This window comes from Pseudomonas pisciculturae, from assembly GCF_015461805.1.
In the GTDB taxonomy this organism is placed as follows: domain Bacteria; phylum Pseudomonadota; class Gammaproteobacteria; order Pseudomonadales; family Pseudomonadaceae; genus Aquipseudomonas; species Aquipseudomonas pisciculturae.
This window is the reverse complement of record NZ_JACVZE010000001.1, coordinates 112,863-228,205: the sequence shown is the minus strand read 5'-3', so window position 1 is coordinate 228,205 and position 115,343 is coordinate 112,863. Positions and strand designations below refer to the sequence as shown.

Sequence of the window (115,343 nt, the reverse complement as noted above, 5' to 3'; positions counted from 1 at the left end):
TGGCCGTTGCCAATGCGGCGGCGTTTGTTTGCGAGCACGCCCATGGCATCACCACCGCCCGTGGCGGCGAAGGTGCCGCCCGCGAGTTCTGCGAGTTGATCCTGCGCGCCCAAGGCAGCCTTGAAGCGGCCCACGCCGCCTACCTATAGAGCGTTTTATGCTGAGCAAAAAGATTCGCAACTTCCTGTTATTCGGGGTCATCGCCGCGCTGTTCCTGGCGGTGGGCTACTGGAATATCAGCCCGGAGCGTTTTCTCGACCAGCCTGTTGCGCAGGTTGACGAAGGCGCTATCGACTATTACGCCACTAACGCCAAAAGCGTGCAGTTTTTGCCCGATGGCAAGTTGCAGTACGAAATGACGTCCGACAAGGTCGAGCATGTAAAGGCCACTGAAGTGACCCTGCTGACCAACCCGGACATGAATATCTACCGCGGCACCGAGTTCCCCTGGCACGTCACCAGCAAGCGTGGCGAGGTCAACCCGGACGGTACCGAGGTGGAACTGATCGATTCGGTACGTGTTGCACGTACTGACGATAAAAACCGCAATACCGTGATTACCACCACTCGCATGACCGTATTCCCGCAGAAGCAATATGCGCAGACCGAGCAAGACGTTAGAATCGACGGCGCTGGCGGTGTATCGACTGGCAAGGGAATGAAAGCGTATTTGAAAGAAAGCAGGATACACCTGCTATCGAACGTAAGAGGACAGTATGAGGCTCGTTAAAACTCTCCCTATTTTGCTCGGCTTGGGCGCAGCACTGGGAAGCGTGAGCGCCTGGGCTCTGCCGAACGATAGCCAGCAGCCGATCCACATCTCGGCTGACGACGCTCAACTGGATGATAAGCAAGGCGTTGCCACTTATACCGGCGGCGTGATCATCACCCAGGGCTCGATGAAGATCACTGGCAACACGGTCACCCTCACTCGCGCCCCAAATGGCGACATTGACGTGGTGACCTCGGTGGGCAACCTGGCTTATTTCGAGCAGAAGCAGTCCCCTACCGACGCCGGCCCGATGAAGGGCTACGGCAAGACCATCCAGTACCATGCCCAGCAGAACCGCATTGTGCTGATCGACCAGGCCAAGGTACTCAGCCCTGACGGCAACTCCACGGAAGGTGAAAAGATCACCTACGACACCGTGAAACAGATCGCGAACGCCGGTCGTGCCAATGGCAGCAAGGTCACCGCACCGCGCCCGCGCATCGACATGGTTATCCAGCCGAAGAAGAAGGCCGAGTAATGGCAACCCTGAAAGCCCAGCATCTGGCCAAGGCCTACAAAAGCCGTCAGGTCGTGCGCGACGTCAGCCTGTCGATCGACAGCGGCCAGATCGTCGGCTTGCTCGGCCCCAACGGCGCCGGCAAGACCACTTGCTTCTACATGATCGTGGGCCTGGTCCAGGCCGACCAAGGTCGTGTGCTGATCGACGACCTGGACGTGAGTCACCAGCCGATGCACGGTCGTGCTCGCGCCGGTATCGGCTATCTTCCGCAAGAAGCGTCGATCTTCCGCAAACTGTCGGTTGCCGATAACATCATGGCGATTCTCGAGACCCGCAAAGAGCTCGACCGTGATGGGCGTCGCAAAGAGCTGGAAAGCCTGCTGCAGGAGTTCCACATCAACCACATTCGCGACAACCTCGGCATGAGCCTGTCCGGTGGTGAGCGCCGCCGCGTGGAAATCGCCCGCGCCCTGGCCACTGCACCCAAGTTCATCCTGCTGGACGAACCGTTTGCCGGCGTCGACCCGATCTCGGTTGGCGACATCAAGCAGATCATTCATCACCTCAAGGCCAAGGGCATCGGTGTACTGATCACCGACCACAACGTGCGCGAAACCCTCGACATCTGCGAAACCGCCTATATCGTCAACGATGGCCAACTGATCGCCGAAGGTGATTCTGCCACTATCCTGGCCAACGAGCTGGTCAAGGAAGTGTACCTGGGTCACGAGTTCCGCCTGTAAACACCGTGGTGTCACGGCCGCTGGCCAAGACGCGCGGGAGTCAATGAAAACCTCCGGATTTTTATTGTTACCGCGCTCTAGGCAAAGCCCCCGACATCAGGCATATAATTTGCTTATGTTTGGCGCTCACGCGCCCTGTCGTGGATGGCGCATTGCGCCGGCGAATAAGGTGTTAAGCCCCTGCCATGAAACCATCGCTAGTCCTGAGAATGGGCCAGCAGCTGACGATGACACCGCAGCTGCAACAGGCCATCCGCCTGCTCCAATTGTCGACACTGGACCTGCAACAGGAGATCCAGGAAGCCCTTGAGTCCAATCCGATGCTCGAACGCCAGGAAGAAGGCGACGACTTCGACAATGCAGACCCACTGGCCGACAACATCGAGCAAAAACCCAATTCTGACGTGCAGGAACCCTCCTATCAGGAAACCGCCCCTACGGTGGACAACCTTGAGGAAGGCGAATGGAACGAACGCATTCCCAACGAGCTTCCCGTCGACACCGCCTGGGAAGACGTCTACCAGACCAGCGCCAGCAGCCTGCCCAGCAATGACGATGACGAGTGGGACTTCACCACCCGCACCTCCGCCGGCGAGAGCCTGCAAAGCCATCTTTTGTGGCAACTGAACCTTGCACCGATGTCGGACACCGATCGCCTGATCGCCGTGACCCTGATCGACTGCATCAACAACCAGGGCTACCTGGATGAAACCCTTGAGGAAATCCTCGAGGCGTTCGACCCGGAGCTGGACATTGAGCTGGACGAAATCGAAGCCGTCCTGCACCGCATCCAGCAGTTCGAGCCCGCCGGCATCGGCGCCCGCAGCCTCAGCGAATGCCTGTTGCTGCAATTGCGCCAACTGCCTGCCAAGACCCCATGGCTCGCCGAAGCCCAGCGCCTGGTCACCGACTACATCGACCTGTTGGGCAGCCGCGACTACAGCCAATTGATGCGCCGCATGAAGCTCAAGGAAGACGACCTGCGCCAGGTCATCGAGCTGGTGCAGAGCCTCAACCCGCGCCCCGGCTCACAGATCGAATCGAGCGAAGCCGAATACGTCGTCCCCGACGTGATCGTGCGCAAGGACAACGAGCGCTGGCTGGTGGAGCTGAACCAGGAATCGGTACCGCGCCTGCGGGTCAACCCGCAATACGCAGGTTTTGTACGCCGCGCCGACACCAGCGCCGACAACACCTTCATGCGCAATCAGTTGCAGGAGGCGCGCTGGTTCATCAAGAGCCTGCAAAGCCGCAACGAAACCCTGATGAAAGTGGCCACCCAGATTGTCGAGCATCAGCGCGGCTTCCTGGAGTACGGCGACGAAGCGATGAAACCCTTGGTTCTGCATGACATCGCCGAGGCGGTGGGTATGCACGAATCGACGATTTCGCGGGTGACCACGCAAAAGTTCATGCACACCCCACGGGGCATATATGAACTGAAATACTTTTTCTCCAGCCATGTCAGCACCTCTGAAGGCGGCGAATGCTCGTCTACGGCGATCCGCGCGATCATCAAAAAACTGGTTGCCGCTGAAAATCAGAAAAAGCCATTGAGTGACAGTAAGATCGCTGGTTTACTGGAGGCACAAGGCATTCAGGTCGCCCGTCGAACCGTCGCCAAGTACCGCGAATCCCTTGGGATCGCGCCTTCCAGCGAGCGTAAGCGTTTGATGTGACGGGCGGGCCACAGCGTTCCAGTGGTGGGTATTTCTGCCCACCGCTTTATGCACTGGCAACGAAGGAGAAGCTGTATGCAAGTCAACATCAGTGGACACCATGTAGAAGTCACCCCTCCCCTGCGCGAATACGTTGAGCAGAAGCTGAAACGGCTTGAGGGTCATTTTGACAAGATCACCAATGTGCAAGTGATCATGAAGGTCGATAAGCTTCAGCAGAAAATCGAAGCGACCCTACAGATTCCTGGTGGCGAAATAGTCGCCAATGCCGAGCATGAAGACATGTATGCATCAATCGATGCCTTGACTGACAAGCTTGACCGCCAACTTAAAAAGCATAAGGAAAAGCAGCAGAGCCTTCTCCAGGGCACCGGCCGCTAACACTCCCCACCCATGATTCGACTTGAAACCATCCTGACCCCCGGCCGTTCCCTCGTGAACGCGCCGGGCGGCAGTAAAAAGAAAGCCCTTGAACAAATTGCCAACCTGATCAGCAGCCAAGTGCCTGATCTGGAGATGCAGGATGTCTTCGAGGCTCTGATTGCCCGTGAAAAACTCGGCTCGACCGGTTTTGGTAACGGCATCGCCATCCCTCACTGCCGCCTCAAAGGCTGCGAAACACCTGTCAGCGCCTTGCTACACCTGGAAAAACCCATTGATTTCGATGCTATCGATGGTGCACCGGTCGACCTGCTGTTCGTTCTGCTGGTCCCGGAAGCCGCCACCGATGCACACCTGGAACTGCTTCGGCAGATCGCCAGCATGCTTGACCGCAAGGACGTACGCGACAAACTGCGCAGTGCCAGCAGTAACGAGGCGCTGTACCAGGTTGTCCTGGATGAACAGAACAGGCAGTAATCATGCGTTTGATCATCGTCAGCGGCCGCTCCGGCTCGGGTAAAAGCACCGCCCTCAATGTCCTTGAGGATAACGGCTTCTATTGCATCGACAACCTGCCCGCCGGCCTGTTGCCGGAACTGGCGGAACGCGCGCTGATCCACACCGAACTGGCCCAACCCCTGGTAGCCGTTTCGATTGATGCACGCAACCTGCCCAGCCACCTTGAGCGCTTCCCGCAATTGCTTGAAGAAGTGCGGGCCAAGCATATTCATTGCGATGTACTGTACCTGGACGCCGACGAAGAGACCCTGCTCAAGCGGTTCTCCGAAACCCGCCGGCGCCACCCCCTCAGCAGCCCCCATCGCTCGCTGGCCGAAGCCATCGAAGACGAAAGCAAGCTGCTGGGGCCAATCATTGACCTCGCTGACCTCAAGATCAACACCACCAGCCTCAACCTCTACCAGCTGCGCGACGCCATCAAGCTGCGCCTTTTGAACCAGCCTGAACCGGGCACCGCGTTTCTTGTAGAGTCGTTTGGCTTCAAGCGTGGCATGCCGGTGGATGCTGACCTGGTGTTCGATGTGCGCTGCCTGCCCAACCCCTACTGGAAACCGGAATTGCGCGACCAGTCCGGGCTGGATCAGCCGGTGGCCGAATACCTGGCGGCGCAACCGGATGTGGAGGAGATGTTCCAGGACATTTCCTCCTACCTGCTCAAATGGCTTCCACGCTTTGCCGCGAGCAACCGGGCCTATGTCACCATCGCCATTGGCTGCACCGGCGGCCATCACCGCTCGGTCTACCTGACCGAGCGTTTGGGCCAGGTGCTGCAACAAACCCTCAAGAACGTCCAGGTTCGCCACCGCGACCTTAGCTGAAAGGAACACCCCCGCGATGCCCGCTCTGGAAATTGAAATCATCAACAAGCTGGGCCTGCACGCCCGGGCCTCAGCCAAATTCGTCGGTGTCGCCGGGCAGTTTCCCTGCCAGATCCGCGCCGGGCGCACGCCAGAGTCCATGGTCGATGGCAAAAGTATTATGGCGATGATGATGTTGGCAGCCGGCAAGGGCACCAGGATTCATTTGAAAACCGAAGGCGAGCAGGAAGACGAGGCCATGAATGCGCTCGTAGCGCTGATCAATAACTTTTTTGATGAGGGTGAGTAAACTCACCCTCTGAGGCAGGCGTGAAGTCGCAATGACTTCACCCCAACGCGGTATCCATCACCATCATCAAGCAAAACCCGATGCACAGGCCAAGGCTGGCGAGCTTTTCGTGGCCATTGCGGCGTGATTCGGGGATTACTTCATGCGTCACCACCAACAACATGGCACCGGCAGCCAACGCCAGGCCCAGAGGCAACAGCACTTCGGCCAAACTCACCAGCCAAGCGCAAAGCACGGCAAACACCGGCTCTACCAGGCCTGAAGCGGCGCCGATCAAGAACGCCTTGACCCGCGACATCCCTGCACCGGCCAACACCAACGCAATCACCAGTCCTTCGGGCACATCCTGCAAGGCAATGCCCATGGCCAGGCTGTCTGCGTCGGGCATACCGCCGCCCGCCGAAACGCCCACCGCCATGCCTTCGGGTATGTTGTGGGCAATGATGGCGAATACAAACAGCCAGATACGCGGCGGGATCACCGGCTTATCCGGCGTACCCACCAGCATTTCAGGGCTGGCACCGGAGACCTTGCGGTCGACCAGGTACAACCCGAACGCCCCCAGCATGATGCCAAAGCTGATCAAGCCACTCGCACCCCAGGGCGAGAGCCCCAGGCTTTCAGCCGCGGCAATGCCCGGCACGATCAGCGAAAACGCCGTCGCGGCCAACATCACCCCGGCACCAAAGCCCAGCAAGGTGTCGCTCAGCGCCACCGGCATCCGCCGAATCACCAGCACCGGTACGGCGCCAAGCGCCGTGCCGAGGGCGCAGATGGCACCACCTTGCAAGGCACGCAAGATACGTGGCTCCAGGTTCAACCAGTCCAGCCCGTGGGCCACCAGCAAAGCCGTACCTGCCAATAGCAGCAACGAACCAAACGCATAGCGAAACATTCGCCCGCTGCTGATCGCCAGTGTTTCAGTGCCCATAGTCGGCCTTAGATCTTGTTATAGGGTGAATATCAAGCCAACGCGGCTTGATAGCGCGCAGCGACTTCCGGCCAGTTAACAACACTGTAGAAGGCATTGATGTATTCCGGGCGGCGGTTCTGATAAAGCAGATAGTAGGCGTGCTCCCACACGTCCAGGCCGAGGATAGGCGTGTTGCCGCTCATCAGTGGGCTGTCCTGATTACCACTGCTTTCGACGACCAAGGTCTTTTGCGGGGTAACGCTCAGCCAGGCCCAACCGCTGCCGAACCGGGTCAAGGCTGCCTTGGTGAACGCCTCTTTGAAACTATCGAAGCCGCCCAATTGCTCGTCGATGGCTTTACCCAAGGCGCCTTCTGGCTTACCGCCACCTTTAGGCGACATCACGGCCCAGAACAACGAGTGGTTGGCGTGGCCGCCACCTTGGTTGATGACCGCGGCGCGCAGTTTTTCCGGCAATTGCTGGACGCTGGATACGAGTTTCTCTACCGGCCAACCGGCGAATTCGGTGCCCTCGACGGCGGCATTAAGGTTGTTGATATAGGTCTGGTGGTGCTTGGTGTAGTGGATTTCCATGGTCTGCGCATCGATATGCGGTTCCAGGGCATCGTAGGCGTAGGGCAAGGCAGGCAAGGTATAGGACATGTCAATGTGCTCCGTAATGAGGCGTGATCGGTTGCGGCGCGGTATTACCCAGCAGCCGATGGGTACGCGGGTACTCGCCGTGATCGCTGATGAAATTCAACAGTTCGACGTAGGTCTTGCTGCTCTGACGCAGCGCGGCCTCGCGCAATTGCGGGCTGAGGCGCTGGTCTTGCATGGTCTGCAGCAGGCGCTGATGGATCGCGCAGAGGTACTCCGCGCTTTCCTCCGGCTGGTTCAGGCGCAGGTGCAAGTCCGCCAGGTTGTGATGAGAAATGACGCAAGCCGCCACTGCTTCGTCGGCATCCGCCCAGCGTTCGAACAACACTTGGGCCAGGGCGAGGGCTTGCAAATAGGCCTCGCGAGCATCGACCAACTCGCCTGCCATAAAGCAGCGATTGGCCCGTTCGATCGTGCGTTTCCAGTGCTCCATGGTGAGCCTCCAAAGCAGGGTCGGTGATTACACGCCGCCAGCCGTGAGTTTTTCCGGGTCCAGCAGGACTTCCAGTTGGCTACGGTCCAAGTCGGTGTATTCCAGAGCGACATCAATCACCGGGCGGCCTTGCTGGTAGGCCTTCTTGGCGATTTCTGCGGCCTTCTGGTAACCAATGATCGGGTTGAGCGCGGTGACCAGGATCGGGTTGCGCGACAGCGCTTCCTTGAGCTTGGCCTCGTTGACCTTGAAGCTCGCAATCGCCTTGTCCGCCAGCAAGCGGCTGGCATTGGCCAGCAGCTCCAGGCTGCTGAGCAGGTTCTGGGCGATGATTGGCAGCATCACGTTCAATTCGAAGTTCCCCGACTGACCGGCGACGGTGATCACCGTGTCATTGCCGATGACTTGCGCGGCAACCATTGCAGTGGCCTCCGGGATCACCGGGTTGACCTTGCCAGGCATGATCGAGGAACCAGGCTGCAGGGCCTCCAACTCGATTTCACCCAAGCCGGCCAAGGGGCCGGAGTTCATCCAGCGCAGGTCATTGGCGATTTTCATCAGCGAGACCGCAACGGCCTTCAACTGGCCGGAAACCGCGACGGCGGTGTCCTGGGAGCCGATCAGCGCAAACAGGTTTTTGCCCGGCGTGAATTTCACGTCAGTCAGGCTGCTCAGTTGCTGGCTGAAACGCGCAGCGAATTCAGGGTGAGCGTTGATCCCAGTACCCACCGCAGTGCCGCCTTGGGCAAGGGCCTGCAAGCTCGGGAGTAGATCCTGCAGGTGGCCGATATTGGCCTTGAGCTGCTCGGCCCAGCCATTGAGCACCTGGCTCATGCGTACCGGCATGGCGTCCATCAGGTGAGTACGGCCGGTTTTGATGAACGGGTGGACCTCTTCGGCTTTCTGCTCAATCACCTGTACCAGGTGCAACAGGGCCGGCAACGTCTGCTCGTGCAAGACCAACGCCGCACTGACGTGGATGGTGGTCGGGATGATGTCGTTGCTGCTCTGGCCGCAGTTCACGTGGTCGTTAGGGTTGACCGCCTCGCCCAGCAAGCGTGTAGCCAGCGTGGCAATCACTTCATTGGCGTTCATGTTGGAGCTGGTGCCGGAGCCGGTCTGGAAGATGTCCACCGGGAAGTGCTGCATGAAGTCGCCTTCCAGCAAGCCCTGGGCGGCATCGACAATGGCTTTGCCCTGCCCTTCGCTGATTTGCTTGAGATCGACGTTGACCTTGGCCGCAGCGGCCTTGGCCAGGATCAGGGCGCGGATGAATTGCGCCGGCATACGCTGATTGCTGATCGGGAAGTTGTTCACCGCGCGCTGGGTTTGTGCGCCATACAGAGCCTCGGCCGGTACCTGCAGTTCGCCCATGCTGTCGCGTTCGATACGGGTGTTACTCATCGTTAGATCCTTGCACCAGGTCGGAGTGAGAAATAGACGGCAGTAATTGGCAGGTCGCCAATCGCCACGCAAAGCTCTGCCAGCGTTTGAGGCGGCAGGCACAGTGGGAGAGTTTTTCCAGGTCACGCAGTGGGCGCCAGGCTTGGTCCAGGCACATGGAGCGCCAATGCCAGGGCAGTGCGATATCGCTGGCGGTGTCGAGTAACAGACGAAATGAGGTTTCAGCGATCGTCCACGGATGGGTCGCGGTGCAACACGCCAGGTATCGACCCTCATTGAGGTAATGTTCGATCAGGCGCGGCTCGTTGGGGTTGAGGCCGCAACGAATCTGGCGGCTCATCCAGCGCCAGCTCTCTAGATAAGGATCCTCATGCAGGACAGAACTCATGATCCACGCTCATTCGGTAATGATATTTATTATTAAATGATATTGAGAATCAACGCAACGCAAAAACATTAATCCGCCTGCAAGGCAGCCACAAAAAAGGCGCGCTATCTGTGAGATAGCGCGCCTTTTTAGTGAAGCTGTGGGGATTAGCTGCCCGCGACAGTCATCCGCTCGATCAAGACCGACCCCGTGCGAATATTGCTGCGCAGCTCCAGGTCATTACCCACCGCCACGATCTGCTTGAACATATCGCGCATGTTGCCGGCAATGGTCACTTCCTGGACGGCGAATTGGATCTCGCCATTTTCAACCCAGAACCCCGCCGCCCCCCGGGAGTAGTCACCGGTGACCATGTTCAGGCCATGGCCCATCAGTTCGGTCACCAACAGGCCGCGCCCCATGCGGCGCAGCAACGCCGCCTGGTCTTCATCACCGTGGGTGACGAACAAGTTATGCACACCACCCGAGTTGGCGGTGCTCGGCAGGCCAAGTTTGCGACCGGAGTAAGTACCCAATACGTAGGACACCAGCTCACCGTTCTCGACGAACGGCTTGGCATAGGTCGCCAAGCCATCACCGTCGAACGCCGAGCTGCCCATGGCACGCATCAAGTGCGGGCGCTCATCGAGGGTCAGCCACTCAGGAAACAGCTTCTGGCCAATTGCGCCTTCCAGGAACGACGACTTGCGATACAAATTGCCGCCGGAAATCGCCCCCAGGAAACTGCCGAACAAACCACCGGCCAGCTCCGCCGAAAACAACACCGGCACCTCGCAGGTCGGCACCGGACGCGCGCCCAAGCGGCTCGCGGCACGCTGTGCAGCGCGCTGACCAATGCTGACCGGGTCCGCCAGCAACTCACCCTGACGGCTCACGTCGTACCAGTAGTCGCGCTGCATCTGGCCATTGGCCTCAGCGATCATCACGCAGCTCAAGCTGTGCCGTGTGGAGGCATAACCGCCAATAAAACCATGGCTGTTGCCATATACGCGGCACCCCTGGTGCGTGCTCAACGTGGTGCCATCTGCATTCTTGATGCGTGCATCGGCGTCGAACGCGGCGGCTTCGCAAATCAGCGCCTTTTCGATCGCCTGCTCGGGGGTGATGTCCCAGGCATGGAACAGATCGAAGTCCTTCAAGTCCTTGGCCATCAATGCCTTGTCGGCCAGCCCCGAGCTTTCGTCTTCGGACGTGTGCTTGGCAATGGCCAGCGCCGCCGCGACCGTCTCGCGAATCGCCTCAGGACCACTGGCGGATGTGCTGGCCGAACCTTTGCGTTGCCCTGCGTACAAGGTGATGCCAAAGCCCTGGTCACGGTTGAATTCAACGGTTTCCACTTCCCGCTGACGCACCGACGTCGACAGCCCCTGCTCCAGCGATACTGCGACTTCACAGGCACTGGCCCCCTGGCGCTTGGCCTCGGCAAGGATCTGCTCGACTTGTTCCTGCAGTGCCGGTAACGCTTGCGGACCGACGCTTTGGGCTGCACTCATGGTTTTCTCCACTCAAATTCTGCTTTCGGTTAAGGCCATCGAGCGACCGGGCCGGACAAGCGGCCCCCGACTGGTTATCATGGCGGCGTTTCTTTGCGGACTGCCACCATGGTTGATTCTTACGACGACTCCCTCGATGGGGAGAAAAGCAAAACCCAGGTCAAACGCGAGCTGCATGCTCTGGTTGACCTCGGCGAGCGCCTTACAACGCTCAAGAAAGATTTGATTGCCAAACTGCCGTTGACCGACGAAATGCGTCGGGCCTTGGCCGATGCGCCCAAACACACGGCGAATATCGCGCGTAAACGGCACATCATGTTTATCGGCAAACTGATGCGCGATCAGGACACTGACGCCATTCTGGCCTTGCTCGATCAAACCGATGCCTCCACTCGCCAGTACAACGAACGCTTCCACAACCTGGAACGTTGGCGTGACCGCCTGATCTCGGGCGATGACGCCGTGCTGGAGAAATTCGTACTGGACTACCCGGACGCGGACCGCCAGCAATTGCGCTCCCTGATCCGTCAGGCCCAGCACGAGCAGGCGCATAACAAGGCGCCGGCCACCAGCCGTAAAATCTTCAAATACATCCGTGAGCTGGACGAGACCCAACGCGGCCTGCGTTGACCCTCTTCCCCGGGTGGCGGCCTTCGCCACCCGAAGCTCCAACCTTTACGAGCCCGTGCCACCCACGGTGATCGCATCAATCTTCAGCGTTGGCTGGCCGACACCCACCGGCACCGACTGCCCATCTTTCCCGCATGTGCCTACGCCGCTGTCCAGCGACAGGTCGTTGCCGACCATCGACACTTTGCTCATGGCCTCTGGCCCGTTGCCAATCAATGTAGCCCCTTTGACCGGCGCGGTAATCTTGCCGTCTTCGATCAGGTACGCCTCGCTGGTGGAGAACACGAACTTGCCGCTGGTGATATCCACCTGGCCGCCGCCGAGGTTTGCGCAGTAGATGCCGCGTTTAACCGAAGCAATAATTTCTGCCGGGTCGCTTTCGCCACCGAGCATATAAGTGTTGGTCATGCGTGGCATCGGCAGGTGCGCGTAAGATTCGCGGCGGCCGTTACCGGTACGCGCCACGCCCATCAGACGCGCATTGAGCTTGTCTTGCATGTAGCCCTTTAGCACGCCGTTTTCGATCAGGGTGGTGCACTCGGTAGGAGTGCCTTCATCGTCCACGCTCAGCGAGCCGCGGCGACCGGCCAGGGTGCCGTCATCGACGATAGTGCACAGCTTGGAGGCAACCATTTCGCCCATGCGCCCGCTGTAGGCGGAGCTGCCCTTGCGGTTGAAGTCGCCTTCCAGGCCATGGCCTACCGCTTCGTGCAGCAACACGCCGGACCAGCCCGAGCCCAACACGACCGGCAAGGTACCGGCCGGCGCCGGAATGGCTTCCAGGTTGACCAGTGCCTGACGCAACGCTTCACGGGCATAACCCATGGCGCGGTCCTCGGCGAGGAAGTAACGGTAGTCGGTACGCCCGCCGCCACCATGGCCGCCGCGCTCGCGACGACCGTTCTGCTCGACGATCACACTGACGTTAAAGCGCACCAATGGCCGCACATCCGCCGCCAGACCGCCGTCGGTGGACGCCACCAAAATACGTTCCCACACACCTGCCATGCTCACCGTAACCTGCTGAATACGCGGGTCCAGAGCGCGGGTAGCGGCGTCGACACGCTTGAGCAGCTCGACCTTCTCGGCGCGGCTGATCACTTCCAGGGGGTTATCCGGCGCATACAACTGGGCCACATCCTGGGTACTGAAAGCCTGTACCGTGCCATTTTGGCCGGCACGGGAAATCGAACGTGCGGCGCGTGCCGCGAGCCCCAACGCTTCCAGGGTGATGGCATTGCTATAGGCAAACCCGGTCTTTTCACCGGACTGCGCACGCACGCCTACACCTTGGTCGAGGTTGAAACTACCTTCCTTGACGATGCCGTCTTCCAGTGCCCAGGACTCGGAGATCTGCCCCTGGAAATACAGATCAGCCGCATCAATGCCTGGCCCGGCGAGATCGCCCAGCACGGTTTGCAAACTTTCGATGGTCACGCCACCGGGTGCCAGGAGGTGTTCACTGACTGAGGACAACAACTCGCTCATAGGTTTGGCCTTAAATTCATCGTTCTGAAGCAGGTCGCTGTGCGCCCTGCGAGAAAAAGCGCCGATGGTTGACCACCGGCATGCGCGCCCTTATCGACGCTTGTTCACTGCTGTCGCGTTCGGCCAACAACACCGCTTCGCCTTGATCCTGTTGTGTCAGCACTCGGCCCCAGGGGTCGACAATTGCCGCATGCCCGTGGGTTTCACGTGGCCCCGGGTGTACGCCACCCTGGGCGGCGGCCAGCAGGTAGCACTGGGTCTCGATGGCCCGGGCGCGAATCAGCACGTCCCAGTGCGCGGCACCGGTCACCGCCGTAAACGCCGAAGGCGCGGTAATCAGTTCAGCCCCCGCCGCACGCAACTCGCTATACAACTCGGGGAAGCGCAAGTCGTAGCACACCGTCAGGCCCAATCGGCCGACGGGCGTATCCGCCACCACTACATTGCCCCCGAAAGCATAGTCGTCAGATTCACGATATCGACCGCGAGTGTCGGCGACATCAACATCGAACAGGTGCAGCTTGTCGTAACGGGCAACGATCTCACCCCGATCGTCGACCAGCAGCGAGCAAGCATTGGACTTGGCGTTCGGCTGGCCGTCAGGCGGCAGCGGCAAGGTGCCGGCCACTATCCATAAGGTGAGGTCGCGGGCGGTCTGTTTCAACCACGGCAGGATCGGGCCCTCGCCCAACGCTTCGGCGCGGCCGATATCGGCCACGTCGCGGCGGCCCATGGCGGCGAAGTTTTCCGGCAGCACCGCAAGCTTCGCACCACCCGCCGCGGCCTGCTCCAACAGGCGCCGGGCCTGGGCCAGGTTAGCCAGCACATCGCTCTGGCTGACCATTTGAATTACCGCAAAGGACATGGGCCGACACTCCGTAATGGGCATGGGGCCATGCTACTCCACAGCCTCTCAGTTTGGTTTTTCAAAAGGCTTGTCGAAGGTGATTTTCGGGTCTTTCCACGGGCCTTCAACCTTGTACTGCACGCTGGCGAAACGCGCGATACGGTCCCCAATCAGCTTGTCGATCAGGAACAACGCGCCGCCAATCGCCGGCGCACCCACGATCAGCGCAGCAATCGGCAGGTTGTTGGTCACCGGCAGTGTCACCAACAGCTTGGCGTCGACACGGTCGGCCACCATGTCCAACGTGCCATTAAGCTCCAGGTTGGTAGAAGGCCCGGTCATGGTTATCGGCTCGCGGGTGACGAACACGCCATTACTGGCCGCCAGTACCCCTTTGACCCGGTCATAGCTCAAACCCTTGCCGAGCAAGTCAGAGAAGTCCAGGCGCAAGCGGCGCCCGATGGAGTTGAAGTTCAGCAGGCCGAACACGCGCAGAGCCTGGGCGCCCCCTTCGACTTCGACGAACTGGCCCTTGCGGAACGCTGCGTCCAGGCTGCCGGAGAAGCGCTTGGGCCCGACATAGGCCGGCGAACCGGGCCAGCGGCCATCTACATCCAGATGGAAATCCTCGCTGGTGACTGTAGGCGCAAAACCCCAGCCCTTGAGCACATCGGCAATGTTCTTGCCGTCCAGGCGCCCCTTGTACCAACTGGCGCTATCGCCCACGGCCCCTTCCCAACCACCGGCGCCCTTGAGCTGCATACCCTTGAGGCCCAGGTCCAGGTTGCTGAAGGCTAGCCCTTTGGGTGTTGGCCGGATTTTCAACGACCAGGCGCCTACCAGGTCCGGGCCTTGGAACAGTTGATCGATGGCGATATCCAGCGCCGGAATATCCTTGGGGTCGATATTGGCCAACGGGTCCGGTGCGTTTTCATCAGCCTGTACCGTCGGGTCTGCCGCCGGTAACTTCACATATTGCAGGTTGACCGCAATCGGTGCGCCCTTGGCGTCCGGCAAATTGACGGTGCCTTTGGCTTGCTGGCTGGCGAGCTGCAGGCCCCAGGCGCCCGGCTTGCGGTCCAGCTGGAGGTTGACTTGATCAAACTGGGTGCCAAAACCGGTCAGCTTGCCGATCTTGAAGTCTGCACCGTTGAGCAGTTGCTTGGCGCTACCGCCCGGATCATTGCCGGCATAACGGTCCACCAGCTTCTTCCAGGGGTCGATATCGAGTTCCGACAACACCCCGCGAATACGCAGGCCCTTGCCCGCGGGCAACAGCGCATCGCCATCCCCAAGGAACAGTTCACCACGGCCATCACTGAACTTGTCCGGTGGCGCGGCAAAGGTGAAATTGGCCAGCTCGCCATAATCGAACCAGTAACGACGCTCGGCGCCCTGCAAGGTCATGCGAAACACGCTGTCACGCCCCTGGCTGGCCGGCATGCCAAACGGTGCCGGCAAGTCCACCGCCACGCCCTTGAGGTTGGAGCTGACCATCAGTTGGCTGTCGGCGCCGTCCAGATTCAGCTGCAACTGGTACGGGATATCTCCGGACACCGGCAGTGGCTGTGTGATTTTTAGCCAATCGGTCAGTCGCTTGACCGTGACCTGGCCCTTGGCAGTGACGCGCGTGCTGATATTGCCAGGCTTGCCATCGGCCGCGATCTGCGCCGTGATCGGCCGATCAAATGCCTGGGCAGTGATGTTTTGACCGCTGAGGCCCTTGGCACTGTCAAAGCGGAATTCGCCCTTGAGCTGGGTCAAATCCAAGGTCGGCTCGGCCAATTGCAGGCGCGCCTTGTCCGTCTTGAAGTCCACTACGATTTTCGGCTCGGTGCCCTTGGCCAGCGGGATATCCAGGTCGAGGCTGCCTTGCAGGTCGCCCTCGCCCTTCCAGCCGGCAAAGGTCGATGCGGTGCCAATCGGCGCTTCCTGAAGGATTTTCAGGCCATCGCCCAAGCCGCCAGCAAAACCACCGGTAAGCAGCAAGTGGCTATCCTTGCCCGCTGGCGCATGGGGAATATTGACGTAGATGTCCTTGACCTTGGTATCCAGCAACTGGCCCTTGCTCGCCAGGATGCGTACACCGCTCTCCTCGACAAAGACTTCGCCCTTGACCTTGCTGACGTGAGGCCAGCCCGGCTGGAATGCCAGCTCAGCATCATGCACCTTGAAGAACAGACTGATATTGCGCGACGCCGGCAACGCATCGTGATTCAGCGAGCCTTGGTATTGGAAGAACCCTTCATCCACCGCCCCCTTGAGGATCGCAGTGCGCAGCCATTCATCCAACGCAGGGCTTAACACTGCCGGCAGGTATTTGGGGGTGAAACGCCCATCGCCCTCGACCATGCCGACCCGCAGGTCCATGTAGTCTTCCTGACTGTGATCAAAATGCAGGCGGATAAGGAAGTCGGCAGCGATCTTGCCTTCTTCACCCAGCACCTTGATGTAGGGAGCAATCAGGGTGAAGCCCTCTTTATCGAGCTTCCACGTCAACCGTGCATTGGCCTGGATGTACTGCCATGGCTTGGCGAAGATGGGGTCGAGGTGCAGAGAAAAATCCTTGCTGTCCATGCGCAACTCGCCATGGCCCAGGTCACCGCTGATGCTGCCGGAGACATTACGCGCCGCCGGTGCACCGGAGTAGGCATCAAAGCCGATGCGCTCAAGGTTGGCGGCGAAGCTGACTTTTTGGTCGGTGGTGTCTTGAGGGCGCAAGTCCACCAGCACATTACGCAACACGCCAGTGGCTTTGAGGTGTTCGAGGGTCTTGGCAAACCCTTCTGGCAACGGTGCCAAGGCATTGAGCAGAGGCGTGATGGGGGTCAGGTCCAGGCGGTCAGCCTGTAGCTTCCAGACCTCCAGGTCTTTGTCAGTCGCCAGGGTTTGCTGCAATTGCAGGCGCGATTCCCAGCGGGTTTCACCCAGGTTCATGGCCAGCGAATCGAACAGCACACGCAGGCCGGTATCGCTGCGTTGCAGGTAGGCAGTCAGGGCAAGGTTTTCAATATGTACCGGCTTACGCTCGGCATAACCACCCTTCACCTGCGGCGAATTGAGGCGCACCACGGCGCTTTGCACGGCGCCCTTGGCCCAGGTCAGCCAGAATTCGCCGCCAGCCTTGAACTGCGTGAGCTTCCATTGCTGGGTCAGCTTGGCGGGTATCCACTTGGCCCAATCGCTTTGCGGCAGGCTCAGGTATGCCTGCACTTCAGCGTCTTTCCATTGGCTCGCGCGAATGCGTGTGCGCAGGCTCACGGCCAGGGGCTGGCCGTCGGGCAAGGTCAGGCGTGCATCCAGGCGTTGACGGGTCAGGCCGGTGTGCAGGCTCAGACCGACGTAGGTCAGAGTCTTGGGTGCCTGATCAAATGGCTGCAAGGTCACCTGGCTGTCGAGCAACGACACGCGCTTGACCCTCTGCATGCGCTTGAGCAACTGCTCCGGGTCCAACGGCTGGTCGTCCTGTACCGGCAGCCCTTGCAGGGCCCAGTGGCCGTCCTTGTCCTCCTTCACACTCAGTTGCAGGCCGCTGACTTGCAGGTGCGCAATACGCACCTCGCGCGCCATCAGGCTGGCCCAGAAATCCGGCACCACTTCGACCTGGTCCAGGCGCAGGGCACTGCTGCCCTCACCGACCATCACGTCATGGGCCAGCAACACCGGGGCAAAACCGCTCCAGCGGCCTTCAAGGCTACCAATTTGCAGGGGCATATCCACCGCGGCCTGGGCCTTGGCTTCGACCTCGGCGCGATATTCAGCCACCAGTGGCGTCAACTCGCGCCCCAGGCTCACGTACACGGCTGCCAGCACCAATGCCAGGGCGCAGAGGCCCAGGCCCCAACGGGTCAAAGCGGCAAAAAAGCGTATCAGACGCTCCATGTCAGGCGACCCTCAGGGCAGTAAAAAGCAAGCGAATGGGGATCAGAGCAGCACCACGTCGTATTGTTCCTGGGAATACATGGTTTCGACCTGGAAGCGAATCGTGCGCCCGATAAACCCTTCCAGTTCGGCAACGTTGCCGGACTCTTCGTCCAGCAGCCGGTCGACCACTTTTTGGTTGGCGAGCACTCTATAACCTTCGGCCTGATAGGCACGCGCCTCCCGTAAGATTTCCCGGAAAATCTCGTAGCAAACCGTTTCCGGGGTCTTCAACTTGCCGCGTCCCTGGCAGCTGCTGCACGGCTCGCACAACACCTGTTCAAGGCTTTCGCGGGTGCGCTTGCGGGTCATCTGCACCAGGCCCAACTCGGTGATGCCGATGATGTTTGTCTTGGCGTGATCGCGCTCCAACTGCTTCTCGAGGGTGCGCAACACTTGGCGCTGGTGTTCACCGTCCTCCATGTCGATGAAGTCGATGATGATGATGCCGCCCAGGTTACGCAGACGCAGCTGGCGGGCAATCGCGGTGGCCGCTTCGAGGTTGGTCTTGAAGATGGTTTCTTCGAGGTTGCGATGGCCCACGAACGCGCCGGTGTTGACGTCGATGGTGGTCATGGCTTCTGCCGGGTCTACCACCAGGTAGCCGCCGGACTTGAGCGGCACTTTGCGCTCCAGGGCTTTCTGAATTTCGTCTTCGACGCCATACAGGTCGAAGATCGGCCGTTCACCGGGGTAGTGTTCCAGGCGATCGGCAATTTCCGGCATCAGCTCGGCCACAAATTGCGTCGTGCGCTGGAAGGTTTCCCGCGAGTCGATGCGAATTTTCTCAATCTTCGGGCTGACCAAGTCGCGCAGGGTGCGCAGCGCCAGGCCGAGGTCTTCATAGATCACGCTGGGCGCGCCGATGGTTTTGATCTGGGCGCCGATCTGGTCCCACAGGCGTCGCAGGTAACGGATGTCCATCAGGATTTCATCTGCGCCGGCACCTTCGGCGGCAGTGCGCAGGATAAACCCACCGGTTTCCTTGATACCTTCGGCGGCGACACAATCACTGACGACCTTTTTCAGGCGCTCACGCTCGCCTTCGTCTTCGATCTTCAGGGAAATACCGACGTGGGCAGTGCGCGGCATGTACACCAGGTAGCGGGATGGAATCGACAGCTGAGTGGTCAGGCGCGCGCCTTTGGAACCGATGGGGTCCTTGGTGACTTGCACCACCAGGCTCTGCCCTTCATGCACGAGGGCGCTGATGCTTTCCACCGCTGGGCCTTCGCGCAGGGAAATTTCTGACGCATGGATAAACGCAGCACGGTCCAGGCCGATGTCGACGAATGCGGCCTGCATGCCCGGCAGTACCCGCACCACCTTGCCTTTGTAAATATTGCCAACGATCCCGCGCTTCTGAGTGCGCTCGACGTGCACTTCTTGCAGAACACCGTTCTCTACCACCGCCACGCGCGATTCCATCGGCGTGATATTGATCAGAATCTCTTCACTCATGGCTGGGTCTCGTTCAGGCGTTTTCACAATAGTGACCGATCGCTTAAGGCTGGGCGCGCACGTCAGGCGATCAGCGCGCGGTAAGGTTTTGCCAACAGGGTATGCCGAATTGGTCGAGCAGTTGCGCGGTTTCGCACACCGGCAGGCCTACCACGGCGGAATAACTGCCATTGAGGCCGGCGACAAACACCGAGCCCAAGCCTTGGATAGCATAGCCGCCCGCCTTGTCCTGCGGTTCGCCGCTGTACCAGTAGGTTGTAGCCTCCCCGACTGAAATGGCGCGAAAACGTACACGACTGCTTACACAAACAACCTCGCAACGCTGGCCGTCGGTGAGGGCAATGGCGGTCAGCACTTCATGCTCACGTCCCGCCAATGCCATCAACATCGCCAGCGCATCGGCCTGGTCCACGGGCTTGCCGAGGATCTTGCCATCAACGATCACAGCGGTGTCGGCGCCCAGCACGCAGGCAGATGTGGTGTTTTCGAGCGCAGCAAAACCCGCCGCGGCCTTGCCACGCGCAAGGCGCTCGACATAGGAAACGGCGGATTCATTTGTAAGAGGGGTTTCATCAATGGCGGCGCTGACCACGGTGAACGGCACACCGATCTGGGTCAGCAGTTCACGCCGTCTCGGAGAGCCCGAGGCCAGATAAAGCGAATTCATTGCTGACTCTCCCTGTAGGGTTCGATAACCAGGCAGAGCCTCGCAATCCATTCAATTGATTTTATAGCGACGACGTAACCCACGCAGGCCGAAACTGATCCAGGGCCACAGCAGCGCGCTGACCAGGGCCGGGAGTACCAACGCCAAGGTAGGCTGACGGTTGCCAGTCAAGGCGCTGAGCCACAACTGCACAAGCTGGGCCAGGCCGAAAATCACCAGGATCACCAGGCTCTGCTGCCACATCGGGAACATGCGCAGACGCTGCTGCAACGACAGTACCAAGAAGGTGATCAGGGTCAGGATCAACGCGTTCTGACCCAGCAAGGTGCCATAGAGCACATCCTCCGCCAAGCCCAAGAACATCGCGGTGACCATGCCCACTTTATGCGGCAAGTGCAGCGACCAGAAGGCCAGCAGCAACGCCAGCCAGAGCGGGCGCAGGATTTCCATGAATTGGGGCAACGGCGAAACGCTGAGCAGCAAGCCGATGGCGAACGTCAGCCAGACGATCCAGCCATTGCGCGAATGAGTACCGGCCATTATTCCTCCCTCTGCCGCGTGGTGGCCGGAGCGGTGGCTGCCGGGCGGGCAGTCGGGGCAGCGGCAGGCGGTTTAGCCGTCGGTGTGGCGGTCGGCGTCGATGCAGGCGGTTTGGTCGCGGCAGGCTTGACCGGGTGCGTCGCTGGTTTGACGGGCGTAGCAACAGGTGCCGCTGCCGCAGGCGTCGCTGCCGGCGTAACCGGTGTAACCGCCGCGGGCTTGGGCACAGTGGCAGGTACAACCGGCGTGGTGCCGTTCTTCTTGTCTTCCGCTTCCTGGGCCTGGGCAGCGTCGTTGGCACGCTCCTCCGGGGTTCGGTTGTCACTGAATACCAGCAGCAGGTAGCGGCTGCGGTTCAGGGCGGCGGTCGGCACAGCGCGCACAATGGCGAACGGCTGGCCGGAGTCGTGAATCACTTCCTTGACCGTCGCCACCGGGTAACCGGCCGGAAAACGCTGGCCAAGACCGGAGCTGACCAGCAGATCGCCTTCCTTGATGTCGGCCGTATCGGCGACGTGACGCAATTCCAGGCGCTCGGGGTTGCCGGTGCCGCTGGCAATCGCCCGCAGGCCGTTGCGATTCACCTGCACCGGGATGCTGTGGGTGGTGTCCGTCAGCAACAGCACCCGCGAGGTGTAGGGCATCAACTCAACCACTTGGCCCATCAGGCCGCGAGCGTCGAGCACCGGCTGACCCAGGACCACACCGTCGCGCTCACCTTTGTTGATGATGATGCGATGGGTGAAGGGGTTGGGGTCCATGCCGATCAACTCAGCCACTTCGACCTTTTCGTTGACCAACGCAGAAGAATTGAGCAACTCGCGCAGCCGAACGTTCTGCTCGGTGAGGGCCGCCAGCTTTTGCATGCGCCCCTGCAACAGCAGGTTTTCAGTCTTGAGTTTTTCGTTCTCGGCAACCAGCTCGGTGCGGCTGCCAAATTGGCTGGCCACGCCCTGGTAGAGACGTTGCGGCAGGTCGGTGATCCAGTAAGTCTGCATCAACACCAGCGACATCTGGCTACGCACCGGCTTGAGCAGTGCAAAGCGGGCATCGACCACCATCAGCGCGACCGAAAGCACGACCAGCACCAACAGGCGCACGCCCAATGAGGGGCCTTTGGCGAAAAGCGGTTTAATAAGCCGCTCCTCCCAGGCAAATGTTTTCTTTATTCATACGGCATCTAACCGGCCTGGATGCAGATTGAAGAAGATAAACGCCAACAGGCAGCACTGCAAAGTGCTGCCTGCGGGCGAAACATGGCGCAACCAACGGTCTTATTCGCTGGAAAGCAGGTCCATGGTGTGTTTATCCATCATTTCCAGTGCACGACCACCGCCACGGGCAACGCAGGTCAGCGGGTCTTCGGCAACGATCACCGGCAGGCCAGTCTCTTGGGCCAGCAGCTTGTCGAGGTCACGCAGCAAGGCGCCACCACCGGTCAACACCAGGCCACGCTCGGCGATGTCGGAAGCCAGCTCCGGCGGCGATTGCTCCAGGGCGCTCTTAACAGCCTGAACGATGGTTGCCAGCGACTCTTGCAGAGCTTCCAGCACTTCATTGGAGTTCAGGGTGAACGCGCGTGGAACGCCTTCGGCCAGGTTGCGACCGCGCACATCAACTTCGCGCACTTCGCCGCCCGGGTAGGCAGTACCGATTTCCTGCTTGATGCGCTCAGCGGTGGATTCACCGATCAGGCTGCCGTAGTTACGACGTACATAAGTGATGATCGCTTCGTCGAAACGGTCGCCGCCTACACGTACGGATTCGGCATACACCACACCGTTCAGGGAGATCAGGGCGATTTCAGTGGTACCACCACCGATATCCACCACCATCGAACCGCGGGCTTCTTCAACCGGCAGGCCGGCACCGATCGCAGCAGCCATTGGCTCTTCGATCAGGAACACTTCACGAGCACCGGCACCAAGGGCCGATTCACGGATGGCACGACGCTCAACCTGGGTGGACTTGCACGGAACGCAGATCAGCACACGAGGGCTGGGCTGCAGGAAACTGTTTTCGTGAACCTTGTTGATGAAGTACTGCAGCATCTTCTCGCAGACACTGAAGTCGGCGATCACGCCGTCTTTCATCGGACGAATGGCAGCAATATTGCCTGGTGTACGGCCGAGCATGCGCTTGGCCTCGGTGCCAACGGCAACGACACTTTTCTGATTACCGTGGGTCCGAATGGCCACAACCGATGGCTCATTCAGGACGATACCGCGCTCGCGCACGTAAATAAGGGTGTTGGCAGTGCCCAGGTCAATGGAAAGATCGCTGGAAAACATGCCACGCAGTTTCTTGAACATGGGGAAAGGACCCTAGGCAACGCGTGGGTAAAAAAGTGCGGCAAACTCTAACAACGACAGGGATTTTGGGCAAGGCGCCAATGTGCTAAATTGGCCGACTTTCTGTGCACCAACCCCCACAATCGCGGCCATATGACCGTAGAAATGCGGTAGTGTTCCGACAATCTAACACACGGACGCCCTCCGTTCTGTTTTCCACTGGAGAATCCCATGGCGCTTGACCGCTCCGACGTGGAAAAAATCGCTCACCTGGCCCACCTGGGCCTGGCTGAAGCCGATCTTCCACCGATTACCGCAGCCCTGAACAGCATTCTCGGGCTGGTTGACCAAATGCAGGCCGTGAATACCGACGGCATCGAGCCCCTGGCTCACCCGCTGGAAGCCAGTCAGCGCCTGCGCGCCGACGTCGTGACCGAGCGCAATAATCGCGAGGCCTACCAGTCCATCGCGCCAGCGGTCGAAAACGGCCTGTACCTGGTTCCGAAAGTCATCGACTAAAGGGAAAGAGCCTTTCATGCATCACATGACTCTGGCCGAGATCGCCCGCGGTCTCGCCGACAAAAAGTTTTCTTCCGAAGAGCTGACCAAGACCCTGCTTGCGCGCATCGCCGAGCACGATCCCAAGGTCAACAGCTTTATCAGCCTCACCGAAGAGCTGGCCCTGAGCCAGGCCAAGGCCGCCGACGTACGTCGCGCCAACGGTGAAAATGGCGCACTGCTGGGCGCACCTATCGCCCACAAAGACCTGTTCTGCACCCAGGGCATTCGCACCAGCTGCGGCTCGAAGATGCTCGACAACTTCAAGGCGCCCTATGACGCCACCGTGGTCTCCAAGCTGGCCGCTGCCGGGGCTGTGACCCTGGGCAAGACCAACATGGACGAATTCGCCATGGGTTCGGCCAACGAGTCGAGCTACTACGGCGCGGTGAAAAACCCGTGGAACCTGGAACACGTGCCAGGCGGTTCGTCCGGTGGTTCGGCAGCCGCGGTTGCGGCGCGCTTCCTGCCGGCGGCCACGGCCACCGACACCGGCGGTTCCATTCGCCAACCCGCAGCGTTCACCAACCTCACCGGCTTGAAGCCGACCTACGGTCGCGTTTCCCGCTGGGGCATGATCGCCTATGCGTCCAGCCTCGATCAGGGCGGCCCATTGGCTCGCACCGCCGAAGACTGCGCGATCTTGTTACAAGGTATGGCAGGGTTCGATAAACAGGACTCCACCAGCATCGACGAGCCGGTGCCGGACTACAGCGCCACCCTCAACACCTCGATCAAGGGCCTGCGCATCGGCGTGCCGAAGGAATACTTCAGCGCCGGTCTCGACCCACGTATCGCTGAGCTGGTACACAACAGCGTCAAGGAGCTGGAAAAGCTCGGCGCCGTGATCAAGGAAATCAGCCTGCCGAACAACCAGCACGCGATTCCTGCGTACTACGTGATCGCGCCGGCAGAGGCCTCTTCCAACCTGTCGCGTTTCGACGGCGTGCGTTTCGGCTATCGCTGCGAAAACCCCAAAGACCTCACCGACCTGTACAAACGCTCCCGTGGCGAAGGCTTCGGCCCCGAAGTACAACGTCGCATCATGGTCGGTGCCTACGCCCTGTCGGCCGGCTACTACGACGCGTACTACCTCAAGGCGCAGAAAATCCGTCGCCTGGTGAAGAACGACTTCATGGCCGCCTTTGAAGAAGTCGACGTGATCCTCGGCCCAACCACGCCAAACCCGGCCTGGAAGCTCGGTGCCAAGAACGGCGACCCGGTGGCTGCGTACCTCGAAGACCTGTACACCATCACCGCCAACCTCGCGGGCTTGCCGGGCTTGTCCATGCCTGCCGGTTTCGTCGATGGCCTGCCGGTGGGCGTGCAATTGCTCGCCCCGTATTTCCAGGAAGGCCGCCTGCTCAATGTGGCGCACCAGTACCAGTTGAATACTGACTGGCACACTCGCACCCCTACCGGCTTCTGAGGAGAACACTATGCAATGGGAAGTCGTGATCGGGCTGGAGATTCATACCCAGCTCGCCACCCAATCGAAGATTTTCTCCGGTAGCGCCACCACGTTCGGCTCCGAGCCCAACACCCAGGCCAGCCTGGTAGACCTGGGCATGCCCGGCGTGCTGCCGGTGCTGAACCAGGAAGCGGTGCGCATGGCGGTGATGTTCGGCCTGGCGATTGACGCCGAGATCGGCCAGCACAACGTGTTCGCGCGCAAGAACTACTTCTATCCGGACCTGCCCAAGGGCTACCAGATCAGCCAGATGGAGTTGCCGATTGTTGGCAAGGGCCACCTGGACATCCCCCTGGAAGACGGCACCATCAAGCGCGTCGGTGTAACCCGCGCGCACCTGGAAGAAGACGCCGGCAAGAGCCTGCACGAAGAATTCCCGGGCGCCACCGGTATCGACCTGAACCGTGCCGGCACGCCGCTGCTGGAGATCGTCTCCGAGCCAGACATGCGCAGCGCCAAGGAAGCCGTGGCCTACGTAAAAACGATCCACGCGCTGGTGCGTTACCTGGGCATCTGTGACGGCAACATGGCCGAAGGCTCGCTGCGTTGCGACTGCAACGTGTCGATCCGCCCCAAGGGTCAGACCGAGTACGGCACGCGCTGCGAGATCAAGAACGTCAACTCGTTCCGCTTCATCGAGAAGGCGATCAACAGCGAAGTGCGTCGCCAGATCGAGCTGATCGAAGACGGCGGCAAGGTCATCCAGCAAACCCGCCTGTACGACCCGAACAAAGACGAAACCCGCGCCATGCGCAGCAAAGAGGAAGCCAACGACTACCGTTACTTCCCCGACCCGGACTTGTTGCCGGTGGTCATCGAGGACTCGTTCCTCAATGACGTGCGCACCACCCTGCCGGAACTGCCGCAGCAGAAACGCGAACGCTTCCAGGAGCAGTTTGGCCTGTCGGTCTACGATGCCAGCGTGCTGGCCTCCAGCCGTGAGCAAGCCAACTACTTCGAGCAAGTAGTGAACATTGCTGGTGACGCCAAATTGGCAGCCAACTGGGTCATGGTTGAGCTGGGCAGCCTGTTGAACAAACAGGGCCTGGAAATCGACGAAGCCCCGGTCACTGCCGAGCAGTTGGGCGGCATGCTGCTGCGCATCAAAGACAACACCATCTCCGGCAAAATTGCCAAGACCGTGTTCGAAGCCATGGCCGCAGGCGAAGGCAGCGCCGATGAAATCATCGAGAAGCGCGGCCTCAAGCAAGTCACCGACAGCGGCGCCATCTCGGCCGTTCTCGATGAAATGCTCGCGGCCAATGCCGAGCAAGTCGAGCAATATCGCGCGGCAGACGAAGCCAAGCGCGGCAAGATGTTCGGCTTCTTTGTGGGCCAGGCGATGAAAGCGTCGAAAGGCAAGGCCAACCCGCAGCAAGTGAACGAATTGCTTAAAAGCAAGCTCGAAGGCTGATAGTGATGAATGGTCCGGGTGAGATCTCATGCTCAACTCGGACCCACGGTGGGGCCAGCTTTGTATGGGAGGGGGCTTGCCCCCGATTGCGGTGTGTCAGTTGATGAATATTTGGCTGACACACCGCTATCGGGGGCAAGCCCCCTCCCACATAAGTCTCTTCCACCTTTGATATGGGGGTACCTTGAGTGAAGCGCCTAATTGGCCTCCTGGCCCTGTTCTCCCTGTTGGCCGGCTGCGCCAGCGGCGGCCTCGTCAATCCCAACGGCTACGATGAAACCGGCACCGCGTCCTATTACGGCGCCAAGCACCATGGCAAAAAGACCGCCAGCGGTGAACCCTTCAACCAGAACGCCCTGACCGCCGCCCACCGGCAATTGCCGTTCGGCACCCAGGTCAAGGTCACCAATCTCGCCAACGACAAATCCGTGGTTGTGCGCATCAATGATCGCGGGCCGCATACCCGTGGGCGCTTGATTGATCTTTCGCGCAAGGCCGCCGAACAGCTGGGCATGATCTCCAGCGGTACGGCACGCGTGCGCGTTCAAGCCATGAGCAACTAACTGACGGAGCCTTGGCCATTTTCGGATTAACCGCCCTCTCGCCCTGGAGCCTGCTGGAATTGGTCAGCGGCCTGCTGCTGCTGATCGTCGGCGCCGAGATTCTGGTGCGTGCCGCCGTGCGCCTGGCCGCCAGCCTCAAGGTACGGCCGTTGATCATCGGCCTGAGCATCGTCGCCTTCGGCAGCAGCGCGCCGCAGATGACCGTGAGTCTGCAAGCTACCCTGGCCGGCAATACCGATATTGCAGTGGGCAGCGTGATCGGCAGCAGTATCTTCAACATCCTCGTGACGTTGGGCCTGTCGGCGCTGATCATTCCGCTGCGGGTCTCGCGCCAACTGGTGCGCCTGGATATCCCGGTGATGATCCTCGCCGGGCTGCTGGTGTTTACCCTCGCAGCCAATGAAGCACTCACGCCCATCGACGGCCTGTTGCTGCTGGTAGCCCTGCTCGCCTACCTCGGTGTGCTGCATTATCAGACGCGCCATTCCCGACGCCCGCGCACGCTGGATACGGTGGCCAAGGCGCCTTGGCTGAGCAGTGTGTTGTTGATGCTCGGCGGCTTGCTGATCCTGGTGCTGGCCGGGCATTTGTTGCTCGGCGCGGCCGTGGATGTGTCGAGTGACCTGGGCCTGTCGGAACGCATCATCGGCCTGACCCTGATCGGCGTCGGCACCTCACTGCCATGCTTGGCCACATCGCTGATCGCCGCCTTGCGCGGTGAGCGTGAAATCGCCGTGGGCAACGTGATCGGCAGCAACCTGTTCAACCTGCTGGGGGTACTGGGTTTCACTGCCTTGGTGGCGCCCTCCCCGCTGTCGGTATCGCCCAACGCCTTGGACTTCGACCTGCCGGTGATGCTCGCCGCCGTGGTGCTGTGCCTGCCGGTGTTCTACACCGGCTACCGCGTAACCCGCGCCGAAGGCCTGGTGCTGCTGGGGCTGTACCTGGCGTACGGGCTGCACGTGATGGCGTTCACTACCGGCATGCCGCTTGCGACCAAGCTTGAACACCTGATGCTGTATTACGTTTTGCCAGTGCTGGTGGCGTTCCTGTTGTTCAGCACGCTGCGAGCCTGGCGCCGCCAACACAAGAGGGAATCGCAATGACCGATCAGAAAAAGCCCGGGGTTGAAATGCGTCGCCAGGTCATGGGGGATGTATTCGTCGACCGCGCGCTGGGCAATGCCACCGAGTTCACCCAGCCGCTGCAGGACTTCGTCAACGAACATGCCTGGGGTAGCGTGTGGAACCGTGAAGGTTTGCCGCTGAAAACCCGCAGCCTGATCACCCTCGCCGCCCTCACCGCGCTCAAGTGCCCGCAGGAACTTAAAGGCCATGTGCGCGGCGCGCTGAATAACGGCTGTACCGTGGAAGAGATTCGTGAGGCGTTGCTGCACTGCGCGGTGTATGCGGGCGTGCCGGCGGCGATTGATGCGTTTCGTGCGGCGCAGGAAGTGATTGAGGCGTACCAGGCTGATCAGCAGTGACTGTCAGATAGCTATCGGGGGCAAGTCGAATCGTCGCACCGCCCCTCCCACATCCGACCGCATTCTCATGTTGGAACTCGGTCAAATGTGGGAGGGGCGGTGCGACGATTCGACTTGCCCCCGATTGGCCCTCACAGACACCACAACATTCAGATCCAGCCCCCCGCCTGCAACACAAATATCCCAATATTGGTGGTCACCGCCGCCATCAACGTGGTGATCACAATAATCGCCGCCGCCAGCTCATGATTGCCCTCCGCCGCCCTGGCCATCACAAAACTCGCAGCCGCCGTCGGCGCACCGAAGTACAGGAACAAAATCCCCAACTCCGGCCCTCGGAAGCCGAGCAGCCAAGCCCCCAAGGTTGCGATAACAGGCAGCCAGACCATTTTCATCAGGCTCGCGCTCAACGCCATGTTGCCGCTCTTGCGCAATGCCGCCAATGACAAGGTGCCACCGATGCAAATCAGCGCCAGCGGCAGTGTGGTGTCGGCGAGGTACTGCAAGGATTTTTCCAACCAACCCGGCAGGCCAATCTGAAAGTAGGCAAACGGCGCGGCCACGATCACGCTGATGATCAACGGGTTGGCCACCACACTCTTGAAAATGCTCCACGGGTCGGACTTGATCACCGGGCTGTACACCGCCAGCACGATGGTCGATAGCGTGTTGTAGAACAGGATCACCAACGCCGCGAGGATCGCGCCCAGCGAGATGCCGTAGTCGCCGTACATGCTGGCAGCCAGCGCCAAGCCGATCACCCCGTTATTGCCGCGAAACGCCCCCTGGGCATAGATGCCCCGGTCTTCGCGCTTGCAGCGAAAGATCGCCCAGCCCCAGGCCAGGGCAAAGCTGACCAACGTCGCGACGGCGAAATAAATCAGCAAACCCGGCTTGAGCGCCGAATGCAGGTCGGCATGCAGGATGCCCAGAAACAGCAACGCCGGCATGGTGACGTTGAACACCAGGGAGGAAGCGGTGTGGATGAAGTTGTCGTTGATCCAGTTGATGCGCTTGAGCAGCACACCGAGGAAGAGCATGGCGAACACCGGCGCGGTGATGGTCAGGGTGGTGAGGAAGATAGCCAGCATGCCGGGGTAACCTTGGTGAGCGTCGTTAGGTGGCTAATGATAAGCCATGCTGACCTGTAGCGCCTGACAAGACGCCTTCGCGAGCAAGCCCGCTCCCACATTTGACCGCGTTCCAAAGGTCGAACTCGGTCAAATGTGGGAGCGGGCTTGCTCGCGAAGCAGGCGACTCGGTCTCAGGTAATCGGCGCGGGGTTGAACAACGTAATGTCGTTATGCAGCTTATGCCGCTCCGCCCACGTCTGCTTCTTGCCGCTGGCCACATCCAGATAGAAGTGGAACAACTCCCACCCCAACTCCTCAATGCTCGCGCGCCCGGTGGCAATACGCCCCGCATCGATATCGATAAGGTCCGGCCACCGCTGCGCCAATTCCGTACGCGTCGACACCTTCACCACCGGCGCCATCGCCAGCCCATACGGCGTGCCACGCCCAGTGGTGAACACATGCAGGTTCATCCCGGCCGCCAACTGCAAGGTGCCACACACAAAGTCACTGGCCGGCGTGGCGCAAAAGATCAGGCCCTTGCCCTTGAAGCGCTCGCCAGGGCCCAGCACGCCGTTGATCGCGCTGCTGCCAGACTTGACGATAGAGCCCAACGACTTCTCGACAATATTCGACAACCCGCCCTTCTTGTTGCCTGGCGTGGTGTTGGCGCTGCGATCGGCCTCGCCCTTGGCCAGGTAACGGTCGTACCAGTCCATTTCCCGCACCAGTTCCTGGGCCACTTCCTTGCTCTCGGCGCGGGAAGTCAGCAGGTAAATGGCATCGCGTACTTCCGTGACTTCGGAAAACATCACCGTCGCCCCGGCACGTAATAGCAAGTCCGAGGCATAACCCAGCGCCGGGTTGGCGGTGATCCCGGAAAACGCATCGCTGCCGCCGCACTGCATGCCCAGGATCAGTTCCGAGGCCGGCACAGTTTCGCGGCGGCGCTGGTCGAGTTTCTTCAAGCGCGTCTCGGCCAGTTCCATGATCTGCTCGATCATTTCGGTAAAACCGTGGCTGGAGTCCTGCAACCGATACAGCCACGGCTCGCTCAGGTCGACCGAGCTGTCGTTGTCGTGCATCACCTGCCCGGCCTGCAACTTTTCGCAGCCCAGGCTGATCACCAAGGCTTCACCGCCCAGGTTGGGGTTGCGCGCCAGGTTGCGCACGGTGCGGATCGGGATGTAGGCATCCGTCGCCGTAATGGCCACCCCGCAGCCGTAGCTGTGGGTAAGTGCCACCACGTCATCGACATGGGGGTACTTGGGCAGCAGCTCATCCTTGATGCGCTTGACCGCATGGTCCAGCACACCCGTTACGCATTGCACCGTGGTGGTGATGCCGAGGATATTGCGCGTGCCCACGGTGCCGTCGGCATTGCGGTAACCCTCGAAGGAAAACCCCTCCAAAGGCGCCTGGGTTTCAGGCACCTCGGTAGAAAGCGGCAAGCTGTCCAGCGGTGGCGCGGTGGGCATGCGCAGTTGATCTTCCTGCACCCAACTGCCGCGCGGAATCGGCGCCAGGGCGTAACCAATGGTCTGGCCGTAGCGAATAATCTGACCGCCCTCGGGGATATCTTCCAGGGTCACTTTGTGGCTCTGGGGGATGAAATCCACGGTCACCAGGCCGTCCGGGAATTCGGTCCCGGCCGGTACGCCCTGGTCATTGACCACGATCACCACGTTGTCGCGCTCGTGCAAACGAATCGAGCGCGGCGAGTCGGCATGTTCAATCAACTGCATCACACGGCCCCTCAGGAATGCGCTTCGGTTAGGTTGGTCAACTCAGGGCCCTTGGCTGGCGGCTCTTTGAGCACGACACGCTTGATCGGGCCGACGATGACCAGGTAGCTGAACACCGCCACCAGCGCGTTGGCGCCGACGAATACCAAGGCCCACTTGAACGAGCCGGTGGTGCTGATGATGTAGCCGATCACGATTGGCGTAGTGATCGACGCCAGGTTACCGAAGGTGTTGAACAAGCCGCCACTGAGGCCGGCGATTTGTTTCGGCGAGGTGTCGGACACCACCGCCCAACCGAGTGCGCCAACGCCTTTGCCGAAGAAGGCCAGAGCCATAAAGCCGACCACCATCCATTCCACGTCCACGTAGTTGCAGGCGATGATGCTGCTGGAAACCAGCAACCCGGCAATGATCGGGGCTTTGCGGGCGAAGGTCAGGGAATGGCCTTTGCGCAGCAGGTAATCGGAAATCACCCCGCCCAAAACACCGCCGATAAACCCGCAGATCGCCGGCAACGAGGCGATGAAACCGGCCTTGAGGATGGTCATGCCACGGTCTTGTACCAGGTACACCGGGAACCAGGTCAGGAAGAAGTAGGTGATGCCATTGATGCAGTACTGGCCCAGGTACACGCCAAGCATCATGCGATTGGTCAGCAACTGACGGATGTAATCCCACTTCGGGCCGTCGGTTTTCTTACCCTTGGCCTTGTCCTGGTCCATATCGACCATCGCACCGTTGGCCGCAATGTGGTTGAACTCGGCTTCGTTGATCATTGGATGCTGGCGCGGGCTGTAGATCACTTTCAGCCAAATCCCCGAGAAGACGATGCCGATCACACCCATCACGATAAACACGTGCTGCCAGCCGAAGCTGTAGACGATCCAGCCCATTAGCGGCGCGAACAACACCGTGGCGAAGTACTGCGCCGAGTTGAAGATCGCCGACGCGGTGCCGCGTTCAGCTGTAGGAAACCAGGCCGCCACAATACGGGCGTTGCCGGGGAACGATGGCGCTTCGGCCAGGCCCACCAGGAAGCGCAGCATAAACAGCGCAACGACGGCAGTGGAGACACCGAACTCACCGACATAGCCTTGCAGCACGGTGAACAGTGACCAAGTGAAGATGCTCAGGGCGTAAACTTTTTTCGAGCCGAATCGGTCCAGCAGCCAGCCGCCGGGAATTTGCCCGGCCACGTAGGCCCAACCGAATGCAGAGAAGATATAACCGAGGGTGACCGCGTCGATGCCGAGGTCTTTTTGCAGGCTGGAGCCCGCGATGGCGATAGTGGCCCGGTCGGCGTAGTTGATGGTGGTCACCAAAAAAAGCATGAGCAATATCAAATAGCGGACGTGGGTCGGCTTGGTCGCTTGCATGTAGAAGTACTCCCACTAATTATTTTTTTTGCGGGTAATGGTCTTGTTGTCTGCGGGACCGGCTTTATGTGGGAGCTGGCTTGCCGGCGATGCGGCCACCTCGGTGTGTCTGTGACACCGCAGTGATGCTATCGCAGGCAAGCCAGCTCCTACAGGAACCGGTGCCGACAGGTGTTACGTGTTACGAACCGATGTAGCTGGTTTTCACCACGGTGTAGAACTCTTGCGCATAGCGACCTTGCTCACGCGAACCATAGGATGAGCCCTTACGGCCACCGAATGGAACGTGATAGTCCACACCCGCGGTCGGCAGGTTGACCATCACCATCCCGGCCTGGGAGTGGCGCTTGAAGTGGTTGGCGTACTTGAGCGACGTAGTGGCAATGCCCGCCGACAAACCGAACTCGGTGTCGTTGGCCATGGCCAGCGCCGCCTCGTAGTCCGCCACGCGTACTATGTTGGCCACCGGGCCGAAGATCTCTTCACGGCTGATACGCATGGCGGCTTCACTGTCGGCAAACAGCGTCGGCGCCAGGTAGTAGCCTTCGGTGTCGCAGGTCACCAGGCCGCCACCGCTCACCAGCCGCGCACCCTCGCTTTGGCCGATGTCGATGTACTTCAAGTCCTGATCCAACTGGGCCTGGGAGACGACCGGGCCGATATCGGTGCCGCTTTTCAATGCGTGGCCGACCTTGATCGACTTCATGCGCTCCGCCATCGCCGCCACGAACTGGTCGTGAATGCCCGCGGTGACAATAAGACGGCTGGAAGCGGTGCAACGCTGGCCGGTGGAATAGAACGCGCTCTGCACCGACAGCTCGACAGCCTGCTTGAGGTCGGCGTCGTCGAGGATGATCTGCGGGTTCTTGCCGCCCATTTCCAACTGCACTTTGGCCTGGCGCGACACACAGCTGACAGCGATCTGACGGCCCACACCGACGGAGCCGGTGAAGCTGATGCCATCGACTTTCGCGCTGTTGACCAGTACATCGCCAACCACGCGACCACTGCCCATCACCAGGTTGAACACACCGGCCGGGAAACCGGCGCGGGAGATTATTTCGGCCAGGGCCCAAGCGCAGCCCGGTACTAACTCGGCGGGTTTGATTACCACGCAGTTGCCGTAGGCCAGGGCCGGGGCGATTTTCCAGGCAGGGATGGCGATCGGGAAGTTCCACGGGGTGATCAGGCCAACCACGCCCAAGGCCTCACGAGTGACTTCCACATTGACGCCAGGGCGTACCGACGGCACGTAGTCGCCAGACAAGCGCAGGCATTCGCCGGCGAAGAACTTGAAGATATTACCGGCGCGGGTTACTTCACCGATGGCTTCGGGCAGGGTCTTGCCCTCTTCCCGGGCCAGCAGGGTGCCGAGTTCTTCGCGACGGGCGAGGATCTCGCTGCCGACTTTGTCCAGAGCATCATGACGCGCCTGAATGCCAGAAGTGGACCAAGCAGGGAATGCGGCGCGAGCAGCATCGATAGCGGCGTTGACTTGAGCGACGTCAGCCTTGGCGTATTCGCCAATGACATCAGACAACTCCGACGGGTTGAGGTTGACGCAATAGTCGGCTCCAGCCACCCACTGGCCATTGATGTAGTTATCAAAACGTTGGACTTGGGTCACGAATTCTCTCCTGACGCAAAAGGCCGCTGATTGCTCAGCGGCCTTGTAGATAAGTTATTGCGCGCCTTGCTTGTCGATCAGCGCGGCGAGGGCTTCGTATTCTTCTGGCAGCAGGTCGGTCAGCGGCGTGCGCACTGGGCCGGCGTCATAGCCGACGATTTTTGCGCCTGCCTTGACGATGCTCACGGCATAGCCGGATTTACGGTTACGAATGTCCAGGTACGGCAGGAAGAAGTCGTCGATGATCTTGGAAACGGTAGCGTGATCATCCTTGGCAATGGCGTGGTAGAAATCCATCGCGGTTTTCGGGATGAAGTTGAACACCGCCGAGGAGTACACCGGCACCCCCAGGGCCTTGTAGGCAGCGGCGTAAACCTCTGCAGTCGGCAGGCCACCGAGGTAGCTGAAACGATCACCGAGACGACGGCGGATCGAAACCATCAGTTCGATATCGCCCAGGCCATCCTTATAGCCGATCAGGTTCGGGCAACGCTCAGCCAGGCGTTCCAGCAGCGGCGCGGTCAGGCGGCAAACGTTGCGGTTGTACACCACCACGCCGATTTTGACCGACTTGCACACGGCTTCAACGTGGGCGGCAACGCCGTCCTGGCTGGCTTCGGTGAGGTAGTGCGGCAGCAACAACAGGCCCTTGGCACCCAGGCGCTCGGCTTCTTGAGCGTATTCGATGGCCTGGCGGGTCGAACCGCCGACACCGGCAAGAATCGGCACGCTGGTCGCGCAGGTATCAACGGCGGTTTTCACCACTTGGGAATATTCGCTGGCAGCGAGGGAGAAAAACTCACCAGTACCGCCGGCCGCGAACAAGGCAGTGGCGCCGTAAGGGGCGAGCCATTCCAGACGCTTGATGTAGCCCGCCTGGTGGAAGTCACCCTGGGCATTGAAATCGGTAACCGGGAAAGACAGCAGACCGTGGGAAAGGATGGACTTCAGTTCTTGTGGATTCATTTTTCGAACACCCTGGGTAAAGACTTTCTGACGAAAGATTATTGTTGGTTGTTGATGTCGTACGTCATCGTACAACTATAAATAATTTCGTCAACAGCAATTCGTCAGTGCCGCGCACTGCCTTGGGGTGAGCGCCTGATTCTGCGGTCCTTTGGGGGTAGGAAATTATTCATCCTGCGATGGGGGCGCGCGCCAAGCGCGTGCGACGCTTTGAGGAGCACCGTTTGTCGTAACTGTGATTTCTAACAGTTTCAGATACGGCCGTTGAGATGGATAAACGCGCTTAGGAGCCAAGAATCTGGGTTCTGAATCCCCCCACGCAGCAATAACCACGGAGATTTCACCATGGCACTTCCAGTCCCTGGTCTCAATATTCCTGTTACTGAGCCATTTGACCAAGCAGAGGTCAGCCTTTCCACGCTCACCGGGCCTCTGGTGGTCAGCATTCCAGAAGACGCCATTCTCTTTGCGGACGGCACCGTGAACGTGATCCTTGGCCTTGACCCGGAAAATCCTGCCTGGGAGGGAGCGAAAATCAGTGCCGGTAGATGGCATAACGACACGGAAGAATATCAACAGCTTACGAACGTAAAAATAGACGTTCCAAAAACGGCCTTAGAGCAATTCGTGAATAAAACCACACAGCTATGCTACATAGCCATCGGTACGTCCGGCCTAACGAACAGCTCTGACCCGATCTCGCTGACCATCAACAAATAGCTCAACTACGCTGCGCTTCTGCCTCTTCATGGGCATGGCGCAGCCGCTCGCGGCTGTTGGTCAGGTGCAAGCGCATGGCCGCACGCGCCGCATCCGAATCCTGGCGGGCAATGGCTTCGTAGATCTCTTCGTGCTCACGGCTCAAGCGGCTCATGTAGTGCTGCTGGTCATCATGGGCCAAGCGTGCCGAATTCAGGCGGGTACGCGGAATGATGCTGGTGCCCAGGTGGGTCATGATGTCGGTGAAGTAGCGGTTGCCGGTGGACAGCGCAATTTCCAGATGGAAAGCAAAGTCGGACGCCACCGCATCGCCAGCGTGGGCCGCGCTTTCATTCAGGGCATCAAGAGCTGCACGCATGGTCGCCAGTTGCTCAGCGGTGCGGCGCATTGCAGCGAGGCCGGCGGACTCCACCTCCAGGCTGATACGCAGCTCCAGAATCGCCAACACATCACGCAGGGTGACGACGGTAGCCGGGTCGATACGAAAGCCGCTGGGGCTTGGTGTATCCAGCACGAAGGTGCCGATACCATGGCGGGTTTCCACCTGCCCTGCCGCCTGCAAACGCGAGATCGCTTCACGTACCACCGTGCGGCTGACGCCATGGGCTTCCATGATGGCCGACTCGGTGGGCAGCTTGTCACCGCGCTTGAGCTCACCGTCGCGGATCTGCTCGGACAACACCGTGACCAATTCCTGGGCAAGGCTGCGGCGCTTGCGGGGAAGACGAGGGGCGGTGTTGGTGTTTTCCATGATGAATCATCTATCTCGGTGAGCTTGAGCAGGCATCATAGCTTATGACTGTTGTACGATCACCGTCCGGGTGCGACTTTCACCCCTATCCTGCGCGCAAAAAAATGCCCCGACGCAAGTCGAGGCATTTTCCAGGCTCACCCAAGGGCGAAAGCCGGTTACTTCACCACTTTGAGGCTTGGCCGACCGCTTGGGCGCGGTGGCTCGGCATCCGGTGGCGGCAGGTCATCGCCGTCTTCGTTTTCGATCGATTCGTCATCCTCGAAAGGCGACTCCAGATCAAACACCATGCCTTGGCCGTTCTCCCGGGCGTAGATCCCAAGGATGGCGCCAATCGGCACGAACAGCGTGTGCGGCACACCGCCGAAACGCCCTTCGAAGCTCACCGCTTCGTTGTCCATGTGCAGGTGGCGCACGGCACTGGGCGACACGTTCAACACAATCTGCCCGTCACTGGCAAAACCCTGCGGCACCTGCACCGCAGGAAATTCGGAATTGACCAGCATGTGCGGGGTGCAATCGTTGTCCACAATCCACTCATAGAGCGCGCGGACCAGGTAAGGTCGACTGGAGTTCATCAACGGCTCCTTAAGCCTTAGCGCATATCGCGTTCGACACCAGACAGACTCGCCTGGAAAGCCTCACGCGCAAACTGGCGCTCCATGTAATCAAGCAGCGGCTTGGCAGGCCGCGGCAGTTCAATACCGAGAATCGGCAAGCGCCAGAGTATCGGTAATAGGCAGCAATCGACCAAACTTTGTTCCTCACTGAGGAAAAAAGGTTTATCGGCGAACAACGGCGAAACGCCGGTCAGGCTCTCGCGCAATTCCTTACGCGCCTGTACACGGGCAGGCTCTTTTGTACGCGTATCCAGAATCAGATCCACCAACCCGCACCAGTCACGCTGGATCCGATGGATCAGCAAGCGGCTGTTGGCACGCGCCACCGGGTACACCGGCAGCAAAGGTGGATGTGGGTAACGCTCATCCAGGTATTCCATCACGACGGTGGACTCCCACAACGCCAAGTCACGATCGACCAGGGTGGGCAGGCTGCCGTAAGGGTTCACTTCGATCAGTTTTGGCGGCTGACGGCCCGCCTCCACAGTGATGATCTCGGCGCTGACACCCTTCTCTGCGAGCACGATACGTACTCGGTGGGAATAGTGGTCGGCGGGGTCGGAGTAACAGGCCAACCGATTGGTCACGCCCATGGCGGTCCTCCTCGCTTGTTGAAATTATCGAAAGCTCAAAAACGAGCGCGCCCAGAAAGCATCTCTGTAACAACCGGTTCAACCAGGTCGCTACGTATTCAGAGATGCCGCTGGGCGCGCAAGATTAACAGCAATTGCTTACGGTTGGATCAATGCACATCTTTCCAGTATTCGCGTTTGAGCAGATAGGCGAATACAAAGAAGAAAGCCAGGTACAACAACACATAGGTACCGATACGCTGGTGCTGCAATTTGACCGGGTTGGCCGAGTAGGCCAGGAAGGTCACGAGATTTTTTACCTTCTCGTCGAACTGCTCGTCAGTCAGCGCACCGGGGGTTTCTATCGTCAGTTGATCACAGGCTTCATGAGTCAACGGTGTGCCGGTCAACGGATCGTATTGCTTCTTGCCGTCTTCCACGACCTGAATCTGCTTGCATCCTACCACTTGCTTGCCTTGCAGGCCGACCAGAACGTTCGGCATGCCGACATTCGGGAACACACGGTTGTTCACGCCATAAGGGCGTGCCGGGTCTTCGTAGAAGGATTTCAAGTAGCCGTAGAGCCAATCGGTACCCCGCACGCGGGCTACCAGGGTCAGGTCGGGCGGGGCTGCGCCGAACCAGGTCTTGGCGTCTGCGGGCTGCATGCCGATGTTCATGTGGTCGCCAATTTTGGCACCGCTGAACACCGAGTGGCTGAGCATCACGTCATGGGGGATACCCAAGTCATCGGCCACACGCTCATAACGCTGGAACTTGGCGCTGTGGCAGCCCATGCAGTAGTTGGTGAAGGTGCGCAGGCCATCCTGCATGGCCGCCTTGTCGGAAACGTCGATATCGACCTTTTCCAGCTGCGGGCCACCGTGCTCAGCGGCGAAAGACAGCAGCGGCAGCGCCGCAAGCATCAATGCAACGAATAATTTTTTCATCAGCCAGTCACCCTTTCCGGAACCGGTTTGGTCTTCTCGAGCCGGGTGTAGAACGGCATCAGAATGAAGTAGGCGAAGTACAGGAAGGTGCAGACCTGCGACAGCAGCGTACGCTCAGGGGTCGGCGCCAATACGCCCAGCACACCCAGGATCACGAACGAGATGCAGAACACCCACAGCCAGATTTTGCTCAACCAGCCCTTGTAGCGCATGGACTTGACCGGGCTTCGGTCGAGCCAAGGCAACACGAACAGCACCGCAATGGCTGCGCCCATGGCGATTACGCCCAGGAGTTTGTCGGGAATCGCCCGCAAGATCGCGTAGAACGGCGTGAAGTACCAAACCGGCGCAATGTGCTCAGGCGTCTTGAAGGCGTTGGCTTGTTCGAAGTTCGGCTTCTCCAGGAAATAACCACCCATCTCCGGGAAAAAGAACACGATCGAGCAAAACACGAACAAGAACACGACGACGCCAACAATGTCTTTCACGGTGTAGTAAGGGTGGAACGGGATGCCATCCAGCGGGATGCCGTTCTCGTCCTTGTGCTTCTTGATGTCCACGCCATCCGGGTTGTTAGAACCCACTTCGTGCAGCGCCAGGATGTGCAGCACCACCAAGCCCAGAATCACGATCGGCAAGGCTACAACGTGCAAGGCGAAGAAGCGGTTCAGGGTGATGCCGGAGATCAGGTAGTCACCGCGAATCCACTGGGTCAGGTCGTTGCCGATCACCGGAATGGCACCGAACAGCGAGATGATCACCTGGGCGCCCCAGTACGACATCTGGCCCCAGGGCAGCAGGTAGCCCATGAAGGCTTCGGCCATCAGCGCCAGGTAGATCAGCATGCCGAAGACCCACACCAACTCACGGGGCTTCTGGTACGACCCGTAGAGCAGGCCACGGAACATGTGCATGTACACGACGATAAAGAATGCCGAAGCACCGGTGGAGTGCAGCAGGCGCAGGATCGAGCCGTACTCGACGTCGCGCATGATGTATTCGACGGAGGCGAACGCCTCTTCGGCCGACGGGGTGTAGCTCATCGTCAGCCAGACACCGGTCACGATCTGGTTGACCAGCACCAGCAGCGCCAGGGAGCCGAAGAAGTAGAAGAAGTTGAAGTTTTTTGGTGCGTAATACTTGCTGAGGTGGTCTTCCCACATTTTTGTGGCGGGGAAGCGTGCATCCACCCAATCCATGAACTTGCTCATCAGGCCTTCTCCCCCTGGTCGACACCAATGATAACGATACTGTCAGTCTCGTATTGATGCGGCGGAACTGGCAGGTTCAAAGGCGCGGGTTGTGACTTGTAGACGCGGCCGGCCAGGTCGTAGTGCGAGCCATGGCAGGGGCAGAAGTATCCACCAACCCAGTCTTTGCCAAGGTCGGCAGGCGCGACTTCCGGACGGAAAGTAGGCGAACAGCCCAAGTGAGTGCAGATACCGATCAGCAGCAGAATCTCTGGCTTGATCGAGCGAACTTCCTTATCGACGTAGGCGGGTTGGTCGGAATTTTTAGAGTCGGGATCAGACAGCTGACCCTCGATTTTCTTCAGATTCCCCAGGATCTCCTCGGTACGGCGAACAATGAAAACCGGCTGGCCGCGCCACTCAGCAATCATCTGCTGGCCTGGCTCGATCTTGCTGATATTCACTTTCACCGGTGCACCTGCGGCTTTCGCCTTGGCACTGGGAAACCATGACCCCACGAACGGGACCGCAGCCCCCACCGCTCCTGCAGCACCCACCACGGATGTGGCTGCTACCAAGAAGCGACGCCGGCCTGCATTCACGCCGTCATTGCTCATTCAGTCCTCTCCCATCAGCTTTTTGGCCTGTTAAATCAGGCGTCTACTAAGTGTTGAAACTTTACTTATAAAATTTTTGCCGAATGGTAATGAAAAGCCCACACTCTGACAAGGGAATTACCCGGAGCTCGGGTTCCAGGCCTTGTAGTATAGGGGCTCTACGGATGTGGCAAGTTGTCACGGCGTTTTTTTGCATAAATCGCAGGCAATAAAAAACGCCCAGCTCCGTGAGGAGACTGGGCGTTTTTGTGGAACGTAAAGCGAATTAACGCTTCGAGTACTGCGGACGCTTACGCGCTTTACGCAGACCGACTTTCTTACGTTCAACTTCACGAGCATCGCGAGTAACGAAGCCAGCTTTGCGCAGAGCGCCACGCAGGGTTTCGTCGTACTGCATCAGAGCGCGAGTGATACCGTGGCGGATTGCGCCAGCTTGACCACTTACACCGCCACCGATAACGGTGACGTAGATGTCGAACTTTTCAACGGTCTCGGTCAGTTCCAGCGGCTGACGAACTACCATGCGGGCAGTTTCGCGACCGAAGAAGTTTTCCAGAGTGCGGTTGTTGATCGAGATGTTACCAGTACCCGGACGCAGGAAAACGCGAGCGGTTGCGGTTTTGCGACGGCCAGTGCCGTAATTTTGAGTCGCCGACATAATGAACTATTCCGTTAAAACTTCAGTTCTTGGGGCTGCTGAGCAGCATGAGGGTGTACAGCGCCCGCATAGACTTTCAGCTTGCGAAACATATCGCGACCCAGTGGGCCCTTAGGCAGCATACCTTTTACCGCGATTTCGATCGGGGCTTCAGGTTTCTTGGAGATCAGGCCTTCGAAGTTCGAGGACTTGATACCGCCTGGGAAACCGGAGTGACGGTAGTACATTTTGTCTTGCGCTTTGTTGCCGGTAACACGTACCTGCTCAGCGTTGATGATCACGATGTAGTCACCGGTATCAACGTGAGGGGTGTACTCAGGCTTGTGCTTGCCACGCAGACGGCTGGCGACTTCAGTGGCCAGACGACCCAGGGTCTGACCAGCGGCGTCGACGACAAACCAGTCGCGCTGAACTGTTTCCGGTTTTGCAGTAAAAGTTGTCATTCTTTAATAGCCTCAGGGGCCGCCCTGTAAATTAGACGGCGGATCTTACTGAATAGTGCGTACTTTGACAAGTCAAAGGCAGCCGGATACAGACGCTATCGGGGGCTCGGGTCGGCGCGTCCGTTCAACGGCAAGATTCTTCGGCAGGCGGCGCATCACTTCCACTGCAGAAAGAGGTGGGCAATTATGCAGATTGCGAAAAAAAATTCAACCTGCTTTTATGATTGTTTTCCCTGAAGGAGTACCCGATGGATTATCGACAGCTGGGCCGTACAGATCTGAACGTGAGCGCGATAGCCTTGGGCACCATGACCTGGGGCGAGCAGAACAGCGAGGCAGAGGCGTTCGCACAGATCGAGCGAGCCAAGGCCGCGGGGATCAACTTCCTCGACACGGCCGAAATGTACCCGGTGCCGCCCAAGGCCGACACCTATGCCACCACCGAGCGTTACATCGGTAATTACTTCAAAGGCCGTGGCGACCGTGCCGACTGGATTCTCGCCAGCAAGATCGCCGGCCCCGGCAACACCATCGACTACATCCGCGACGGCCACCTGCGTCACAACCGCAAGCACATCGTCGACGCACTGGATGCCAGCCTCAAGCGCCTACAGACCGACTGGATCGACCTCTACCAACTGCACTGGCCCGAGCGCAGCACCAACTTCTTCGGCCAACTGAGCTACAAGCACAAGGACGAAGACGACCTCACCCCGCTGGAAGAAACCCTCGAAGCGCTGGACGAGCAAGTGAAGGCCGGCAAGATCCGCCACATCGGCCTGTCCAACGAAACTCCGTGGGGCACCATGAAGTTCCTGGCACTGGCCGAAGCCCGTGGCTGGACGCGCGCGGTGTCGATCCAGAACCCCTACAACCTGCTCAACCGCAGTTTTGAAGTAGGCCTGGCAGAAGTCGCGATTCGCGAACAATGCGGCCTGCTGGCCTACTCGCCCCTGGCGTTCGGCATGCTCAGCGGCAAGTACGAAGGTGGCGCACGCCCGGCCAAGGCACGCCTGACCGAATACAGCCGTTTCAGCCGGTATTTCAACCCACAGTCGGAGGCGGCGTGCAGCCGTTATGTGGCGTTGGCGCGCGAGCACGGCCTGGACCCGGCGCAGATGGCCTTGGCGTTTGTGACGCAACAGCCGTTTGTGACCAGCAATATCATCGGGGCCACTTCGCTTGAGCAGTTGGATAGCAACATTGCCAGTGCTGACCTGAAGCTGTCCAAAGAGGTGTTGGAGGGGATTGAGGCGATTCAGAAGGATCATCCGAACCCTGCGCCTTGATTGACCGGTAAACCGCTTTCGCGAGCAAGCCCGCTCCCACATTTGACCGAGCTCCGACATGAGAATGCGGTCGAATGTGGGAGCGGGCTTGCTCGCGAAGAGGCCCTCAGCAGCACAACTAAATCATCAAAGCGACCGCGCAATAATCTCCTTCATGATCTCGTTAGTCCCCGCATAAATCCGCTGCACCCGCGCATCCGCCCACGCCCTGGCAATCGGGTATTCCCACATAAAGCCGTAGCCACCGTGCAACTGCACGCACTCGTCGAGCACCTTGCATTGCAGGTCCGTGGCCCAGTACTTGGCCATCGCGGCGGTAGGCACATCCAGCTTGCCCTCCAGGTGCAACGCCATGCACTTGTCGACAAACACACGGCCAATCTGAATCTCGGTGGCCATCTCCGCCAGCTTGAACCGCGTGTTCTGGAAGTCGGCAATCGCCTTGCCAAATGCCTTGCGCTCGCGGGTGTATTCCAACGTCCACTGCAGCGCAGCTTCGGCAGATGACAACGCACCAATTGCGACGGTCAAGCGCTCTTGAGGCAACTCCTGCATCAAGTACGCGAACCCCATGCCCGCCTGACCCAACAGGTTCTCCTTGGGTACACGCACGTCCTGGAAGAACAACTCCGAGGTGTCCTGAGCCTTCATGCCCACCTTCTCCAGGCGCTTGCCTTTGTCGAAACCCGGCGTGTCGGCTTCAACCAGAAACAGGCTGGTGCCCTTGGCGCCAGCCTTGGGATCGGTCTTGGCCACCACGATCACCAGCTCCGCCAGATAGCCGTTGGTGATAAAGGTCTTTGAGCCGTTGATCACGTATTCATCGCCGTCCAGCACCGCCGTGGTCTTCACCCCTTGCAGGTCGGAACCGGCGCCAGGCTCGGTCATCGCGATGGCCGTGACCATTTCGCCAGAGATCAATTTGGGCAAGTACTTGTGCTTCAGCGCCTCACTGCCGTAATGCAGGATGTAGGGCGCGACGATGTCCGAATGCAGTGAAAACCCGATGCCGGTGAGACCCAGCCGACTGATCTCTTCGATCACCACCGCGCTGTAGAGAAAATCTGCGCCCAACCCGCCATATTCCTCCGGCAGGTGGGAACACAGCATCCCCGCCTCCCCCGCCTTGCTCCACAGGCTGCGGTCGATATAACCCTGCTTCTCCCAGTGCCCATGGAACGGCGCGGCGTCTTTTTCGAGGAAGGTGCGCACGCTGTCGCGAAAGAGTTCGTGCTCAGGGCTGAACAAGGTTCTGGGAATCATGGGTCACCTGCGTGGATTGTCGGACAAAGACGAGCCCACAGAGCCTATGCCGCGAAGGCATCACGGGACACTGGACACATGCGACAAAAAATAAGACGATCCAGCCGTCTGGTGACCACTTTCCCCTATAAGAATAAATGAAATTATGTCTAACCAAATCTCCACGCCGTTGCGGCGCGTCAGCATTTTGGCCATTGATCGGGTATTCGCTTCAACCCTCATGCAAGCCAAGGATTTCTTCCACCTCGCCAGCCTGCGTTACGGCAAGCAACAAGGCCTGGGCCTGACGCCTGGCTTTCAAACGCGCCTGGTCAGCCCCGACGGGCAATCGGTGCGCAGCTTCAGTGATGTGATCATGCCGGTCGACGGCGGCCTCGAAGACGCCGATATCATCGTGCTACCGGCCTTCTGGGACGACTTCGACGCCCTCTGCACCCGCTACCCCCAAGTGCTCCCGTGGCTGCGCGCGCAACACGCTCGCGGCGCCGTGCTCTGCGGCGAAGCCACCGGGGTGTTCTGGCTGGCCGAAGCCGGCTTGCTCGATGGCAAGGAGGCAACCACCTACTGGCGCTTCTTCAACGCCTTCAGTGAACGCTTCCCACGGGTGCAACTCAACCAGGACAAGCACCTCACCGATGCCGACAACCTGTATTGCGCTGGCGGCACCACTTCGGCGTGCGACCTCTATATCTACCTGATCGAACGCTTCTGCGGCGCCAATATCGCCCAGGCCGTGGCCCGCGACATCCTCTACGAAGTGCAACGCAGCTACTCGCCGGGGCGTATTGGTTTTGGTGGGCAGAAGCTGCACCAGGACGTGATCATCCTGCAGATCCAACACTGGCTCGAAGAGCATTTCGCCGACAAGTTCCGCTTTGAAGACGTCGCCCGGGAACACGGCATGAGCATCCGCAACTTTATGCGCCGCTTCCAGACCGCGACCGGTGACAAGCCGTTGCATTACCTGCAACGCCTGCGAATCGAGACGGCCAAGGGCTTGCTCTCGGGCAGCCGCAAGAGCATCAAGACCATCAGTTATGAGGTGGGGTATGACGATGCGAGTTTCTTTGCGCGGTTGTTCAGGCAGCACACGGAGCTGTCGCCGAATCAGTATCGGCAGCAGTTTCAACAAGCCGCATAGGCAAGGATGTACACAAGGCAAAATGTGGGAGGGGGCTTGCCCCCGATAGCAGTGTGTCAGTTAGTACAACTGGCACTGATACACCGCTATCGGGAGCAAGCCCCCTCCCACATTTGATCTCCATTGATCTGGAGAGTGACTTAAGGCTTGTGCCCGCGAGACAGGAACTCATGGGACTGCATTTCCAGCAAGCGGCTCAGCGTACGCTGGAATTCAAAGTTCAACCGACCACCGGTGTACAGGTCCTTCAGCTCAACCTCAGCCGAGATGATCAGCTTCACGTTGCGATCGTAAAACTCATCGACCATGTTGATGAAACGTCGCGCGATATCGTCAGTGGTCACGCCCATCTGCTCCACACCGCTCAAAATCACCGCGTGGAAGATCTTGCCCAATTCGATGTAATCGTTCTGGCTGCGTGGGCCGTCGCACAGGGCGCGGAAGTCGAACCAGGCCACGTCATCGCAGGTGCGCAGGGCGACGATTTCGCGGTTCTCGATCATCAGCTTGTCGTTTTCCACCGCCTGGGTGCATTCCGGCGTGAGAGCGCGGAAGCTCTTGCGCAGGCTTTCATGCGCCGCATCATTGAGCGGGAAGTGGAACAGCTCCGCTTGCTCCAGATGACGCAGGCGGTAGTCGACACCGCTGTCGACGTTGACGATATCGGTGTGCTGCTTGATCAGCGCGATGGCCGGCAGGAAGCGCGCGCGTTGCAGGCCGTCCTTGTACAGGCCGTCGGGCACGATGTTCGAGGTGGCAACCAGGGTCACGCCGTTCTTGAACAGCTCTTCCATCAAGGTGCCAAGGATCATGGCGTCGGTGATGTCGGAAACGAAGAATTCATCGAAGCAGATCACCCGCGCTTCGTCGGAGAACCGCTTGGCGATGATGGTCAGCGGGTTTTTCTCGCCCGGCAGAGTCTTCATTTCCTCGTGCACACGCTTCATGAAGCGGTGGAAGTGCGTGCGGACTTTTTCCTTGAACGGCAGCGCTTCGAAGAAGGTGTCGACCAGGTAAGTCTTGCCACGGCCGACGCCGCCCCAGAAGTACAGGCCTTTGACCGGGGTGTGGTCTTTCTTGCCAAACAGCTTGCTGAACATCCCTGGCTTGCTTTGCGAAGCCGCGACGAGGTCGTCGTACAGGCGCTGCAAATGACGCACCGCCGTTTCCTGGGCCGCGTCATGGAAGAATTCAGGGCGTTTCAGATCAGCTTGATATCGTTCTAGGGGCGTCATAATTTCGTTAGCAAGGCAACAAAAACGGGCCGTCACTGTAACGACGGCCCTGATTAATGGCAATCAACCCTTGGTCGGGTCAATCTTCGATTGGGGTCAACGCGATGCGCAGGGCTGCGATGGCGGCGTCGCGAGCGGCGGCGTCAGCGAACTCGGCACTGTCGGCCACGGCTGCGCCGTCCAGCCATACGCTGAAGCCCAAGGCTTCGGCGCGTACGTCCAGCGCGTCACCGTTTTGCAGCTGCTTGGTCACAGCGCCAGCAGCTTTACCGTCAGCGAAGTTGCGCGACAGCAGCAATTGCTCGCCATCGGCGGCCAGCAGGCGGAAACGGAAGCTACCGTCGTCTTCGCGAAAGCTCACGAAGCGCGCGGCTTTCGCAGCTTTCTTCTTGGCGGCAACCGGCGCAGCGGCTTGCTCGACAAACGAACGCAGGCCCACCGCCTCACGCAACTCAGCCAGGAAGGGTGCAGCCACGGCACGGGCTTTCTTGGCGCCGACCAGCAGCAGGTCTTCCATGTCCGACGGGCGCGACATCAGTTGGTGGTAACGCTCGCGGGCTTCGCCCAGCTGGCCGTCCAGCAGTTGGAACAGACGGTTCTTCGCCTCGCCCCAGCCCAGGCCTTGTAGCAGTTCGGCGCGGAACGCTTCTTCCTGGGCCTTGCTGGCAAATGCCTGGAACAAGGTAAACAGGTGCGAGTTATCCGGGTCTTTGGCTTCGCCTGGGGCGCGGGAGTCGGTGACGATGCGCGAGATGGCGTCTTTCATGTCCTTGGCGCTGGTGAACAACGGGATGGTGTTGTCGTAGCTCTTGGACATCTTGCGGCCATCGAGGCCCGGCAACGTGGCGACGCTTTCTTCGATCAACGCTTCGGGCATGGTGAAGAATTCTTTGCCCTTGCCGAACAGGTGGTTGAAGCGCTGGCCGATATCACGGGCCATTTCCACATGCTGGATCTGGTCGCGGCCCACCGGCACCTTGTGGGCGTTGAACATCAGGATGTCCGCTGCCATCAACACAGGGTAGCTGTACAGGCCCATGGTGATGCCCGCGTCCGGGTCTTCGCCGGTTTCGACGTTTTTGTCTACCGAGGCCTTGTACGCATGGGCGCGGTTAAGCAGGCCTTTGGCGGCAACGCAGGTGAGCAGCCAGGTCAGCTCGGGAATTTCCGGGATGTCGGACTGGCGGTAGAAGGTCACCCGGTTCACATCCAGGCCACCGGCCAGCCAGGTCGCGGCGATTTCCATACGCGAGCGCTGGATGCGCTGCGGGTCATCGCATTTGATCAGGGCGTGGTAGTCGGCCAGAAAGTAGAACGAGTCGGCATTGGCGTCCTGGCTGGCCAGGATCGCCGGGCGGATCGCACCGGCGTAGTTGCCCAAGTGCGGCGTGCCGGTGGTGGTAATGCCGGTGAGGATACGGGTACGAGTCGTCATGGGTAATCGCTTATCAGACTGCTATCAATTCGAGAGGCGCGGCAGCACCAGATCCTTGAGGTCGGTGAGCTTGCCATGAAAAAAGTGCCCGCATTCTGCCACTTTCAGCAGCTCATGGGGGCGATTCAAGGCCGCGGACCAGTCGTAGACGGTCTGTGGGTCGACCACTTCGTCGGTTTCCGGCTGGATCAGGGTCAGTGGGCAGCCTTGGGGCAGTACATCGGTGTCGCGCAGGCGCATCACCGCAGCAGCCACCATGAACAGGTGCGCGAGTTGTTCGCCCTTGGCTTCGAGACGCCCGCCGAGACTTGCTGCAACATAACCGCCGAAAGAGAAACCCAGCAAAGTGATCGGCAGGTCCGGGTGTTTTTCCCGCAGCCAGGTGGCCGCCGCTTCGGCATCGTCCACTTCGCCGGTGCTCATGTCGTGGGTACCGGCGCTCGCGCCTACGCCCCGGTAATTGAAACGCAAAGTAATCAAACCGGCATCGCGGGCGGTGCGTTGCAGGGTCGATACGACTTTATTGAGCATGGTCCCACCCTGCACCGGGTTGGGGTGGCAGATCAGCGCCAGGCCACGTGGCTCGGGGTGGTCCAGGTACAGGGCTTCCAATTGGCCTACCGGGCCATCGATCAAAACGGGGGTTTCACGCATGAGCAAGGAATGAACTCCGTGACCTCTCAAAGGGTCGACTCGTCTAGCTAAAAGTCTGTGCATGGCATCATTGCGAGCTTAATCGCGGTATACAGCGCAGGTTTGAGCCGTTAACGTAAAGCAAAGCCGTTTATAGAGGAAGGACTCGTGGAACACTCGCTCTTAGTTTGGTTGTTGCCGACTCTCGCCCTGGTTGCCGGTGTCGCCATTGGTTTCCTGGTTGCCCGCTTGCTGCCGAATGCCGCGCCTAACCGCACGCAGCGTCAGTTGGATGACATTCAGGAACGTTTTGACAGTTATCAGAACGAGGTTGTTACCCACTTCAATAGCACCGCGAACCTGGTCAAGAAGCTCACCCAGAGCTACCAGGAAGTGCAAGATCACCTCGCCGATGGCGCTAACCGCCTGGCCCTCGACGACATTACCCGCCAGCGCCTGCTGGCTGCGCTGCATTCCGATGCACCGCAAACCCCACGGGAGCGCCTGACCCCGCCACGGGAAAACCAGGAGCCACCACGGGACTACGCGCCAAAAACGCCGAACGCCCCAGGGATGCTGGATGAGCATTACGGTTTGAAGAAGTAAGCTTTCTTCAAGCACTAAAAAGCCCGGCTGATCGATGATCAGCCGGGCTTTTTGTTGGGGGCTCATTCTCAAAGAACACTGGAGACCCAATGTGGGAGCTGGCTTGCCTGCGATAGCGACGGGTCAGCTTGCTCATCTGTCGCTGATACACCGCTATCGCAGGCAAGCCAGCTCCCACATTGATTGAGTACAGCCTTAGACGGGGTGTTGCTCCTGCAACAACCCACCCTCGATCCGCACATGCCGCCCATGGAAGCGCTTGAGGCTGCTGCGATGCCCCACGCTCACAATGCTCAACCCCGGCAATTGATCGATCAACGCCTGATACAACGTCGCCTCATCCTCTTCATCCATGGCCGACGTCGCTTCATCCATGTACAGCCACTGCGGCGCGAACAATAAAGCACGGGCAAACGCCAACCGTTGCTGCTCACCCGGCGAGAGCATGCGTTGCCAGTGGTTGGCCTCGTCAAGACGGCTGATCAGATGCGGCAAGCGGCACGTCTCAAGCACCTGTGCATAACGTTCTGCCGGGTAAACGCTGTCGTCCTGTGGATAACTCAACACGGCCTTCAACGTACCAATCGGCAGGTAAGGCTTTTGCGGCAAGAACAGGTAGCGCGCCGCCGGCAGGCGAATACTGCCGTGCCCCGCTGGCCAGAGGTGGCCCATCGCACGCAGCAAGGTGCTTTTGCCACTGCCCGACCGCCCACTGAGCATCACCCGCTGGCCGGGTTCAACGCTCATGTCGGCATCGGCCAGCAAGTGACGGCCATCGGCCAGGTCCATACCCAAGCCCTGCACCACCAGGCGTTCGCCTTCAGGGCGTACATCGATTGCCGGTGGGCGCTGCTCGTTGTCACTCATCGCTTGGTGGAAGCTGAGCAAGCGATCACTGGTGGCGCGCCACGACGCCAGGTCCGAATACGCGCTGATAAACCAGCTGAAGTTCTCCTGCACATTGCCAAACGCCGAGTTGATTTGCATCAGCTCGCCCAGTTCAATCTTGCCGGTGAAGTAGCGCGGCGCGGCAACGATAAACGGAAAGATGATCGCAATCTGGCTGTAACCCGCAGTGAAGAAGGTCAAGCGCTTGGACACTTTCATGATGTCCCAGAAGTTGTGCCAGACCTTGCCGAAGCGTGCGCTCAAGCGCTGGTTTTCATTCGGCTCCCCGTTGTAAAGCGCAATGCTCTCGGCGTTTTCACGCACACGCACCATGGAGAAACGCAGGTCGGCTTCGAACCGTTGCTGGTTATTGCTCAGGCCGATCAAGCGACGGCCAATCAAGTGCGTCAGCCAACTGCCCACGGCGGCATACAGCAGCGCGCACCAGAACATGTAGCCAGGGATGGTGATGCCGAACACTTCGATACTGCCCGACACGCCCCACAAGATAATGGAGAACGACACCAGGCTGACCACATTGCGCAGCAAACCAAGGCCCAGGCTCAAGGTGCTGGACGTGAAGTTGTTGAGGTCTTCGGAGATCCGCTGGTCCGGGTTATCGGTATAGCCGCCCTGCTCCAACTGGTAGTAGTTCTTGTGGGCGAGCCAACGAGCGAAATGCTTTTCGGTGAGCCAGGCACGCCAGCGGATGGTCAGCATCTGGGTCAGATAAGATCGGTACACCGCGCCCAAAATCGCCACGGCAGCGATCCCGCAGAAATAACCGATCAGTTGCCAGAAGGCCGCGGTGTCCTTCTTTTCCAGGGCGTTGTAGAAGTCTTTGTACCAGTGGTTGATCCACACGGAGATCGCCACGCTGAACAGCGACAGTGCAATGACCGCCACCAGTAGCAGCCAGGCCTTACCCTTCTCTTCACTGCGCCAATAGGGCGTGATCATCGCCCAGGTTCGGCGAAAGAATCGCCCACGCACCGCGTCATTGACCGCGGAGTACTCAGCGTTCTGATTCATCGTTCAGGCTCTGTAAGAAAATGTGACAGGCGTTTGAACCGATCATAGATGATCGGTTCGGCGCGCCGTGCGGCCTGAAGCAGACTGTTCAGCTGATGTTCAGATACGGCTCAGCGACGTACCGGACGCTTCTGCAACTTGCGCTGCAAGGTGCGGCGGTGCATGCCCAGGGCACGGGCAGTGGCAGAGATATTGCCTTCGTGCTCGGTGAGCACACGCTGGATGTGTTCCCACTGCAAGCGGTCTACCGACATCGGGTTTTCCGGCACCAGGGTGTCAAGGTCGGCGTGCTCGGACAGCAAGGCGGCCAGCACGTCGTCAGCATCCGCCGGCTTGCACAGGTAGTTGCAGGCGCCGCGCTTGATGGCTTCGACGGCGGTGGCGATGCTGGAGTAACCGGTGAGGATCACCACGCGCATTTCCGGGTCGAGTTCCAGCAGCTTGGGCAACAGCACCAGGCCCGAGTCGCCGTCCATTTTCAGGTCGAGGGCGGCGTAGTCCGGCAGGTCGGCCTGGGCGATAGTCAGGCCTTCTTCGGCAGAACCTGCGGTGCTGACGCGGAAACCGCGACGGCTCATGGCCCGCGCCATCACGCGGGTAAAGGTGGCGTCGTCATCTACCAGCAACAGGTGCGGCAGTTCTTCGCCTTCGACTTGGATCTCGTCACTCATCGATATCTCCTCGTGCGACACGGGGCAGGCGCAGCTCGGTGAGCGTGCCGCCTTCCTCATGACTATAGAGCTTCACTGAGCCGCCCGCGCGGGTCACGCTGGCCTTGCTCAAAAACAGGCCGAGGCCGAAGCCTTTGCCCTTGGTGGTAAAAAACGGTTTGCCGATCTGCTCGGCAATGGCCAACGGCACGCCGGCGCCGTGGTCGCGAATGCTGATGGTCACGTCTTCGGCGTCCCAGTCCAACTGTACGCCCAAGCCTTCAGGGCAGGCGTCGGCGGCGTTGTTCAGCAGATTCAGCAGCGCCTGGGTCAGGTCCGGCGGCGGCGCCATGCGCGGCACCGTGCCTTGGCCGAGCAGATTGAAGCGATAACTGGCCTCGGGACGCATCAGGTGCCAGCGGTTGAGGGCTTCATCGAGCCACTGGGTGACGTCCTGCATCTCGACCGCCAGGCGACGATTGGCTTCAGCGGCGCGTACCAGTTGCTGCAAGGTCTGCTTGCACTGTTTGACCTGTTCACGCAGCACGCCGAGGTCTTCTTGCAGCGCCGGGTCGTGATGGTCCTGGGTCATTTCGTTGAGCAATACGCTCATGGTGGCCAACGGCGTGCCCAGCTCATGGGCGGCGCCGGCGGCCTGGGTGGCGACAGCCAGCAGTTGCTGGTCGCGCAGGCCTTCTTCACGGCGAATGGCGCGCAGCTCTTCCTGGCGGCGCAGTTCTTCGGCCATGCGTGCGGCAAAAAAGGTAATAACGGCAGCGGAGAGGGCGAAACTCAGCCACATCCCGTAGATCTGCAGGTTTTCCCGTGCGATCGGGAAGGTTTGCAGCGGATAGAAGCGCGCCAGCAACAGGGTGTACAGCGCCAGCGCGATACCCGACAACGCAACCGAATAACGCCATGGCAACGTCACTGCGGCGATGGTCAGTGGCACCAGGTAATAAGAAACAAACGGGTTGGTGGAACCCCCGGAGAAATACAGCAACACACTGTGGATAAACAGGTCGCAGGCCAGTTGCAGGGCGTATTCCAGCTCAGTTACCGGCCACGTGGTGCGCAGCCGAATAGCCGTGAATACACACAGCACAATGGAGAACCCGAGGGTCACGCCCAATTGCAGCCAGGGCAACGGCAACAGGTCGAACCAATAGGCGAGCCCCACGGAGCCGGCCTGTGCGGCCAGTACCAGGGTACGGATGAACGTCAGGCGCCAGAGGTTCTGGCGTGTGGCGGAAGTCAGTTTTACGGCGGCGAGCATGAGCTCTCCCGGTGAGCGCTGCAGGCAGATCGCAGAGAGTATAACCAACACACGAGGACGGCAGTGCACGTGCGGCAAACCGCCACAGACGCCTCGGCCACATATTCTGCGGCATTCGCTCAGGAACCGTCATTCACCGGATGCCACCCAAGTGCCCAAGCCCAGATTGATGGGCGAGTGTATTTTCAACCGCCCAGGATATGACTTATGAGTGTAAATGCTACTTTATCCGCTCACCGATCCTACACAAATGACCCCCGCTCAGGCGCCACGCAAGGTCGGCAGAAACGCGCGTTGGATCAAAATCCTCCCGACGAGCAGTTATTGATCCAAACCCTTAAGCCGAGGGCCTTCAATGCCGGTGGCACTGACTACGACCTGATCAGCGTTAACCCCGATCCAGGCAAAACCGTCGGGGCGGGTGAAAAGATCGCTACACCTGTCGTTTTAGGCCCCAATCTCGATATCGACAGCTACGCCGAACACCTGGCCAGGGATTTTAAGACCGCGACACAGGATGCCGCGCGGACCGTCAAGCAAATGTTCAAGCAAACATGGAACCTGGACATCGACCCAGACAACACTTACCTGGCCACCTTCGATTACAACACCACGGGAGCGCCACCCTACCCCGCCAAGCTCGTCAAGCAGATCAGCCTGACGCAAGCCATGCTCAAAAATGCCCAAGACACGCCAACCGGCAACGGCGTATTGGTGCCCCACTACACCGGTGGCCCGACCGTGAGGCTGGTCGACAACCTGCCACGGGTGGCTCCAGGTACATTCGATTTGGCCGATCGTATAAACCCAGGACGCGAGTCCGCACATATCACTCATACCTATCAAGGCATCTATAGCGCCGCAGCCGTTGGCAGTTCACAGGCCTATGGCGCTTCGACCCAACTGCCCGTGTCACCTCACGCATTCAAGGCACAGATTTGGAGCACCGACTTCCACCGTCCGCACACCGAGTTTCTGAATACGTTCTGGGACAGCCATGACCGCAAGTACCCCATCGTGGCTAAAGCGGCGCTCGTCAAGGCGGCGGACGCACAACACCAGGCGGGCAGCCTTACGTTGCAAGACAAGCAGTTGGTCATGCGCGCAACCGGGCTGGCCGCCAGCACACAGGCTTGGGCTGACATCTTGCTCACCGACTTGATGCTACCCACGCCAACGGATCCTGGGCTGGAGGTGGGGCTGCTGAGACTGGGTCGCTATGAATCGACCGACCTGATGGTCATTACCGACAAAACGACGCGCCTGGACGCCGACCGCAAGCCGATCAACCGGACACTGCTCTACATTCCGGGCAACTCTTCGCCAATTCATGCCTTTGACAGCGTTGATCAGATGAAGCACTGGCTTGCACGCCAGGCGGCCGAGCCAGCAAAGCTCAAAGCATTGGAGTCGCATTTCAAACATGACGACTTGAAAGGCAGCGTGTGGCATTCCGGCGTCAATGAAACGCTGCACGGCCTGGCCAACTGGCCAAAGCCTGGCCGCCGTTATACCTGGGACCCGTCACAGACCTTGGGGATACAAAGCTACAACCCAACGGGGCGGGCAAACGCAGGAGCCGATATCGACACCACAGGGGATGTCTTTCAACAGATCAGCGAGCGCCAACGCCTGCGCTCGTACGCTGACGCCCGAGAGCAGATCACCACTGACGCCGACGTGGTTAAAGCCAATATCCTGTCTGGGCTGAGCAAAGCGGCGATGGTAGCCATGCTGTTCGCGCCGCTGGCCATTGCCATCCCTGAAGTCGCGCTGGCGCTGGATGCGCTGTACATCGCTTCGGGAATCACCGAAGCCGGGGTCGGGGCAGATGACATGGCCAAAGGTCGGCCCGGCGGCACCGAACACGTGATCTTTGGCGTACTTAACGCCGCACTGCCCGTCGCCACGCGCGTGGCGGGCCAGGCCCGCAAGGTGGTTGAGGAAGGCACCGTGCTCGACGCGCAACGCCCCACCGAGCAGCCACGGGCACCTGCCCCCTTTGAGCGAGACCCGATCACTCTGGATATTGACAATGAGCTGCCGGCCCAAACCCACTCGCCAGCACCCGCGACATCCGTCACCGAAACCCTGTCAGAGGACGGCGAACTCGTCACACTCACGGGCACCAAGGACAACCTTAAAAGAGTCGAAGACAACCTCTACACCTTCGCCGACATGAACAAAAAAGGCACTCAGCATCGGCTCAACATCATCGGCCACGGTGACGGCACGCACATCTACTACAAGGGCCGCAAACACACCCCACAAGGCCTGTTCGACACACTCAAGCGCAACGGTATTTTCCCACAGCACTACGACAATATCCGCCTGCTGAGTTGTTACTCAGGCAAGCTCGGCGAGAACTCTTTCGCCGCCGAGTTTCAGCGGCTCACCGAACGCCCGGTAAAGGGTTACATCGGTGAAGTGACTGCCCGGTACTCTGCCGAAAAAATAGTGGGCGACCCGGAAGTTATTTATCAGAGCGGCGAGGACCCGGTTTACATCGACCAACCCACAGACGACGACGGTGTAGAGAGCAAGGAATTCAAACCGGAAAAAAATAACCCTTATTGGGTATTCAAGAACCCCCTCAAATGGTGGACATTTGACTACAGGCCTGTGGTTTTCCCGCTGGCGGACGCTGCCCTCTAACCCGGAAAACCGCGCAGGTGCAATTTGTTTGAATTGTGTAAACCCGAAGAACCCGATGCCAGCGTCTACAGTCATACCGAACACGGCTATACCTACACAGCCACTATCAAGGAGCTCTCATGTCTCGTTTCACTCGCAGTGCAGCCGTTATCACCCTCGGCGTCGCCACCCTTGCCAGCCTTCCTGCGCTGGCCGCCGATGCGCTGAACTACAACCAGATTTCCCTGCGCGCGGAGGTCAGCCAGGAGGTAGCCCGCGACAAGATGATCGTGACCTTCTACACCGAGTCCCAGAACACCGACCCGGCCAAGCTCGCCGCCGAAATCACCACCACCATGAACAAGGCCCTGGCCCAAGCCCGAGAAGTCAACGGCGTGACCCTGCGCCAGGGCAGCCGTAACAGCTACCCGATCTACGACAACAAAACCCAGAAGATCACCGGCTGGCGTGAACGCGCCGAACTGCGCCTGGAAAGCGCAGACTTCCCGGCGCTGTCCAAGCTCACGGGCGAGCTGCTCAACACCCTGAAAATGGACAGCATGGACTTCGCCATCGCCGACGCTACGCGCAAATCCAGCGAAGACGCGCTGCTCAAGGACGCGGTTGCGGCGTTCAAGGCACGCGCCCAACTGGCCACCGATGCGTTGGGCGGCAAGGGCTACAAGATCGTCAACCTGAACTTCAACACCAACGGTTATCCACAGCCTTACGCGCGTGGCGGCATGATGATGAAAGCCGCAATGGCCGATTCAGCGCCGACGCCTGAAGTGGAAGCGGGCACCAGCCAGGTCAGCATGTCGGCAGACGGGGTCATTGAAGTACTTCAGTAAAAGTCCTACGAACACAAAGACGGTGCGCACTCAGGTGTGCGCCGTTTTTCATTTGCTGTCATCAGCGGTAACTGACAATAGCGCTTAATGATGGAGTTACTCGTCCAGTTTGCGACACACATCAATATCCACAGACTGACAAGGAGTGATCTGCGGGCGTGTATTCAAACCCAAGACGAGAACTCCAAAGATGACACCTTCTATCTTAAAGCAGCAGCCACTTCCTACCCTGCGACCCTCACCTGAACCTCGCGTAGACAACCCACCACATTCCGCCACGCTGCCTAACTCTCGCGCTCAAGGCGATAGCCAGTTGGTACAAAACTTCCTCAGCGTCCTCAAGTCCACAAGAGGGGAATATGCCGCGGCGGTTCAAATCCCCCCAAACTCCACCCTGGGCCAATGGCGAACCCAAATGGCAATTGCGCTGAAAGCCCCTGACTTTCAAGACTGGATCAAGAGCAAGGGCATTAACCCGGCGAGCATCGTCATTCTTCCCGACAGCAACTCAATTTCGGTGGGTTTGAATCACCAACGCGTGACTTTCAACCTGAACGATAACTCCGGATGGGCGGCTGTCGCGGCCCCCATACTGTCGGCAGGCAAAGTGCTCGCCAGTGGAGGCGGGGATACCGTTCACTTTAACGATGCCTTCAGCGATACATTTGAGCTGGGGAAGGTTGCACACTTCTACGGCTTGCCAGACCTGACAAAGGCTACGAGGGGCGAGCTTGAACGCACACGCACCTTCCCGCAGGTCGGGCAAACAGACGCCTTTCGATCACCCTCCCTACGCGGGAGTGAGGCGCTGGCCGAGCAACAACGTGCAGTTGCAGAGGCTTACAAACGCCATGCTGCCAACGCCAATCCCGCAGCGCCGGGTGATGAAGAACTGCTAGAAGGGTTTACTCGCCAATGGCAGAACAAGGTCGACGGCCAGCCCGTGGCCTTGATATCGATACCGCACCAGACCGTTCTGGGCCAATGGCTGGGGCTCTATCGAAACCTGTTTGAAGGCTCGACCGCCCAGAACTGGATGCGTGAGCAGAAAATCGATCCATCGACGGTAAAAATCGTGCCCTCCACTGGCAGTCTGTCTGCGAAAGTCGATGGGGCTTGGAAACAGTTTGAATTGACCGACACATCGGGCTGGAGACAAATTGCAGGGCCTTTGCTCGACGTGGCCAAAGTCATTGCGCCCGCCCCCAATCAATCACTGAGTCCGGCTTTCGGTACTGGGTTGATCGGGGCATCAATGAAGGTGGTCGCCGAGTTTTATGGAGAACGCAATACCGCCAATGCCGGTCAGAGCAAGCAGCGTATCGAGCAGTTGAACAGCCAGAAAACCTTCAACGCCCCTCTAAAACAAACACAATCGATACAAGCCCTTGAAACCCAGCGCGCTGCTGCCGAAACGTTCTATCCCCAGGCACCTGCCAAACTCGCTTACACAAAGCAGGCAATTGGCGTGACAGAAGCAATGCCAAACCTGCGGGCTGAGGCAAAAAAACTGGCAGAGAAAATCCTCAGGGAGCATTTGCCCGCAGATCAGTTGGCCAAACTTGAGCCATTGGATGCCGACAAACTGTACCTGCATCAGTTTCAGGGCGGCGTCACAGAGTCTCGTGCACGCTCAGGGTGGGAGCACCCCAATGAGGAACCTCACCAGTCCAGAACACTGACAGAAGCCGTGATGAGTAATTTCTCATGGCATGACCAGCTTCCTGGCGAGCTTGATGCAAACGGCGGGATTTACACCGAAGGTCCAGACCAAAGCAAGAACAAGGGATACGGTGCGCACAACGAATTCCCATTCAGCCCTTCGGTATTTATGAAGGGCGTAAAGGCTGCCAATTTCGAGGATATTGCGGACAAGAACAACAGCGAGTTCTGGACGAACCACGAAAGTGAATTTCGCTCAGTGGCGAAGGGCACATTCGTCGATAAGGCACGCCAGCAATTAAAGGCTTTTGAGGGTAAGTCTAAAACCGAACAGGCCCTGCAACCCGACGAACAAAAATTCACCCGCGATGACTACAAGTTGGTCATGGAGGCGGCGTCCAACGTTCCCGTAGATGAGAACGCTCCGGTGACCCTTGACCAGTTGCAGGTCGAGGCGCCAGCGAAAGGCAAACTACGGGCACATGTTTTCGACATCAACGGGTACCCAAGCAATATCATTCGATTCGCCGACCTGGATGACAACCAATACAGCTATGTGAACAACCGCCGGGACGGCAGGCAAGTTCTCTACATTCCTGGCGCCAACCCAGCATTTTTGCGCTTTGATTCGCTGAAGAAAATGGACGACTGGGTGGTCGCTCAAGCCAAGGACCCACGAAAACGCGAGGCCCTGGCATCGCACTTTTCTTCCTATAACCGCCAGGACGGTGGCGCTTTTGGCAAGTACGGTGTTGACTCATCTTTGGCTCACCTTGCCAGCGGCGATTGGGAAAACTGGGAAGGCAAAACCATTGACCGTGGCGACATCAAAATCGAAGGAGACGTCTTTACCCATCTGAAGGATGAGGCGAAGACTCGTATGAGCAGCGATGCCGATATCGCGATCAAATCCAACGGCGAGGTGCGCTGGGACACTTTTCTAAATGACGTGTCGGTTGGTGCTCAACTTCTCGCCAAATTGGCGCCTTTAGGTTGGCCCTTTGCCGCTGCTGCCGTTGCTACCGGTCTGACTGAAGTAGTCCTCGGGGTGAAAAAAGCCGCTTCAGGCGACACCGAGGCAGAACGCAAGGACGGTGCCTGGAAAGTGTTTGATGGCACGCTCAACACCTTGTTCTCGGCGGGCGCCAGTGGGGTGGCGAAAGATCCGTTTGAATTGCCTACAGAGCAACTGCCACCGTCAGAAAAACCCTCAGTCAACGTCGAGGAAGGCACACCCCGAGAGCCACGAACATACCCCCCAGAAAAACAGCCTGCCCCCGATGCACCTCGCGTCCGGACGCCGTCGTCGAGCCTGGTCAAAATGAGCGACTATGTTGTGCCTAGAGGCGAGGAGTACATCGCTAATGTCCAACCCGATGCCTTGGGTGTTTACCGATTGACAGGGAGCGAAGGTGAGCGCTGGCACTTTGTCCGCTACACCGATGAAACGGGCATTAGCCAAGTGTTTGAAATCGAAAACTGGTACAAGGCTGGCGACAGTACAAGTTCAATTGTTAATCCCAGCACCGCAATGGCAGTGATGAGAGTTCATCCTGGCCGCGATGGTGAGTGGGTACGGGCTCCGGGAGATGCCGGTATAAAGTGGCCTTGGAAGCGCCCGGTTTCGCCAACCCCCAGTGTTGATCTAAAGGCCCCTGCCACGTTTGCCAATGAGTTCCTCGAAGTCGATGGCACGCAAATGGCGGGGGCCGATAAGCTCGATAAAGTATTGAAAGCCAGCGAGGGAAGCCAGATCGAGCTCTCCACCATGAACTTTGAAGAAAACGGGGTCATTAGAAGAACGTTCAATGCGTTCTGGAAAGTCGACAAGAGTGAATTTGCCGTCGCGCCTGAAGAGCAAGCCCACATTACGGAACACAGTACAAGTGAGTACTCGGCGCCCTTTATCAAGGATCTCAATCGCAACCCTTACACCGTCACCACTACCGAAAACGGTGTGCGCGTGACCACGCGACTGGATGCCGCTGCAGACACGGCAGACGCTCTCAGCCAAAGAAGGTTGGCCCAGTTCGAGGCCGTAATCCCCGACGCCGATTTGCGCGCCCGGATCTCCGAAGTGGCCCACCAAGGCGCTATCGGACCCGGCGTTGCTGATTTGCACGGAATGAAACTGCAAGATGGCTACTACTTCGGGGCCAAGAATACCCAGTACCAGATTGAATACGACGCTTCGAAGAGCCTGACCAGAGTCCATGTCACTTCTGAAGGACACCTCTCCAACCCGGATCAAGACCTCACTAATGTCCCTGGTTATCAGGTAACCATCAAGAGAACCTTCACAATTCGGGAGGGTAACGGGTTGGAAAGTTCTTATGAAATCGACAAGGATGCTCCCACCACCATCGAGGTCCGCGCCTCGTAGAATCCACAAATCCGGCGAATCGCCCCTTACCTGACACACCTGAACGGCGGTAACCTCGGTGACCGCCGTTTTCGTTTGGGCAGCTTATCTATGCCTGCCATTTCAGGGGTCTCCATGGAAAGAATCACCTTCAAACCGCTGCTCCTCGCCGCTGGCCTGTTGGCCTTTATGCCGTTGGCCCAAGCGGCCAGCACCCTGGTCTACTGCTCCGAAGCCAGCCCCGCCGGTTTCGACCCCAGCCAGTACACCAGCGGTACCGATTTTGATGCGTCGGCCGAAACCGTGTTCAACCGCCTGACCCAGTTCAAGCGCGGGGGTACCGAAGTCGAGCCCGGCCTGGCGACACGCTGGGATGTGTCTAAAGACGGCCTGACCTACACCTTCCACCTGCGCGATGGCGTCAAGTTCCACACCACTGATTTTTTCACCCCTACCCGCGACTTCAACGCGGATGATGTGCTGTTCACCTTCAACCGCCTGCTGGATGCCGAGAGTCCGTTTCGCAAAGCCTACCCTTCCGAGTCGCCCTACTTCACCGACATGGGGCTGAACACCACGATCAAGAGCGTCGAAAAACTCGACGACCACAGCGTGCGCTTCAACCTCAATAATGTGGACGCCGCCTTCGTGCAAAACCTGGCGATGAGTTTTGCCTCGGTGCAGTCCGCCGAATACGCTGCCCAATTGCTCAAGCAGGGTACTGCCTCCGACATCAACCAAAAACCGGTGGGCACCGGCCCCTTCGTGTTCAAGCGCTACCAGAAGGATTCGCAGATTCGCTACGTGGCCAATAAACAGTATTGGAAACCCGAGGACGTGAAACTGGACAACCTGGTGCTCGCCATCACCCCCGACGCCGCCTCGCGCCTGCAAAAGCTCAAGGCCGGCGAATGCCAGGTCAGCGGCTACCCGCGCCCCGCCGATATCGATGTGATGAAACAAGACCCCAACCTGCGCGTGCTGCAACAAGCCGGTTTCAACCTGGGCTTTCTGGCCTACAACGTGACCCATCCCCCACTGGACCAGCTCAAGGTACGTCAAGCCCTGGACATGGCCATCGACAAGCCGGCGATCATCAAGGCGGTATACCAGAGCGCCGGGCAATTGGCGCAGAACGCGCTGCCTCCGGCGCAGTGGTCTTATGACCCTGCGATCAAGGACGCCCCCCATGATCCGACCAAGGCCAAGGCGCTACTAAAAGAAGCGGGGGTTGCACCTGGAACGACCATCAACCTATGGGCAATGACGGTTCAGCGCGCGTCCAACCCCAATGCGCGAATGTCAGCGCAGATGATCCAACAGGATTGGGAAAAAATCGGCATCAAGGCCAACATCGTCAGCTATGAGTGGGGCGAATACATCAAGCGCGCCAAAAATGGCGAGCACGACGCGATGATTTATGGCTGGACAGGTGACAACGGCGACCCCGATAACTGGCTGGGCGTGCTCTACAGTTGTGCTGCGGTCAAGGGCAGCAACTACGCCAAATGGTGTAACCCGGCCTACGACAAACTGGTGCAACAAGCCAAGGTGAGCAACGACCGTGAGCAGCGCATCAAGTGGTATCAACAGGCGCAGAAAATTCTTAAAGAACAAGTACCTATAACACCTATTGCGAACTCGACGGTTTTCCAACCGCTGCGCAAGGAAGTGAAGGACTTCAAGATCAGCCCCTTCGGCCTGACACCGTTCTACGGCGTGAGTCTAAATAAGTAACAGTGGCGCCCCAACCGAGTGCGATAGACGCCTCGGTTGTGCTTTTTTGGTGCGCTTGGCGCACCGAAAAAACCCTCTATATGTACGTAATTATGTACAAAGTTTCATAATTGCGACATTCCAGTACGTTCGTACCACTCTTTACCCCTCCTAACGGTTCTGCATCTTGCAATGGGTATGGCCCCTGCATAAGTATCCGCAGGCCGGCTCACGAGGTCGCCCTCACCACCAAAAATGACAACAAATCATGAGGCCAACATGCTTAAACACGCAGTCATTCCGTTAATTGTTAGCGCTGGCCTTATGGCCGCAGCCCCGTTCGCCCAAGCGGCGACTAACCTGGTGTTCTGCTCCGAAGGGAGCCCGGCCGGTTTTGATCCAGGCCAGTACACCACCGGAACAGACTTCGATGCCTCGGCCGAAACCATGTTCAACCGTCTTACCCAGTTCGAGCGCGGCGGCACCGCTGTGATTCCTGGGCTGGCCACTAGCTGGGATGTGTCCCCGGATGGCCTGACGTATACCTTCCACCTGCGCGACGGCGTGAAGTTCCACACCACCCCGTACTTCAAACCGACCCGTACCTTCAATGCTGATGACGTGCTGTTCACGTTCAACCGCATGATCAACAAGGACGAGCCGTTCCGCAAAGCCTACCCCACCGAATTCCCGTACTTCACGGACATGGGGATGGACACCAACATCAAGAACATCGAGAAAGTCGATGACCACACCGTCAAGTTCACCCTTGGCACTGTGGACGCGGCTTTCATCCAGAACCTGGCCATGAGCTTCGCTTCGATCCAGTCGGCTGAATACGCCGCCCAACTGTTGAAAGAAGGCAAGCCCGCAGACATCAACCAGAAGCCGATTGGCACTGGGCCGTTTGTGTTCAAGAGCTACCAGAAAGACTCGAACATCCGCTACACCGGCAACAAGGACTACTGGAAACCTGAAGACGTGAAGATCGACAACCTGATCTTCGCCATCACCACTGACCCGTCGGTGCGCATCCAGAAGCTCAAAAAGAATGAATGCCAAGTCACCCTGTTCCCACGTCCGGCCGACCTCAAGGCACTGGGCGAAGACAAAGACCTGAAACTGCCGAACCAGGCCGGTTTCAACCTGGGTTATATCGCTTACAACGTGATGGACAAGGTCAAGGGCAGCGATCAGCCAAACCCACTGGCCGACCTGCGCGTGCGCCAGGCCTTGGACATGTCGGTGAACAAGCAGCAGATCATCGACTCCGTATACCAGGGCGCCGGTCAACTGGCCGTCAACGCCATGCCGCCGACCCAATGGTCGTATGACACCACCATCAAGGACGCCAAGTTCGACCCTGAGAAAGCCAAGGCGCTGCTCAAGGAAGCCGGCGTCAAGGAAGGCACCGAGATCGTGCTGTGGGCCATGCCGGTTCAGCGTCCGTACAACCCGAACGCCAAGCTGATGGCTGAAATGCTGCAAAACGACTGGAAGAAGATCGGTCTGAACGTAAAAATCACCAGCTACGAGTGGGGCGAGTACATCAAGCGCTCCAAGGGTGGCGAGAACCAGGCCATGATCATTGGCTGGAGCGGTGACAATGGTGACCCGGACAACTGGCTCAACGTGCTGTTCGGCTGCGACTCGCTGAGCGGTAACAACTTCTCCAAATGGTGCGACAAGAAATTCGATGGCATCGTAAAAGAAGCCAAGGCCACTTCGGATGTCGCCAAACGCACCGAGCTGTACAAGCAGGCGCAACATATCCTCAAAGATGCAGTCCCGATGACACCTATCGCGCACTCGACGGTGTATCAACCCATGCGCAACACCGTACAGGACTTCAAGATCAGCCCGTTTGGTCTGAACTCCTTCTACGGCGTGAGCGTCAGCGGCAAGTAAGGGTCATTGGCGGCGACGTTTCATAACGTCGCCGTTATTGCATCCGCCCAGACCGTAGGAAACAGACCACATTCGCACTCGTTGCTTCCTACAGCAACGAACCGCGATCTATGTCTCTATTGCCTACAAGGTCAGTCCGATTTTGCGCATTTACTGCGAAGCCCACGACCCATAACGTCGTAGGACAGCAGAGGCGCTAATTGAGGAAGGGCACTTGCTATGCGTGGGATCAGTGATGTCACCCTGTCTGAAAGGTCGGGAGATTGCTCACTGATAACGACTACAAACAAGGATCGGGATTGTCATGCGCCATACCACCGTTCTATCCGCAATCTTTGGCACCAGCCTGTTGGCTGTGGCCATGATGGGCCACGCCGCCGACAAGAAGAGCCTGGTGTTCTGCTCTGAAGGCAGCCCGGCAGGCTTTGATACCGCGCAATACACCACCGCCACCGACAATGATGCGGCCGAGCCGCTGTACAACCGTCTGGTCGAGTTTGAAAAAGGCGCAACCAACGTAGTGCCTGCGCTGGCGACCAAGTGGGATATTTCCGAAGACGGCCTGACCTACACCTTTCACCTGCGTGAAGGGGTGAAATTCCACAGCAACAAGGAATTCAAGCCGACGCGGGACTTCAACGCCGACGACGTGCTGTTCACCTTCAACCGCATGCTTGACGCCGATCAGCCGTTTCGCAAGGCCTACCCCACCGAGTTTCCGTACTTCAACGGGATGAGCCTGAACAAGAACATTGCCAAGGTCGAGAAAACCGGCCCGCACACCGTGGTGATGACCCTCAACACGGTTGACGCCGCGTTTGTGCAGAACATCGCCATGAGCTTCGCCGCGATTTTGTCGGCCGAATACGCCGAGCAGTTGCTCAAGTCAGGCAAACCCAGCGACATCAACCAGAAGCCGATCGGCACCGGCCCGTTTGTGTTCCAGCGCTATCAGAAGGATTCGCAGATCCGTTATGTGGCCAACAAGCAGTACTGGGACCCAAGCAAAGTGCAGCTGGACCAACTGATCTTCGCCATCAACACCGACGCCTCAGTGCGGGTGCAGAAGCTCAAGGCCGGCGAGTGCCAGGTCACCCTGCACCCACGCCCGGCTGACGTCGACGCCCTCAAGGCCGACCCGAATCTGCAACTGCTGACCAAGCCAGGCTTCAACCTCGGCTATATCGCCTACAACGTGCGCCACAAGCCATTCGACCAGCTCGAAGTGCGCCAGGCGCTGGACATGGCGGTGAACAAGCAGAGCATCCTGAACGCCGTGTACCAGGGCGCGGGGCAACTGGCGGTCAACGCCATGCCACCGACGCAGTGGTCTTACGACGAGACCATCAAGGACGCCGCCTACAACCCGGAAAAAGCCAAGGAGTTGCTCAAGGCTGCCGGCGTGAAGGAAGGCACCGAGATCACCCTCTGGGCGATGCCGGTGCAGCGGCCCTACAACCCCAACGCCAAGCTGATGGCCGAGATGCTGCAAAGCGACTGGGCCAAAATCGGCCTCAAGGTCAAGATCGTCAGCTACGAGTGGGGCGAATACATCAAGCGCACCAAGAACGGTGAGCACGATATCAGCCTGATCGGCTGGACCGGTGACAACGGTGACCCGGACAACTGGCTGGGCACCCTGTACAGCTGCGACGCCATCGGCGGGAACAACTACTCCATGTGGTGTGACCCGGCGTACGACAAGCTGATCAAGCAAGCCAAGGTCGTGACCGACCGCGAACAACGGACTGTTCTGTACAAACAGGCGCAGCAACTGCTCAAGCAGCAGGTGCCGATCACGCCCGTCGCCCACTCAACGGTTAACCAGCCGTTAAGCGTGAAAGTCGAAGGTTTCAAAGTGAGCCCCTTCGGCCGCAACGTGTTCTCGGGCGTCAGTATCACACCATAAGAAAATAACCGGATTGCGCAAGGCGAACACCGCCTTGCTGCAAACGTGCGGCCTTTTTTTAGGAATTTTCCTACGGCAAACGTTTGCAATAGCTTGAACGAGTTCCACACCCAATAGCCGGATCACCAAAAAAGACCGGCATATAAAAGAGAACCAAAGGAGCTTCACCCATGAAACTGAGCAGCAAAGCGCTTCTGGCCCTGGCCATCGGCAGCATCACGGCCACCGCCTACGCTGAACCCGCCAGCCAGGAATTCGTTCCTACCACCCTGGCCGGCGCCAGCGCCCAAAGCGAGGCCAAAGGCTTTATCGAAGATTTCAGCCTGGGCGGCACCACGCGTAACTGGTACTCCCATGAAAGCAAATACCGCGGGGGCACCTTCAGCTACAAAGAGCACGGTGTCACCAAGACCGACCGTAACCGTACCAACTGGGTACAGGGCACCATCCTCAACGCCAGCTCGGGTTTCACCCAGGGCACCGTCGGTGTGAAAACCGAAGTAGCGGTGTACAACGCACTGGTGCTGGACCGCAGCCGTCGTGATATCAAGGGCTCGTCCAACCGTACCCTGGCGCACGAAAATGGCGACGCTGTAGACCAGTGGAGCAAACTGGGCCTGGCCAACGTGCAGTTCCGTGTATCGAACACCACGCTGACCGCCGGTCGCCAAAATTTCAGCACGCCAATTGTCGACAACATCGGCAACCGTGCCCTGCCGTCGAGCTTCGAGGGCGTGAGTTTCAACAGCGAAGAATTCTCCAACCTGTCGTTCCAGGGCGGCGTGTTCGACCGCGTTTCGCCGCGTACCGAACAGAGCCTGTCTAAATTCCGTTCCGAGTACAGCGACGGCGGTGCAAACGGCGCGACGACCGATAAGGTCTACACCCTGGGTGCCAACTACCAGCCGTTCAAGAGCCTGAAGACCAGCGTCTTCGGCGCCAACGTCAAGGACTTCTGGAACCAGTACTACTTCGGCGCGACCCACGAGTTGGGTGACAGCCAGATCCTGGCCCTGACCACCAGCCTGAACTACTACAAGACCGTAGACGAAGGCAAAAAGCTGATGGGGGAGATCGACAACAACACCTACTCCCTGTCCTTTGGCCTGGCTCACAAAGCGCACAGCCTGACTTTCGCTTATCAGGCAGTGGACGGTAACGAGTACTTCGACTACCTGCACGAAACCAACGGTATCTACCTGGCCAACTCCCTGACCTCGGACTTCAACGGCCCGAACGAGAAGTCCTTCCAGGTGGCCTACGGTCTCAACATGGCCGAATACGGCGTGCCAGGCCTGAAGTTCAACGTTTACTCGGCACGCGGCTGGGGCATTGACGGTACTCACTACAACAGTGGCAACGGCACACTCGGCTACGGCGCGCAGATCAAGACCCAGGATGGCGAGAAGCATCAGGAATACGGCATCGGCACCAGCTACGCTATCCAGAGCGGCCCGCTCAAGGCCACCGCGATTCGCGCCACCTACGTCGAACACCGTGGCAGCGCAAATCAATCTGACGGCTCCATCAAAGAGTTCCGTCTGGTTACCACTATCCCGTTCAACATTCTTTAATTAGCACCAGGTAAACGGCGGGCTCAGGACGAGCCCGCCGTTTACGCTTGTCTGGTCCCATCGATTGCAGAGGGCTCCGAATGAAAATGCTCCCGCTACAAGCCGCCATGGCCGCTGCGCTGTTGAGCGTGGCTGTCGGCATTTCGGCCAAACCGCTGGTGGTCTGCACCGAAGCCAGCCCGGAGGGTTTCGACCCGGTGCTGTACACCACGGCCGTGACCGCTGATGCCGCTGCCGAAACCATGTTCAACCGCCTGGTGGACTTCAAGCCTGGCACCACTGAAGTGGTTCCTGCACTGGCCAAGGCCTTGCCGGAAATCAGCGCCGATGGCCTGACCTACACCTTTCACCTGCGTGACGACATCAAGTTCCACACCACCGACTACTTCAAACCCACGCGCAATATGAATGCCGACGACGTGCTTTGGAGCTTCCAGCGCCAGCTGGACCCGAATCACCCGTGGCATAAGAAGTCCCTCGTGGGCTATCCATACTTCGAAAGCATGGGCTTCAAGGAACTGCTCAAGAGCGTAGAGAAGACTGACGATCACACCGTGGTCTTTACCCTGACCCGTCCCGAAGCGCCGTTCTTGGCCGACCTGGGAATGGCATTTTCTTCAATTCACTCGAAGGAATACGCCGACCAGTTGCTCAAATCCGGCAAGACCGAAGACCTCAACGCCAAGCCCATCGGTACTGGCCCGTTCGTCTTCACCCGTTATCAGAAAGACGCCCAGGCACGGTTCAAGGCCAACCCGGACTACTTCCGTGGCAAGCCGCAGGTCGATCCGCTGATTCTCGCGATCAGCACCGATAACAACGTGCGCCTGCAGAAGCTCAAAGCCAACGAATGTCAGATCGCGTTGTTCCCCAAGCCGGATGACATTCCCAGCATCAAGAAAGACCCGAACCTGAAAGTCGATGAGCTGGCGGCGATGACCACCAGCTACACCGCGTTGAACACCACCCACAAGTACATGAGCGACCCACGGGTACGCCACGCCATCAACATTGCATTCGACAAGGCCGGCTACACCGAAGCCCTGTTCGGCAAAGGCAATGCAGTGGTGGGTACCGGCCCTTATCCGCCGACCTTGCTGGGTTTCAGCGACAAGCTTAAAAACCCGCCCCGCGACCTGGACAAGGCCCGCGCCCTGCTCAAGGAAGCTGGCGTACCGGAAGGCACCGAATTCACCCTGTTTACCCGCAACGGTGGCGGCCCGACCAACCCCAACCCGATGCTCGGCGCCCAGCGCATGCAGGCAGACTTGGCGCAGGTCGGCTTGAAGGTGAATATCAAAGTCATGGAATGGGGCGAGATGCTCAAGCGTGCCAAAAACGGTGAGCACGACATGGTTTCGGCGGGCTGGGTGGGCGATAACGGCGACCCGGACAACTTCCTGACGCCCAACCTGAGTTGCGATGCGGCTAAAAACGGCGAAAACTACGCCCGCTGGTGTAATAAAGAGTTTCAGGCCTTGATCGACAAGGCGCGCGCCGTCGCTGAACCCGGCCAGCGCGCTGCACTCTATGAACAAGCACAAGACGTTTTCGAAAAAGACCAACCCTGGCTTCCCATGGCTTATCCGAAACTGTTCACGGCAATGCGCAAAAACGTAGAAGGCTTCCAACAAAGCCCTCTGGGTACAAATAACTTCGCCACCACCCAGGTGAAGTAAATAAGAAAAACGCTCGGCACCGCCCACCTGGGCAGTGCCGAACTTGCCTAACCGGCTGATTGAGGTACACGACAAGATGTTTAGTTTTATTGCCCGCCGATTGGGGTTATTGATCCCCACGTTTTTCGGCATCACGTTGCTCACGTTTGCGTTGATACGCATGATCCCTGGCGACCCCGTCGAAGTCATGATGGGCGAGCGGCGCGTCGACCCCGAGATGCACGCACAGGCAATGGAACGCCTTGGCCTTAACAAGCCGCTGTACGCGCAATACCTGGACTACGTCGGCAAGCTCGCCCAAGGCGACCTTGGCGAATCCCTGCGTACCCGCACCAGCGTGTGGACCGAGTTCACCGCCCTGTTCCCCGCGACCCTGGAACTGTCCATGGCCGCCCTGTTGTTCGCCGGTATCCTGGGCTTGTTGGCCGGGGTGATCGCGGCCTTGAAGCGAGGGTCCCTGTTCGACCATGGGGTGATGGGCATCTCCCTGGCGGGATATTCGATGCCGATCTTCTGGTGGGGCCTGATCCTGATCATGTTCTTCTCGGTAAGCCTGGGTTGGACCCCGGTTTCCGGGCGTATCGACCTGCTCTACGACATCGAGCCGCGCACCGGCTTCATGCTGATCGACACCCTGCTGGCTGACGAACCTGACGCCTTCTGGGACGCGCTGCACCACTTGATCCTGCCGGCCATCGTGCTGGGCACCATCCCGCTGGCAGTAATTGCGCGGATGACCCGCTCATCGATGCTCGAAGTACTGCGCGAAGACTACATCCGTACCGCCAAGGCCAAAGGCCTGTCGCCGGCACGCGTGGTGTTCGTCCACGGCCTGCGCAACGCGCTGATTCCGGTACTGACCGTGGTCGGTCTGCAAGTCGGCACGCTGTTGGCGGGCGCGGTACTGACCGAAACCATCTTCTCGTGGCCCGGCATCGGCAAATGGCTGATCGAAGCCATTGGCGCGCGGGACTACCCGGTGGTGCAAAACGGCATTTTGCTGATCGCCTGTCTGGTGATCCTGGTGAACTTCGTGGTGGACATCCTCTACGGCTTCGCCAACCCACGCATCCGTCACCAGCGCTGAGATCATGACCATGACCACACCTACTCCCGTGTCAGCAGTCGATCAAAGCCTGCTGTACCCGTCCCCGTACAAAGAATTCTGGCAAGCCTTTTCCAAAAACAAAGGCGCGGTTGCCGGCCTGTTTTTCATGTTGCTGATCGTGTTCTGCGCGATTTTCGCCCCTTGGGTCGCGCCGCATAACCCGAGCGAGCAATACCGTGACTTCCTGCTGACCCCGCCGTCGTGGCTGGAAGGCGGGCAGATCCAGTTCCTGCTCGGTACCGATGAACTGGGCCGTGACTTGCTCTCGCGCCTGATCCAGGGCTCTCGCCTGTCGTTGCTGATCGGTTTGTCGTCGGTGGTGATGTCGCTGATTCCGGGCATCCTGCTGGGCTTGTTCGCCGGCTTCTTCCCGCGCTTGCTCGGCCCGACCATCATGCGCTTGATGGACATCATGCTCGCCCTGCCCTCGCTGCTGCTGGCCGTTGCCATTGTCGCGATCCTCGGCCCTGGCCTGATCAACACTGTGATCGCCATCGCCATCGTTTCGTTGCCGTCCTATGTGCGCCTGACCCGCGCAGCGGTGATGGGCGAACTGAACCGTGACTACGTGACCGCCGCCCGCCTCGCTGGCGCCGGCTTGCCACGCCTGATGTTCATCACCGTGCTGCCCAACTGCATGGCGCCGCTGATCGTGCAGGCGACCCTGAGTTTCTCTTCGGCGATTCTCGATGCCGCCGCGCTGGGCTTCCTCGGCCTTGGCGTACAACCGCCAACCCCTGAGTGGGGCACCATGCTGGCCTCGGCCCGTGACTACATCGAACGCGCCTGGTGGGTAGTGAGTTTGCCGGGTTTGACCATTTTGCTCAGCGTGCTGGCAATCAACTTGATGGGTGACGGCCTGCGCGATGCGCTGGACCCAAAACTCAAGAACGCCGCCTGAGGAGATTCCCATGTCACTGTTAGAAATCAAGAATCTCAACGTGCGCTTCGGCGACAAGACTGCCGTACCGGTAGTCGATGGCCTCGACATTTCGGTCGACAAGGGCGAAGTACTGGCGATCGTTGGCGAGTCGGGCTCGGGTAAATCCGTGACCATGATGGCGCTGATGGGCCTGATCGAGCACCCCGGCATCGTCACCGCCGACGCGCTAACCTTTGACGGCAAGGATATGCTCAAACTGAGCAACCGCCAGCGCCGCCAGATCGTCGGCAAAGATCTGGCGATGGTCTTCCAAGACCCGATGACCGCGCTGAACCCCAGCTACACCGTGGGTTTCCAGATTGAAGAAGTGCTGCGCCTGCACCTGAAAATGTCCGGCAAGCAAGCGCGCAAGCGTGCCATCGAACTGTTGGAAAAGGTCGAAATCCCCGGCGCCGCCAGCCGCATGGACGCCTACCCGCACCAACTGTCCGGCGGTATGAGCCAGCGTGTTGCAATCGCCATGGCGATTGCCGGCGAACCGAAACTGCTGATCGCCGATGAACCGACCACCGCGTTGGACGTGACCATCCAGGCGCAGATCATGGAGCTGCTGCTGGCCCTGCAAAAAGAGCAGAACATGGGCCTGGTACTCATCACCCACGACCTCGCAGTGGTGGCTGAAACCGCCCAGCGCGTGTGCGTGATGTATGCCGGCCAAGCCGTTGAAGTTGGCCAGGTGCCGCAGTTGTTCGACATCCCGGCACACCCTTACAGCGAAGCACTGCTCAAGGCGATTCCCGAGCACAGCCTGGGCGCCACGCGTCTGGCCACGCTGCCCGGCATCGTTCCGGGCCGTTATGACCGCCCGCAAGGTTGCCTGCTGTCGCCGCGCTGCCCGTATGTGCAGGAGAGCTGCCGTACCCAGCGCCCGGGTCTTGACCCGAAAACCAACAGCCTTGCGCGCTGCTTCTACCCCTTGAACCAGGAGGTGGCGTAATGGCCGTCGTTCTTACCGCCCGCGACCTGACCCGTCACTATGAAGTGTCCCGTGGCCTGTTCAAGGGCCACGCCACGGTCCGCGCCCTCAATGGTGTGTCCTTCGAGCTGGAAGCTGGCAAGACCCTCGCGGTGGTTGGCGAGTCGGGTTGCGGCAAATCCACCCTCGCCCGTGCGCTCACGCTGATTGAAGAGCCATCTTCGGGCTCGTTGAAAATCGCCGGCCAGGAAGTCGCCGGCGCCGACAAGGCCCAGCGCAAACAACTGCGCAAAGACGTGCAGATGGTGTTCCAGAGCCCGTATGCCTCGTTGAACCCACGGCAGAAAGTCGGTGATCAACTGGGCGAGCCGCTGCTGATCAACACCAACCTGTCTGCCGCCGAACGCCGCGAAAAAGTGCAGGCGATGATGAAGCAAGTGGGCCTGCGCCCCGAGCACTACCACCGTTACCCGCACATGTTCTCCGGCGGCCAGCGCCAGCGTATCGCCCTGGCTCGCGCCATGATGCTGCAACCTAAAGTGCTGGTGGCGGATGAACCGACTTCGGCGCTGGACGTGTCGATCCAGGCCCAGGTGCTCAACCTGTTCATGGACTTGCAGCAGGAATTCAACACCGCCTACGTGTTCATTTCCCACAACCTCGCGGTGGTGCAACACGTGGCCGACGACGTGATGGTGATGTACCTCGGCCGCCCGGTTGAAGTCGGCCCCAAGGAAGACATCTACGCCCGCCCGCTGCACCCGTACACCCAGGCGCTGCTGTCGGCCACCCCGACCATCCACCCGGACCCGAACAAGCCGAAGATCAAGATCGTCGGCGAGTTGCCCAACCCGCTGAACCCGCCGCCTGGCTGTGCGTTTCACAAGCGCTGCCCGTATGCGACGGCGCGGTGCAGCACCGAGGAGCCGCAATTGCGGGCGCTGGATAACCGCCAAGTGGCTTGCCACTATGCGGAGCAATTCGTGGCGTGACCCGCAACAAAAATGCCCTGGCGGATTAAGCCCAGGGCATTGCATGCGTTCTACTGCCCCACCCGTCGGATTGCGCATCAGTCCGGTAGATGGGGCTTTTTTTCGCCTCGGCTCAGGTATCGCTGTCACCTTCGCTGCCGCCGTCATCATCGTCCGGCGGGGCTTGCTGGTCGTCGTCATCTTCGGAGCCGCCTTGGCCTTTGTCGCCGGCTTCTGACTCGCTCTTGGCCAACTGCAAGTTCTTAGCCGCCACAAACCCAGGCGCCTGGTTCTGCACGGGGGTATTGGCCCATGCAGTGGCAGTGCCCAGCGTTAATAGAACCAACACTTTCAACAACAGCACTAAACGTTGAAAAATAGTCATGGTCGATTTCCGTCCAGTCAGTGAATCACGTGCGCCAGCGTTCGACCGGCGCTGTCAATCAAGCTAGTTCCGTTCCAGGGTTTGCGCCAATCGCTGATCAGGTATCGCCGTCGTCGTAGGTTTCGCTGTCTTCCCCTTCGTTATAGGGGTTTTCGGCGTCTTCCTTGGGCGCAGGTTGGGCCTGGGGCTTCCAACTGCCGGAGTTGACCTCGTTCTGCTTGCGCTTGGTGACGGGGCCAGTGTCTTTCCATTGGGGTGTGCCGGCGTCGGCCAGCGCTGGGAGGGTGGGTAATGCCAGGCCGGCGAGTAGAACCAGATGGATAACGCGTTGAATGCTAAACACAGCGGTCTCCTTTAGGGTCAGTGGGTAAAAACTAGACCCGATATACGGTTCTCGCCAATGCCAAGCCTAGTGAAGACCAAACTGTGGGAGCTGGCTTGCCTGCGATAGCGGTGGGTCAGCTTGCATATTGGCGACTGATACACCGTTATCGCAGGCAAGCCAGCTCCCACAGTTTTGATTTGTGTTGGGCATGAAAAAGGGTGAAGCCATCACGGCTTCACCCTTCTTCTTACCGCTCAGACCTTAATGGTGCTCGCGGGTCGCGCGGAACTTCACATCCGGCCACCGCTCCTCCATCAACGCCAGGTTCACCCGGGTCGGGGCTAGGTAGGTCAGGTGACCACCGCCGTCGATCGCGAGGTTTTCCACGGCCTTGTTGGAGAACTCTTCCAGCTTCTTCTTATCGCTGCAATCGATCCAGCGCGCGGAGTACACGGTGATCGGCTCATACGAGCACTCGACCTTGTATTCCTCTTTCAAACGGCTGGCGACCACATCGAACTGCAGCACACCGACGGCGCCGAGGATGATGTCGTTGCTGCGCTCGGGGAAGAACACCTGTGTGGCGCCCTCTTCCGCCAGTTGCTGCAAACCTTGGCGCAGTTGCTTGGATTTCAGCGGATCGCGCAGGCGTACGCGGCGGAACAGTTCCGGGGCGAAGTGCGGGATACCGGTGAAGCCCAGCGCTTCGCCTTCGGTGAAGGTGTCGCCGATCTGGATAGTGCCATGGTTGTGCAGGCCGATGATGTCGCCGGCGTAGGCTTCTTCGAGCTGTTCACGCTCGGAGGAGAAGAACGTCAGGGCGTCGCCGATGCGTACGTCCTTGCCGGTGCGCACGTGGCGCATCTTCATGCCTTTTTCGTATCGCCCGGAGCAGATGCGCATGAACGCGATGCGGTCGCGGTGCTTGGGGTCCATGTTCGCCTGGATCTTGAACACAAAGCCGGTGAATTTCTCTTCAACCGGCTCGACGGTGCGCTCGTTGGCCACACGGGCCAGAGGCTTTGGCGCCCAGTCGACGACTGCGTCGAGTACATGGTCCACACCGAAGTTGCCCAACGCGGTCCCGAAGAAAACTGGGGTCAGTTGGCCGTCCAGGAACTCCTGCTGGTTGAACTCATGGCAGGCGCCCTGCACCAGTTCCAACTGGTCAACAAAACGGTCGTACTCGTCACCCAGGTGGGCGCGGGCTTCGTCCGAGTCGAGTTTCTCGATGATCTTGGTTTCGGTGCGCTCATGACCGTGGCCGGCGGTGTAGACAATGATGTAGTCGTCGGCCAGGTGGTACACACCCTTGAAGTCGCGGTAGCAACCAATCGGCCAGGTGATCGGCGCGGCCTTGATCTTCAGGACGGCTTCGATTTCATCCAACAGCTCGATGGGGTCGCGGATGTCGCGGTCGAGTTTGTTGATGAAGCTGACGATGGGCGTGTCGCGCAGGCGGCACACGTCCATCAGCGCGATGGTACGTGGCTCGACGCCTTTACCGCCGTCGAGCACCATCAGCGCCGAGTCCACCGCGGTCAGGGTGCGGTAGGTGTCTTCGGAGAAGTCTTCGTGGCCCGGGGTGTCGAGCAGGTTGACCATGTGGTCGCGATACGGGAACTGCATGACCGACGTGGTAATGGAAATACCCCGTTGCTTCTCCATTTCCATCCAGTCGGATGTTGCATGGCGGTCGGATTTGCGGGATTTCACCGTGCCAGCCACCGCGATTGCCTTGCCCATCAGCAAGAGTTTCTCGGTGATGGTGGTTTTACCGGCATCGGGGTGGGAAATAATGGCGAAAGTGCGGCGTTTCGCGACTTCGGCGGCCTGGTGGGTCATGGGAAATCGCCTGGCAGGTGAGTCAAAAAAGGGCGGCGAGTATAGCGCAAACCCAAGGGGCCGGACCACCGTTCACCCGATTGGGGGTGGCTAAATGCTGCCAAGTATGGAACCTTTTAAAAGGTCGAGACGTCCACTCCCCTGCTAACGCACTCGGAACAGGGGCTGAAAAATCAGCAAGTTAGCCTGACGAGGCTGCGCTCATGGCTCGGATTAATACCGCGTTGCCGGTATGGACGAGCTGCTTTTCGCGATCACATTCGCCGACAGCCAGGAATGGCATTGCCGCTCGGAAATGTGCTCGCCGACAGAAGAAAAAAGGAGTCCGCCTGTGGCTATTCGCTATGGCAAAGGGCTGATAGGAGGTGCGGTTGTCGTCGCCCTCTTGGCCCTGCTGGTCCACTGGATCGGCATCAACACGATCGAACTGTACCGCGACGATTTGTTGTTTTACCTGCAAGCTCATTTGATCCTTGTTCTAGTCTCCATGCTGGCAGCCCTGATTGTGGGCATCCCCGCCGGTATCCTGCTCAGCCGACCGAACATGGTCGGGCGCGCAGAGCGCTTCATGCAGATTTTCAACATCGGCAACACCGTCCCTCCCCTGGCCGTACTGGCCATCGCGCTTGGCGTACTCGGCATCGGCAGCGGCCCGGCGATCTTCGCCCTGTTCCTCGCCTCCCTCCTGCCCATCGTGCGCAACACCTACGAAGGCCTCAAAAACGTCCAGGGCTCCCTGAAAGAAGCCGCCACCGGCATCGGCATGACGCCGCGCCAGGTGCTGCTTCGCGTGGAACTGCCCAACGCTGTGCCGATCATCATCGGTGGTGTGCGCGTGGCCCTGGCAATCAACGTAGGTACCGCCCCGCTGGCGTTCCTGATTGGCGCCAACAGCCTGGGCAGTCTGATCTTCCCTGGCATCGCCCTGAACAATCAGCCGCAATTGCTACTCGGCGCCGCGTGCACCGCGTTGCTGGCGTTGCTGCTTGACGGTCTGGTGACCATGGCCAGCCGCCTCTGGCTGGAACGCGGGTTGCGTCCGTCTTAAGGCTTGGCAAAGGAATTCACATGAAAAAACTATGCTTGATATTAGGCTGCGTCCTGCTGTGTGCAGGGTTTGCGCAAGCCGCCGAAAAACCGGTGATCCGTATCGGTGCCCGGGTGTTCACCGAACAGACCCTGCTGGCCGAAATCACCTCCCAGTACCTGCGCACCAAGGGTTACGACACTCGCGTGACCGGCGGCCTGGGCAGCAACCTGGCGCGCAGTGCCCAGGAAAGCGGGCAACTGGATTTGATCTGGGAATACACCGGCGTGTCGCTGGTGGCCTACAACCATGTCGACGAGAAACTCGACAGCGAACAATCCTACGCTCGGGTGAAAGAACTCGACGCGAAAAAAGGCCTGGTCTGGCTCTCGCCGTCGCGCTTCAGCAACACCTATGCCCTGGCGCTGCCAGAGAAAGTCGCGCAGGAACATCCTGAGATCAACAGCATCAGCGACCTGACCCAAGCCGTAGCGCAAGACGCCAAGGCCAATCGCCTGGTGGCTCTGGACACCGAGTTCGCCAACCGTTCCGACGGCCTGGCAGGCATGGTCAAGCTCTATGACATGAACCTGACCCGCAAAAACACTCGACAGATGGACGCCGGCCTGGTCTACACCGCACTGCGAAACGGCCAGGTATTCGCAGGCTTGGTCTACACCACCGACGGTCGCCTCAACGCGTTTAAATTGAAGCTGCTGGAAGACGACAAGCACTACTTCCCGGACTACACCGCCGCGCCAGTGATCCGTCAGGAGTATCTCGACAAGCACCCGCAACTGGCCGCCGAACTCAAGCCACTGGCCGCCCTGTTCGATGACGCAACCATGCGCCAGTTGAATGCGCGGGTCGACGTCGACCACGAAAGCCCCTCCGCTGTTGCCGCAGACTTCCTGCGCCAGCATCCGATCAACTAACGAGGAGAAGACATGGAATTTTTAAACGCCTTTTCCCATCTTGATTGGGCCCAAGTGCTGCATCTGACCGGGCAGCACATCACCCTGGTCGGCATTGCGGTCATCCTGGCTATCGTCGTGGGCGTGCCCCTGGGCGTGTTGATGACGCGCTTCCCGACCTTGGCCGGCCCGCTGCAAGCCAGCGCCACAGTGTTGCTGACCGTGCCGTCCATCGCGCTGTTCGGCCTGCTGCTGCCGTTTTACTCCAAATTCGGTCAAGGCCTGGGCCCGATGCCGGCGATCACCGCCGTGTTCCTTTACTCCCTATTGCCGATCATGCGTAACACCTACCTCGCCCTCACCGGCGTGGAACCGGGTATTCGCGAAGCCGCCAAAGGCATCGGCATGACCTTCGGCCAGCGCCTGCGCATGGTTGAACTGCCAATTGCCGTGCCGGTGATCCTCGCCGGTGTACGCACCGCCGTGGTGATGAACATCGGTGTAATGACCATCGCCGCCACCATCGGCGCCGGTGGCCTGGGTGTACTTATTCTGGCTTCCATCAGCCGCAGCGACATGTCGATGCTGATCGTTGGCGCCGTGCTGGTCAGTCTCCTGGCCATCTTCGCCGACCTGCTTTTGCAATGGCTGCAACGCTCGCTGACTCCAAAAGGATTGCTCAAATGATCGAACTTCAAAACCTGTCCAAGACCTTCCAAAGCAACGGCAAGACTGTAACGGCCGTCAACGATGTAAGCCTGACCGTTAACGAAGGCGAAATTTGCGTATTCCTCGGCCCTTCGGGTTGCGGCAAGAGCACCACGCTGAAAATGATCAACCGCCTGATCAAGCCCACCTCGGGCAAGATTTTGATCAACGGCGAAGACACCACCGACCTGGATGAGGTGACCCTGCGTCGCAACATCGGTTATGTGATCCAGCAGATCGGCCTGTTCCCCAACATGACCATCGAAGAAAACATCGTGGTCGTGCCGAAACTGCTCGGGTGGGACAAACAGAAATGCCACGACCGCGCCCGCGAGTTGATGAGCATGATCAAGCTGGAACCCAAGCAGTACCTGCATCGCTACCCGCGTGAATTGTCCGGAGGCCAGCAACAGCGTATCGGCGTGATCCGCGCCCTGGCGGCCGACGCCCCGTTGCTGCTGATGGACGAGCCGTTCGGCGCGGTCGACCCGATCAACCGCGAGATGATCCAGAACGAGTTCTTCGAGATGCAACGGGCGCTGAACAAGACCGTGATCATGGTCAGCCACGACATCGACGAAGCCATCAAGCTGGGTGACAAGATCGCAATCTTCCGTGCCGGCAAGCTGCTGCAAATCGACCATCCGGACACCCTGCTGGCGCACCCGGCCGACGAGTTCGTCAGCAACTTCGTGGGCCAGGACAGCACCCTCAAGCGCCTGCTGCTGGTGAAAGCCGAAGACGCCGCCGACAACGCCCCGTCGGTCAGCCCGGAAACCCCGGTGGCTGATGCCTTGGAACTGATGGACGAAACCGACCGCCGCTATGTGGTCGTGACCTGTGCCGAGAACAAGGCGCTGGGTTACGTGCGACGTCGCGACCTGCACCGTCAGGCCGGCACCTGCGGCCAGTACCTGCGCGAGTTCAACGCCACGGCGGCGTATGACGAGCATTTGCGCATCCTGCTGTCGCGCATGTACGAGTTCAACCGCTCGTGGTTGCCGGTGATGGATGCGGAGCGGGTGTTCCTCGGGGAGGTGACGCAGGAGTCGATTGCTGAGTACCTGAGTTCGGGTAAATCCCGTGGGGGCAAGACCAGTATCGTCTCGCCTGCCGAGACTGCGTTGGCCTGATTCCCCGTGCGTGTACCGCGCACTCACTCTAGTGAGTGCGCGGTTTTGTGCATGTTACGTCGCACAGCCCCATTTTACAGACATAATAATAAAACCATTCTTTATCACCGTTCCTTCTAAAAAACTGTCATTTATCACAGTAGTCCACTCGCACAAATCACAACATAGTTAGCTTGGATATATATCCGCCTTGCGCTGAACAACGAATCCAACTACTGAGTGAGAAACGTGATCATGGACAAAAAACCAGACATTGATAAAACCGAAGAGAATGGCACCTCCGTCGAATACAGCACAACCAACGTACCCGGCACAGTGGGCATGGGGTATACAAGGGAACTCAACATTAGTAGAGGCGGTCAGATCAACGGCGATCTCTACTGGCAACACGCCCCAACCGGTTACGCCCACGATACTCAAGGCAGGCCGATACCGGACCGCGAGCTTACTTTCGTATGGTCCGTGAGCTCAACCGGCCCCGCTGTTCGCATAGGCACAGCAGCTCCTAGCTCTGCACACGCGAGACTTTACGCCACAAACTTACCTACTGGGACTTTTAGACTAACAGTCAGTGTTTACATACAAAGTCACCCAAACGTAAAGGCCAGCGTAACAATCACTGTTAATGCACTCTAAACCCGGCAATTTTATTATTAGCACTCATCGTGCCGGTTATAGCGAATGCTGCCACCGGCGCAGATGGGTCTGCCCAACCAATGCCATTTTCATTGAGGCGAGGTCAGCACAATCCTCGACTTCATAGCGCGAAGGCCTGCCAGTAATCATCCCGCCCGCAGGAACATCACACGTTCACAAAGGTCCGTTAAAAAGGGACCGAACCCTCCCCGCGACGAATGCGTGCAAAAACACGACATTTTTTGTTGATCCCACGCCCATCAAGCCCTAAAGTTCGCGCCGAACGTCCATGCTGGAAACGATCCATCCGGCTCAAGTACTGACGACGAGACAGCAAGGCCAAGGGAAGCGGTACCTCCCGTGGCCTTTTTGCTTTCGGCGACATGCCTTGGGAAGTAGGCGAACCAAAGTGGGGATACGGAGGACGTTCATTTGCACCCATTGATCAATCTAGTTTGCCCTTAGGAGTCTCCAGCATGTCGATCAACGTCGAAGATTATTTCGCGCGCGCCACCTTTGACAAAATGAAGGCGTTCGCCGACAAGCAAGAAACCCCGTTCGTGGTGATCGACACCGCGATGATCAGCCAGGCCTACGATGACCTGCGCGCCGGTTTCGAATTCGCCAAGGTTTATTACGCGGTCAAGGCCAACCCAGCGGTCGAGATCATCGACCTGCTCAAGGATAAGGGTTCGAGCTTCGACATCGCCTCGATCTATGAGCTGGACAAGGTGATGGACCGTGGCGTCAGCGCCGACCGTATCAGCTACGGCAACACCATCAAGAAATCCAAGGACATCCGCTACTTCTTTGAAAAAGGCGTGCGTCTGTTCTCCACCGACTCCGAAGCCGACCTGCGCAACATCGCCAAGGCTGCGCCGGGTTCGAAAGTGTATGTGCGTATCCTCACCGAAGGTTCGACCACGGCTGACTGGCCTTTGTCGCGCAAATTCGGCTGCCAGACCGACATGGCCATGGACCTGCTGATCCTGGCCCGTGACCTGGGCCTGGTGCCGTACGGCATCTCGTTCCACGTGGGTTCCCAGCAGCGCGACATCAGCGTGTGGGACGCCGCGATTGCCAAGGTCAAAGTGATCTTTGAGCGCCTGAAAGAAGAAGACAACATCCACCTCAAGCTGATCAACATGGGCGGCGGCTTCCCGGCCAACTACATCACCCGCACCAACAGCCTGGAAACCTACGCTGAAGAAATCATCCGCTTCCTCAAGGAAGATTTCGGCGACGACCTGCCGGAAATCATCCTGGAGCCGGGCCGTTCGTTGATCGCCAACGCCGGCATCCTGGTCAGTGAAGTGGTATTGGTTGCGCGTAAATCCCGTACCGCTGTCGAGCGTTGGGTGTACACGGATGTGGGCAAGTTCTCCGGCCTGATCGAAACCATGGACGAAGCCATCAAGTTCCCGATCTGGACCGAGAAGAAAGGCGAGATGGAAGAAGTCGTCATCGCCGGCCCTACCTGCGACAGCGCCGACATCATGTATGAGAACTACAAGTACGGCCTGCCGTTGAACCTGGCGATTGGTGATCGTTTGTACTGGTTGTCTACCGGTGCGTACACCACCAGCTACAGCGCGGTCGAGTTCAATGGGTTTCCGCCGTTGAAGTCGTTCTACGTCTAAGCGCGTCGGTAATTTTTAGCGGCAAGCTGCAAGAAGAAGCCCATGACATGTCATGGGCTTTTTTGTGTTCGCTACGCAGATAGTTCGCGCAATGCCGCTGTCGCCAGGAAGCCAGACCGCGATGCATAGCGATGATCCTTGTGCACGCGCTCGTCGATGCGCTGCAACAGGTGTTCCGGTAACGAAGCGTTGAACCTTACTGACTTACCCAAGTAAGGCGTGAGATCAAAATCGACTATCGCCCACACACCGCCTGCAAAATCGGGGTTATCCAAATGAGCATCCACCTCTTGCGCTTGGGGAAGCGGCTCCTGATCGGCGACTAACCCTTCAAGGTGCAGTGAAAGCGCCTCACGGACGTTGTCCAACGCCTCGGAAAAGGTCCCTCCCGCCGAGAAGCATCCCGGCGCATCCGGGACAGTCACGCTGTAATCCGAGTCAGCGTCTTTGTGTACCACCACTGGAAATTTCATTGTTCCTCCTTTGGACAGGCCACTGGGAGCCCGTCCAACGCATCAAGCGGGGTCATCACTTGATACCTGCTGATTTGAAAATACTATGCAGAGTGCCTTTAGCGATCTCTGACTTGGGATGAGGAACCGTTACTCGCCCTCGCTTTACCGGATGCTTGAACTGGTGATGACTGCCCTTCACCGCCACTTCAAACCAACCATCCGCCACCAGTCGTTCTATTACCTCTCGACTTCTCATCGCCTCACCCCATAGTGTGTAACCTACACACCGCCATATGACAATGGTTTTTACACACAAGACACACCAATGAAAAAGCCCGCTTAAACTTCAAGCGGGCTTGTGTGATGCGATGATGACGAAGCAAGAATTGCTTTCGCCAGAGAACTAATGTCAGTTTTTGTGCCTGACCCTGCCAGGGCCTAACGAGTCAGGAAAAGCTGATAGCGCGCTGCTGATAAGCCTCAGCCATTGCCCGAACCTGCGGATGATCCGCCGCTGCCAACGCCTTATACGCAGTGCGCAAAAACTTCAAATTCCCCCCCGCCAACGCCTTGCCCAACCACGCCAGCGCTTCGTCGACCTCGCCTCTGTCCGCCAACACCGCCGCGTAGCTAAACTGCCCGCGAAAGTCCCCGCCTTCGGCCGAGCGTCGATACCAGCTCACTGCCGCCTCCAGGTCCTGTGGGCAGAACCGACCGTCTTCCAGGTAACGCCCCAGTAGATTCATCGACTTGGCGTGGCCTTGTTCAGCCGCCAGGCGATAAAAATCCAGCGCTTGAGGTTGATCTTCGGCAACACCACGGCCGGTGGCCAGCAGGTTGGCGTAGTTGTACTGGGCCCAATCCAATCCGGCCTCGGCAGCGATGCGGTACTGCCGCGCAGCTTGCGCTTCATCCGCCGCGCCGCCCCAGCCATGCTCCAGGCAACGCCCGGCCATATTGCGCGCCATCAAGTGCCCGCCTTGCGCCGCGATCTGGAACCAGCGCAGTGCCAGCGCTTCGTCCTGGGCAATGCCTCGACCTTCCAGCAGGATCTGCCCCAGCAACGCCTGGGCATCGACCACGCCTTCTTTCGCCGCGATCAGGATGGCCTGGGCCGCGCGCACCGGGGAGTCGTCAAGCATGCTTTGCAATTGCTCGACGTTGAGCACTTCTTCACGACGCAGCAAAAAGCCCATGTCAGACCTCAGCCCAGCGGCGCAGCAGGTTGTGATAAGTGCCAGTCAGCTGGATCAGCGCCGGGTGGTCGGGCACATCGGCGGTGAGTTGCTGGATCGCGCCGTCCATTTCAAACAGCAGGGTGCGTTGGCTGTCTTCACGCACCAGGCTTTGGGTCCAGAAGAACGAGGCATAACGCGCGCCACGGGTCACGGCGTTGACTTTGTGCAGGCTTGAGCCGGGGTACAGCACCATGTCGCCGGCGGGCAACTTGACCCGTTGCAGGCCGAAGGTGTCCTGGATCTCCAGCTCGCCGCCGTCGTATTCGTCGGGGTCGCTGAAAAACAAGGTGGACGACAGGTCGGTGCGCACCCGCTCAACACTGCCCCGCGCCTGGCGCACGGCATTGTCGACATGGAAGTCAAAGCTCTTGCCTTCGGTGTAGCAGTTGAACAGCGGCGGGAAGACCTTGTTGGGTAACGCCGCCGACATAAACAGCGGGTTTTTCCACAGCCGCTCCAGCATCGCCGCACCGATTTCCTTGGCCAGGGGGTGGCCTTCGGGTAATTGCAGGTTGTGTTTGGCCTTGGCCGACTGGTGCCCGGCGGTGATTTTGCCGTCGGCCCAATCGGTGGTTTCCAGGGCTTGGCGAATGCGCTGCACTTCCTCACGAGAGAACAGGCCGGGGATGTGCAGCAGCATGGGCAGTACCTGATTTCAGAGAGGCGTCAATGGTATTGATTCTTATCAAGCCTGTAAAACGCTGTAGACGAACGAGATCGTCATAACCGTAAGCAAAAAGTGTAAAGAATGTAAATTCAGTGCAATTAGCAATGTATCGCAATTGATAGAAATACTTGTTAACACTATATTCCGCGGCCTCACATCCTTGGGGAAAGGACACGTCATGTCGCGCACTTCAATAAAAACACCCGCCAGTTCACCGCGTCTGCTGGCTTCGGCCATCGGCGTTGCCCTCACTGCCAGCTCTGCCGCCCACTTGGCGCAGGCGGCTGAGGACACTGAACAGAAAGGCGAGCGCAACAGCATTTCACTTGGCGCCACCAGCATCACCGGCCAGGAACAGGACGAAACCTCCTACCAGGTGGAAAAAGCCTCTTCGCAGAAGTACACCGCGCCGTTGGTAGACACCCCACGCTCGGTCACCGTGGTGCCGCAGCAAGTGCTCAAGGACACCGCCGCCACCTCGCTGCAGGATGCCTTGCGCACCGTGCCGGGCATCACCTTCGGTGCCGGTGAAGGCGGCAACCCACAGGGCGACCGCCCTTTCATCCGTGGTTTTGACGCCCAAGGCGACACCTATCTGGACGGCGTGCGCGACACTGGCGGCCAGAGCCGTGAGATTTTCGACATCGAGTCCATCGAAGTCAGCAAAGGCCCGAACTCCTCGTTTGGCGGTCGCGGCTCGGCCGGTGGCAGCCTCAACCTGGTGAGCAAGACCCCACAAGCGCGGGACTTCACCAACGGTGGCTTCACCTACGGCTCCGACCAGACCCGCCGCTACGTGCTGGATGTGAACCGTCAGTTCCTGGATGACAGCGCTGCATTCCGCCTGAACCTGATGAGCCACGAACAAAACGTTGCAGGCCGCGACGCAGTCAACTACGACCGTTGGGGCGTAGCGCCGTCGCTGACCTTTGGCCTGGGCACCCCGACCCGCGTCAACCTCAGCTACTACCATATGGAAAGTAATGATCTGCCGGATTCGGGGATTCCATACGCTTACGGCAGCACCGCCTCAAACGCTGCCCACGTACACGACAAACCGATCGACGGCGGAGACAGCAGCAACTTCTACGGTTTGAAAGATCGAGACTTCCGCAAGACACGCGCCGATATCAGCACGGTCTCCATCGAACACGATTTGAACGACAACATGACGCTGAAAAATACTCTGCGCCATGGCAGCACGGGCCAGGATTACATCCTCACTCAACCTGACGACAGCCAGCACAACGTCAACCAGTTCGGTACCGTTTGGCGTCGTGCCAACACCCGTGTGTCGACCACCACCACGACCACCAACCAAACCGACCTGTTCGGCAGCTTCCAAGCGTTGGGCTTCAAGCACAGCTACTCCACCGGTTTGGAATTCACCGGCGAAGAAACCCGCGTCAGCGGCTATACCGTCACTCCGAATGCTAACCCGACCTGCACCGTGGCCGCCGGCAGCCTGGGTGGCCAGTGCACCTCGCTGAGCAACCCGAACCCGGACGACGCCTGGAACGGCACCATTGCGCGCAACTACATGGGCACCAACACCAAGGCCACCAGCCGCGCCGCCTATGTGTTCGATACCATCGAACTGGACCCCAAATGGCTGCTGAACGTCGGCCTGCGCTACGACACTTTCGACACCGAAGCCAACATCAACGCCGTGCCGACCTCCACCGTAAAGGCTCGCAGCAAGGTCAAGGACGACAGCCAATTCTTCAACTGGCAGGCCGGCCTGGTCTGGAAGCCACTGGATAACGGCAGCATCTACACCTCCTACGCCACATCGGCCTCGCCAGCCGGCGGCCTGGTGGGCGAAGGCGTCGACAACAACGCAATCCCGACCGGCATCAACACCAGCGACCTGCAACCGGAAGAAACCGTCAACTACGAACTGGGCACCAAGTGGGACCTGTTCCACAACCGCCTGTCGCTGTCGGCTGCGGTGTTCCGTACCGAGAAGAAAAACACCCGTATCCTCGTCAGTAACAACACTTACGAAACGGCCGGTGAATCCCGTGTCGACGGCCTGGAATTGTCCGCCAGCGGCAAGATCACCGAACAATGGCAAGTGTTCGCCGGCTACAGCTACTTGAAAGCCGAGCTGGTTGACCCAGGCAAAAACGGCAACCGCCAGGGCGTCGTCCAGACCGGCTCCAACAAGGGCAACCAGATGCCCAACACCCCGGAAAACTCGTTCAGCCTGTGGACCACCTACAACCTGACGCCGAAGCTGACCATCGGTGGCGGCGCGTTCTACGTCGACCAGGTTTACGGCGATGCGGCCAACACGGTTTACGTGCCGTCCTACACCCGCTACGACGCCATGGCCAGCTACAAGTTGACCAAGAACGTCGACCTGCAATTGAACGTGCAAAACCTGACTGACAAGACCTACTACGACAAGGCGTACGCCTCGCACTTTGCCAACCAGGCAGCCGGTCGCACGGCGCTGTTGTCCACCAGCTTCCACTTCTAAAAGCGGGCAGCAAAACGCTAAAAGCCCCACGCATCGGATGCGTGGGGCTTTTGCGTGTTAAACAGAATATTTCTCGATAACCCACGGCATAATGCGCGCCGTGACAATCACATCCAGATAGACGAGGCAGTCAGACGTGTTGAAGAAAACCCTGTTCCAGTTGCACTGGTTCTTCGGCATTACCGCTGGGCTGGTGCTGGCCTTGATGGGGATCACCGGGGCTGCGGTCTCGTTTCAGGATGAAATCCTGCGGGCGCTCAACCCCACCGTGCTGAGCGTCGAGAAGCGCGAGGCCGGTGTACTGCCGCCCGCTGAGCTGGTGCGCAAGCTTGAAGCCACCGAAGGCAAGACCGTGGCCATGCTCTGGGTAGAAAGCGAGAGCGGTAATGCCGCCCGCGTATTCTTCACCCCGCCACCCGGTGAGCGCCGTGGCCAGATGCGCTACTTCGACCCCTACACCGGCGACTACATGGGCGACGCCGTCGGCCAGGATGTGTTCGGTTTTGTCCTGCAACTGCACCGTTTCCTCGCCATGGGCGAAACCGGTCGTAATATCACCGGCGCTTGCACGCTGATCCTGGTGTTTTTCTGCCTCTCCGGCCTGTACCTGCGCTGGCCGCGCCAGGTGGCGAGCTGGCGCGTGTGGCTGACCCTGGACTGGCGCAAAAAAGGCCGCAGCTTCAATTGGGACCTGCACTCAGTGTTCGGCACCTGGTGCCTGCTGGCCTACCTGCTGGCGGCGCTGACCGGCCTGACCTGGTCCTACGATTGGTACAGCCAGGGCGTGACCAAACTGCTGTCCGACGCCCCGCAAAACGAGCCTATGCGCAAACGTGGCCCGCCGTCGTCAGGCCCGGCCCCCGTGGCCAATTACGATGCGATATGGAGCAGCATCTACAGCAATGCCGGCCCCGACCTGAGCGCCTACAACATCCGTATGCCAGCGGTTGCGGGGCAACCGGCCACCGTCTACTACCTGCTCAAGGATTCGCCCCACGACCGTGCGCTGAACCAGATCAACCTGGACCCGGCCACCGGTGAGGTGAAATCCCACGATCAGTACACCAGCAAGACGTTCAAGGCGCAGATCCTGACCAGCATCTATGCGCTGCACACCGGCAGTTATTTCGGCCTGGCGGGGCGCATCATTCTCACCGTCAGCTCACTGCTGATGCCGCTGTTCTTTATCACCGGCTGGCTGCTCTACCTGGACCGTCGTCGCAAAAAACGCCAGGTACGCGATGCCCGTAAAGGCCTCGGCGCCAACGCCAGCGATGCCCCGGCCTGGCTGATCGGCTTTGCCAGCCAGAGCGGTTTTGCCGAGCAACTCGCCTGGCAAACGGCGGGCCAATTGCAGGCCGCCGGGTTGCCGGTGAAGGTGCAGGCGCTGGGCAGCGTCAGCCAGGACGATCTGCGCCAGTCACAAAACGCGCTGTTTGTAGTGAGCACCTTTGGCGACGGCGAAGCGCCCGACAGCGCCCGCGGTTTCGAGCGTAGCGTGCTCGGCCAGGACCTGCCCCTCAAGGGCCTGAACTACTCGGTACTGGCCTTGGGTGATCGCCAGTACGAACATTTTTGCGGCTTTGCCCGTCGTCTGCATTTCTGGCTGACCAACCAGGGCGGCAACCCGTTGTTCGCCCCGGTGGAAGTCGACAGCGGCGACACCACTGCCCTGCTGCACTGGCAACAACAACTGGGCCAACTCACCGGCCACGCCCCCGCAGCGGCATGGCCGACGGCCCAGTATGAAAACTGGACGCTGACCCAACGCACCCTGCTCAACCGCGACAGCAGCGGCTCCGACGTCTATATGCTGGGGCTCACCCCCCCTTCGCCGCAGACCTGGCAAGCCGGCGACCTGGTGGAAGTGTTGCCACGCAATTGCCCATGGGCCATCGAGCACTTCCTCCAGGGCCTGGGCCTGGCCGGCAGCGACGGCGTGCTGATCGATGGTTTGGCCCACAGCCTCGACCAGGCCTTGGCCACTCGCCAACTCCCGACCCATCGCGCGCACCTGGTCGGTTTGCATGCCCAGGCGCTGGTGGACGCACTGGTGCCCTTGGGCATGCGCGAATACTCCATCGCCTCGATCGCAAGCGACGGCGTGCTGGAACTGATCGTGCGCCAGGAACGCCACCCCGACGGCAGCCTCGGTTTGGCGAGCGGCTGGCTCACCGAGTACGCCGCCCTCGGCACGGCCATCAACCTGCGCCTGCGCCGCAACAGCGGCTTCCACCTGCCCGATGCGCCCGTGCCGCTGATCCTGCTGGGCAACGGCACCGGCTTGGCCGGCCTGCGCAGCTTGCTCAAGGCCCGCATTGCCGATGGCCAGCAACGCAACTGGCTGTTGTTTGGCGAACGCAATATCGCCCACGACTTCCTCTGCCAGGACGAGCTGCAAGGTTGGCTGGCCAGTGGTGACCTGGCGCTGCTGGATCTGGCGTTTTCCCGTGATCAGGAAGAGAAGATCTACGTGCAGGATCGCCTGCGTGAGTCCGCCGAGGTGCTGCGTAAATGGCTGGCTGAAGGGGCCGCGATTTATGTGTGTGGCAGTTTGCAGGGGATGGCGACTGGGGTGGACCTGGCGTTGGTGGATATTCTGGGCAGTGAAGCCGTGGAACGCTTGATTGAACAGGGCCGTTATCGTCGGGATGTGTACTGACCTCTCCATGACAATGAAGATGTAAATGTGGGAGCTGGCTTGCCTGCGATAGCGGTGGGTCAGCTTGCACATTTGCTACTGATACACCGCTATCGCAGGCAAGCCAGCTCCCACAGGTTTGATTGTATTTCAGGTCAGGTGGGTTGGAGTTTTTGCTCGAACACAGAGACCCCATCCAGATCCCGAAGGATGACCGTCAACTCCCCCGTCTGCCCATCAATCTGCACCTCGCCAAAAAACTGAAACCCTGCAAACGGCGAGGTGTTTTGCGCCGGCGGCGCTTTCTCGAATACCACCTCTGGCCCAAAGGTTTTATCCAGCGGGTTGGGCCCAAAACTCCCCGCGTTCAACGGCCCGGCCACAAACTCCCAGAACGGTTCGAAATCCTGGAACGCCGCCCGATCCGGGTGATAATGGTGCGCCGCGCAGTAGTGCACATCCGCCGTCAGCCACACGTGGTTGCGTACCTTCTGCGCCCGCAGAAACCCCAGCAGTTCGGCCATCTCCAGCTCACGCCCTTGGGGCGCACCCGGGTCGTTATTGGCGATGGCCTCCCAGCGCGGCACGCCCGGGCTCACCTCGCCGTCAGGCACGCCCAGGCCGATGGGCATGTCGGCGGCAATCACTTTCCACTGCGCCTGGGAGCCCTTGAGTTCACGCTTGAGCCAGTCCAGTTGCTCACGGCCAAGGAAGGGTTTTGCGCCACCCAGGTTGTCATCGTTGGGCCCGCGATAACTGCGCATATCCAACACGAAAACATCCAATAGCGGGCCGTAACTGAGCTTGCGATAAATGCGCCCACCACCGTCAGCGGCCTGGCGGCGCATCGGTGAATACTCCAGCCAAGCCTGGCGTGCGCGGCCCACCAAGGTGTTGATGTCTTTGGTCTGGTAGCGCTCATCCAGCTGCTTGCTCGGGGACCAGTTGTTCACCACCTCGTGGTCGTCCCACTGCCAGATTTGCGGCACCTCGGCATTGAAGCGGCGTACGTTTTCATCCATCAGGTTGTAACGGTAATTGCCGCGATACTCATCGAGGGTTTCGGCGACTTTGCTCTTGGCTTCGGTGGTGATGTTGCGCCAGATGCGTCCGTCTTCGACCGTAAGTTGCGCGGGCACCGGGCCGTCGGCGTAGATGGTGTCGCCACTGTGGATAAAAAAGTCCGGCAGGCGCAGGCGCATGGCTTCGTAGATGCGCATACCGCCGATGTCCGGGTTGATGCCGAAGCCTTGGCCGACAGTGTCGCCACTCCACACAAAACGAATATCGCGACGCTGTTGCGGCACGCTGCGCAGGTGGCCGAACCAAGGCTCACTGGCGATGCCGGTCTGGGCGTCTTCAAAGTGCACGCGGTAGAAAATCGCCTGGTCGGCGGGCAGGCCGGTGAGTTCGACGCGGGCAGTAAAGTCGGTGCGGTTGTCGGCCAGGGGCGATACGAACCGGCGCGGGTTGCTGAACATACTGCGGGTGTCCCACTCCACCACCATCCGCGCCGGGCGATCGCTGCGGCTCCAGATCATGGCGCGGTCGCCCAACAGGTCGCCGGACTGCACACCGTCGGTGAGTTGTGGGCGGTCCTTCACCGAAGCGATCACCGCCGGCGCCAGGCCAGGCAGCAACAGACCAGCGCCGACAGCTTGCATCACGCGGCGACGGCCGAGGTTGAAGTGGCTCATGCAGGTGCCCTCTTTGGCTATCAAAAGGGCCACTTAAGCACGCGCAGATGACACTAATCTTGCGACCAGTGGAGATCTGTGGAGATCAAATGTGGGAGGGGGCTTGCCCCCGATAGCGGTGGTTCAGTCAAATTTGTACCGGCTGACACACTGCAATCGGGGGCAAGCCCCCTCCCACATTTTTTACCGCGTCAGGCTTTAGCCGGTGCCACAGTCAGCTCGACCACCTCCGGCCGCTTGATCACCGCATACACCACCCCGGTCACCACGCTCCCCGCCACAATCGCCAGCAAATACAACAACGCATGGTTCATCGCATTCGGAATAATCAACACAAACAACCCACCATGCGGCGCCGCGAGCACGCAGCCAAAATACATCGACAGCGCCCCCGTCAACGCACCACCGGCGATGCTCGCCGGGATCACCCGCAACGGGTCTTTGGCCGCAAACGGGATCGCGCCTTCGGAGATAAAGCACATCCCCAAAATCATCGCCGCCTTGCCCGCCTCACGTTCGGTCTGGGCAAACTTGCGGCGCGCCAGGAACGTGGCGATGCCCATGCCAATCGGCGGCACCATGCCGGCGGCCATGGTCGCGGCCATCGGCGCGCCGCTGTGGGCCGCCAACAGGCCAACGGAAAACGCATACGCCGCCTTGTTGATCGGCCCGCCCAAATCGACGCACATCATGCCGCCCAGCAGAATGCCCAACAGCACCGCGTTGGTGGTGCCCATGGTGCTGAGAAAATCGGTCAGCCCCACCAGCATGCGCGCCACTGGCGGCCCCACCAGGTAGATCATCGCCAGGCCCGTAAACAAACTGGCCAGCAACGGGATGATCAGAATCGGCTTGAGCGCCTCCAGGCTCTGGGGCAGTTTCACCGCACGGGTGATCAGCTTGACGCAGTAACCGGCAAGGAAACCGGCAAAGATGCCACCGATAAAACCTGCCCCCAAGGTGCCCGCCAACAGCCCGCCAATCATGCCCGGCGCAATGCCCGGACGGTCGGCAATCGAGTAGGCGATGTAACCCGCCAGCAGCGGCACCATCAGCATAAAGGCGCGGTCACCGACGGTTTTCAGCGCGGCGGCCAGGGTGCCTTCCTGCTCGAACGCATGGATGCCGAACACAAACGACAAGGCAATCAACAAGCCGCCCGCCACCACCATCGGCAGCATGAACGACACACCGGTGAGCAGGTGTTTGTACACGCCGGTTTTTTCCGACTTGGTCACCGCACCGCTCGCGGCGCTTTCCACCGCACCTTCGGCCAGGGCCTTGTTGAGGGTCGCTTCGGATTGCTTGAGGGCGATGCCGGTGCCGCAGCGGTAGATCTTCTTGCCCGCGAAGCGCTCGGTGGCGACTTCGATATCGGCTGCCAACAACACCACATCGGCATTGGCGATAGCCTCAGGACTGAGCGGCGTGCGTGCGCCCACCGAGCCCTGGGTTTCGACCTGCAAGTCGTAACCCAGGCGCTTGGCGGTTTGCTGCAAGGCTTCGGCGGCCATGAAGGTGTGGGCAACGCCGGTCGGGCACGCGGTGACGGCGACGATACGCGGCGCGTTTTTCGCCACCGACTCAGCCGCGACAAACACCTGCGCCTCTTCAGCACCACGGCGCAACACCGCTTCCACATCCGCCAGCGCCTGGGCTGGCGTGCTCTGGAACACACGCTTGCCGACAAACCGCTGCATATCCACCGCCGCGCTGCTAACCAGCAACACCCATTCGGCATCGTCGATCACCGCCTGGGACAACTGGCGCTCCGGGCGCTGCACATCCACCACCTCGACGCTGGTGCTCCAGCCCTGGCGCTGCGCGGCGGCGTCCAACAAGCGGGCGCACAGCACACTGGTGACCATGCCGTTCGGGCAGGCAGTAACAATGGCTAACTTCATCACAAACCCTCTTATTGTTCTGTGAGCGTGCGCACGTGGACGCCGCTTTCGAGACGCGCCAACTGCGCGTCATCGCTGATGCCGAAACCGATCTGCGTCACCGCCATCGCGGCAATCGCGGTGGCCCGGCGCAGGGTCTGTTCAGGGGCTTCAAAACTCAGCAAGCCGTGCAGCATGCCGGCCAACAGCGAGTCACCCGCGCCCACCGTGCTGGCGACAGTGACTTTGGGCGGCGTGGCCTGCAATGCTGCGCTCGGGCTGAACCAGTTCACGCCATCGGCGCCGTGGGACACCACCACATGCTGCACACCCTGCAGTTGCAGGCGCTGGGCGGCCTGGGCCTGTTGCGCGACTGAATCGGTAGGGCAATCCAACGCCTCGGCGAGTTCTTCGGTATTGGGCTTGATCAACCACGGGCCAGCCTTGAGGCCCGCACGCAGGGCCTCGCCACTGGTGTCCAGGGCGACTTTCAAGCCGAGGCTTTTCAAGTGTTCCAGCAGGGCCTGCAACCACTCTGGGCTGACGCCACGGGGCAAGCTACCGGCGACCACCACCGCGTCGTGACCTGGCGCAATCCACGCCAGTTGATCAAACAACGCTTGCTGCGCCTGCTCGCTCACCATCGGGCCTGGAGCATTGATGTCGGTCACCCGGCCGTCTTGCTCGGCAATCTTGATATTGCTGCGGGTTTCGCCTGGCACGCGGATAAACGCATCGGCAAAACCGCGACGGGCGATCAAGGCTTCAAAGGCTTGCGGGTTGTCTTCGCCGAGAAAGCCGCCCACGGTCACTTGATGGCCCAAATCCGCCAGCACCTGCGCCACGTTCACGCCCTTGCCGGCGGCGTGGGTGAGCATGGTTTCGCTGCGGTTGACGGCGCCCGGCTCCAAGTTCGCCAAGCGTAGAGTGAGGTCCAACGCCGGGTTTAGCGTCAGGGTCAGAATCCTTGCCATTTACACGGCCTCCACAAGAGCACGCACTTCGGCGGGTGAACCCACCGCGAGTGCTTTTTGCGCCAGGCCCTGGGCCTCGCTCAGACTGAATTCACGCACCCGCGCCTTCACTTCAGGAATGCTGCGGGCCGACACGCTCAACTCATCCACACCCAGGCCGATCAGCACCGGCACTGCCAGTGGGTCAGCTGCCAGTTCGCCGCACACGCCGACCCATTTGCCATGGGCATGGGCGGCACGCACGGTGATGTCGATCAGTTGCAACACCGCCGGGTGCAGGCCATCGGCCTGGGCCGACAGGGTCGGGTGGCCACGGTCGATGGCAAGGGTGTACTGGGTCAGGTCGTTGGTGCCGACGCTGAAAAAGTCGACTTCCTTGGCCAGAACCGGCGCGAGCAACGCGGCGGATGGCACTTCGATCATGATGCCCAGTTGCAGGTCGGCCACCGGGATTTCCAGGCGCAGGCGCTCAGTCATCTCACGCGCCGCACGCCATTCATCGACGCTGCCGACCATGGGGAACATGATGCGCAGAGGGCGGTTATCCGCCGAGCGCAGCAGCGCGCGCAATTGCGCTTCCATGATCTGAGGACGTTGCAAGGTCAGGCGAATGCCACGCACGCCGAGGAAGGGGTTTTCTTCCTGGGCAATCGGCCAATACGGCAGCGGTTTGTCGCCGCCCACGTCGAGGGTGCGCACCACCAACGGGCGACCGTCGAGGCCGTCGAGCACGCGGCGGTACTCGGCTTCCTGGGTGGCTTCGTCCGGCGCTTGCGGGTGCGCCATAAAGATCAGTTCGGTGCGCAGCAAACCGATGCCTTCGGCGCCCTGCTCCACCGCGCTGGCAACACCGGCGCTTTCGCCGATATTGGCGAACACTTCCACGGCGTGGCCGTCACGGGTCAGCGCGGGTTCATGGCGTTGGGCCGCGGCGGCTTGCAGGCGTTGTTCGCGGGTGTCGCGCTCAACCGTGGCCCGTTGCAGTGTGGCCGCGTCGGCGTCCACGTGCAGGCGGCCGCGCTGGCCATCGAGCAACAACGGCGTACCCGAGGCGAGCAGCAACACGGCAGGGCCGGCGCCGACCAGCGCCGGAATGCCGAGGGCGCGAGCGACGATGGCGCTGTGGGCCGTGGCGCCGCCACGGGCGGTGAGGATGCCGGCGACGCGGGTTGGGTCCAGGCGCGCGACGTCGGACGGGCCGACTTCATCCATCACCAGAATGTAGGGCTCGCTCGGCTCCTGAGCGGTTTCAACGCCGCACAGTTGCGCCAGCACACGGCGGCCGATGTCACGCAGGTCGGCGGCACGTTCGGCGAGCAAGGCGTCTTGCAACGACTCCTGCTGCTTGGCGGCAGCTTCGATCACGCTCATCCACGCAGCTTCAGCGCTTTCGCCTTGCTTGAGGCGGGTGTCGACTTCGTCGGTGAGTTCCGGGTCGTCGAGCATTTCCTGGTGGGTGATGAAAATTTCGCGGATCGCTTTGGATTTGCTGCGTTCGATCAAACCCTGGATATCACGGCGCACCTCGGCCAGAGCGTCTTGCAGGCGCTGGCGCTCAATGGCCGACGACTCACCACGCAACGGGTAATCGAACACCTGCTGGACCTGGATATGCGCAGGGCCGATAGCGATGCCCGGTGCGGCGGCGATGGCTTGCACCTGGCTGCCGGGCACGGGTGCGCTGAGCACCGGTTCGATATCGACAGCCGCGGGCTGGGCGCTCGCGGTGGGCGGCGGCTCTACCTCTTCGCCAAGGCCCTCTTGCACCGCAGCCAATAGCGCGGGCAACGCATCGCCTGCAATCGTCGGCTCAGCGACAAATTCCAGCACCTGACCACGGCGTGCGCCCAGGCTCAGCAACTTGCTCAGACTTTTGACCGACACGGCGCCCACCGGGCCATCGACGATGCGCACGCGGATGTCGCCATCAAAACTTTTGGCCAATTGGGCGAGGATCTTCGCCGGCCGCGCATGCAGACCATGGGCGTTAGCCAGGGTAATGCGGGCGCTGGGCCAGTCGGGCGGCAATTCGCCGCCGAGCACTTCGAGCACCGCACGGCTGCTGGTGGCGCGGCCCAATTCCTGGCCACGACCTTCGATCAGCAAGACGCACAAACGCTCCAGCAAGGCTTGGTGGGCTTCACCCAGGCTGGCCAGGCAGAACAGACCGTTGAGCGGTTGGCCAAGGTAACGCATGGGTTTGTCCGGGGTGACGAAGGCCAGGCCCGGGCGCTTTACCGTCTGCTCGCTGTGCAGCCACCACAGGCCATCGCCCAAAGGCAGCGCGTCGACTTGCTGCAAGACGGCAGCGAAACCATTGCTCACACAATCGGCTTGGCGCAGCAGGCGTGCGCCGCGCCATACCAACTCTTCAAAATCATCGGCAGACACGCCCAAGCTGATCATCTGCGCGTCCAACGCCAGTTCCTGCGGCGCGCCTTGCAGCAGTTTCAGCAACGCTTCGCCAGTACCGGCACGGCGCAACGCCTGGCCCAGGTCGGTTTCACCCAGGGCGCGGGTGAGCAGTTGCAGCAGGCGCAAGTGTTCGTCGGATTTGGCGGCAATGCCGATAGCCAGGTACACGATCTGGCCGTCGCCCCAGTCCACCCCTTCGGGGAACTGGAGCAGGCGCACGCCAGTGGAGTGCACTTGGTCGCGGGTTTCGGGGGTGCCGTGGGGGATGGCAATACCTTGGCCGAGAAAGGTCGAGCCTTGGGCTTCACGGGCTTGCAAGCCACTGAGGTAACCCTCAGCGACCAGGCCATCGGCCACCAATTTTTCAGCGAGCAGGTGCAAGGCAGCAGATTTATCCACAGCCACTTGGCCCATGGAAATCTGCTCTACAGTGAGCTCAAGCATGCCGTTCTCCTAGTTAGTGCAGTAATGCACTAGGTATTGTTTTGAATAAACAGTGTAAGGGCGATTCGGAATAACTGACTGAGTAGTCAATTGGCAGTGACCACTCAGCAGCGAATATCGTAAAAATACGCTTGCTGAAACGTTTAATCTATAATTTATGGCAGATTACGCGTTAATTGCGCATCCTTGAAGAACCACTCGGCGCTTGAGTCAGGACGTCTGTCGTGTACAGGAATCGGTTACGATTGGACAAAATGTCGGGGCAAGCTCCAAAAAACAAGGAAATCCCGGTTTGAAACTCAGTGATATCGCACGTCTGGCCGGTGTGTCCGTAACCACCGCCAGCTATGTCATCAATGGCAAGGCCGAACAACAACGGATCAGCAGCGCGACCGTCGAACGGGTGCGCGCCGTGGTTGAAGCCCATGGTTTTACGCCCAACCCCCAGGCGGCCGGGCTACGCAGCCGGCACACGCGTACCTTGGGCTTTATCTTGCCCGACCTGGAAAACCCCAGTTACGCACGTATCGCCAAGCTTTTGGAGCAAGGCGCACGGGCACGTGGCTATCAGTTACTGATCGCCAGTTCCGACGATGACGCGGGCAGCGAGCGCCAACTGCTGCAACTGTTTCGCGCCCGCCGTTGTGATGCGTTGTTCGTGGCCAGTTGCCTGCCGCCCAACGATGACAGTTACCGTGAGCTGCAAGCCAAGGGCCTGCCGGTGATTGCGATTGACCGGGTGATGGACCCTGCGCAGTTCTGCTCGGTGGTCAGCGATGACCGCCAAGCCTGCCATCAATTGACCAGCAGCCTGCTGCAACCGCTGCCCAAGCAGATCGTGCTGATCGGTGCGCGCCCCGAGTTGAGTATCAGCCAGGAGCGTGCGGCGGGCTTTGGCGAAGCGCTGCAAGGCTTCAAGGGCGAGGTGTTGATTGAGCACGGCGAATCATTCAGCCGTGACTGTGGCCGACAATTGATGGAGCAATTGCTGCAACGCTTGGGGCATTTGCCTGATGCGCTGGTAACCACCTCCTACGTGCTGCTGCAAGGCGTGTTCGACGCGCTGCATGACTTCCCACTCAAGTCGCGCCCGCTGCGCCTGGGCACCTTTGGTGACACCCAGTTGCTGGACTTCTTGCCGCTGCCGGTCAACGCCATGGCCCAACAACATCAGCTGATCGCCGACGCCGCGCTGAAGCTGGCCCTAGCCGCAATTGAAGACGAGCACTACCAGCCTGGCGTGCACGCCATCGGCCGTACGTTCAAGCAGCGTATTCACGAGGCCTGAGCGTGGAGTTGATCGACACCCACACCCACTTGGACTTCCCGGACTTCGACAACGATCGCCGCGAAGTCCTCGCCCACAGCCGTATGGTGGGTGTGGAGCGCATGGTAGTGCTGGGGGTGTATCAGCAAAATTGGCAGCGGCTGTGGGACTTGGTGCAAACCGATGAACGCCTCTTCGGTGCCTTTGGCCTGCACCCGGTCTACCTGGATGAACATCGCCTCGCCGACCTGACAGAACTGGGCGATTGGCTAACCCGCCTGCACGGCCATCGGCAAGTGTGCGCAGTGGGTGAGATTGGCTTGGATTACTTTCTCGAAACATTGGACCGCGAGCGCCAGCAGTCACTGTTTGAAGCCCAGCTCAAGCTGGCGGTAGACTTTCAACTGCCGGCACTGCTGCATGTGCGGCGCAGCCACGCAGCCGTGATCGCTACCCTCAAGCGTATCCGCCTGCCCCGTGGCGGCATCATCCATGCGTTTGCCGGCAGCCAGGAAGAAGCCCGCGAGTACATCAAGCTCGGTTTCAAGCTGGGCCTGGGCGGCGCGGCGACTTGGCCCCAGGCGCTGCGGATGCACAAGGTATTGGCTCAACTACCACTGGATGCAGTGGTACTGGAAACCGATTCACCCGACATGGCTCCCGCCATGTACCCCGGCCAACGCAACAGCCCCGAACACCTGCCCGATATCTGCCACGCCCTGGCCGAGCGCATGGGTATCGAACCGTTACTGTTGGCGCAGGCGAGTACACGCAACGCGTGCGAGTTGTTCAATTGGTAATGGGGGGGTGGCCTGCAAGTTAAGGGTCATCCTTTGCCGATGACGGGCGTAACGTAAGACCAGGAAATGAATCAGCACCGTCACCAGCGAAACATTGAACTGCCCAATCACACTGAGCAGCCCTACCCACTCCATGACCAGCGCTACCACCAAGGTCGCGCTCGTCAGGATAATCATGCTCGGGCGAACCAGCGCCCAGTGGTTCAAGGCGCGAAATTGACGCAGTTGTTTGCGGCTGTGCAACGTCAGGCACGACTGGCAATACGCACACTCAAATGGCTCATCGATGGCAATCGAGTTCAGCTGCCAGGGCTTTAGCTCAAAGGTCATTTCGCATTCGGTGCAATGCCCTCTGATACCGATTATTGCGTTCATCGCCGTGCCTTCCCGCAACCATGAATAGGTGAAACAAATTCTCACCCATCTGCGGCGCAATGAAAGGTCACCCAGCAAATCCAGACAAGTGCTACTTCCATCAGAACTTAATCCTACCCTCGCTTCCTACACGCGAAATGCACCGATCAGTTGTTTCAACTCGACCACCTGCATCGACAACTGCCGACTCGCTGCCTCGGTCTGATGGGCACCCTCGGCAGCGTGCTCGCCGGCACGATTGATTTCGACGATGTTCTGGTCGATGTCGTGGGCGACGGCGGTCTGCTGCTCCACGGCAGCGGCAATCTGCTGGTTTTGATCGACGATCATGCCCACAGCACCGAGGATATTTTCCAACGCCTGCTGGACCTTTTCCGACTGCCCCACCGTGCCATTGGCCATTTCATGACTGGTGCCCATGGCTTTCACCGCAGCCCCCACACCGCTGTGCAGTCGGCCGATCATCTGCTCGATTTCCTCGGTAGAACGCTGGGTGCGCCGGGCCAAGGTACGCACCTCATCGGCCACGACGGCAAAACCTCGGCCTTGCTCGCCGGCCCGTGCAGCCTCGATGGCGGCATTAAGCGCCAGCAGGTTGGTTTGTTCGGCGATGCTTTTGATCACTTCCAAGACGCTGCTGATGGACTGGCTGTCGGTGGCCAACTGATTGATCACTTGCACCGAAAGGTCAATCTCCGACGCCAGCCGCGCAATACTGCCTTGCTGGGATTGCACCAGGCCACGGCCGCTGACGGTTTCGTCGTTGACGCTGTGGGCACTGCTGACTGCCGCCGCCGCACTGCGCGCCACTTCCTGGGCGGTGGATGACATCTGGTTCATGGCCGTCGCCACTTGTTCGATCTGAGAGCGCTGGCCGGATACCGCCTGATTGCTCTGAGCCGACACCGTTTGCACCTGGCCTGCCTGCAACTCGACCTGGCTGACGGTGTGCCCGACGCGCTCGATCAGGTCATGGATCTTGGCCACCGTGCCATTGAACACCTGGCCCAGGTCGCCCAGTTCATCGCGGCTATGGGCTACAAACGTGACGGTCATGTCGCCGGCCGCGACGTTGTCCATCATCAGTGCCAGGCGTCGAAGCGTGGTGCGGGTGGAGGCGTAGAAACCGGCGTAGAGATAAAAGATCAACAAGAACACCGCCGTCAGCGCCGACACCAACACCACCATATGCGTGCGGTTCTGCGCCAGGCGCTGCTCTAACTGCTGCCCGATAAAGGTCAGGGTGGCTTCATTGAGTTGGTAGGTTTGGGCCATTAATTGGCTGACGTTGTCGTAGAAACCTTGCCAAGGGGCATCCAAGGTTTCGGCCATCACCACCTGCTCTTCAAACAACTCGCTGCCTTGCTTGAGGCTGGCGTTGCTGCTCGCGGCAAGGCTGTCGAGCGCGGTGTGCGCCGGTTTGCTGGAGCCCAGGGCGTCCTGCAACTTCAACCCATATTCCGCCTGGAGCTTTTCCAACTGCTGCAGCAATTCATCAAAACGGGTACTGGAGGCTGAGTTCAGAAAGCCTTGGCCCAGGGAATACGCGCCCATCGCCCGGCCTTCGCCCAGGGTCTGGGTGACTTGCGGGGTGACGCTGGTGATCAGTTCGCTGAGTTGGCGCAGATCACTTTGGGGGTCGCGGCTCAGGCCGGATTGACTGGCGATGATCTGGCTGAGCATCTGTGCCTTGTTGAGCAGTTTGCCGATCAGCGCACTTTTACTCAGCAGCGAGGTTTCCTGTTGCTGGGCTTTGAAGGCGCCGATCAACTCATCGCGCTTGCCCTCAAACGCCGCGATTTGCTCGGGGTCGGTGGTCATGGCGTTGAGGCCTTGCAGGCGGTCCAACACGCCTTGCTCCAGCGCGCGGATCTTGCCCTCAAGGTCACCCGCCTTGCCGGACTGGCCGAGGGTGGCGTTGATCTGTACCAGATTATTGAGGGTTTCAAGGTCACGGCGCAGGGCCAGGCTACTGCCGAGTAGATCGAGGCTTTGCAATTCAATGCGAGTGCCCTGGAACTCGCGCCAGGAATCACGCACCAGGTAAAAGTTGGTCGCCAGCATCGGCAGCAGGAACAGCACGCTGATCAGGCTGAATTTCATGCCGAAACTCAGGCGATTCATCAGCGCGACGGCGGGATAGAGCAAGCTCTTCACAGGTGAACTCCCTTTCTTTTATTTTTATTGAAGCGCAGGGCGGCAGTTAGCCAGCATCTGTATAGCTCAATTTGGAAGGGAGTTTTGTAACTTAAGGTTAACGACAGTGGGCATGCTGCAAAAAGCTGTGGGAGAGGGTTTGCCCTATTGCCAGTCAGTTAAGGCGAACACTGCACCTGTGGCGAGAGAGCTTGCTCCCGTGACGGCCCGGCAGGCGAGTAAGGTTGATGGGTTGAAACCGAATCGACTGTGGGAGCTGGCTTGCCTGCGATAGCTATGTGTCAGGCGCTAGAGGTTTTTTTGTCGGAGTACATATCCGTTATTTTGGTGAGGGTTGCTATTGGTTCCGCCCTTACGGCGGGTCACTTTGGAAAAGAGCCCCAAAGTAACCAAAGGGCTCTTGCCCCACCACTCGGCACCTCGCCTAGGCTCGGTGTGCCCTCACTCCGGCTTGAATCCGTGGGCCGCCGTCATGGGCCATCCTTGGCCCAGGACGGCTAACCCGGCGTCCTGCCGGGTTACCCACGGATTCAAGCCTGCGTTCGGCCAGCGTGGTTAACGGGGCGCCTCAGATCAAGATCAAAAACCAAATCAAAAGCCAGAGCCAGAGCCAGAGCCAGAGCCAGAGCCAGAGCCAGAGCCAGAGCCAGAGCTTCGGGTTTAGTCAGCGTCGATAGTTGTGTAGATACCACCGCTATCGGGGGCAAGCCCCCTCCCACTGTTTTAGGGCAGCACGGTCCAGATCGCAAACCCGGCATACCACAGCACCGCGGCGCGCAGCAGCAGTTCCCACAGGCGATCCAGGCTGGTGATGCCGTCGGCACCCACCACCGGCGGTGGGATTTCGGCGGCGACCAGGCCGACTTTCTCCACCAATTGGGCAGCGCTGATGTCCCAGCTCAGCAGTTCGTGGAGCATCACGCGGCTGACCGCAACGAAGTTGCCCACCAGGGCAAAGCTCGCTGCCAGCAAACGCACGGGCAACCAGTCAAATGCGTGGCGCAGTTGCGCGGCGCGTTCGGCCACCAGTGGGTTCTGGCTATGCTCACTGGCCAGTGCCAGCAAGCGATAAGCCAGTGCAGCGACAGGGCCCAGCAGGAAGTACCAGAAGATCACCGCGAAAAAGCTTTGGTAGGCCTGCCACAGCAGATGGCCCTGGACGCGCTCAAGCAGTTGCTCACCGCTGTCGGCACCGAGGTTCAGGTCACGTTCGGCCACGTGCTCGGCGGCTTGCAAGTCACCACGCCGCCAGGCATCGCGAAAGGGGCCAAGGCCGGCCAAGAGATCACCACGGCCCAGGCTATAAATCACCACCAGCAGGTGCACTGGCAGGGCCAGCAAGCCATAGGCCACCGGCTCCAGCACCAACAGCAACAGTGCCAACAACGCCACCGGCAACAACACCAGCAGCGTCAGGACCAACCAAGGCCGCTTGCCCAAACGCGGGCTCGATTCCAGCTTGGCCAACTCACGCAGCCACCCGCTGTCACGTTGCAACCGCTGGCGCAGGGCCGAGAATTTTTCGATCCACACCGCCAGCACCAACACCAGGAAACTCATCGTGCATGTCCTCCATCCTGCAGGGCGCTGCGAAAGCGCATCCAATCAAAAGCCGGGCCGGGATCGGTCTTGCGTCCCGGCGCGATATCGCTGTGGCCACAAATCCGTTGGACCGTGATGCGCGGGTAGGCCGCGAGCAACTGGCGGGCCAGGTCGATCAGTGACGTGTATTGAGCATCGGTGAATGGCAGATCATCAGTACCTTCCAACTCGATCCCCAAGGAAAAGTCATTACAGGTCTCACGCCCCTCGAAGCGCGAGACCCCGGCATGCCAGGCTCGATCGGTACACGACACAAACTGCGTCACCGCGCCATCGCGCTCTATCAGAAAATGCGCGGACACTCGTAGGTCGGCGATCCCTTCAAAGTAGGGATGTTCCGTGACATCCAGGCGATTCTGGAAGAACTCCTGCACCTTACCAGTGGCGAACTGCGCCGGTGGCAGGCTGATGTTGTGCACCACCAACAGTGAGATTTCGCCTGTGGGGCGCTCGTTGAAGTTGGGCGACGGGCAATGACGGATGCCCTCACACCAACCGCTGGCGGGGTCCAACTGCATACAGGTTCCTTGAGCGAGACAGAATGTGACCAGTATGCCGCGTTCGACCCCGTGGTTGCGATCACTTGCCGCGATTGAGTTGTCGCAGCCTGCTCACCACCGCCACCAGCGCCCGCTCGAACAATGGCCCGTCGTCGAGGGTGTGCAGCGCGCCGCGCTTGAACGCCAACGCCAACTGGCCGACGCTTTGCTCCAGCACTTTGAGCCCCGTGTGGCTGACAAATATATAGGTGTGGGCAGGCCCCATGATTGCGGTGAGCTTGCAACGCTGGGCATTGACTTCGCCCTCTTCAAACGCAACCCAGCCACCCACCCGCAACTGGTGGGCCTTGAGCAGATCAGGGTCATTGTGCGGCAGGCATTCGACGTGTTCGTTCGATACGGCGCTGAGCACAAAAGGCTCACGCACGTGAATCAACTCATCGACGTCCTCGGGTGCATGGATATGCAGGGCCTGCAAGCGCACAAAAAATTCACGGGTACTGAAAGGGTCGAACGCGGCACTGGTCAAACCATCGCGCAGGGCCTTGAGTAGACCCGGCACGTGCTCCAACAAATGCTGCCCCGATTCGGCGTCGTCTTGCAGGCTGACGCTCCAGACCAATTCGTCCAGGGTGCGCAGCCCCGCCTGCCATTGCACCGACTGCTCACCGTGCTTGAGGTTGGCGAGCAACAGCACCTGGCTCCAGGCTTGTTGCACAAACAACACCACCGAGCGCGGCAGCACCTTACCCAACAAACGTCGATTCAGTACCTCGGCCACCCGTTGGCGCACCGCTTCTGTACGCAGGCGTGCCTCCTCGGAATCGCGAGTGTGTTGCTCCAGCAGTTCACTGCGCCGCCGCTCATCGGCGGTAAACGTGCGCAGCTCTGCCAATAACAGGGGAAAAATCGCCGGGTCTTCGCCAAACTCATTGAGCAAGCGCTGCACCACCTGCTCGATGCGCAGGTACAGGTTGTCGCGCTGATAATCATCGCGCAGGCTCCAGCCCATGACGGCGGCCGCGACTTCATTGAGCAGGCATCGCGCCGGGTGGTTGGGGCGACTGAAAAAACTTTTGTCCAGCACTGCCACCTTCAGCATCGGGATCTGCAGGCGGCCAATCAACGCCTGGAAGGCGTTCGGAATGGCGCGGTCGCTGAGGATAAATTCGAACAGCATCGCGACCAAATTGATCACGTCTTCGTCTGCCGCCTCCACGACCCGCGACTTGCCGCTCTTGACGCTGACGCGGGTGAGCAACTGCCCAAGCTGGTTGCGCAGGTCAAAGTCGTCTTCGGCGTTAGGCTCGGGCACGTATTGCTGCAAGTGAGAGAGCAGGCGCAGCAAGTCTCGCGTAGTAATGGGCAGGGGTTCTGCGCTGGCCTCAAGGGTCGGCGCGATGCTTCCGCGCACAGTGGTGAGCAAAGCCTGCAATGCGACGAATGCTTGCTGGCCGCTCTCATCGACCGGCGGGTCTGCCGCCGGCAATGGGTCTTCGCGCTGAGGGTCGCGGGCAGCACGCCCACCAGGACGGCGCGGCGGCACCGCCTTGAGTTCCGCAAGCACGCCGGTCGCCACCAGTAATTGATTGGCTTCGCTGTACAGTTGATCGGCATCGCTGAGCACGTATTTTTCAAAAAGCTTGAGCATGATCAACTTGACGCGGATTTCTACCCCCAGGCTGCGTCCTGCCCGCAAGAAGAACTCGCACAGCAGCGCCGGGCCCAAGGGGTTTTCGCCGTCGTGGAGGCGGTTGCCCAGCAGGGCGCTCAAACGCGAAGTGAGCTGCCCCAGAGCCAGGCCGTCGCGGTGACGCACCCGAACCAGCATGGCCTCAAGGGCCAGGGCTTTTTCCAGGTCGTCCCTGGACGTGCCCGGTTGCGCTTCATAGGACACCACGGGCACCAATAGGCGCTCGCCGCGCCCGGCCTGGCCCAGGCAGGCAAAGGCTTCGAAAAGCCGCTCCATGAACACGCGCTCGAAATTCTTGCGCTTGAGGCGCAGGTCACGCATGGCTTCAAAGAAAATATGGTGGTCGAGGTTATTGCGGGCCTTGTCGGCCATCTCGAACAGGGTGTCATCAGCGTTATCAAACAGTTCCTGCAGACCTTGCTGCAACTGTTGCGCGGCCTTATCGCGTACTTGCAGCAATACCACCGGCAGTCGGGCCAGCGGCGAAGGCGTGACATGCGCCTTATTGATTGGCACCACCTTTCCGTCATTGTGCATCCTGGCCTCCTGAAACGGCGGTAATGGGCGTACGTCAAAGCTATGACGTCAATTGCAAGGCGCGAGATTATCTTGCAAACAGGGGTGTTTGCGCCAGCACACTCTGTCATGTGCTCGTAAATGAGTAGGTCACTGGGTTCAAACGCACGCAGCCCCTATAATCGGAGCACCTTGTTTATGGAGCCTGTTATGCCGAACCTCCGTCTTGCCGACCTCACCGCCGAAATCGAAGCCAACGTGCGCCGCGCACTGCTGGAAGACATCGGCAGCGGCGACATCACCGCGCAGTTGATCCCGGCCGAACGGCTAGCCACGGCCACGATCATCACCCGCGATGCGGCCGTTATCAGCGGTACGGCCTGGGTGGACGCGGTGTTCCGCCAACTGGACCCACGGGTTGCCGTGCATTGGCAGGTGGCCGACGGTGAACGTGTCAGCCCCAATCAGGTGCTGTTTCGCCTCGAAGGCCCCGCGCGGTCGCTGCTCAGCGGCGAACGCAGTGCGTTGAATTTTCTGCAGATGCTGTCTGGCGTTGCCACACGCGCGCAGTTCCTGGCGGATTTTGTCGCGAGCACTCAGGTCAAGTTGCTGGACACCCGCAAGACCCTGCCCGGCCTGCGCCTGGCGCAAAAATACGCGGTGACCTGCGGCGGTTGCCACAACCATCGCATCGGTTTGTATGACGCGTTCCTGATCAAGGAAAACCATATCGCCGCCTGCGGTGGCATCGCCCAGGCCATTACGGCCGCCCACAAAATCGCCCCCGGCAAGCCGGTGGAAATCGAAGTGGAAAGCCTGGATGAACTGCGCGAAGCGCTAGAAGCGGGCGCCGATATCATCATGCTCGACGAATTGAGCCTGGAAGACATGCGTGAAGCCGTGCGCCTGAACGGCGGCAAGGCCAAGCTGGAAGCCAGCGGCGGGATCAACGAAAGCACCCTGCTACCCATCGCTGAAACCGGCGTGGATTACATCTCCATCGGCGCGATGACCAAGGATGTAAAGGCGGTGGATTTGTCCATGCGCCTGAGCATCTAAAACGCAGGTGATGGTGTTGTGGTGAGCGGGCTTGCCCCACTCACCACAGTAAGCCCGTCGCAGTGGTTAGACGACGAGGTTATTCATCTCGCAATACTCGTCCCATTCGACGCCCAGCACTTCGGCCGCCTCTTTGTGCAAAACCAACCGTGCTGATTCGAATTCTTCCGGTGTCGAGGTGTACTTAAGGGTCAGTTCCCAAGGCTGAAGGCCCTGGCTTTCAGCCTCGTCCTCGAATGCCCACTGGATCTGGTCGCGCTGATCATCGGCGCTTAGATCCTTGATCTCTTCTTTAAGCTGCGGCGATTCCTCAAGGTATTTCTCGAGGGCTATTTGATGCCGAACTTCCTGGGTCATTTCAGTCGTGGTCATGTTGTTCTCTTTGGATCGAGGAATGGGGATGCATCTGGGACATCAAGGTTGCGCAGATACAAAAGAACAGGCTTGGATGCCGGCTCGTCTGGCCTTCAGAACCATTCTTGGGATCATCTGAAAACATTGCCTTTGGAACGGTGTTGCCTTTTTGCCCGAGACAGGAATCGAACCTGCGACCTTCGCGTTACGAGTGCGCTGCTCTACCAACTGAGCTACACGGGCGGTGGGCTAAAGCTAGCACCGCATTGGGCGTCCGGCAACTTGTGGCCTTCAGCGGGCGATCACGCCCTGAGCCCAGAAGCGCGGTTGCAGCAAGTTGTCATGGGTGTCGAGGTACTGCTGCTGGGCTTGCTTGATGTGTGGCACGTCGCGCACGGCAATAACTATCAACAGACCAACGGCTAACACACTCGATGTTTTCCACAGCGTCCAGAGCAAAGGCCGTACAGGCTTCGCCGGAGCCTGCCACACATGCAGCGCCATCAGCCAGCCCACCACCAGCGCCAGCCATACTTGGGAGTTGGGCATCACGATTACGCCGTCGACCATCGACTGCACCAGCGCGCCGATCAAAGCGGCGAACAGGCACAACCGCAGCAGGTCCGCTCGCTCGGTGGACAGCCTTCGCGCGCGTATCACACACAAGGTGGCCCAACCGCCTCGCCAGGCTAAAAGTGCGACACACACCGCCGATGGCACACCCCATTCACCGGCCCATTGCAGGACTGCCTGATGAGGATGGGCGGCGACCCTGTTGGCAATATCGGCAAAATGCATCGGCCCAAAGCCCAACCAGGGCCGCTCGACGAGCATCTGCCAGCCTTGCCACCAGATCGGGCCACGACCCGACAGGGTGGTGGTCAGCCGATCACTGGCGTCCGCAGAAATCGCGATGCCGAGGTAGCCCGCCAGTACCGTGAATATCAGCCAATACAGCACGATCCCGCCAAACACGGCCGCCAGTTGCCAACCCAGCCAGCGACGCCCCCAAGGCCCAAGCAGTGCCAGCACCGCGCACGCCACCCCCATGCCAAGCCAGGTACCGCGCGTGCCGCCGCTGACGGCGATCAACCACCAGGCGCACAGCAATGCGAACACCGCACCGCGCAAGGTTCGCGAGACAGTCGGCATCAGTAAAGGGAGCGCCAAAAGAGGCAGGGTAAATGTCTGGAACTGGCCGTAGAAACGCTTGTTGGAAAAGCTGGACAGCAGCAGGTCCGTATCCAGGGTTCGCTCGCCACTGGTGAATGCCAGCGCTCCTGCGTACAGGTATTGGATCGACTTGATCAGGCAGAGCAACACCACAGTGAGCATCAGGGCCCGGTCCAAAGGCTCGCCGCCGTGACGCCGAAGCAAGGCAAACGCCACCGTGATCGCCCCACAGCCGATAAACAACGCGACTTCGGTGAACGCCCAGAGCGGCTGGTGCGCCCGAGCCGATGACACCAGCCCCAGCGCAATGATCAAAGCCAGGCCCAGCGCGGTGGGCCGGTCGACCAAGCGCTCACCGGGGGTGACCGACAGCCCGTACAGCACCGCGCAAAGCCCGATCGCAGTCTGCATCACGCGCTGCAGGTCGTGCCCGCTGAACGGCGCACACACCCCAACAATCAGCAGGCATACCGTCACTATCAGGAAAAGACTGCCGCGCTGCTGTACGGATAACGACATCGGCCGCCTCTAACGTGGATGGTTTAGCCCTTATGCCCCGTCGGTGCCGCAGCCCTTGGCGACGTATTTTTCTTCAGCGGTTGTCGTGCATTTCCAACCGGTGGTGGCGCTGCGTGTCAGGGTGATGACCTTGCTTAACACTGGCGCGGGAGCGTCGAGTATTTCGCAACTGAGGGTACCCGCGCCGGTGGCCACATCGCCTGTCACGCCGATCTTGCAATTGGATGTGGTGTCGCCAGTGGCGCCGATCAACGCCAGGGTGGGTACTGTGCCCTGGTTGATGGTGGACTCATAACCGGCCTTCAACGCCGTGATTTCTGCCAAGCCGGCAGTGAACTTGGCCTTCGCCTGGTGCGTGGTGTACATGGGCAGGCCGATGGTGGCCAAGATGCCGATGATTGCCACGACGATCAACAGCTCGATCAGGGTAAAACCTTTTTGACGTATCACATTCACTCTCCAGGATAGAACTCATGACAAGGCACGTCCTGCGCCCCGTGTTGTGCAGCGGCGCCAGTGTACTCATCCGCACGCGAACGAGCGCCTGCATGTCGCACATTCTGACATTTTATCGTTGGCCACCGGCCGGCCCGAATCTTTCATCTGACTAAGCTATAAATCTTCAACGACCTCTGCGCGGAACCGTGACATGGACAACGCTTCAATGATTTACGCCTGGGAAGGCATCAACCGCAAAGGCCGCCGCGTATTCGGGCAAGCCCGGGGCCACAACCCTGCATTGATCAAGGCACAACTGCGCCAGCAGGGTATCAGCCCAAAGCGTGTGCATAGGCAGCTGCCAACGCTGCCGAGGTTGACCTCGCCGATCAAAGCGTCGGATATCACCCTGTTCACGCGCCAACTGGCCACCTTGCTTCGGGCCGGGGTTGCGCTGCTGCAAGCGTTCGACATCATCAGCGAAGGTTTCGACAACCGCCCTGTACGTGAGCTGGTGCAAGGGCTCAAACAGGCGGTCGCCAGCGGCACCAACCTGGCCGAAGCGTTGCGCAAACAGCCGCGCTATTTTGATGAACTGTATTGCAACCTGGTGGCCGCCGGCGAACAGTCTGGGGCCCTTGAAACATTGCTGGAGCGCGTGGCGGTCCATCGGGAAAAAAGCGAACAGCTCAAGGCCAGGATCAAAAAGGCCATGACCTACCCGCTCGCCGTCCTGGTGGTCGCCAGCCTTGTCACCGGCGTGCTGTTGATCCACGTGGTACCGCAATTTCAGACTCTGTTTACCGGTGCGAACGGCAAACTGCCGGGGCTCACCTTGCAGGTCATTGCCCTGTCCGAGTTCATGCAGAAGGCCTGGTGGATGCTGGTACTCGGCGTCGGCGCAGGGGCTGCAGGATTTCGCCAGGCCTATCGGGTGCGACCCAATTTTCGCCATTGGCTGGACGCCTGTTTGTTGAAAGCGCCCCTGGCAGGCAAACTGCTGAAAAATTCGGCCGTGGCCCGCTACGCCCGCACACTGTCCACCACCTTCGCGGCGGGTGTTCCGTTGGTGCAGGCACTGGCTTCAGTCGCGGGCGCAGCGGGCAATGGGCCGTTCAAACAGGCAATCGAGCATATGCGTCACGATGTATCCACCGGCATGCAACTGAATCAATCCATGGCCAGCAGCGGCCTGTTTCCCGGCATGGCGATCCAGATGACGGCGATTGGTGAAGAGTCCGGCACTCTGGAACACATGCTGGAAAAAGTCGCCAGCCACTACGAGGCGCAGGTAGACAACCAGGTCGACAACCTCACCAGCCTGATGGAGCCGCTGATCATGGTGCTGCTGGGGAGCATTGTCGGCACACTGGTGATCGCCATGTACCTGCCGGTATTTCAGTTAGGGAGCGCATTTTGAGCCTGCTGTTGAGTGAACACCCGATGGCCTTTACTTGGCTGGCACTGGTGCTGGGGCTGATCGTCGGCAGCTTTCTCAACGTGCTGGTTTGGCGCTTGCCAAAAATGCTCGAACGGGAGTGGCGCGCCCAGGCCCATGAGGTGCTTGGCCTACCCGCAGCCCCCGCCGAGCCGACCTACAACCTGATGCACCCCAACTCCTGCTGCCCGCACTGCAATCACCCGATTCGCCCGTGGGAAAATATCCCACTGCTCAGCTACCTGATACTTCGGGGCCGCTGCGCCCATTGCCAGGGAGCGATCAGCGCCCGCTACCCGTTAACTGAGCTGGCGTGCGGGTTGATCTCGGCGTTCGTGGCCTGGCATTTCGGTTTCAGCTGGCAAGCGGGCGCAGTGATGCTATTGAGTTGGGGGTTGCTAGCGATGAGCCTGATTGATGCCGACCACCAATTGTTGCCCGATGTACTGGTGCTGCCGCTGTTGTGGCTGGGGCTGATCGTCAACGGCTTCGACCTGCTGACGCCGTTGCCCGACGCCCTGTGGGGCGCGGTGATTGGGTATCTGAGCCTGTGGAGTGTGTTCTGGCTGTTCAAGCTGGCCACCGGCAAGGACGGCATGGGCTACGGTGACTTCAAGCTAATGGCGCTGCTCGGGGCCTGGGGCGGCTGGCAGATACTGCCGATGACGCTGCTGATGTCGTCGCTGGTAGGGGTGTTTATTGGGTTGATCATGATGCGTGTGCGCAAGACCCAGGCGTCGGCGCCAATGCCGTTTGGGCCGTATCTGGCAATTGCCGGCTGGATTGCATTGCTCTGGGGTGGTCAAATAACCGACTTCTATTTGCAGTCTGTCGGTTTCAAATGACCACTTCTGTTGCAACACCCTGGATTCTCGGCCTTACCGGCGGCATCGGCAGCGGTAAAAGCGCGGCGGCCCAACACTTTATCGACCAGGGCATCGACCTGGTGGACGCCGATCATGCTGCCCGTTGGGTCGTCGAGCCGGGGCGACCGGCACTTGCCCGCATCGCCGAACATTTTGGCGACGACGTGCTTCAACCCGACGGCCAGTTAGACCGCGCCGCGTTGCGCAACTTGATCTTTGAAGTGCCCGAAGAGCGCCGCTGGCTCGAAGCGCTGCTGCACCCGTTGATTGGCGAAGAGATTCGCAGCCACCTGGCACGGGCCCGTTCGCCTTACGCGATACTGGTATCGCCGTTGCTGATCGAGTCCGGCCAGTCCAGCATGACCCAGCGCATCCTGGTGATCGACGTGCCGCAATCGCTGCAAATTCAGCGTACCCTGCAGCGCGACGGCATCAGCGAACAGCAGGTGCAGGCGATTCTCAAGGCCCAGTCGAGCCGTGAAGACCGCCTGGCACATGCCGATGACGTGCTGATCAATGACAAGGACCTCGCCTGGCTGCACAGCGAGGTCGAGCGACTGCACCACTTTTACCTTACTTTGCGTGGAGGCCGATCATGAGCCAACCCTTGACCGTCGAATGCCCAACCTGCGGCGCACCCGTGGAATGGAAAGCGACCAACCTCAACCGGCCGTTCTGCTCGGACCGCTGCAAACTCATCGACCTGGGTGCCTGGGCCGCTGAAGAACACAAGATTCCGGTAGCCCCGGATGCCGAAGACGAGCTGTTTTCCGAAGACCTGACACCGCGCCACTAGGGGCGCATAAAGGCGTATTCCTGCTGGTCGTCGAGGTTTTCTGCAAGGTATTGCAGCTCGTCGGCCAAGTCTTCAAAACTGCGCACGCCCTTGCTCTGCTGCACCACCGCACTGAGCATCGCGCGCAGGGTCAGGCCTGGGTCAAAGCCGATTTCCTGGGCCGCGTCCTGGCTTCTGCGCAACTCCTGCCGTGCCCATTCGTACACACTCATGATCCGTGCTCCTGAAAAATTTTGCAGAGCATGGGCCTGCTGGTGCGCCCAGGATTTGATTTGGATCAACGCTGTGAATCGTCGTCCTTCCAGGGTGCCGAGAGGTAGCGGGTGCGGTTGAAGGTTTCCAGCCATTCCGGGCTAAACACCACCAGCGCGCTGATCACCATGCCGTTGATAAAAGCTTCAGGGAAGATGATCAGCCACAGGTAGCCGACGAAATCTTCCAGCCATTCGGGCATGGCAAAAATACCGTCGAACCACAGTAGCCCCAGCCCGAACAGCAGGCAGAGCAACGCCGACAGCGCGGCGGCAAAAAAGCCGGAGCAGAAGATATACGCAAAGGGATTTTTCGGCTGGGCACGCTCCACCAGCAACGCGCAGCCTTCGGTGACCAGTACCGGCAGCCCGATCAGCAGCAAGCCGTTGATACCGACTGCGGCCAGGTCCTGGCGCCCGAGCAACATCAAGCCCATCTGTGCGGCAAAGCCCCCGACGACTGCCAAAGGCCAGTCCAACAGCAGGGTCACGGCGGTCATGCCGATAAAGTGATAGGACACCCCGGTATCGAAATCCCGCCGCACCAACCACAGCACAAACAGCGCGAATACAGTGCCGAACAACAGATGCTGGCGCCGCCGGTCGGCGAATAGCTCGACCCACGGCGAACGCAGGATCGCCCACAGCACCAGCGGCGCATACAACAGCCAGCCAACACTGAGGGTTTGCGGTGCGAGCACGGCAGCACTGATCACGGCGGCACTCCTTATTTTCGAATCTCATTCTTGATTAATGGCCGGATCGCCAGTCTACACCGACCTTTTGCAGCGGGACTTCCTGCGGTCATCATTTGAACGCTAAGCTGCAACTATGGATGACTCAGATTACTTGCGCCTGCTCACCGTAGCGGCCGAACAAGCCAACGCGTTTTTGTCCAATGCCCGCAAGTGGGAGCGTGAGCGTTGGGTCTGCCAGCGCCTGCTGCAAGGCTTGAACGTGCCCTACCGTGCCGAAGAGTTTCACCCGGCCGGCCAAGAGCCTCCGGACGTGCTGTTTCGCGATGCCAGTTTCGAAGTGTTTTTCGTACTGGATGAAGGCCGGCGCCTGAACGACGAATGGCGCGACGAACTGCTGCGTCGCCGCAGCGCATTCTCCCTGAGCCAATTGGTAAGACGCGAAGCCAAGCCCCGGCGCATCCCGGCCCATGAGTTCCTGCTGCGCCTGGCACCCACACTGCGCAAAAAGGCCCACAACTATAAAGAACGTGGGATGGACTTGGGGGAGCTCGATCTCATCGCCTTCACCAGCCTCAAGCGCGAAGTGCTCGATCTCAACAGCCACTTCCCACCACCGACCGAATACCTGCGCCAAGGCTGGCGCTCGCTGTCGTTGGTGGGGCCGACCTTTGCACGGGTGCTGTTTGCCCATCCGGACGCACCGGATTTCTTGCGCAACAACCTGGGCCGCAGCATAGTGTTCGACGTGGGCATCAGCCTCTGAGCCCCCGGACTGTAACGTGGCGCCCTTTTGCAACGTCTACCTGACGAGGCCATTTATGACCAGCCGCCTGAACCCCGATGACCAACAGCATGTCGAAGAGTACCTGCAACTCTCCCAGAACAGAGTCGAGCGCAAGCCTTTCCGGCCGTGGCTGCTCCTCTGTGTGGTGCTGGTAGTGGTGATCGGGCTCGGTCTGCTGAGCCGCCTTTTGAGTTACCTGACGCTATGAGCTGCCTGGCGCTCGCGGGGGTAACTGCTCCGATTTCTTTTAGCCTTGCGAGATATCCCCATGACCCATCGTATTATTATCGTCGGCGGCGGCGCCGGCGGCCTGGAGTTGGCTACCCGCCTGGGTAAGACTCTGGGCAAGCGCGGTACCGCCAGCATCACGCTGGTGGACGCCAACCTGACCCATATCTGGAAGCCGCTGCTGCACGAAGTCGCTGCCGGCTCGCTGAACTCTTCGGAAGATGAGCTCAATTACGTCGCCCAAGCCAAATGGAACCACTTCGAGTTTCAACTGGGGCGCATGAGTGGGCTTGACCGTGAGCAGAAAAAAATCCAATTGGCCGCCACTCTCGACGAAGAAGGCCGCGAACTGGTGCCCGCGCGCGTGCTGGGCTATGACAGCCTGGTGATAGCAGTTGGCAGTACCACCAACGACTTCGGCACTGAGGGCGCGGCGCAACACTGCCTGTTCCTCGATACCCGCAAACAGGCCGAGCGCTTCCACCAGCAATTGCTCAACCACTATCTACGCGCCCATGCCGGGCAGACTGACGCTGTCGAGCAGATCAGCGTAGCTATCGTCGGCGCTGGCGCCACCGGGGTCGAACTGGCTGCTGAACTGCACAACGCCGCCCATGAACTGGCAGCCTATGGCCTGGATCGCATCAAGCCAGAAAACATGCACATCACCCTGATCGAAGCCGGCCCACGGGTGCTGCCTGCCCTGCCGGAGCGTATTGGCGGGCCTGTGCATAAAACCCTGGAGAAACTCGGCGTAACCGTGTTGACCAACTCGGCTGTAAGCGAAGTGACGGCCGATGCGCTGATCACCAGCAGCGGCCAGGTGATTCCCGCCAGCCTCAAGGTTTGGGCGGCCGGGATTCGTGCACCGGGCTTCCTCAAGGAAATCGATGGCCTGGAAACCAACCGTATCAACCAATTGCAGGTGTTGCCGACACTGCAAACCACCCGCGACGAGAACATCTTCGCCTTCGGCGACTGTGCCGCCTGCCCGCAACCGGGCACCGACCGCAACGTACCGCCACGCGCCCAGGCCGCTC

104 protein-coding genes and 1 tRNA gene (2 of these 105 cut by a window edge) are annotated in these 115,343 nt (G+C 59.6%); 49 read left to right on the top strand and 56 right to left on the bottom strand.

All coding sequences use genetic code 11. The features are described 5' to 3' along the window. The 9 genes from ICY20_RS01100 to ICY20_RS01060 all read left to right on the top strand — a co-directional run. Positions 1-149 carry the end of a KdsC family phosphatase gene (locus ICY20_RS01100; RefSeq protein ID WP_159960567.1) on the top strand. 376 nt of this gene lie to the left of the window's left edge, so the window shows 149 of its 525 coding nt (coding positions 377-525); its start codon lies beyond the left edge, outside the window; the stop codon is at positions 147-149. An 8-nt stretch (positions 150-157) separates the two neighbouring features. Next, positions 158-730 carry an LPS export ABC transporter periplasmic protein LptC gene (gene lptC, locus ICY20_RS01095; RefSeq protein ID WP_159960569.1) on the top strand — a complete coding sequence of 191 codons (573 nt, stop codon included), beginning with the start codon at positions 158-160 and terminating at the stop codon, positions 728-730. Beyond that, positions 717-1,250 carry a lipopolysaccharide transport periplasmic protein LptA gene (gene lptA / locus ICY20_RS01090; RefSeq protein ID WP_159960571.1) on the top strand — a complete coding sequence of 178 codons (534 nt, stop codon included), beginning with the start codon at positions 717-719 and terminating at the stop codon, positions 1,248-1,250. The genes lptC and lptA overlap by 14 nt, the downstream gene beginning before the upstream one ends. Then, positions 1,250-1,975, top strand: a complete 726-nt coding sequence (gene lptB, locus ICY20_RS01085) for an LPS export ABC transporter ATP-binding protein (RefSeq protein WP_003171806.1) — start codon at positions 1,250-1,252, stop codon at positions 1,973-1,975. Before lptA ends, lptB begins: the two co-directional genes overlap by 1 nt. 185 nt (positions 1,976-2,160) lie before the next feature. Beyond that, positions 2,161-3,654, top strand: a complete 1,494-nt coding sequence (locus ICY20_RS01080; protein WP_194936762.1) for an RNA polymerase factor sigma-54 — start codon at positions 2,161-2,163, stop codon at positions 3,652-3,654. Positions 3,655-3,729: 75 nt separating this feature from the next. Further along, positions 3,730-4,035, top strand: coding sequence for a ribosome hibernation-promoting factor, HPF/YfiA family (gene hpf, locus ICY20_RS01075; protein ID WP_159960575.1), 306 nt, complete (start codon positions 3,730-3,732; stop codon positions 4,033-4,035). 12 nt (positions 4,036-4,047) lie between these two features. Next, entirely contained in the window at positions 4,048-4,512 is a 465-nt protein-coding gene (gene ptsN / locus ICY20_RS01070; protein ID WP_159960577.1) for a PTS IIA-like nitrogen regulatory protein PtsN, read from the top strand. Positions 4,513-4,514: 2 nt separating this feature from the next. Next, complete coding sequence (gene rapZ, locus ICY20_RS01065; protein ID WP_159960579.1) at positions 4,515-5,372, top strand: RNase adapter RapZ; 858 nt, start codon at positions 4,515-4,517, stop codon at positions 5,370-5,372. 16 nt (positions 5,373-5,388) lie between these two features. Further along, positions 5,389-5,661, top strand: coding sequence for an HPr family phosphocarrier protein (locus ICY20_RS01060; protein ID WP_194936761.1), 273 nt, complete (start codon positions 5,389-5,391; stop codon positions 5,659-5,661). A 37-nt stretch (positions 5,662-5,698) separates the two neighbouring features. Here the strand turns inward: ICY20_RS01060 and ICY20_RS01055 are convergent, their stop codons facing one another. The 6 genes from ICY20_RS01055 to pmbA form a co-directional block, all read right to left on the bottom strand. Beyond that, positions 5,699-6,592 carry a ZIP family metal transporter gene (locus ICY20_RS01055; protein ID WP_135287425.1) on the bottom strand — a complete coding sequence of 298 codons (894 nt, stop codon included), beginning with the start codon at positions 6,590-6,592 and terminating at the stop codon, positions 5,699-5,701. Between the two features lie 32 nt (positions 6,593-6,624). Then, positions 6,625-7,236 (bottom strand): superoxide dismutase, encoded by a 612-nt coding sequence (locus tag ICY20_RS01050; protein WP_159960583.1) that lies wholly within the window; start codon positions 7,234-7,236, stop codon positions 6,625-6,627. 1 nt (position 7,237) lies between these two features. Then, the gene (locus ICY20_RS01045; protein ID WP_159960585.1) at positions 7,238-7,666 is read right to left on the bottom strand and encodes a hypothetical protein; all 429 of its coding nucleotides are present in this window, start codon (positions 7,664-7,666) and stop codon (positions 7,238-7,240) included. 27 nt (positions 7,667-7,693) lie between these two features. After that, on the bottom strand, positions 7,694-9,070 hold the full coding sequence (locus ICY20_RS01040; RefSeq protein ID WP_159960587.1) for a class II fumarate hydratase: 1,377 nt from the start codon (positions 9,068-9,070) through the stop codon (positions 7,694-7,696). After that, on the bottom strand, positions 9,063-9,458 hold the full coding sequence (locus tag ICY20_RS01035; protein WP_159960589.1) for a FagA protein: 396 nt from the start codon (positions 9,456-9,458) through the stop codon (positions 9,063-9,065). The genes ICY20_RS01040 and ICY20_RS01035 overlap by 8 nt, the downstream gene beginning before the upstream one ends. Positions 9,459-9,604: 146 nt before the next feature. Then, a complete protein-coding gene (gene pmbA, locus ICY20_RS01030; protein WP_159960591.1) occupies positions 9,605-10,951 on the bottom strand; it encodes a metalloprotease PmbA in 1,347 nt (448 codons plus the stop codon). A gap of 108 nt (positions 10,952-11,059) precedes the next feature. On the opposite strand from pmbA, the gene yjgA reads away from it, so the two are divergent. Then, entirely contained in the window at positions 11,060-11,581 is a 522-nt protein-coding gene (gene yjgA, locus ICY20_RS01025) for a ribosome biogenesis factor YjgA (protein ID WP_017138246.1), read from the top strand. Between the two features lie 45 nt (positions 11,582-11,626). On the opposite strand, the gene tldD is transcribed toward yjgA, so the two are convergent. The 8 genes from tldD to mreB all read right to left on the bottom strand — a co-directional run bounded on the left by tldD (position 11,627) and on the right by mreB (position 22,817). Continuing rightward, entirely contained in the window at positions 11,627-13,069 is a 1,443-nt protein-coding gene (gene tldD / locus ICY20_RS01020; RefSeq protein ID WP_017529090.1) for a metalloprotease TldD, read from the bottom strand. A gap of 16 nt (positions 13,070-13,085) precedes the next feature. Then, on the bottom strand, positions 13,086-13,934 hold the full coding sequence (locus ICY20_RS01015) for a carbon-nitrogen hydrolase family protein (RefSeq protein WP_194936760.1): 849 nt from the start codon (positions 13,932-13,934) through the stop codon (positions 13,086-13,088). A gap of 48 nt (positions 13,935-13,982) precedes the next feature. After that, a complete protein-coding gene (locus tag ICY20_RS01010; protein ID WP_194936759.1) occupies positions 13,983-17,798 on the bottom strand; it encodes a YhdP family protein in 3,816 nt (1,271 codons plus the stop codon). 42 nt (positions 17,799-17,840) lie between these two features. Further along, positions 17,841-19,298, bottom strand: a complete 1,458-nt coding sequence (rng, locus tag ICY20_RS01005) for a ribonuclease G (protein WP_122487531.1) — start codon at positions 19,296-19,298, stop codon at positions 17,841-17,843. Positions 19,299-19,368: 70 nt separating this feature from the next. Further along, on the bottom strand, positions 19,369-19,965 hold the full coding sequence (locus ICY20_RS01000; RefSeq protein ID WP_194936758.1) for a Maf family protein: 597 nt from the start codon (positions 19,963-19,965) through the stop codon (positions 19,369-19,371). Between the two features lie 51 nt (positions 19,966-20,016). Beyond that, positions 20,017-20,505 carry a rod shape-determining protein MreD gene (gene mreD, locus ICY20_RS00995; protein ID WP_122487529.1) on the bottom strand — a complete coding sequence of 163 codons (489 nt, stop codon included), beginning with the start codon at positions 20,503-20,505 and terminating at the stop codon, positions 20,017-20,019. Continuing rightward, positions 20,505-21,641 (bottom strand): rod shape-determining protein MreC, encoded by a 1,137-nt coding sequence (gene mreC, locus ICY20_RS00990; RefSeq protein WP_194937090.1) that lies wholly within the window; start codon positions 21,639-21,641, stop codon positions 20,505-20,507. Before mreC ends, mreD begins: the two co-directional genes overlap by 1 nt. Before the next feature lie 138 nt (positions 21,642-21,779). Continuing rightward, the gene (gene mreB, locus ICY20_RS00985) at positions 21,780-22,817 is read right to left on the bottom strand and encodes a rod shape-determining protein MreB (protein ID WP_002555108.1); all 1,038 of its coding nucleotides are present in this window, start codon (positions 22,815-22,817) and stop codon (positions 21,780-21,782) included. Positions 22,818-23,027: 210 nt separating this feature from the next. Between mreB and gatC the strand changes: the two genes are divergently transcribed. The 6 genes from gatC (at position 23,028) to ICY20_RS00955 (ending at position 28,288) form a co-directional block, all read left to right on the top strand. Then, positions 23,028-23,315, top strand: coding sequence for an Asp-tRNA(Asn)/Glu-tRNA(Gln) amidotransferase subunit GatC (gene gatC / locus ICY20_RS00980; RefSeq protein WP_159960599.1), 288 nt, complete (start codon positions 23,028-23,030; stop codon positions 23,313-23,315). Between the two features lie 16 nt (positions 23,316-23,331). Next, positions 23,332-24,783, top strand: a complete 1,452-nt coding sequence (gatA, locus tag ICY20_RS00975) for an Asp-tRNA(Asn)/Glu-tRNA(Gln) amidotransferase subunit GatA (protein WP_159960601.1) — start codon at positions 23,332-23,334, stop codon at positions 24,781-24,783. Between the two features lie 10 nt (positions 24,784-24,793). Beyond that, on the top strand, positions 24,794-26,239 hold the full coding sequence (gene gatB, locus ICY20_RS00970) for an Asp-tRNA(Asn)/Glu-tRNA(Gln) amidotransferase subunit GatB (RefSeq protein ID WP_194936757.1): 1,446 nt from the start codon (positions 24,794-24,796) through the stop codon (positions 26,237-26,239). A 188-nt stretch (positions 26,240-26,427) separates the two neighbouring features. After that, positions 26,428-26,802 carry a septal ring lytic transglycosylase RlpA family protein gene (locus ICY20_RS00965; RefSeq protein ID WP_159960604.1) on the top strand — a complete coding sequence of 125 codons (375 nt, stop codon included), beginning with the start codon at positions 26,428-26,430 and terminating at the stop codon, positions 26,800-26,802. Between the two features lie 50 nt (positions 26,803-26,852). Continuing rightward, the gene (locus ICY20_RS00960; protein ID WP_159960677.1) at positions 26,853-27,908 is read left to right on the top strand and encodes a calcium/sodium antiporter; all 1,056 of its coding nucleotides are present in this window, start codon (positions 26,853-26,855) and stop codon (positions 27,906-27,908) included. Next, entirely contained in the window at positions 27,905-28,288 is a 384-nt protein-coding gene (locus tag ICY20_RS00955; RefSeq protein WP_053254400.1) for a carboxymuconolactone decarboxylase family protein, read from the top strand. Before ICY20_RS00960 ends, ICY20_RS00955 begins: the two co-directional genes overlap by 4 nt. Before the next feature lie 149 nt (positions 28,289-28,437). Here the strand turns inward: ICY20_RS00955 and ICY20_RS00950 are convergent, their stop codons facing one another. The 5 genes from ICY20_RS00950 to kdgD form a co-directional block, all read right to left on the bottom strand. Further along, positions 28,438-29,379, bottom strand: coding sequence for an AEC family transporter (locus ICY20_RS00950; RefSeq protein ID WP_194936756.1), 942 nt, complete (start codon positions 29,377-29,379; stop codon positions 28,438-28,440). A gap of 173 nt (positions 29,380-29,552) precedes the next feature. Beyond that, positions 29,553-31,106: a galactarate dehydratase gene (garD, locus tag ICY20_RS00945; protein ID WP_194936755.1), complete on the bottom strand. Its 1,554-nt coding sequence runs from the start codon at positions 31,104-31,106 to the stop codon at positions 29,553-29,555. A gap of 11 nt (positions 31,107-31,117) precedes the next feature. Beyond that, complete coding sequence (locus ICY20_RS00940; protein ID WP_159960610.1) at positions 31,118-32,482, bottom strand: MFS transporter; 1,365 nt, start codon at positions 32,480-32,482, stop codon at positions 31,118-31,120. A 181-nt stretch (positions 32,483-32,663) separates the two neighbouring features. Further along, the gene (locus ICY20_RS00935; RefSeq protein WP_194936754.1) at positions 32,664-34,109 is read right to left on the bottom strand and encodes an aldehyde dehydrogenase family protein; all 1,446 of its coding nucleotides are present in this window, start codon (positions 34,107-34,109) and stop codon (positions 32,664-32,666) included. A gap of 54 nt (positions 34,110-34,163) precedes the next feature. Beyond that, a complete protein-coding gene (gene kdgD / locus ICY20_RS00930; RefSeq protein ID WP_159960614.1) occupies positions 34,164-35,075 on the bottom strand; it encodes a 5-dehydro-4-deoxyglucarate dehydratase in 912 nt (303 codons plus the stop codon). 345 nt (positions 35,076-35,420) lie between these two features. Between kdgD and ICY20_RS00925 the strand changes: the two genes are divergently transcribed. Further along, complete coding sequence (locus ICY20_RS00925) at positions 35,421-35,795, top strand: hypothetical protein (RefSeq protein WP_194936753.1); 375 nt, start codon at positions 35,421-35,423, stop codon at positions 35,793-35,795. Position 35,796: 1 nt separating this feature from the next. Here the strand turns inward: ICY20_RS00925 and ICY20_RS00920 are convergent, their stop codons facing one another. The 8 genes from ICY20_RS00920 to rplM form a co-directional block, all read right to left on the bottom strand. Beyond that, positions 35,797-36,546 carry a FadR/GntR family transcriptional regulator gene (locus ICY20_RS00920; protein WP_194936752.1) on the bottom strand — a complete coding sequence of 250 codons (750 nt, stop codon included), beginning with the start codon at positions 36,544-36,546 and terminating at the stop codon, positions 35,797-35,799. A gap of 158 nt (positions 36,547-36,704) precedes the next feature. Then, the gene (locus ICY20_RS00915; protein ID WP_194936751.1) at positions 36,705-37,124 is read right to left on the bottom strand and encodes a ClpXP protease specificity-enhancing factor; all 420 of its coding nucleotides are present in this window, start codon (positions 37,122-37,124) and stop codon (positions 36,705-36,707) included. Positions 37,125-37,141: 17 nt separating this feature from the next. Further along, positions 37,142-37,759: a glutathione S-transferase N-terminal domain-containing protein gene (locus ICY20_RS00910; RefSeq protein ID WP_194936750.1), complete on the bottom strand. Its 618-nt coding sequence runs from the start codon at positions 37,757-37,759 to the stop codon at positions 37,142-37,144. A gap of 149 nt (positions 37,760-37,908) precedes the next feature. After that, entirely contained in the window at positions 37,909-38,688 is a 780-nt protein-coding gene (locus tag ICY20_RS00905; RefSeq protein WP_194936749.1) for a cytochrome c1, read from the bottom strand. Continuing rightward, positions 38,688-39,899: a cytochrome b gene (locus ICY20_RS00900; RefSeq protein WP_105520913.1), complete on the bottom strand. Its 1,212-nt coding sequence runs from the start codon at positions 39,897-39,899 to the stop codon at positions 38,688-38,690. Before ICY20_RS00900 ends, ICY20_RS00905 begins: the two co-directional genes overlap by 1 nt. Next, a complete protein-coding gene (gene petA / locus ICY20_RS00895; RefSeq protein ID WP_101266502.1) occupies positions 39,899-40,495 on the bottom strand; it encodes a ubiquinol-cytochrome c reductase iron-sulfur subunit in 597 nt (198 codons plus the stop codon). The genes ICY20_RS00900 and petA overlap by 1 nt, the downstream gene beginning before the upstream one ends. Positions 40,496-40,760: 265 nt before the next feature. Further along, entirely contained in the window at positions 40,761-41,153 is a 393-nt protein-coding gene (gene rpsI, locus ICY20_RS00890) for a 30S ribosomal protein S9 (protein ID WP_003216038.1), read from the bottom strand. 14 nt (positions 41,154-41,167) lie between these two features. Beyond that, complete coding sequence (gene rplM, locus ICY20_RS00885; protein WP_003171742.1) at positions 41,168-41,596, bottom strand: 50S ribosomal protein L13; 429 nt, start codon at positions 41,594-41,596, stop codon at positions 41,168-41,170. A 248-nt stretch (positions 41,597-41,844) separates the two neighbouring features. Here rplM and ICY20_RS00880 point away from each other — a divergent pair, with 248 nt between their 5' ends. Beyond that, positions 41,845-42,885 (top strand): NADP(H)-dependent aldo-keto reductase, encoded by a 1,041-nt coding sequence (locus ICY20_RS00880; RefSeq protein WP_194936748.1) that lies wholly within the window; start codon positions 41,845-41,847, stop codon positions 42,883-42,885. Positions 42,886-43,011: 126 nt separating this feature from the next. Here the strand turns inward: ICY20_RS00880 and ICY20_RS00875 are convergent, their stop codons facing one another. Further along, positions 43,012-44,148: an acyl-CoA dehydrogenase family protein gene (locus tag ICY20_RS00875; protein WP_159960624.1), complete on the bottom strand. Its 1,137-nt coding sequence runs from the start codon at positions 44,146-44,148 to the stop codon at positions 43,012-43,014. A 220-nt stretch (positions 44,149-44,368) separates the two neighbouring features. Between ICY20_RS00875 and ICY20_RS00870 the strand changes: the two genes are divergently transcribed. Further along, positions 44,369-45,289: a GlxA family transcriptional regulator gene (locus tag ICY20_RS00870; RefSeq protein ID WP_194937089.1), complete on the top strand. Its 921-nt coding sequence runs from the start codon at positions 44,369-44,371 to the stop codon at positions 45,287-45,289. Between the two features lie 140 nt (positions 45,290-45,429). On the opposite strand, the gene zapE is transcribed toward ICY20_RS00870, so the two are convergent. From zapE to ICY20_RS00855, 3 genes are all read right to left on the bottom strand, one after another. After that, positions 45,430-46,524, bottom strand: coding sequence for a cell division protein ZapE (zapE, locus tag ICY20_RS00865; RefSeq protein WP_159960628.1), 1,095 nt, complete (start codon positions 46,522-46,524; stop codon positions 45,430-45,432). 79 nt (positions 46,525-46,603) lie between these two features. Continuing rightward, positions 46,604-47,959: a tryptophan--tRNA ligase gene (locus tag ICY20_RS00860; protein WP_194936747.1), complete on the bottom strand. Its 1,356-nt coding sequence runs from the start codon at positions 47,957-47,959 to the stop codon at positions 46,604-46,606. A 24-nt stretch (positions 47,960-47,983) separates the two neighbouring features. Further along, the gene (locus ICY20_RS00855) at positions 47,984-48,613 is read right to left on the bottom strand and encodes an alpha/beta hydrolase (protein ID WP_159960632.1); all 630 of its coding nucleotides are present in this window, start codon (positions 48,611-48,613) and stop codon (positions 47,984-47,986) included. Between the two features lie 147 nt (positions 48,614-48,760). Here ICY20_RS00855 and ICY20_RS00850 point away from each other — a divergent pair, with 147 nt between their 5' ends. Beyond that, positions 48,761-49,198 (top strand): YhcB family protein, encoded by a 438-nt coding sequence (locus ICY20_RS00850; protein WP_032886236.1) that lies wholly within the window; start codon positions 48,761-48,763, stop codon positions 49,196-49,198. A gap of 195 nt (positions 49,199-49,393) precedes the next feature. Here ICY20_RS00850 and ICY20_RS00845 read toward each other — a convergent pair whose 3' ends face one another. The 3 genes from ICY20_RS00845 to ICY20_RS00835 form a co-directional block, all read right to left on the bottom strand. After that, positions 49,394-51,118, bottom strand: coding sequence for an ABC transporter ATP-binding protein/permease (locus tag ICY20_RS00845; RefSeq protein WP_194936746.1), 1,725 nt, complete (start codon positions 51,116-51,118; stop codon positions 49,394-49,396). 110 nt (positions 51,119-51,228) lie between these two features. Continuing rightward, on the bottom strand, positions 51,229-51,789 hold the full coding sequence (locus ICY20_RS00840; RefSeq protein ID WP_003171731.1) for a response regulator transcription factor: 561 nt from the start codon (positions 51,787-51,789) through the stop codon (positions 51,229-51,231). Further along, entirely contained in the window at positions 51,782-53,044 is a 1,263-nt protein-coding gene (locus tag ICY20_RS00835; protein ID WP_122487508.1) for an ATP-binding protein, read from the bottom strand. Before ICY20_RS00835 ends, ICY20_RS00840 begins: the two co-directional genes overlap by 8 nt. Positions 53,045-53,338: 294 nt before the next feature. Here ICY20_RS00835 and ICY20_RS00830 point away from each other — a divergent pair, with 294 nt between their 5' ends. The 12 genes from ICY20_RS00830 to ICY20_RS00775 all read left to right on the top strand — a co-directional run bounded on the left by ICY20_RS00830 (position 53,339) and on the right by ICY20_RS00775 (position 73,298). Then, positions 53,339-55,699: a dermonecrotic toxin domain-containing protein gene (locus ICY20_RS00830; protein ID WP_194936745.1), complete on the top strand. Its 2,361-nt coding sequence runs from the start codon at positions 53,339-53,341 to the stop codon at positions 55,697-55,699. A 119-nt stretch (positions 55,700-55,818) separates the two neighbouring features. Further along, complete coding sequence (locus tag ICY20_RS00825; protein WP_194936744.1) at positions 55,819-56,529, top strand: SIMPL domain-containing protein; 711 nt, start codon at positions 55,819-55,821, stop codon at positions 56,527-56,529. 415 nt (positions 56,530-56,944) lie between these two features. Further along, the gene (locus ICY20_RS00820) at positions 56,945-60,574 is read left to right on the top strand and encodes a dermonecrotic toxin domain-containing protein (protein ID WP_194936743.1); all 3,630 of its coding nucleotides are present in this window, start codon (positions 56,945-56,947) and stop codon (positions 60,572-60,574) included. Positions 60,575-60,688: 114 nt separating this feature from the next. Continuing rightward, positions 60,689-62,290, top strand: a complete 1,602-nt coding sequence (locus ICY20_RS00815; protein ID WP_194936742.1) for an ABC transporter substrate-binding protein — start codon at positions 60,689-60,691, stop codon at positions 62,288-62,290. Between the two features lie 258 nt (positions 62,291-62,548). Further along, complete coding sequence (locus ICY20_RS00810; RefSeq protein WP_159960644.1) at positions 62,549-64,177, top strand: ABC transporter substrate-binding protein; 1,629 nt, start codon at positions 62,549-62,551, stop codon at positions 64,175-64,177. 304 nt (positions 64,178-64,481) lie between these two features. Continuing rightward, entirely contained in the window at positions 64,482-66,086 is a 1,605-nt protein-coding gene (locus ICY20_RS00805) for an ABC transporter substrate-binding protein (RefSeq protein WP_194936741.1), read from the top strand. Between the two features lie 170 nt (positions 66,087-66,256). Then, positions 66,257-67,660 (top strand): OprD family porin, encoded by a 1,404-nt coding sequence (locus ICY20_RS00800; RefSeq protein WP_194936740.1) that lies wholly within the window; start codon positions 66,257-66,259, stop codon positions 67,658-67,660. 80 nt (positions 67,661-67,740) lie between these two features. Further along, entirely contained in the window at positions 67,741-69,339 is a 1,599-nt protein-coding gene (locus ICY20_RS00795) for an ABC transporter substrate-binding protein (protein WP_194936739.1), read from the top strand. A gap of 76 nt (positions 69,340-69,415) precedes the next feature. Then, positions 69,416-70,426: an ABC transporter permease subunit gene (locus ICY20_RS00790; RefSeq protein WP_003171721.1), complete on the top strand. Its 1,011-nt coding sequence runs from the start codon at positions 69,416-69,418 to the stop codon at positions 70,424-70,426. Between the two features lie 10 nt (positions 70,427-70,436). Beyond that, a complete protein-coding gene (locus tag ICY20_RS00785) occupies positions 70,437-71,348 on the top strand; it encodes an ABC transporter permease subunit (protein ID WP_032886481.1) in 912 nt (303 codons plus the stop codon). 10 nt (positions 71,349-71,358) lie between these two features. Further along, positions 71,359-72,327: an ABC transporter ATP-binding protein gene (locus ICY20_RS00780; RefSeq protein WP_122487499.1), complete on the top strand. Its 969-nt coding sequence runs from the start codon at positions 71,359-71,361 to the stop codon at positions 72,325-72,327. Beyond that, a complete protein-coding gene (locus tag ICY20_RS00775; RefSeq protein WP_159960652.1) occupies positions 72,327-73,298 on the top strand; it encodes a peptide ABC transporter ATP-binding protein in 972 nt (323 codons plus the stop codon). The genes ICY20_RS00780 and ICY20_RS00775 overlap by 1 nt, the downstream gene beginning before the upstream one ends. A gap of 112 nt (positions 73,299-73,410) precedes the next feature. Here ICY20_RS00775 and ICY20_RS00770 read toward each other — a convergent pair whose 3' ends face one another. The 3 genes from ICY20_RS00770 to ICY20_RS00760 form a co-directional block, all read right to left on the bottom strand. Beyond that, a complete protein-coding gene (locus tag ICY20_RS00770) occupies positions 73,411-73,662 on the bottom strand; it encodes a hypothetical protein (RefSeq protein ID WP_159960654.1) in 252 nt (83 codons plus the stop codon). A 97-nt stretch (positions 73,663-73,759) separates the two neighbouring features. Continuing rightward, positions 73,760-74,005, bottom strand: a complete 246-nt coding sequence (locus ICY20_RS00765) for a hypothetical protein (RefSeq protein WP_159960656.1) — start codon at positions 74,003-74,005, stop codon at positions 73,760-73,762. 243 nt (positions 74,006-74,248) lie between these two features. Then, positions 74,249-75,832 carry a peptide chain release factor 3 gene (locus ICY20_RS00760; protein ID WP_138816866.1) on the bottom strand — a complete coding sequence of 528 codons (1,584 nt, stop codon included), beginning with the start codon at positions 75,830-75,832 and terminating at the stop codon, positions 74,249-74,251. A gap of 331 nt (positions 75,833-76,163) precedes the next feature. Between ICY20_RS00760 and ICY20_RS00755 the strand changes: the two genes are divergently transcribed. The 5 genes from ICY20_RS00755 (at position 76,164) to ICY20_RS00735 (ending at position 81,890) form a co-directional block, all read left to right on the top strand. Next, positions 76,164-76,880 (top strand): ABC transporter permease, encoded by a 717-nt coding sequence (locus tag ICY20_RS00755; protein ID WP_159960658.1) that lies wholly within the window; start codon positions 76,164-76,166, stop codon positions 76,878-76,880. 20 nt (positions 76,881-76,900) lie between these two features. Continuing rightward, entirely contained in the window at positions 76,901-77,794 is an 894-nt protein-coding gene (locus ICY20_RS00750; RefSeq protein ID WP_159960659.1) for a glycine betaine ABC transporter substrate-binding protein, read from the top strand. A gap of 12 nt (positions 77,795-77,806) precedes the next feature. Further along, complete coding sequence (locus ICY20_RS00745) at positions 77,807-78,460, top strand: ABC transporter permease (RefSeq protein ID WP_010565549.1); 654 nt, start codon at positions 77,807-77,809, stop codon at positions 78,458-78,460. Further along, positions 78,457-79,614, top strand: coding sequence for an osmoprotectant ABC transporter ATP-binding protein OsmV (locus tag ICY20_RS00740; protein WP_159960663.1), 1,158 nt, complete (start codon positions 78,457-78,459; stop codon positions 79,612-79,614). The genes ICY20_RS00745 and ICY20_RS00740 overlap by 4 nt, the downstream gene beginning before the upstream one ends. A 1,112-nt stretch (positions 79,615-80,726) precedes the next feature. Further along, the gene (locus ICY20_RS00735) at positions 80,727-81,890 is read left to right on the top strand and encodes a type III PLP-dependent enzyme (protein ID WP_122489587.1); all 1,164 of its coding nucleotides are present in this window, start codon (positions 80,727-80,729) and stop codon (positions 81,888-81,890) included. Between the two features lie 71 nt (positions 81,891-81,961). Here ICY20_RS00735 and ICY20_RS00730 read toward each other — a convergent pair whose 3' ends face one another. From ICY20_RS00730 to ICY20_RS00715, 4 genes are all read right to left on the bottom strand, one after another. Beyond that, positions 81,962-82,363 carry a type II toxin-antitoxin system HicB family antitoxin gene (locus ICY20_RS00730; protein WP_159960665.1) on the bottom strand — a complete coding sequence of 134 codons (402 nt, stop codon included), beginning with the start codon at positions 82,361-82,363 and terminating at the stop codon, positions 81,962-81,964. Positions 82,364-82,418: 55 nt separating this feature from the next. Then, entirely contained in the window at positions 82,419-82,601 is a 183-nt protein-coding gene (locus ICY20_RS00725; protein ID WP_122489585.1) for a type II toxin-antitoxin system HicA family toxin, read from the bottom strand. 190 nt (positions 82,602-82,791) lie between these two features. After that, entirely contained in the window at positions 82,792-83,541 is a 750-nt protein-coding gene (locus ICY20_RS00720) for a tetratricopeptide repeat protein (RefSeq protein WP_194936738.1), read from the bottom strand. A 1-nt stretch (position 83,542) separates the two neighbouring features. Next, on the bottom strand, positions 83,543-84,223 hold the full coding sequence (locus ICY20_RS00715; protein ID WP_194936737.1) for a Fe2+-dependent dioxygenase: 681 nt from the start codon (positions 84,221-84,223) through the stop codon (positions 83,543-83,545). 205 nt (positions 84,224-84,428) lie between these two features. Here ICY20_RS00715 and ICY20_RS00710 point away from each other — a divergent pair, with 205 nt between their 5' ends. Further along, positions 84,429-86,735 carry a TonB-dependent receptor gene (locus tag ICY20_RS00710; RefSeq protein ID WP_194936736.1) on the top strand — a complete coding sequence of 769 codons (2,307 nt, stop codon included), beginning with the start codon at positions 84,429-84,431 and terminating at the stop codon, positions 86,733-86,735. Between the two features lie 136 nt (positions 86,736-86,871). After that, positions 86,872-89,397, top strand: coding sequence for a PepSY domain-containing protein (locus ICY20_RS00705; protein WP_194936735.1), 2,526 nt, complete (start codon positions 86,872-86,874; stop codon positions 89,395-89,397). A 134-nt stretch (positions 89,398-89,531) separates the two neighbouring features. On the opposite strand, the gene ICY20_RS00700 is transcribed toward ICY20_RS00705, so the two are convergent. From ICY20_RS00700 to ptsP, 4 genes are all read right to left on the bottom strand, one after another. Further along, positions 89,532-91,073 carry an alkaline phosphatase D family protein gene (locus tag ICY20_RS00700; RefSeq protein WP_194936734.1) on the bottom strand — a complete coding sequence of 514 codons (1,542 nt, stop codon included), beginning with the start codon at positions 91,071-91,073 and terminating at the stop codon, positions 89,532-89,534. A 191-nt stretch (positions 91,074-91,264) separates the two neighbouring features. Further along, positions 91,265-92,977: a PTS fructose-like transporter subunit IIB gene (locus tag ICY20_RS00695; RefSeq protein WP_159959012.1), complete on the bottom strand. Its 1,713-nt coding sequence runs from the start codon at positions 92,975-92,977 to the stop codon at positions 91,265-91,267. Positions 92,978-92,988: 11 nt separating this feature from the next. Next, entirely contained in the window at positions 92,989-93,930 is a 942-nt protein-coding gene (gene pfkB / locus ICY20_RS00690) for a 1-phosphofructokinase (RefSeq protein WP_159959010.1), read from the bottom strand. Further along, the gene (gene ptsP, locus ICY20_RS00685) at positions 93,931-96,789 is read right to left on the bottom strand and encodes a phosphoenolpyruvate--protein phosphotransferase (RefSeq protein WP_194936733.1); all 2,859 of its coding nucleotides are present in this window, start codon (positions 96,787-96,789) and stop codon (positions 93,931-93,933) included. 292 nt (positions 96,790-97,081) lie between these two features. Here ptsP and cra point away from each other — a divergent pair, with 292 nt between their 5' ends. Both cra and ICY20_RS00675 read left to right on the top strand, forming a co-directional pair. Then, on the top strand, positions 97,082-98,077 hold the full coding sequence (gene cra / locus ICY20_RS00680; protein WP_122489576.1) for a catabolite repressor/activator: 996 nt from the start codon (positions 97,082-97,084) through the stop codon (positions 98,075-98,077). A 2-nt stretch (positions 98,078-98,079) separates the two neighbouring features. After that, positions 98,080-98,856: a TatD family hydrolase gene (locus tag ICY20_RS00675; RefSeq protein WP_159959006.1), complete on the top strand. Its 777-nt coding sequence runs from the start codon at positions 98,080-98,082 to the stop codon at positions 98,854-98,856. Here ICY20_RS00675 and ICY20_RS00670 read toward each other — a convergent pair. From ICY20_RS00670 to ICY20_RS00650, 5 genes are all read right to left on the bottom strand, one after another. After that, on the bottom strand, positions 98,803-99,231 hold the full coding sequence (locus ICY20_RS00670; RefSeq protein ID WP_159959004.1) for a hypothetical protein: 429 nt from the start codon (positions 99,229-99,231) through the stop codon (positions 98,803-98,805). The genes ICY20_RS00675 and ICY20_RS00670 overlap by 54 nt on opposite strands. A 126-nt stretch (positions 99,232-99,357) precedes the next feature. Next, positions 99,358-100,062, bottom strand: coding sequence for a methyl-accepting chemotaxis protein (locus tag ICY20_RS28340; protein WP_407692611.1), 705 nt, complete (start codon positions 100,060-100,062; stop codon positions 99,358-99,360). A 2,049-nt stretch (positions 100,063-102,111) separates the two neighbouring features. Beyond that, positions 102,112-102,948 (bottom strand): regulatory signaling modulator protein AmpE, encoded by an 837-nt coding sequence (ampE, locus tag ICY20_RS00660; RefSeq protein ID WP_159959001.1) that lies wholly within the window; start codon positions 102,946-102,948, stop codon positions 102,112-102,114. After that, complete coding sequence (gene ampD, locus ICY20_RS00655; RefSeq protein WP_194936732.1) at positions 102,945-103,508, bottom strand: 1,6-anhydro-N-acetylmuramyl-L-alanine amidase AmpD; 564 nt, start codon at positions 103,506-103,508, stop codon at positions 102,945-102,947. Before ampD ends, ampE begins: the two co-directional genes overlap by 4 nt. Positions 103,509-103,569: 61 nt before the next feature. Further along, entirely contained in the window at positions 103,570-105,720 is a 2,151-nt protein-coding gene (locus tag ICY20_RS00650) for a DUF1631 domain-containing protein (RefSeq protein ID WP_194936731.1), read from the bottom strand. Positions 105,721-105,909: 189 nt separating this feature from the next. Between ICY20_RS00650 and nadC the strand changes: the two genes are divergently transcribed. Further along, complete coding sequence (gene nadC, locus ICY20_RS00645) at positions 105,910-106,758, top strand: carboxylating nicotinate-nucleotide diphosphorylase (RefSeq protein ID WP_159958995.1); 849 nt, start codon at positions 105,910-105,912, stop codon at positions 106,756-106,758. 66 nt (positions 106,759-106,824) lie between these two features. On the opposite strand, the gene ICY20_RS00640 is transcribed toward nadC, so the two are convergent. From ICY20_RS00640 to ICY20_RS00625, 4 genes are all read right to left on the bottom strand, one after another. Then, positions 106,825-107,130 (bottom strand): DUF6388 family protein, encoded by a 306-nt coding sequence (locus ICY20_RS00640; RefSeq protein WP_159958993.1) that lies wholly within the window; start codon positions 107,128-107,130, stop codon positions 106,825-106,827. Between the two features lie 152 nt (positions 107,131-107,282). Next, positions 107,283-107,355 (bottom strand) — tRNA-Thr (locus ICY20_RS00635). A 48-nt stretch (positions 107,356-107,403) separates the two neighbouring features. Further along, positions 107,404-108,804, bottom strand: coding sequence for an O-antigen ligase family protein (locus tag ICY20_RS00630; RefSeq protein ID WP_194936730.1), 1,401 nt, complete (start codon positions 108,802-108,804; stop codon positions 107,404-107,406). Positions 108,805-108,834: 30 nt separating this feature from the next. Continuing rightward, positions 108,835-109,251: a pilin gene (locus ICY20_RS00625; RefSeq protein WP_159959026.1), complete on the bottom strand. Its 417-nt coding sequence runs from the start codon at positions 109,249-109,251 to the stop codon at positions 108,835-108,837. A gap of 202 nt (positions 109,252-109,453) precedes the next feature. On the opposite strand from ICY20_RS00625, the gene ICY20_RS00620 reads away from it, so the two are divergent. Genes ICY20_RS00620 through yacG form a run of 4 tightly spaced genes read left to right on the top strand, consistent with a single transcriptional unit; the run spans position 109,454 to position 112,342 of the window. Then, positions 109,454-110,662 carry a type II secretion system F family protein gene (locus ICY20_RS00620; protein WP_159958989.1) on the top strand — a complete coding sequence of 403 codons (1,209 nt, stop codon included), beginning with the start codon at positions 109,454-109,456 and terminating at the stop codon, positions 110,660-110,662. Beyond that, entirely contained in the window at positions 110,659-111,525 is an 867-nt protein-coding gene (locus ICY20_RS00615; RefSeq protein WP_159958987.1) for a prepilin peptidase, read from the top strand. Before ICY20_RS00620 ends, ICY20_RS00615 begins: the two co-directional genes overlap by 4 nt. After that, positions 111,522-112,145 (top strand): dephospho-CoA kinase, encoded by a 624-nt coding sequence (gene coaE, locus ICY20_RS00610; RefSeq protein WP_159958985.1) that lies wholly within the window; start codon positions 111,522-111,524, stop codon positions 112,143-112,145. Before ICY20_RS00615 ends, coaE begins: the two co-directional genes overlap by 4 nt. After that, entirely contained in the window at positions 112,142-112,342 is a 201-nt protein-coding gene (gene yacG / locus ICY20_RS00605) for a DNA gyrase inhibitor YacG (RefSeq protein WP_159958982.1), read from the top strand. Before coaE ends, yacG begins: the two co-directional genes overlap by 4 nt. On the opposite strand, the gene ICY20_RS00600 is transcribed toward yacG, so the two are convergent. After that, a complete protein-coding gene (locus ICY20_RS00600) occupies positions 112,339-112,554 on the bottom strand; it encodes a hypothetical protein (protein ID WP_003171680.1) in 216 nt (71 codons plus the stop codon). The two genes, yacG and ICY20_RS00600, sit on opposite strands and share 4 nt — an antisense overlap. Before the next feature lie 65 nt (positions 112,555-112,619). Continuing rightward, a complete protein-coding gene (locus tag ICY20_RS00595) occupies positions 112,620-113,309 on the bottom strand; it encodes an energy-coupling factor ABC transporter permease (RefSeq protein ID WP_159958980.1) in 690 nt (229 codons plus the stop codon). 115 nt (positions 113,310-113,424) lie between these two features. Between ICY20_RS00595 and ICY20_RS00590 the strand changes: the two genes are divergently transcribed. The 3 genes in view from ICY20_RS00590 to ICY20_RS00580 are tightly spaced (at most 60 nt apart) and all read left to right on the top strand, a layout consistent with a single transcriptional unit that may run on beyond the window. Beyond that, positions 113,425-114,054 (top strand): DUF1780 domain-containing protein, encoded by a 630-nt coding sequence (locus ICY20_RS00590; RefSeq protein WP_053254334.1) that lies wholly within the window; start codon positions 113,425-113,427, stop codon positions 114,052-114,054. Between the two features lie 55 nt (positions 114,055-114,109). Then, entirely contained in the window at positions 114,110-114,283 is a 174-nt protein-coding gene (locus tag ICY20_RS00585) for a DUF3094 family protein (RefSeq protein ID WP_122489560.1), read from the top strand. A 60-nt stretch (positions 114,284-114,343) separates the two neighbouring features. Next, positions 114,344-115,343, top strand: the 5' portion of a protein-coding gene (locus tag ICY20_RS00580) for an NAD(P)/FAD-dependent oxidoreductase (protein WP_159958978.1). The gene runs 299 nt beyond the window's last position; 1,000 of the gene's 1,299 nt are visible here — the first part of the coding sequence; it begins with the start codon at positions 114,344-114,346; its stop codon lies off the right edge, out of view.

Coding starts and splice junctions, on each gene's coding strand:
- ICY20_RS00735 (WP_122489587.1), top strand. CDS start 80,727: ATGTCGATCAACGTCGAAGATTATTTCGCGCGCGCCACCTTTGACAAA.
- ICY20_RS28340 (WP_407692611.1), bottom strand. CDS start 100,062: ATGTCATCCACCGCCCAGGAAGTGGCGCGCAGTGCGGCGGCGGCAGTC.
- ICY20_RS01055 (WP_135287425.1), bottom strand. CDS start 6,592: ATGGGCACTGAAACACTGGCGATCAGCAGCGGGCGAATGTTTCGCTAT.
- ICY20_RS00950 (WP_194936756.1), bottom strand. CDS start 29,379: ATGCTGGCTATCTTCCTCACCACCCTGACCATCACCGCGCCGGTGTTC.
- pmbA (WP_159960591.1), bottom strand. CDS start 10,951: ATGAGTGCAGCCCAAAGCGTCGGTCCGCAAGCGTTACCGGCACTGCAG.
- ICY20_RS00905 (WP_194936749.1), bottom strand. CDS start 38,688: ATGAAAAAATTATTCGTTGCATTGATGCTTGCGGCGCTGCCGCTGCTG.
- ICY20_RS00710 (WP_194936736.1), top strand. CDS start 84,429: ATGTCGCGCACTTCAATAAAAACACCCGCCAGTTCACCGCGTCTGCTG.
- ICY20_RS00770 (WP_159960654.1), bottom strand. CDS start 73,662: ATGACTATTTTTCAACGTTTAGTGCTGTTGTTGAAAGTGTTGGTTCTA.
- kdgD (WP_159960614.1), bottom strand. CDS start 35,075: ATGAATCCACAAGAACTGAAGTCCATCCTTTCCCACGGTCTGCTGTCT.
- ICY20_RS00910 (WP_194936750.1), bottom strand. CDS start 37,759: ATGGGCGTGACCAATCGGTTGGCCTGTTACTCCGACCCCGCCGACCAC.
- ICY20_RS00585 (WP_122489560.1), top strand. CDS start 114,110: ATGACCAGCCGCCTGAACCCCGATGACCAACAGCATGTCGAAGAGTAC.
- ICY20_RS01060 (WP_194936761.1), top strand. CDS start 5,389: ATGCCCGCTCTGGAAATTGAAATCATCAACAAGCTGGGCCTGCACGCC.
- ICY20_RS00670 (WP_159959004.1), bottom strand. CDS start 99,231: ATGAACGCAATAATCGGTATCAGAGGGCATTGCACCGAATGCGAAATG.
- ICY20_RS00955 (WP_053254400.1), top strand. CDS start 27,905: ATGACCGATCAGAAAAAGCCCGGGGTTGAAATGCGTCGCCAGGTCATG.
- ICY20_RS00835 (WP_122487508.1), bottom strand. CDS start 53,044: ATGCTCGCCGCCGTAAAACTGACTTCCGCCACACGCCAGAACCTCTGG.
- coaE (WP_159958985.1), top strand. CDS start 111,522: ATGACCACTTCTGTTGCAACACCCTGGATTCTCGGCCTTACCGGCGGC.
- ICY20_RS00900 (WP_105520913.1), bottom strand. CDS start 39,899: ATGAGCAAGTTCATGGATTGGGTGGATGCACGCTTCCCCGCCACAAAA.
- ICY20_RS00740 (WP_159960663.1), top strand. CDS start 78,457: ATGATCGAACTTCAAAACCTGTCCAAGACCTTCCAAAGCAACGGCAAG.
- ICY20_RS01035 (WP_159960589.1), bottom strand. CDS start 9,458: ATGAGTTCTGTCCTGCATGAGGATCCTTATCTAGAGAGCTGGCGCTGG.
- ICY20_RS00700 (WP_194936734.1), bottom strand. CDS start 91,073: ATGAGCCACTTCAACCTCGGCCGTCGCCGCGTGATGCAAGCTGTCGGC.
- ICY20_RS00650 (WP_194936731.1), bottom strand. CDS start 105,720: ATGCACAATGACGGAAAGGTGGTGCCAATCAATAAGGCGCATGTCACG.
- ICY20_RS01050 (WP_159960583.1), bottom strand. CDS start 7,236: ATGTCCTATACCTTGCCTGCCTTGCCCTACGCCTACGATGCCCTGGAA.
- gatA (WP_159960601.1), top strand. CDS start 23,332: ATGCATCACATGACTCTGGCCGAGATCGCCCGCGGTCTCGCCGACAAA.
- zapE (WP_159960628.1), bottom strand. CDS start 46,524: ATGACGCCCCTAGAACGATATCAAGCTGATCTGAAACGCCCTGAATTC.
- ICY20_RS00940 (WP_159960610.1), bottom strand. CDS start 32,482: ATGCAAGCGACCAAGCCGACCCACGTCCGCTATTTGATATTGCTCATG.
- ICY20_RS00920 (WP_194936752.1), bottom strand. CDS start 36,546: ATGGAAAACACCAACACCGCCCCTCGTCTTCCCCGCAAGCGCCGCAGC.
- ICY20_RS00825 (WP_194936744.1), top strand. CDS start 55,819: ATGTCTCGTTTCACTCGCAGTGCAGCCGTTATCACCCTCGGCGTCGCC.
- gatC (WP_159960599.1), top strand. CDS start 23,028: ATGGCGCTTGACCGCTCCGACGTGGAAAAAATCGCTCACCTGGCCCAC.
- ICY20_RS01015 (WP_194936760.1), bottom strand. CDS start 13,934: ATGTCCTTTGCGGTAATTCAAATGGTCAGCCAGAGCGATGTGCTGGCT.
- yjgA (WP_017138246.1), top strand. CDS start 11,060: ATGGTTGATTCTTACGACGACTCCCTCGATGGGGAGAAAAGCAAAACC.
- ICY20_RS00630 (WP_194936730.1), bottom strand. CDS start 108,804: ATGTCGTTATCCGTACAGCAGCGCGGCAGTCTTTTCCTGATAGTGACG.
- ICY20_RS00745 (WP_010565549.1), top strand. CDS start 77,807: ATGGAATTTTTAAACGCCTTTTCCCATCTTGATTGGGCCCAAGTGCTG.
- ICY20_RS00790 (WP_003171721.1), top strand. CDS start 69,416: ATGTTTAGTTTTATTGCCCGCCGATTGGGGTTATTGATCCCCACGTTT.
- ICY20_RS00860 (WP_194936747.1), bottom strand. CDS start 47,959: ATGACGACTCGTACCCGTATCCTCACCGGCATTACCACCACCGGCACG.
- ICY20_RS00820 (WP_194936743.1), top strand. CDS start 56,945: ATGGCAATTGCGCTGAAAGCCCCTGACTTTCAAGACTGGATCAAGAGC.
- ICY20_RS00805 (WP_194936741.1), top strand. CDS start 64,482: ATGCGCCATACCACCGTTCTATCCGCAATCTTTGGCACCAGCCTGTTG.
- ICY20_RS00590 (WP_053254334.1), top strand. CDS start 113,425: ATGGATGACTCAGATTACTTGCGCCTGCTCACCGTAGCGGCCGAACAA.
- ICY20_RS00720 (WP_194936738.1), bottom strand. CDS start 83,541: ATGGGCTTTTTGCTGCGTCGTGAAGAAGTGCTCAACGTCGAGCAATTG.
- ICY20_RS00715 (WP_194936737.1), bottom strand. CDS start 84,223: ATGCTGCTGCACATCCCCGGCCTGTTCTCTCGTGAGGAAGTGCAGCGC.
- pfkB (WP_159959010.1), bottom strand. CDS start 93,930: ATGGCAAGGATTCTGACCCTGACGCTAAACCCGGCGTTGGACCTCACT.
- rng (WP_122487531.1), bottom strand. CDS start 19,298: ATGAGTGAAGAGATTCTGATCAATATCACGCCGATGGAATCGCGCGTG.
- ICY20_RS00785 (WP_032886481.1), top strand. CDS start 70,437: ATGACCACACCTACTCCCGTGTCAGCAGTCGATCAAAGCCTGCTGTAC.
- ICY20_RS00855 (WP_159960632.1), bottom strand. CDS start 48,613: ATGCGTGAAACCCCCGTTTTGATCGATGGCCCGGTAGGCCAATTGGAA.
- ICY20_RS00695 (WP_159959012.1), bottom strand. CDS start 92,977: ATGAAGTTAGCCATTGTTACTGCCTGCCCGAACGGCATGGTCACCAGT.
- mreD (WP_122487529.1), bottom strand. CDS start 20,505: ATGGCCGGTACTCATTCGCGCAATGGCTGGATCGTCTGGCTGACGTTC.
- ICY20_RS00870 (WP_194937089.1), top strand. CDS start 44,369: ATGCAAGCCAAGGATTTCTTCCACCTCGCCAGCCTGCGTTACGGCAAG.
- ICY20_RS00620 (WP_159958989.1), top strand. CDS start 109,454: ATGGACAACGCTTCAATGATTTACGCCTGGGAAGGCATCAACCGCAAA.
- ICY20_RS00915 (WP_194936751.1), bottom strand. CDS start 37,124: ATGAACTCCAGTCGACCTTACCTGGTCCGCGCGCTCTATGAGTGGATT.
- ICY20_RS01080 (WP_194936762.1), top strand. CDS start 2,161: ATGAAACCATCGCTAGTCCTGAGAATGGGCCAGCAGCTGACGATGACA.
- ICY20_RS00750 (WP_159960659.1), top strand. CDS start 76,901: ATGAAAAAACTATGCTTGATATTAGGCTGCGTCCTGCTGTGTGCAGGG.
- ICY20_RS00640 (WP_159958993.1), bottom strand. CDS start 107,130: ATGACCACGACTGAAATGACCCAGGAAGTTCGGCATCAAATAGCCCTC.
- ICY20_RS00760 (WP_138816866.1), bottom strand. CDS start 75,832: ATGACCCACCAGGCCGCCGAAGTCGCGAAACGCCGCACTTTCGCCATT.
- hpf (WP_159960575.1), top strand. CDS start 3,730: ATGCAAGTCAACATCAGTGGACACCATGTAGAAGTCACCCCTCCCCTG.
- ICY20_RS00775 (WP_159960652.1), top strand. CDS start 72,327: ATGGCCGTCGTTCTTACCGCCCGCGACCTGACCCGTCACTATGAAGTG.
- ICY20_RS00880 (WP_194936748.1), top strand. CDS start 41,845: ATGGATTATCGACAGCTGGGCCGTACAGATCTGAACGTGAGCGCGATA.
- ICY20_RS00925 (WP_194936753.1), top strand. CDS start 35,421: ATGGCACTTCCAGTCCCTGGTCTCAATATTCCTGTTACTGAGCCATTT.
- yacG (WP_159958982.1), top strand. CDS start 112,142: ATGAGCCAACCCTTGACCGTCGAATGCCCAACCTGCGGCGCACCCGTG.
- garD (WP_194936755.1), bottom strand. CDS start 31,106: ATGCAGTTGATTGAACATGCCGACTCGCCGCGCTCGATTCGTTTGCAC.
- ptsP (WP_194936733.1), bottom strand. CDS start 96,789: ATGCTTGAGCTCACTGTAGAGCAGATTTCCATGGGCCAAGTGGCTGTG.
- lptC (WP_159960569.1), top strand. CDS start 158: ATGCTGAGCAAAAAGATTCGCAACTTCCTGTTATTCGGGGTCATCGCC.
- tldD (WP_017529090.1), bottom strand. CDS start 13,069: ATGAGCGAGTTGTTGTCCTCAGTCAGTGAACACCTCCTGGCACCCGGT.
- ICY20_RS00730 (WP_159960665.1), bottom strand. CDS start 82,363: ATGAAATTTCCAGTGGTGGTACACAAAGACGCTGACTCGGATTACAGC.
- rplM (WP_003171742.1), bottom strand. CDS start 41,596: ATGACAACTTTTACTGCAAAACCGGAAACAGTTCAGCGCGACTGGTTT.
- ICY20_RS00795 (WP_194936739.1), top strand. CDS start 67,741: ATGAAAATGCTCCCGCTACAAGCCGCCATGGCCGCTGCGCTGTTGAGC.
- mreB (WP_002555108.1), bottom strand. CDS start 22,817: ATGTTCAAGAAACTGCGTGGCATGTTTTCCAGCGATCTTTCCATTGAC.
- nadC (WP_159958995.1), top strand. CDS start 105,910: ATGCCGAACCTCCGTCTTGCCGACCTCACCGCCGAAATCGAAGCCAAC.
- petA (WP_101266502.1), bottom strand. CDS start 40,495: ATGAGCAATGACGGCGTGAATGCAGGCCGGCGTCGCTTCTTGGTAGCA.
- ICY20_RS01040 (WP_159960587.1), bottom strand. CDS start 9,070: ATGAGTAACACCCGTATCGAACGCGACAGCATGGGCGAACTGCAGGTA.
- lptA (WP_159960571.1), top strand. CDS start 717: ATGAGGCTCGTTAAAACTCTCCCTATTTTGCTCGGCTTGGGCGCAGCA.
- rapZ (WP_159960579.1), top strand. CDS start 4,515: ATGCGTTTGATCATCGTCAGCGGCCGCTCCGGCTCGGGTAAAAGCACC.
- ICY20_RS00840 (WP_003171731.1), bottom strand. CDS start 51,789: ATGAGTGACGAGATCCAAGTCGAAGGCGAAGAACTGCCGCACCTGTTG.
- ICY20_RS01010 (WP_194936759.1), bottom strand. CDS start 17,798: ATGGAGCGTCTGATACGCTTTTTTGCCGCTTTGACCCGTTGGGGCCTG.
- rpsI (WP_003216038.1), bottom strand. CDS start 41,153: ATGTCGGCGACTCAAAATTACGGCACTGGCCGTCGCAAAACCGCAACC.
- ICY20_RS00725 (WP_122489585.1), bottom strand. CDS start 82,601: ATGAGAAGTCGAGAGGTAATAGAACGACTGGTGGCGGATGGTTGGTTT.
- ICY20_RS00800 (WP_194936740.1), top strand. CDS start 66,257: ATGAAACTGAGCAGCAAAGCGCTTCTGGCCCTGGCCATCGGCAGCATC.
- ICY20_RS01045 (WP_159960585.1), bottom strand. CDS start 7,666: ATGGAGCACTGGAAACGCACGATCGAACGGGCCAATCGCTGCTTTATG.
- ICY20_RS00780 (WP_122487499.1), top strand. CDS start 71,359: ATGTCACTGTTAGAAATCAAGAATCTCAACGTGCGCTTCGGCGACAAG.
- ICY20_RS00600 (WP_003171680.1), bottom strand. CDS start 112,554: ATGAGTGTGTACGAATGGGCACGGCAGGAGTTGCGCAGAAGCCAGGAC.
- gatB (WP_194936757.1), top strand. CDS start 24,794: ATGCAATGGGAAGTCGTGATCGGGCTGGAGATTCATACCCAGCTCGCC.
- ICY20_RS00845 (WP_194936746.1), bottom strand. CDS start 51,118: ATGAATCAGAACGCTGAGTACTCCGCGGTCAATGACGCGGTGCGTGGG.
- lptB (WP_003171806.1), top strand. CDS start 1,250: ATGGCAACCCTGAAAGCCCAGCATCTGGCCAAGGCCTACAAAAGCCGT.
- ptsN (WP_159960577.1), top strand. CDS start 4,048: ATGATTCGACTTGAAACCATCCTGACCCCCGGCCGTTCCCTCGTGAAC.
- ampE (WP_159959001.1), bottom strand. CDS start 102,948: ATGAGTTTCCTGGTGTTGGTGCTGGCGGTGTGGATCGAAAAATTCTCG.
- ampD (WP_194936732.1), bottom strand. CDS start 103,508: ATGCAGTTGGACCCCGCCAGCGGTTGGTGTGAGGGCATCCGTCATTGC.
- ICY20_RS00815 (WP_194936742.1), top strand. CDS start 60,689: ATGGAAAGAATCACCTTCAAACCGCTGCTCCTCGCCGCTGGCCTGTTG.
- ICY20_RS00875 (WP_159960624.1), bottom strand. CDS start 44,148: ATGATTCCCAGAACCTTGTTCAGCCCTGAGCACGAACTCTTTCGCGAC.
- ICY20_RS01000 (WP_194936758.1), bottom strand. CDS start 19,965: ATGAATTCGCTTTATCTGGCCTCGGGCTCTCCGAGACGGCGTGAACTG.
- ICY20_RS00810 (WP_159960644.1), top strand. CDS start 62,549: ATGCTTAAACACGCAGTCATTCCGTTAATTGTTAGCGCTGGCCTTATG.